Origin of the sequence: Bacillus cereus group sp. MYBK216-1 (assembly GCF_051916495.1) — a bacterium.
GTDB classification, from domain to species: Bacteria; Bacillota; Bacilli; order Bacillales; family Bacillaceae_G; genus Bacillus_A; species Bacillus_A thuringiensis_K.
The window spans coordinates 572,920-688,262 of sequence record NZ_JBQAGT010000004.1 but is presented as its reverse complement, the minus strand read 5'-3'; the positions used below and the strand labels follow the sequence as shown (position 1 = coordinate 688,262).

The following is a 115,343-nucleotide window of genomic DNA, read 5'->3' as shown; positions in this document are numbered from 1 at the left end:
ATTGAAAGATATAGCGTATTTTGATTATCTATTACTTCATAACCATTCATATATTTCTTACATCCTTTTTTGTTTTTCATTGCATGTAGATGTCACTACATTTCGCATACTCAAGTACATCTTTTAATGATTGATGAAATTCAATTTCTGGGATCCAACCTAACTTTTTTATTTCCTCTATTGCTAAACTCTCATTTGAGTCGCTCCCTTTTTTCTCTGTTTCCTCTATAAAAAAATTTAGCTGTGTTAATTCTTTATATTGTTCTAGTACATCTAATAAAGACCGTTTTACTCCTGATCCGATATTATATTGTTTTCCATTTATTCCATCTCGTAATAACACATGATACGCTTTGACCGCATCACGTACATCTACAAAATCTCTACTATCTTTCAAACTGTTTACTTCGATAATAGCTTTACTTGTACCTGATTCTATCTCTATCATTTTCTTTGCAAGAATCGAACAAATACCATTCGATACTCCTGGACCAATTAAATTTGAGGGCTTTGCAATGATAATATTTGAATCCATTAATCCTCCCCAAGCCTCTGCAATAATGACTTGCATCGTTTTACTTAAACTATATGGATTTGAAATTTTTATTTCGTTCATACTATTTGCTTGCAAAGCAGATCCTATAACTAATGTTCTACAATGCGAGGCTTCTTGCTTAATTGCTTCTAATAAATATAACGTTCCTATTACATTAATCTCTATATATTCAAGGGCAGCTGTCCAAGATTCTATGACCGAATTCCTTCCTGCTAAATGCAATACGTAGTCTGGCTTTATTTGTTTCATCACCTTCATTACTTCGCTCTTATTAGTTAAATTACAAGTAATACCATTTCTAATTTTTTCTCTATGTGCACGATTTTGAAACATAGGAATTACATGAAAGCCCTGCTCTAAAAAATAGTGGCAAGCATGGCGTCCTGTGAAACCATTTGCACCAGTTATCAAAAGGCTCGCATTTTTTTTCATCGCAAAAATCCTCCTTTTAATAGCATTTGTTTCACCTCATGTTTTTCAAGTAAGTCTTGTTGAGAACTAAAACTCTTCACATCCACTAGAGGATAGCTAGAATAATATTCTTGAAGTCCTTCTATAGGAATAGTCGGTAGTACCACAAAATAATTTTGATCAAAACTTATACTTGTTTTACTCTCTACCTCAGATAGAAGCATTTCACTTAATTTTTCACCCGGTCTTATCCCTACCTCTTTTACCTTAATGTTTTCTTTTCCCGAATCTTCAATTAATAATTCTGCTAAATCTGTTATTTTACATGCCGGCATTTTCATAACAAAGATTTCCCCGCCTCTACCTTGAGATACGGCTTTAAATAACAACCCAACAGCATCTTCAACTGTTAAGAAAAATCTAGTCATATTGGCATCGGTAATCCCTACTTGTGAAGATTTTTTAATTTGTTGTTTAAAAAGTGGTACTACACTTCCACTCGTTCCTAAAACATTTCCACCACGAATACAAATGAATTTTGTTTTCTTCGTTTGTATATTCGCATGAACCATTAATTTTTCACCAATTGCTTTTGTCATCCCATACGTATTTGATGGATCAGCTGCTTTATCCGTTGAAACATATATAACTTTTTCAACTTGCATCTGTATAGAGGCTTCAATTACATTTTGCGTACCATGTATATTGGTTTTTATAGCTTCATAAGGATAATACTCACATACTGGAACATGTTTTAAAGCTGCAAGATGGAACACATAATGTACATCTTGGCAAGCATAGACTAGTTGATCTTTATCACGAATATCTCCAATAATAAATTTTAACCTATCATCATTTATAAACTGTTGCTGCATTTCAAACTGAACCGTTTCATTTCTTGAAAAAACTCTAATTTCTTTCGGTGATTTTTCTAATAGTTGTTTTATAAGTTCATGCCCCCACGAACCTGTCCCACCAGTAATTAAAATTATTTTATTTAACATTCTTTTTCCTCCTACGAAACATCTCAATTTAAATAATATTTATTGAATTATTTTCAATTGATTCAAATCATAATCGTCGTTTGTTACATTTAATTGACAAAATAAAAAAACAGAAACTATTAAACATAGTTTCTGTTTTTCATTTCATCTCACAACAGTAAGATTTTTTATACGGTTTTCATGATAAATAAATTCCTTGTAAAAAACACCGCTCATTTATTTCTTATACTCGTAATAAAATAAATAGAATGATTCATAGCCAATAATCATGTTTAAATTTATGAAAAAGGGAGGTAACGGAATGGATCTAAGCAATTCAAATCATACATATAACGGACCTTCCAAAGCACTGCCCCTCTCCCTATTCGACGTAAAAAATGAATTAAAACAAAAAAGCAAGCTTATTCCTTCTGACACCATGTATAAATTAACGAAAGAAGAACAACTCATCATCAACAAAATAAAAATACAAACAGAACAACTAAATAAAAATAATGTTACAAGAACACGCGCATACTACCAATTTTACATTCAATATCCAGAAATACATTGGGCACTGCTTGGACATATGGTATCACGTAACGGCGGTTGGAATATGACTGATTTAAAGGGCGATTTATATACGAGAATTTTATCAGAAAAAGATCAATTCATATTTTTTTCTTTTTTAGAAAGAGGGAATTGGCTTATTTTCCAAGATGTATATCCTCAATTTTTACTTTACGAACAAAGTGTAAAGAGATCACAAAAGTTATTTCACCTTCTTTCTCACCTAAATGTTTCTACATTTATGGAAACGATGTGGAACCATTTTTGGAAAACAGGTAACAAAAAAACTTTAGCGATTGCAACTATTATTAATGAACAAAACTACTTAGAAAAAAGAGTGATTCAAAATGGACAATTTAAAAAGACTGTACTAAATAGTATTGGATTTAAACTCTTTGATTTCTTTCAGTTTAATCATATCCTTTTCCCATTCTACGAAAATGATAAGAAACAAAAAGTATTACTATTTGGTGATACAATGAAACATTTCACTTCCTTACATGAACGGATATTAATTGGAAAAAGATTGTACTCATTATTATTTCGAGATACACATATTTTATCTCAAATAATAAGCTGGGCTCAACACCATCCGCATACAGGATCTAGGAAAGATTACTGGCCCCATTTATTTTCGAGTGTAAATGAATCTTTTTCCCGTGAGTTTTATAAGCGCCGAATAAAGAAATGCCAGTTACGAAATGATGCTTATCGCATATACAGCCCTGCACTCATCTATGCATGGCGAGATATGAAGCATGAAGAAGTTGACAATAAAGATTGGTTTACTGATTGGCAAGTTGTAAATTACTTAGTTGATAAGGAGGAAAATATAAATGGACAAATTACAGAAGACTACTGCAAAACACTCGAAAAAATTGAACTCGCCATTCTCGCAAAGAAAAATGTCCTCCTCCGAGAAGAAGAATGAGTTTCTAGCATTAGTAGTTACAACCTTTCTCTCTTCTATTATTGGAACTTGCTTAGATGCCTTTTTTGTTAATAAACAAATATATTCCTTTCCGGCTAGGCCCTTCTCATCCACATTTTCGGTTAATATAGCTTTTACATTGTTCGTACTGCCGATTTTAACAGTTATCTTTATACACATTTCAAAAAAATTATCTAAGGTTTCTAGAATTTTATTTATTATTTCAATCGGTATTTGTGCTAGCCTTTTTGAGCAGATTGCTGAAAGTTTAGGTTTATTTGTACATAGTGCGAATTGGAACCATACATATTCTTTATTTGGTTATATGATTTTTCATTCTTTTATTTGGAACGTATATAATTGGATAAAAAAATAAAGAGACCATTATAGGTCCCTTCTTAAGCATACTCTTCCGTTATTGCTAATGGTGCCAATGTTTGAAGGCTTTTAGAGCGTAAACGATAGGCAACGACTTTCTTCTTATATTGCTTAATGACATCAACATGTTCCTCATAGCTATATAGAGAAAATCTAATCTCTTTATTCCCTTTCTTCGTATCAATGACTATTGGTATCCCTTCTCCGTGCGGTGGGAAATAATGTTTATCTAAAAACAAAGCCTCATTAAATTCATGAATAACTTGTAGTTTCATTTCTCCCTCTATATTTTTTCCATCTATCGATATAGAAGTATTTTCCGCCTCAAGCTTTTGATGCAATTCAAATTTACTAATAATTGATTCTACAACAGAAGTGGGCATGCTAGAAACTAATACTTTAATAGCTCCAAAAACAAATAATGTAACTATAAACCATGTTGTCATTGTTATCATCTCCATTACATTTAAAAAATAAATTTCGTTCCATACGGTATTAGTATACTAATGAGTATGCCAGTTACAATCACATATCCATATTATGAAATCTCATTTAGCGTGTCGGCAAACCGTTTAATTCCAATTTGAATTTGTTCTATATTCGCTCTACCAAACGTAAATCGTATATATTCATTTTTCGAACCTAAAACACTGCCCGGAACAAATGCGACACCATTCCGTATAGATTTACCTAATAAGTTATATTCATCAAACTTTCCTTTCACTTTACACCATACATGTATTCCACCCTCTGGCGCGAAACATTCAACTCGGTCTCCCAATGTTCCTTCAAGCTCTGCAATTAATTCATCTCTTCTTTGCTTCAATTGTCCACGAAGTATCGTAATGTGTGTATGGAAATCCTTTGATTCTAAAAACTGATTTGCTACCCACTGCGTAAATACACTATGGCCAAAATCAACTTGTTGCTTTGCATCTGCTAAACGCTCAATTACGCGCGTAGGACCAATTATCCAGCCAATACGTAATCCTGATGCAACAATTTTTGATAATGAACTTATATAAAGAACATTCCCATTTTGATCCATTGATTTTAATGTCGGATTCACTTCTCCATTAAATGAAGTTAAACTATACGGATCATCTTCTACAATAGGTATACCAAATTCAGAAGACAGTTCTAAAATCTTTTTACGTCTCGCTAATGAAAGCACAGTACCTGTTGGATTTTGATAATCTGGATTCAAAAATACCATACGAATGCGATGCTTTTTGTGCAAATCGATTAAGTCATCTGGATTCATTCCATGCTCATCAACAAGTAAATGAAATATGTTTAAACCGGCCGATTTAAACATTGGAAGCGAAAAACAATACGAAGGATCTTCAATCGCGATCGCATCGCCAGGTTTTAATAAACATTGAACGATAAGATTAAGCGCCTGTTGTGCTCCAGACGTAATAAGAATAGAGCTTGAATCTGCTTCAATTTGTTTATATTGCTGAACATGTGCTGAAATTGTTTTTCTCAACATCTCATTTCCAAGTGGATGGTCATAACCGAGGTTTTCCATAAATGTTTTCTCTGACAAAATTGTTCGAAATCTATCACTTGGAATTAATTCTGGTGACAGTTCACCACTTGCTAAATTAATTAAATCATCTTTTTGTGTTTCCGTTCGAATTTGTTGAACGAGTGGTACGTTAGGTAAGAATGATCCGTCCTCCACGTACCTACCCCAGTTCGGTATTCGTTTATGTGAGACACCCCATATGTCTGTATTGACCCGTGTTCCGCTTCCCTTTTGCCGTTCTACTACTCCAAGTGATTTTAATTCTTCATACGCAGCTACTATTGTACTCCGGTTCACCTGTAATTCCTTTGCTAACATACGCTCAGAAGGTAACTTACTATCAGAAGGAAATTCACCTGAAGAAATGCCTCTTTCAATATAATCAGCAATTTGTTTATATACAGGTGTCTTATCTGCACGATTTGGTTTCCATTCCATCTAGTTCCCTCCTTTCAAAACGAACTATCCTCATTTTTTACTAACAGTATTCACCGTAAAAATAGTATTAATTAGTCACATTTTCTTATCCGTAAATGGATATATCCAAAATAGTTCTCTTTCTGATTACTCGATAGCTTCTGAAATTCCAACTTCATACTCTCATTTCAGTTCTTTCACAAACTATCAAATCATTACCACATACCATGTTACCCCAACCAGTAGAACAAAAAGAAGAAGAATATAGATTGCAGATAAGTTTTTCACATTTCTCTTTGTAGACTTTCCATAATTCTCCTCCACGTTTCTTGCAACTAGTACAGTCCCAAATAGCGATACAATTACAATAATAACGACTAGTGAAATTGCAAAACTCATTATCTTTTCACCTCTCTAAGACCCATCTATTTTAATTAAAGAACTTACATAAAAACCTTCCTCTTTAAAACGTTGATAACATACTACCTTTCTTCTCTTATCATAATAGATGTTTGTAAAAATCGGACCAACCACTTTCGCGTTTTTTTGCTCATCCACTTTAAAAATAAAAAGCAACTGATCACTTAAGACCAGTTGCTTTTTCGCAAGGTTAATTATATTCATTTTTCACTTAAAATTAATCCGATTTAAAAGTTTGATTTTTTCATAATGAAAAGTATCGTTCACACCATTTACAAAAAAGAACCTATGAAGGTCCTTTTTCGAATTGTACAACACAGCACTATGTTGAGTATCTTAAATTTTATACTAATGATAAAGTGAAACTTTAATCAGCCCTCACCAATCGGGCTTTTACGGGCGGCAGGCTCCTACCTAACTTCTTTGCTTCCTCTGAATTTTGAGGCAGGGGTCTTACTGCCCGGCAAATAGCGGGATAAATGTTAATAGACTTATTCTTCAATAATGAATTGTGAAATTAGCATTTCTAAATTTTCGACTTTCTTTTTCATTTCATTAGATTTCGTCGTTATTTCTTGAATCAATGTGGCTTGTGCTTGAATTGATTGTACCGTTCGATTCGTTTCTTGTGCGACTTGTGTTGCAGTTTCAGAAACTATTGACAAAGAGGCATTTACTTCTTCTGTCCCAGCAGACATTTCTTCTGTGGCAGCAGACACTTCTTGAATTTGGGTCGTTATTCTATTAATATCTTGCATAATAGATGAAAATGCGAGTTCTGCCTTATGCGCTGCTTCTTTACCACCACTAGCCTGTTGTTGACCTTTTTTCATTACATGAACTGTATCCTCTGTATCTTGATGTATAAAACGTATTAAATTATTTATATCATTTACAGATGTTTTAGATTTCTCAGCTAGACCTCTTACTTCAGCTGCAACTACTGCAAATCCTTTTCCATTTTCTCCAGCACGTGCTGCCTCAATTGCAGCATTTAAAGCAAGTAAATTCGTTTGTTCCGCAATATTAGTAATAACATCTAACGCTTCTTCAATTTGTTGTGTACGCGTAACAAGTCTATCAATGACCTTAGAAGTTTCTTCGACAACTTCATTTACGCTATTCATTTGATGAATAGATTGTTTTATAACTTCACTACCAAAATTTGCTTGGTCTATTGTTGCAACAGCAACTTCAGCAACCATCGCTGAAGATTCAGCTACTGTTTGAACACCAGTTGCAATTTCTTCCATTGAAGTTGAACTTTCTTGAATACTAGTCACTTGTCCCTCTATTTCTTTATTTATTTCAGAAGTAGTTCGAACAACCTCGTTTGATATATGTGCTGCCGTTTTCGTCTCTTGTAGCATATTTTCAGTTGAAACAATCACTTCTTTCGCCGTAACCTTCACCTGACCGACTAATTGTTGCAAGTTATCTAACATACTATTAAAGGATTGTACAATATGGCCTAATTCGTTCTCGGATTTATAAGAAGTTCGAATTGTTAAATCTCCAGCAGATACTCGTTCCATATCTTTTTGTAATAATACAATTGGTTTTTTTATAGCATTTTTTGTTATAAAACCAATAAAAATGATTATTATGATTCCAACAAATGAAATAATTACAAATGTTATGATTGTATTTTTCACACTATTAACATTCTCTTTTTGTAGCTGTTCAGCAGCATTATTATTATATAAAATAAGTTCGCGAATAGACTGAATTGTTTTTTCCATATTAGGGTCAATTTCTTTTAAATAATAGCTATAGGCTTCTTCATTATTAGTCAGTCCCAAATCCTGTGCTTTTTTCATTTGTACTCTTAAATCTTTAAATTGACTTTGAAACGCATTATACAAATCTTTTTCTTTATGAGAACTAATTCTAGTTTCAAATTGTTTTAACAGCTCATCATTTTCTTTTCTAGTCTTATCCATTTCTATTATGAGTTCTTTCATTCTTTTTTCATCTTTCGATATCATAATCTCCATAAAATTCATATTAACATGGTAAAAATTTGATTCTACAATTCCTATCCATTCAATTGGTAATAGTCTTTCTTCATACATACTAGAAGATGCATTTTCACCTTTTTGAAGCCCTAAAAACCCGAGTGAAGATAACATAATACAAGCCAAACTCGATATAATGACTAACACATTTAATTTCGTTCCAATTTTACTATTTTTAATAAAAGACAACAAAATCACTCCATCTATATATTATATTTTACTTGTTTTATATTACAACAACAATCGACATTTATCGACATTTTTTATTAATCTTATAATTATATTCGAAGAACTTGATTCTCATACTATCAAATACTAAAAAGTCTTATGGGAATTCCACAAGACTTTTAATAGAGTTATATTGTTTCTATGAAATTATGATAAAAATTAAAGCGACTTATTAGTTCTTATAACTTCTTGATAGAGAATCGGTGACCACTTATCACTAACATAATCTTGGATAACCCAACCAACTCTTTTTGGATTCTCTTGTTTAATATATGCCGCGATCTCGGGATTTATATAAGCCGCATAATAATATGGACTGTTCCATGCTGTACCACCAGAAGACAAGCTTGTAAAATTAATATATAGATGATTTGAATCCTCGCTATTATTCATCGTTTCATTCATCGTATCTTTAATAGATTTTACTTTCTCATCATAACTCACTTTATATTTATCTTGTACTGTTACATTTACATTTTGATTTACAGTTGTGGTAAACGTCTCATTATCTGGCCAATAAAAATTATTATATCCTCCAGATTCATTACTACCACTATATCTTTTTAGTAGTACAATTTTCCCACGAGCATCTCCAAGTTTTATATTTCCTTCTGTTTTTAAAAAGATAGGATCAACAAAATAATTTTTTTCAAACGTACTACTAAATGGACCTTCTGCCCCTTTCATATCCTCATACTCTTTTTTTAAAGACATAATAATCGTTTCACTCGGGTTATCTTTTAAAAATTGTTTCGCTTCGTTTATGAATTCATGCAGTGTTACATAAAGATATAATGGCCCATGATGAAGAACTATCGTATTATCATCTGTTAAACGTCCTCTTATATCAAAAATGCGAGCTCCATGGTCCATTTGATAGCGAAAATCATATTCTTGCGTCATTCCCCATACTTGCTTAATCGGATTTTGCAACTTGAACGTTCCACTATCGTGTGTTCCTGGAATTGAAATTCGTGATAACGGGATATTATCAGGTATAGGTTGCATCCATTTTGACCAATTTTCAAGCTCATTAACAGAGCTAGCTGCAACTACTCTCTTATCATGTAAAACAAATACAAATGTGATAAATATTGTACTACATATGAATAATTTCAAAATTAACTTTTTATTGCTCATTATTATCCCTCTCTTTTTCTGTTTTTATATCAAACTTATTGAATATAATATAAGCTAGTTCATAAAAAATAAATAACATTTCATCAATATGAAATATTGCATAGAAGTAAAGTTAAAAAATCATTCACATATACTAAATTAGAAAAATTTAAAGGAACTTCATCTGAAGTTCCTTTTACTTATTTTATGTTCAATACGTATGAACCATCTTTATTCTCATATTTATAGACGTATAAATAATATTTACCTGGCTTTGCATTATAAGTTCCTTTAACTACATTTCCTTCATTTTCACCATATGCTACATAGTTATTTAAATCTGATTCATGATGAAGTACCCATGTCATTCCGATATTTTGTTCATTTAGTAGAGAAATATTAATATTTTCCGGCGATTCAATTTGGAAAGTAAAAACATCTACTCTATCACTATTATGTAGCGTTCCTTTCACCGGTGTATGAAAGTTAACTTTATTTGCCTGTCTAGGCTCATTATTTGGTTCATTTTCTGTTACTTGTAATTCATTCCCACCGTTTGGTTTTCTTTGTTCATAGCCTAAGTTTACTAGTATAGACTTCAAATCTGGTAAAACACCAATTTTATCTGCATATGGATCTTTAGATTTTGTTCCTGTGCTCTGGTTGCTTAATATTGCTCTTAGTTCACTAGGTCTATATGGTTGTCCTAAATTTTCTTTAGCAATACTTTGTACTAAAGTCGCTGCCCCAGCAATAATTGGCGAAGCACTAGATGTTCCGCTAAAGCTTGAAGTATAAAGATTTACAGCACTTCTACTTTGCTCGGCTGTAGTTGTATCTACATTTTCTCCCCATCCGTACACATCAATACGGCTTCCATAATTCGAAAACCACATACGTTCATGAGGGAAAGATGAAGAGCCAGCTCCTACCATAATTGCACCCGAATCTTTAAAATCTTTACTATTACGATTTAAGACTTGCTTACCTTTTCTATCTTTGAACTGGTCTAAATCATTCCACCCATTTGCTCCAGCCTCTATAATTACAATCCCCTTATCTGTACCAGCACGAATTGCATCAAAGATATCTGGCTGTACTTCAACAGGTAAATATTTATCACCATATCCATCGAAAGATGCTTGCGCCTCTAACAATAAAACATCCCCAGCTTCTAACTGATTTACAGCGCTTAATATTCCATCAGCCGTATTATACTGTCCGTTATCTCTTATTTGAGAGATAACCTTTGCTTTCGCTTTTGGCGCAATACCAATATTCCCAACTTCATTGTCCTCAGAGGATACAATTCCTAGTACAGACGTCCCATGACCGACATGCTGATCTATATTTCTTCCAGACATTAATTCAATTTTTTGATGTAATAAATCCTCATGATTTAATAACCATCCGTATTCCATATCAACAAAAGTGATACCATTTCCATTACCACCTTGAATTCCCCAGGCGAAAGGCGCATTAATACCGTATGGGGCCGCTTCAAGATAACCTTGTTTTTTAAATCTAGGATTGTTATTAGGATTAAGAGCTACACTTGATGATTGCACTTCAGGTGGCATTATTTTCTCTTGTTTCTTCATATACGCATCTTCTATTAAAGAAGATGCCTTTAACTTATCTACTATTTCTTCTTCATACCCACTATTTTGATTTTGAAGAATATAGTAGTTTAATAAACTTGTAGATACATGATTAGGTGCTTTCACTTCAAGGTTTTGTATTTGTTCCGGGCTTACAGATGTGAATAAACGAGTAAATGTTACATCTGGATATTCTGTCAAAAGATCTTTTATTACTTTATCATTCGTTTGAGATTGTATTTGTTTTTCAATACCATCTTCATATGGCAAATCCAAATCCGCTTTAAATTTCACAATGATTTGCTTATCTGTTTCTTGTTCTATCCCTGATTTAATCTGCTGTTCTATAGAATCAGCATGTACACTATTGATAGTACCTCCTGTTCCTAAAAGTGTTGTAATGATTACAGTTGACGCACACACTTTTTGAAATATCTTCATTACATTAATCCTCCTATTAATAATAATTAATCATTATATTAATATATAATGATTTTATTTCTATAACGTATTTCTTTTCTACTAAATAGATTATAGTAATCAGAAATATGAACTTCAATGTATTTTCATATGCAATATTTCATATTCGGACTCTACACTACACGCATATGAAACTTATAGTGATTATTTATTTTATATGTGCTAATATACTTACATTAATATATTACGCATATATACATCCCAAACTACATTACTTAATAGTTTCACCTTAATTTTTTCTTAGGAGGATTTACAATGAAATTACTAAAAATCAAACATATAATCCCTTTATCTGCGGCTGCAATTACATTCGTATGTAGTCAAAGTACAGCTGAAGCTTCTACCATTCATACAGTAAAAAAGAACGATACACTTTGGGGCATTAGCAAACAATACGGAGTTTCAATACAATCCATTAAACAGGCTAATAATAAAGGAAACGATCAAACATTTATTGGCGAACAGTTACATATTCCAGGGTCCGTGAAATCAAATGAAATCACTGTTCCTCAAAACGCCAAGCCTGCGAACATTTCTGGACAAATTATTTATCAAGTACAACCGGGAGATTCATTAGAATCGATAGCAAAGCGTTACAATGTCACTGTCCAATCTATAAAACAAATTAACAATACAGTCGGAAATAAGCTTTATACAGGACAACATTTAAAAATCAACTCAAGCATTTCACAAAAAGAAAAAGACTTAATGGCACGCTTAGTTACCGCTGAAGCAGGTGGCGAATCCTATAAAGGAAAAGTAGCAGTAGCGAAAGTTATACTAAATCGTGTGAATGCAAAAGGTTTTCCAAATACAATAACAGGCGTTATTTATGAACCTATTAAATACGGATATGCATTTACTCCTGTTACAGATGGAAGAATTAATCAGCCTGCGAGCGCAGAAGCAAAAATGGCTGTAGAAGAGGCTATCTCCACAAATGGAGTACATTCTGACTGGCTTTATTTCTACAATCCAAAAACATCAACAGACAAGTGGATTACGACACGTCAAACAGTAGCAGTAATCGGTAACCATGTTTTTGCTAAATAAGATTTAAAATCATTAACAGACCTCTTCACTTAAAAGGTCTGTTTTTTTCTATGTAAAATGTTATTAATCATATGACATAGTTATTTTTTAAACTGTTTCTTCTTTCAAATAAAAATTTTTGTATTTACTCCACCACTCGTAGAAATTAATAAAGCATCAAGTTCAAAAACTCTCACTTTATTAATAAAAGCTATTTCTTAACTTCATAAAATTGTTATACACTAGAAAAATAAAAAACAAACTATTCGTTAGCAGGTGGAAGAATATGTATGATGTTACGATTATCGGCGCTGGAGTAAGTAGCATTTTTATGGCTTATTCACTAGCTAAAAGTAACAAAAAAGTTTTAATTCTTGATAAAGGTAAAGCGCTAGAAGAACGCCATTGTCCGTTAGACGAAGGAAAGGCGTGTAATTGTACTACATGTGATAAATATTTCGGGTTTGGTGGTTTAGGAAAATCTGAAGGGAAATTTAATTATACAAACGGATTTGGCGGAGAACTTGAGCAAAAAGTCGGTAAAGAGGGCTTTATACAACTCATGGCTGAAGTAGATGAAATTCTATGTCAGTTTGGTGGAAGTTCGGTTTCAAAATATTCTACTGAAAATTCAAGTCTCACTAAGAGAGCTGAAGCGTGTGGTTTACAAATACTAACAACAGAAGTAAGACATCTTGGTACTACACTTTCCAGTAATATTTTTCAGCAGCTCTATGACTTTTTACTTACGAAAATAAAGATCCAATTTCATATAGATGTACAACATATTCTGAAACAGGAAGATTATTTTACAATAGAGACAAATCAAGGAACAGTTCAAACTAAGCAACTAGTATTTGCAACTGGGCGCTCTGGGGCCGATTGGTTAAAAGAAATGTGCAGTTCCCTAAATATTTCTCAGAAGCAAACACGTGTAGATTTAGGAATTAGAGTAGAAATGAAAGAACATCAATTACGTTCTATATTAAAAGATACTTTTGAAACAAAACTTTCTTATCAAGGTGAGCATTTCACAGCAACTACTTACTGTATGAATCCAAAGGGACGCATCATTCGAAAGTACGAAGAAGGTTTAGTTATGCCTGACGGTCAAAATTTTCGAGAACACGGAACTGGCACTTCTAACCTAAATTTCACTTTATTTATTCCTCGCTATTTTCCAACTCTCAAAGAAGCAAATGTATACGCAAGTTCAATTATTAAAGGCATTAACCAAGGACGAGATCGGATTGTTATACAGCGCTTAGAGGACTTACTAAAGAAACAACCTACGGTGGAAAACAGCATGGAACATAATCGTATACAGCCTACACTACAGGGGGATTATGGAGATTTGAATCAAGAAATCCCTCAATTATATATTGAAGGGCTCAAAGAATTTTTATTCCGTTTAGAACAATTTATACAAGAGCCTATCGATCAACATACTTTACTATATGGAATTGATGGAAAGTTCTATGCTCCTACGATAAGAATTAATAATCATTTTGAAACTAGTATACATGGGCTATTTTTAATTGGAGATTGTTCAGGCGTTACGCATTCATTATCTCAAGCAGCTGCAAGTGGTCTGTATGTTGGAAAGTACTTATCTGACATTTAATTTCTATCATTAAAATGTCAGTCAAATATTTTCAATTTCAAAACACTTTACTTACATATAGTAAAAGTATATTAATAAGCCCCCTATCCTTCCCAGCTAATGATTAACCGACAAAAAATCGGGATTTTACAAAATACATGTGTAATATAACTGTATAATTAAAACGATTGGCATTCAATTCTAATAAATTGAATGTCAACAGTTTTAAAAGTCTCTATCCATTTTCACCTTTATTTGTTCGATATTTTGTAACATCATCATAGTGTTTAATATGATAGGATGTCTATAAGTCAATTTCACTACAACTATGACTTGTTCTGCCCGTTTCTCAAAAAGAGTTATATTTATGCTACTACGCTTTAAAAATCCCCATTGTATATATATGAATACTTCAAATTATTCCCTTTAGAAAACAAAGTCTAAATGGTTCATTACACTCTAATAGTTATAAAAACATAATATATAACTTTAGTTAAATAAATTATATAAAGAAGGTGTAAAAATGAATAACAAAATAAATTTACAAATGCAAAATATAAGTTTTGTTATAATAATGGCTTTAGCAGTATGGTTAAAAACATATCTTATTACGCGATTCAGTTTTGATTTAAAAATCGAGTCTTCAACGCAAGAGCTCATTTTGTTTATTAGCCCTCTAGCCGCATCATTAGCATTTATTGGATTAGCATTATTTGCAACTGGTGAAAAGCGAAATTATATAGCGCTCTGTATTAATTTCTTATTAACAATCGTGCTTGTTGGAAATGTAATGTTCTATGATTTTTATAGTGATTTCGTTACATTACCAGTACTTGGACAAACCTCAAACTTTGGCCAATTAGGCGCCAGTATTATAGAAATATTAAACTACAAAATTATACTCGCATTCGTAGACATTGTTTTCTTCTTTATTCTATTAAAAAAGAAATCATTGGTCTTTAAAACAGAACGTGTAACTCATTCTACGCGCTTGTTATACTTTCTTTTAACGATTGGTGTATTCTTTGCAAATCTACATCTTGCAGAAAAAGAGCGCCCTGAATTATTAACAAGATCATTCGACCGAGTCATGCTTGTCAAAAATTTAGGCTTATATACTCACCAAGTATACGACTTAACACTGCAAGTAAAAGCTGGGTCACAAAAAGCACTTGCTGATAGTAGTAAATTACAAGAAACTGAAAACTACGTAAAAGCAAACCAAAGCGAGCCAAACCCTAATATGTTTGGTGCAGCGAAAGGAAAAAACGTAATTGTCGTCACTCTTGAATCCTTGCAGACCTTCTTAATAGGCGCATCAGTGAACGGGCAAGAAGTTACACCATTCCTAAATGAATTCATAAATGAAAGTTATTACTTTGATAACTTTTTCCATCAAACTGGTCAAGGGAAAACATCTGATTCTGAATTTCTAATCGATACGTCGTTGTATCCATTAAATCGAGGAGCTGTATTCTTTACACACGGTAACAATGATTATACTGCAACTCCAGAAATTTTACGTCAGCAAGGTTATTTCACTTCTGTATTTCATGCGAATAACGCAACATTTTGGAATCGTAATATTATGTACTCCGCTCTTGGTTATGACCGTTACTATAATGAACTTGATTACAAAATCACGCCAGAAACAAATTTAAATTGGGGATTAAAAGATATCGAATACTTTGATCAATCAGTAGATATATTAAAAACTGTTAATCAACCATTCTATGCTCGTTTCCTTACTTTAACAAACCATTATCCATTTACGTATGATGAAGATACAAAATTCATTGAACCATACAACTCTGGTAATGGCGTATTTGATCGTTACATCGTAACAGCACGTTACTTAGACGAATCCATAAAAAAATTTATTGAACGTCTAAAGGCCGAGGGGCTTTACGATAATTCTATTATTGTGTTATACGGTGATCATTATGGCATTTCCGAAAAACATAATCGTGCAATGGCACAGTTTTTAGAAAAAGATCAAATAACAGAATTTGACACTTTAAATTTACAACGTACACCTTTATATATTCATATTCCTGGACAAACAGAAGGTCAAACTATTTCAAAGCCTACGGGACAAATCGATATGAAGCCTACTATTCTAAATTTATTAGGTGTTGATTTTACGAATGATATCCGTTTTGGCCATGATATGTTTTCAGATGAATATACTGGCTTTGTTGTTTTACGTGATGGTAGCTTCGTTACAGATAAGTATGCATACAAAAACAACACTTTCTACGACCGTATAACGGGTGAAATTGTGGATTTACCAAAAAAAGAAGCTCAAGCCCTCATTAAACGTGCACAAAATGAATTACGAATGTCTGACAAAATTATTGAAGGCGATTTATTACGTTTCTCAGAAAGCAATAAAATTAAAACTGGCGAAGTACAAACTAAAATTAAAGAAACAGAAAAATAATCTATATGAAAAAGGAGCAACTTATTACAGTTGCTCCCTTTTACTTTTATTCTACACTTGTTTCTAAAGCTACATCTGTATAGGTATTATCATTACCTATATTTAAAATTACTTCACATTGACGCAATCTCAATTCAAAGAGCATGATAGAATCATGATAAACTTCAGGATTTGATTTCATTTTATGTAACATCTCTTGTTTTTCTTGTATTTCTAATTGCGTATTTTCTACAGCTTGCTTTAAGGAGTTAAATGAATTCCTAAAGAATATATTAATATCTCGCTCTTGTGTGTTTTCAAACAGCTCAAATTGCAAGAAAAATTTCTTCATAATAGAAGCCGTTACTTCAGTATAATCTTCATTTTCTACATACTGTTTATATTTGTTATATAGCATAGATTTATTTTTAGGAAGAACTCCAAATAATTTACCGGCACTTTTTAGTAAAAATTGTGCTGGCGTAAATCGACGTAAAATATTTACTTCATCCATTTGTATTCTAGTCGTCATCCTGTCAGTATCTCTGCGCCAGTCATCAAGCACTTTAAAGTCACATTCTAACTGTATTTTATTTTCTCCAAATAGTGAATTAAGCCCTTCACTAAGTTCTTCTAAATACGTTTGACTTTGAAGAAGCTCATTATTAGAAGTTGCAATCCAATTTTGCATAGAAAGAGCAAGATTAGGTAATACAGTTTGTTCTAAATATTTATGCACTCTTTCATTCATTGCTTTATTTAGTTCCGTATCCATGTGTCCGAAATCACTTTCTTCACTAATTAAATTAGAACAGCTCTTTAATATCTTCGGAATATTTTCGGTAAGATCATTTGTAATTTCAGTCTTCATTGAACGATATGATTGTGTAATGAAATGAATTTTTTCCCTCTCAAATGTAGTAAGGTTATTAATGCTACCGTTTAGTTTCACTAGCATATCTTCATTCCAATTAATCGCATCCACTAAATTATTTTCTTTCTCAACGCGTTTATCCAAAAGATATGTAATTGTTTTTCGAATGAAGAACAATAGCTTTTCAGTACGTTCTGCATCCATATTTTTATGATTAAAGTTAAAATGAATAAACTCAGTTAAATCATTTAATTGTTGACTACTTGTATATAGCGAAGAGTAAGGGAAAATTCTCGCTTGCGGGAAATATGTGTTTATTCTCGCTTGCGTATCATATAATACTCTTTTCACTTCTGCTTCACTGTATATGTTATCGATTTTATTTAATAAGAAATGAATTTGTAAATTTGGTGTATGTTCTTGAATGCTTAATAGAATGTCACGTTCTTTGTCAGTAAAAGGTGAATCCGCATTCAATACGAATAGTAATTCGTCTACAGAATTCAAATATTCGAATATTTCATCTCTAGTGTCGTTATTCCTATTAAAGCCAGGTGTCACTACAAATGTAAGTTTATTTTCATTTAAAAATCTGCATGGTAATTTAAATTCAACACATGCTCTATCTCTATATGTTTGATGGTGTTGAGACATCATATTATAGTAATCAGAGACATCTTCCGTTGTTGTAATTGCAGAGTCTGTTATGGCATTAATTTCTGTATGAGCATCATTTTTTAAAACTACTACATTTGAAATTGATTTTTCTAATATATTTTCTCCTAATATAGAGTTAATAAATGTAGTTTTTCCGTTCCCTGAAGTTCCTGTTACTAAAATACGATTTGTTCTTAAATCTGCGAGCTCGTCAACTAACCATTTAAATCGGTGACCTATTTCTATATTCTGCTTTTGTGCCCACTGTGTAATAGATTCAAAAAGGTGTAAGCTGTACTCTAAGCCATTTACATGATTAATAGAATGTGACAGTAAGTTTTCCGCATGTTCTATATTTGCTGAATCTATTTTGGAAGGGAAAATCTCATCCCATGCCAATACAGCTGCAGATGGAAATACAGCATAAGATGGATTGACTACCTTTAACCAGTTTGCTAACAGATTTGGTATGATATCGTTTAATTGTCTAAGCGTATATTGACCTTGAATTAATGCAAAGTACGTTTCTTCGTAAAGTGCAGAAACTTTGTTCCATATATCAGACGATTGTATTTCAATATGTAAGAAAAATTCATTTATTGTATTAAGCCATAATAAGTAATTTTGTTCATTTCTATAACTGTTCCAAAGTGATGAAACCATTTGCGTAAATTGTACTTGATCTACATTATTTAATGTAACTAATGCATCATAAAAATAATCTGGTGAAATATGTTTAGTAAATCCTTTATCGATATATCCTTTTAACACCTCAAACCACGGATACGATTCTATTCGAATTAACTCATTCACAGCAAGCTCTACTGCACTATCAAAATCTTGTTGTTCCTCATAAAAGGAACGGGCAATTTTTGTTACATTCGGATAATCAGGATTTAAAGAAACTGCTTCTTTAATAACACCGAAAGCTGAGTCAAAATTATTTTGCTCAATGTAAAGAGAAAGTAATTGTAGCCTAATTTCGGTCATCAATATTTTATTATCAGTAGTAATAGAAGTATAAATGTTTTCAGCAAATGATAACTGATTAAGTTCAAAATAAGCATCCGCAATATTTTTTTGTGCCCATGGTGCTAATTCATTACTAACCTTCTCCCATTTAAAAATAGCTGCTTCAAAATCTTGATGACGATAATAAAATTCACCTTGCGCAAAACGAATATAAGACCCATCAGAAATCTCATTTTTTTCTTCGTTTACATAAGCTTGTCCAAGTACGTCAAGAGTTGGCTTTGTTTCATTCTCCATTAGGAATGTCTCATAATACATCTTTTTTATTAATTGTTTTTCTAATCTCATCTTTTCCCCCACTATATCTTGAAAATACATTTTTAAGATATATCAGTACTTTTTGTATGTATGCTTTTTATCTTAACAAAGAATATCTTTTGGAAAATTTCATTTTCCTTTCATTTTTCAAGTTAGATTGAATTTTTATGAGAAAAATTTCAGTTTTTTTTCAATTCCCTTTCAGTTATGAAACAGCATTAAATGTTCCTAATAACCTAATAACACTATAATATTCCACATTATATTATCAGGAAAACCCCATATAAACCATATTATAAAAACAATCTATAACGAATTTATATGCATAATTCACTGTGCTGTCAAACAAAAAAACAACAATAGGAGCCAACATCTATTCATACCATTTCTTTCTCAAATTGTTTTCCTTTAAAATGTTTCAGTAGTTATGTAATTAAATTCCATTAACCTATATAAATAACTAGTCCAAAAAAAATCTATATGCATATCATGTTATAGTAAAGAATTTAGGAAATCCTAAAAGGAGGCATTTTCATGTTTGAAGATAAATCTAAAATAAACTACCCATATGAATTTACTGAAACTACAACAGTTCCTCTAAAGAACCCCATTGATAAAAAATTCAAGAACGGCTCTGGTACACATACTTTCCCAATTAAGAAGCATTATAAAGAGCAAGTTCTATACACTGAAAAAATCAATAATAATAAAAATAAATAATTGTATAGACCCTTATAACAATTAGCCAAATAAGAAGCAACATTTAACCATGCATAGTTATTTGGTTAGTAATGTAGAAATCTTTATTAGACAATTCATGCACCTTTTAAAAAGTGCTGTATACAGCGCTTTTTTATACATAGATAAATTTAAGCTAACGCAACCAAGAAATAAACTGTAAAATTACTCCACCATATTTTCGTTTAACAATTAAATCTACATATGAAAAGGGAGCAACAGTAAATGTTGCTCCCTTTTGAAATATAATTTTATTCACTCTACATAACCCTCTTAAACATCTTCTCCAACTCATAAGTAGAATGATGCACAAGAATTGGTCTTCCGTGCGGGCATGTGTACGGGTTTGTTGTTGTACGTAGTTCTTCCAGTAAAGCAAATATTTGATCGTTCGTTAAATATTGATTCGCTTTAATGGATGCTTTACAGCTCATCATGATAGCTGCTTCTTCACGTAACTTCTTAATATCAACTTTTTTTAGTTTAACAACTTGCTCCATCATTTCATCGATAATTTCTGTTTCTTGTCCTTTCGGGAACCACGTTGGATGCGAGCGGACGATAAAGGATTGATGGCCAAATTGCTCCAAGAATAGACCAACTTTTTTTAGTTCTTCTAGTTGCTCTTCGACACGTAAAAATTCAGTAAGAGATAAATCGATGCGGTACGGTACAAGTAATTCTTGTACTTCTTGCGCTACCCTTCCTACTTTATCACGAAAGTATTCATAATTAATACGTTCCTGCGCGGCATGCTGGTCAATCATATATAAGCCTTTATCATTTTGAGCGAAAATATATGTTCCATGCATTTGTCCAATTGGATAAAGCGGTGGTAAGTCATTCCCGTTCATTTCAATCTCTTTTATTTCCCGAACTTCTTCTTCTAATTCCTCTAGTTCAAAGTCCTCTTCGTTACTGTCCCACGATTTCTTTTCTTGAATTGGCTCTTCAATTATCGGTTTAGTGGATGGTTGCCAACTTTGTTCTTCTCTCACGAGTGACTGTGGTGGTTGCCATTCTTGCTTCGGTGGTTGCCAAAGCTGCGCTGGCTGTTTTACAGCCTCTGGTTCTTCTTGTTTTGCATCCATGCCAGTCGGTAAAACGATGTCCGGCATAGATGGTTCTTTCGGCTTCGCATGCTCAAACTGGAACTGTTCTTGCACACTTTCGTCTTTTTCTTTTTTCTTCGTTGTTACACCTGCATCTGGAATAAGCTGTATTTTTTTAAATGCCGCTTGCAATGTTTCTTCGATCAGCTTTAGTAATTCCTGTTCTTTACTAAAACGAACTTCTAATTTCGCTGGATGTACGTTAACATCAACTAGCATTGGATCCATTTCAATCGATAAGAAGCCAATTGGATACCGGCCAACTGGCAGTAATGTATGGTACCCTTGCTGAATTGCTTTCATTAATACAAAGTTTCGAACGTAACGACCATTTACAATTGTTGACATATAATTACGAGATGCTCTCGTTACTTCTGGTAATGTTACATAGCCTTTAATTGTAAAGTCTAAAGATTCGGCTTCAATTGGAACAAGCTTCTTCGCAACTTGAATACTGTAAATCGATGCAAGTACTTGTCTTACATCACCGTTACCTGACGTATGAAGCAATTTCTTTTCATTATGAAACAGTTTTAACGATACTTCTGGATGTGACATTGCAATACGATACACGATATCTGTAATATTTCCGAGCTCTGTATGAATGGTTTTCATATATTTAAGACGTGCTGGAGTATTAAAGAATAAGTTTTGTACTGTAATATCTGTTCCTTTTCGGCTCGCAGTCTTCTCTTGCTTTATAATGTCTCCACCTTTAATAATAAGGTGTGTACCAGGCGCATCACCTGTGCTAGTAATTAATTCTAATTCACTAACTGAAGCAATACTCGGCAATGCCTCACCGCGGAAACCGAGTGTTCTTATGCGGAACAAATCGTTTTCATCTTTAATTTTACTCGTTGCATGACGTTCAAAAGCGACGATACAGTCTTCTTCTGCAATACCATCACCGTTATCAATGATACGAATTTTCGATAACCCAGCTTCTTCTAAGTGGATTTCAATAGATGTACTATTCGCATCGATAGAATTTTCCACAAGTTCTTTTACGACTGAAGCAGGGCGCTCTACTACTTCCCCTGCCGCAATTAGGTTAGAGAGTTGATCATCGAGTTTGCGAATTTTCCCCATCTACTTACTCATCCTTTCTTTAACTTTTTCTGTAAGCGATACAATTCGTTCATCGCTTCTAAAGGTGTCATATCAAGTAAATCAATTTTTTTAATTTGCGCAAGTACTGCCGTTTCTTTTGCATCTAGAACTGGCTTGTCTTGTTTTTTCGAAGACTGCTCTGCGCCAAAGAACGATAGTTGTGATTCTTCTTCAGCCTCTACTTTCGTCTCTTGTATTTCTACTGGTTCTTCTTTTACAACTACAGCATCTGGAGTAACTTCTTGTACTTTCACTTCTGTACGCTTTGGAATAATAATTTCTTCCTGTCCTTCTAGTTGTGCTAACACTTCTTTCGCACGAGCGATTAAGCTATCTGGAAGCTCCGCAAGTTGCGCAACGTGAATACCGTAACTCTTATCAGCTGCTCCATCTTGAATTTTATGAAGGAATACTACTTTTCCATTCTCTTCAATTGCTGAAACGTGTACATTTTTCAGTTGATCTAAACTCTCTTCTAACACCGTCAATTCGTGATAATGCGTAGAGAATAACGTTTTTGCACCAATTTGGTCATGAATATGTTCAATAATCGCTTGTGCAAGTGCCATACCATCATACGTAGATGTACCGCGTCCAATTTCATCGAATAAAATTAAGCTTCTTTCAGATGCGTTTGCAATTGCATTTTTCGCTTCTAACATTTCGACCATAAATGTACTTTGACCTGAAATTAAATCATCTGCTGCACCAATTCTCGTAAAGATTTGGTCAAATACAGGTAATACTGCTTCTGTTGCTGGTACGAAACAACCGATTTGCGACATAACCGTTACAAGTGCTAATTGTCTCATATACGTACTTTTACCAGACATGTTCGGCCCTGTAATTAAAAAGACATCCATATTCTCTGGCATAATACAATCATTCGGTACATACAATTTCCCGTTCAATACTTTTTCAACGACAGGATGACGACCATCTTTAATAAAGATTTCGCGCTTTGTTGTCAGTACAGGTTTTACAAACTGTTCTTCTTCACTAACTGTCGCAAAACTTTGCAGTACGTCTAATTCACTAATTACTTTCGCTAAATGTTGTAATTTCGGAATAAATACTTTTACTTCTTCACGAAGTGCTGTAAATAAATCGTATTCTAGCTGTACAATCTTTTCTTCAGCTTCTAAAATTAACGTTTCTTTTTCTTTCAGTTCATCTGTAATGAAACGTTCAGCATTAGCAAGCGTCTGTTTACGCTCATAGCGACCTTCTGGAAGTGCTGCAAGATTCGCTTTCGTTACTTCAATGTAGTAACCGAAAATACGGTTGTATCCGATTTTTAACGATTTAATTCCAGTAATATCACGTTCTCTTTTTTCAAGCTCGGCAATCCACGTTTTCCCGTTTTTACTAACGTAACGATATTGATCAAGCTTGTCATTATAACCATCTTTAATAATATCTCCATCTTTAATCGAAAGCGGTGGGTTTTCTTGAATACTTCTTCCTAGTAATTCTGTTAAGCTTTCACATGGATCTGCACCTTGAATTAATCTCGATGCATAAGCGTTATCTAACAAACTAATTGCTTCTAAAATAGCTGGTACTTGAAGTAATGAACGTCTTAATTGTAATAAGTCTCTTGCATTTACGTTACCAAATGCAACTTTTCCTGCTAAACGTTCTAAATCATATACTTCTTTTAACTTTTCTTTTAAATCTTCACGTAAGAAGTAATCATTTACAAACGTTTCAACCATTTCTAAACGCTCTTCAATTCTTTCTTTCTGTATAAGTGGACGTTCCATCCACTGTTTTAACATACGACCACCCATAGCTGTTTTCGTCTTATCCAATAACCATAATAGTGATCCTGTTTTTTCTTTCGTTCGAAGTGTTTCTGTCAGTTCTAAATTTCGCTTTGAATGTACATCAATTTTCATAAATTGATTCGTATAATAAATTTCTACTGGTTGCAAATGATCTAAAGAACGTTTTTGCGTTCTTATTACATAGTTAAATAAACGTCCAACTGCTTTAATTAATTTTGCTTGTGAAACATTTTTCACAAGATGTTCTAATCCTTCCGGAATTGCCGTTGCATCTTCATACGAAATCGTCATTTTCAATGTTTCAGTTAACTTGTTTAGTTCATCTTTAGAAAATGAAGAATCAACAACAATTTCTTTCGAACCAGTTGCATACACTTCTAATAAAATATCTTCTACTGAACCAGTCAATAACGTTACTGTATTTTGTCCAGTCGTTAAGTCGTTACAAGCTAATGCATATGATCCATCTTCAAAATGTGTTAATGCAGCTAAGAAGTTGTTTTCTTTCTCATCAATTGTACGCCCTTCCATCATCGTTCCTGGCGTAATTAATTGTACTACTTCACGACGTACTACACCTTTAGCTGTTTTCGGATCTTCTACTTGCTCACAAACAGCTACTTTATATCCTTTTTCAACAAGTTGTTCAATATAGTTTTTAGCCGCATGATACGGTACACCGCACATTGGTATACGTTCACTACTACCGCCATCTCGGCTCGTTAATGTAATTTCAAGTTCATGAGCTGCTTTTACAGCATCCTCAAAGAACATTTCATAAAAATCGCCTAAGCGAAAAAATAAAAAGGCATCTTGATAATCTGCCTTAACCTTTAAATATTGCTGTATCATAGGCGTATATTGAGTCATACTTTTCCTCCATAATTCTTACATGATAATCTATTTTCATATATGTCGCATTTCACGGACACTCTTATCTCCTATTTCAGGAGTCTTTCTTCATTATAACATATTTCATAAAGAATCATGTTCATTCAGCGCCACTTATGTAAAGTAAAAAGCTAGGAAGAACTTCTCCCTAGCTTTCTATTACTCTTCTTCTGCATCAACGATAAAGTTTGGATCTAATTCTTCAAATTCATCATCAGCAATTTGGAAATCATCATCTGATTCTACGCAGCCTTCAGGATTTACACTTACACAAATTTTCGTTTCTCCAACTACTTCTGTTACAAATTCACGTTCTACAGTTACAACAATTTTATTACCATTTGGTGATACAAGTGCTTCTAAACAATTTGGCGGCTGAATAACACGAGCAATAATTTCTAAATCGTCACCAGAAAAGTTTTTATCACGATAACCAATACTTACTTCGTCCGTGTAGTTCACACGTTCTGTTACAACTTCAGTCTTTGTATTTCCATCAAATGAATACCAAGTGTTCACATCATAGAAACCTTCAATTTCCACATGCTTTCCATTCTTTCTTGCTTCGTACGAGTGGTTAATTACCCAGCACCCTAAAATACTTGTTGGTTCATTATTCGATTCACATGTATGCGTTGACTTTGTATACTTACGTCCTTTTCCAACCACTGCTTTTGTAATAATCTCTCTAAATTCGGACATTCGTAACCCTCCTCAATCACTATTCACTTAATCATATGCGTGACAATAGCGGAATGTGTCATTCTTTTTTTGAGAAGAACTTACGTTTAATCCACAAAAAAAAGAGATGTCAATATGACATCTCTTTAACAACCACAATTTCCTTTTTTACTTTCTACCGCTGCGCCAGTTTCACCCTTTAGTACATCGCCACCAGTTGAAATTAATATTTCATCTGTTACGTTGTTAGAAATTGTACTAGCAACTAACTGTAATAAGTCATTTACGTATGTTTGTGAAGATTTAAATTGTTGTACGACTGGAATACTGTCTAACTTATCTTGCAATGCATCAATTTCAGCTTCTACCTTTTTTAAAGCTTCCCATTTCCCGTAATGTTGCAAGTTTACAGCTTGTTTTTGCAGTGCTTTAATTTCATCGATTGCGCGCTTTACATTTTCATTTTTATGAATTTGCGCCTCTGCTTTCTTAAAAAAATCAACTTCTTCTGTTTCAGAAATCATTTTTGCTAATTCTTTCGCTTGTTCAACAATGTCATCTTTCGAATATACTTTCATCTATTATTTCACCTCAATCGGCTCTTCAACTAATTCCCCGTTAAGAGACCAAGTTTTTGCTTCCGTTACTTTTACTTTCACAAGCTGACCAATTAAAGATTTTGAAGCGACGAAGTTTACAAGTTTATTCGTACGAGTATAACCTGCAAGTACTTCCGGATTATTTTTACTTTCCCCATCAACTAACACTTCTACAATTTGACCTTTATAACGACTATTCTTTTCAATTGCCAACGTATTTACTAGTGTATTTAAGCGTTGAAGACGTTCTTTCTTCACTTCCATCGGTACATTATCTTTCATTTTTGCAGCTGGTGTACCTTCGCGAGGAGAATAAATAAATGTAAAGGCAGTATCAAATCCTACTTCACGATATAACGACATCGTTTCTTCAAATTGCTCATCTGTTTCATTTGGGAAACCAACGATAATATCTGTCGTTAATACTGCATCTGGAATTGCTTCTTTAATTTTTCTTACAAGTTCTAAATAATGCTCACGCGAATATTTACGCGCCATAATTTTCAGCATATCTGTACTTCCAGATTGAACTGGTAAATGGATATGTTCTACTAGGTTGCCACCTTTGCCAAGCACTTCAATTAAGTGATCATCGAAATCACGTGGATGACTCGTTGTAAAACGAATACGGGCAATATCAACTTTACGGAGCTCGTCCATTAAATCGCCAAGACCGTATTCTATATCTTCAAAGTCTTTACCATATGCATTTACGTTTTGTCCAAGTAACGTAATTTCTTTATAACCATTTGCAGCTAAATGACGAATCTCTTGGATAATATCTTCTGGACGTCTGCTTCGCTCTTTTCCTCGTGTATACGGTACAATACAATACGTACAGAACTTATCACAGCCATACATAATATTTACCCAAGCTTTAATGTCACCACGACGTACTTTCGGAAGGTTTTCAATTACGTCACCTTCTTTTGACCATACTTCAACTACCGTCTCTTTCGAGAACATCGCATCTTTTAGAATGTACGGTAATCTATGAATATTATGCGTTCCAAATACCATATCTACATGCTGATTTTTTTGCATAATTTTATTTACAACAGATTCTTCTTGAGACATACAACCACATACACCAATTAAAAGGTCCGGATTTCTTCGTTTGAGTGACTTTAAATGGCCTAGTTCACCAAACACTTTATTTTCAGCATTTTCACGAATCGCACAAGTATTTAATAAAACTACATCTGCATCCTCAGTTGAAAAAGTTGGTTCATATCCAAGCGTTGTGAAAATACCTGCCATTACTTCCGTATCATGCTCATTCATTTGACAACCATATGTACGAATATAGAATTTTCTTCCTGTACCAAAATTGCGAAACTCTTCAGGTAAGCCAAAATCCCGTTCAATTTTAACTTCTTCTTTCCCCCGCTTTTTCGCATCCTTTAAGGAAGGTGGTTGATATACACTTTCAAAGTATTTACTATAATCTTTCTCTTCTTTTTTCGTAGAGGAATTTGCTTGTTGACTTGCTAATCGTTGTTGCTCGTTCATCGGTAATCTCCTTTCACCCTTAACTATACATACTCTATAGTCCATTTTAATGCGCCTAGACTCACCTCAAAAATGGTTAGATAGCTTGAGAGATAACTTGTCCTTTGAAACTTGAGTAATCAATCTAATCATTCATAAGAATGAAGTCTTCCCCACGCAAATAGACATTCCCTTTTTATCATTTCTTGTTGTCCTACCCAAAAGCATATTGCTTTATCCCTATAAACATTACCATAGTATGATGTATTTCGCCAATTTTAACAATAAAGAGGTCCTTTATTATCTTACATTTCATAAGCAATGAACTTGCTATTTTCATACAACGATTTATATATTATTTTACCATTCTGAATTTTCTAAGTAAACAAGACTATCCTATATTTTTGCGCATAAAAAAGGTTGCCAAATTGGCAACCTCCTCTTCTTACATTACATAAATTCAGCAACAAGCTCATCAAACATTTTCTGATCCATATTTAAATCAGATTTCACTAAAGGCTCTTCACTATAGCCTTTAACAAGTTCTTGATATGATGGTTGCTTAGTATTTTGATAAATTAAACCTGTTACTAAACCGTTATTTTCCATTAACGTTTGCATAGCCATCATACGATTAGATGGATCATATCCCTCTACCGTGCTTAGTTTCGTTAAGTTCTCTTTAAACCAATCGTAAGTATTTACTTTATTGTAAGTAACACATGGGCTAAATACGTTAATTAATGAGAATCCTTTATGGTTAATACCAGCTTCAATAATTTGTGTTAATTCTTTTAAATCACTCGAAAAGCTTTGCGCCACAAATGTCGCACCAGCTGTTAAAGCCATTTCCATTACATTTAGTGATGGTTCAATTGAACCTTGTGGTGTGCTTTTCGTTTTAAATCCAGCTTCACTACGTGGTGAAGTTTGCCCTTTTGTTAATCCGTAAATTTGGTTATCCATTACGATGTACGTAATGTCGATATTACGACGAATAGAATGGATTGTATGTCCCATACCAATCGCAAATCCATCACCATCACCACCTGAAGCGATAACTGTTAAATCACGATTTGCCATTTTCACACCTTGTGCAATCGGAAGGGCACGACCATGAATACTATGCACACCATATGAATTAATATAACCTGAAATACGGCCTGAACAGCCGATACCAGAAATAACAGCAAGTTCATCTGGATTTAAACCAACGTTAGCTGCTGCACGTTGAATTGCAGCTTGCACTGAGAAGTCTCCGCAACCTGGGCACCAGTTTGGCTTTACACTGTTACGAAAGTCCTTAAATGTTGCCATTTAATACAACCCCTTTTTTGCATTCGTTGTAAATCTCTTTCGGCAAGAATGGGTTTCCATCATATTTTAAAAGACTAGAAATTTTCTCACCATTACCAAGATTCATTTTCATAATGTTAGCAAGCTGACCTGTTGCATTGTTTTCTACTACTACAACACGCTTCGCCTTTTTCACAAGTGGATCGATTTCAGCTGTTGGGAACGGGTGAATTAAACGCACATGAGCATGGTTTACTTTCATACCCTCTTGTTCTAAACGCGTCATTGCCTCTTCGATTGCACCACGAGTTGAGTTAAATCCAACAAGCAATACGTCTGCTTCTTCATGCTTAACATTTTTATAAACAGGGGTATTAAACTTCAAGTTCTCCATTTTACGGAAACGTTTGTCCATTTGATCTTTACGGTTTATTGCTGATTCCGATGGTTTTCCAGTTTCATCATGTTCTACACCTGTAACATGGTGAACACCATTTTTCATACCAGGTAAAACACGCGGTGAAACGCCGTCTTCTGTTACTTCATAACGCTTGAAGTATGCTTTATTTTCACGTTCTGGTAATTCCGCTTCTAAATCAAGCTTACCACGACGAATTTCCACTTTATCTAATTTAAGTGGTTCTACTGTTTGTTTTCCTAACGAAAGCTGTAAATCTGTTAAGAAAATAACAGGAACTTGATATTCTTCAGATAAGTTAAATGCTTCTACAATGTCATAGAAAGCTTCTTCAACTGTACTTGGCGCCATTACGATTTTTGGAATTTCACCATGCGTACCGTAAATCATCGCCATTAAGTCAGACTGTTCTTGCTTCGTTGGTAATCCTGTACTTGGGCCGCCACGTTGTGTATCAACAATTACTAATGGGGTTTCTGTAATACCTGCTAAACCGATTGCTTCCATCATTAATGAAAGACCAGGACCAGCAGATGCCGTTAATGTACGAACACCAGCATAGTTTGCACCGATTGCCATTGTACAAGCTGCGATTTCATCCTCAGTTTGGATTACTGTTCCGCCGACTTTCGGTAATTTTTTAATTAAATATTCCATAATTTCTGATGCAGGTGTGATTGGGTATGCTGACATAAAACGAGCACCACCAGCTACCGCACCAAATGCAATTGCATCGTTTCCAATCATAAACATGCGTTTTTTACCATCAGCTTTTTCAAGCTGCATCATGTTTACTTTCTCACCTAGTAATTCTTTCATATATTGAGAGCCACGTTTAATTGCGTCCATATTCTTTTGAACGACTTGCTCTCCTTTACGACCAAAGATTTCTTCAACAACATCTAAATAAGCTGTTTCATCTAATCCTAATACTGCACTTGATGCTCCAACAGCAACCATGTTTTTCATTAATGATGTGCCTAATTCCGAAGCAATATCTGTAAACGGTATCACATATAGATTTACATCTGTATTGTCAGGTATTGTTGGATTAAATTTCGCATCCGCAACTACAATTCCACCTGGACGTAGTTCGTGGAAATTAAAATCAATTGTTTCTTGGTCAAAAGCAATTAAAATATCTAAATCATCTGAGATCGCTCGTACTTCTGTTGTACTTACACGAATTTTATTATTTGTATGGCCGCCTTTTATACGTGATGAGAAGTGGCGGTAACCGTATAGGTAATATCCTAATCGGTTTAATGCAATACAGAAGATTTCTCCTGTACTTTCAATTCCTTCACCTTGTTGGCCTCCAACTTTCCATGAAAGTTGACTAATCATCTCCTACACCCCTTTTGGCTGCATTCATTGTAGTGTATTTTTTTACAGTAATAGTTTAGCATTTTTTATGCAAATAAACTACAACGGACGCAAATTATGCCTCTTCTGATTTCCCTGAATCTTTAGTATAAAGCTATTTTGTTTTTCATTCTAGTATTAGGTCTTAAAAAAAGCAATAAAATCAAATGAATTAATTTTAATTTTTCTGAATTTTAAGTCAGAATTCAGAAACTCATATGTTCTACAAAATTATCATATAAAAATCGTTCTACAGTAGATGCAGCATAGTGTTTGCAAAGCTCGTTCATTACATTTTCATAATCTCGATACGCTGATACATTTACAACTGTATCTACAATCCCATCAAAATCTGAACCAAACCCTATATTGTTTTCTCCACCTAGCAAGCAAATATATTCGATATGTTTTATTATATCTGTTATATTTGCTTCATTTTCATTCGTTAGGAACTGTGGTACAAAAGTGACACCGATCATGCCATTTTTCTTTATAAGAGCTTTAAGTTGTTCATCATTCAAATTACGTGGGTGCTCACAAAGTTTCATACAATTTGAGTGGGAGGCAATAGGATTTTTTACAATTTCTATCACATCCCAAAAGCTTCTTTCATTCAGATGAGACACATCAGTCCATACATGTAACGTATTAAGTTCTTGTACAACTTGTTTACCAAAAGTCGTTAAACCCGCCCCACGCGTCTCTAGCGCACCATCAGCTAAGAAATTGGCATAGTTCCATGTCAGTCCAAAAGAACGTACTCCTAGGCGATACAACAACCGTAATTTCATTGCATCTTTTCCAATTGCTTCGCATCCTTCTAGTGTTAATATCGCTCCAACCTCGTCCTGTTTTAACACGTTAATATCATCTTTTGTCTGAATAAACTTTACACCTGGTAGGGATAAAATTTCATTATAAAAAATATCCACCATTTGTAATGCTACTTCAAATCGGTTTTCATATGCCACTGTTTCTGGCACATATATAGCAAAACATTGTATACTTCCTTTTCTTCTCTTTAACTGTTCAAATGTAATATGTAATTTTGAATCATCTTTAAAATTCCTTTTCCCTTGTGCACTCCATAACTGAAGAAGCACGTCACAATGAGCATCAAAAATTTTCATTTTCATTCCTCCATTATAAAAACAACCTGTTTGCATACTGCAAACAGGTTGTTTAAACTTAACGAGGTTCTACAATTAATTTTATTGCTGTACGCTCTTCGCCATCAATCATAATATCTGTAAACGCTGGGATACAAATCAGGTCCAAACCACTAGGCGCTACAAATCCTCTTGCGATTGCTACTGCCTTTACAGCTTGGTTCAATGCACCTGCACCAATAGCTTGAATTTCTGCTGTTCCGCGTTCGCGAATAACACCTGCAAGTGCACCAGCTACAGAATTAGGGACCGACGTTGCTTTAACTTTTAATATTTCCATTCCGCGTTTCCTCCTCGTTTCTTTAAAAAGTATTAGCAATTATTTCACTTTAACTTATATTCACGAGGAATGGCGCGTATTCCTGCTAAATTTTCGTAATTTTTCTAAAAAATTAAAATATAATAACTTATCTAAAATTTAACGAAAATTTACTCGAAAAATGGTTGATCGTCATTAATTAAAATACGTTCAATTTTCTTTGCTTTTCCTGTATTTGGATCCACATCAATTAACACTGCACTTAATTGCGTTCTACCATTTGTTACTTCAAATCGTACTGGTAAGTTTGTTAAAAACTTCTTCAATACTGCTTCTCTGTCCATACCTAATATTCCGTCATACGGCCCTGTCATCCCAACATCTGTAATGTATGCCGTTCCGCTTGGTAAAATACGGTTATCCGCTGTAGGGACATGCGTATGCGTACCTACTACTGCTGTAGCACGTCCATCTACATACCAACCTAGCGCTTGTTTTTCACTTGTAGTCTCCGCATGGAAATCAACAAATATAATATTCGTACGCTTTTTCGCAATATTAATTAATTCATCCACTTTACGGAATGGACAATCAATTGGAGGAAGGAAAGTACGTCCTTGTAAGTTAATAACTGCAACTTCTGTTCCATTACAGTTCACAAATATAAGTCCTTTTCCTGGAGTTCCTTCTGGGAAGTTTGCTGGTCTTGCAAGATATTTTGCATCATCGATGAATTCAAATACTTCACGATTATCCCAAGCGTGGTTTCCAAGTGTAACTGCCTGCGCCCCACACTCTAAAAAGTTTCGATATATTTTTTCTGTAATCCCACGGCCACCTGCTGCGTTTTCTCCATTAATGATTGTTACTGTAGGTGTATATTTTTTCTTTAATGCCGGTACGTATTGTTGAATCATACCTCTACCAGGAGATCCTACTACATCCCCAACAAATAATATTCTCATATGTCTTATCCTTTCTATGTACTGCATTTTTTATTGCTATAGCATCAAGTAAATTCCTTATAATATCTTTATTATAAGTTTGTTTCACTTTTATGCTATATAACTAACTGTCTTTATTTTATCCAATTCCAACACAAAAAAATAAAGTGGTGTTTCACCACTTTATTTTGCGTATTCCACTGCACGCGTTTCACGAATAACAGTTACTTTAATATGTCCTGGGTAATCCAGTTCATTTTCAATACGTTTTCGGATATCACGAGCTAAACGATGAGCTTCTAAGTCATCGATTGTATCTGGTTTTACCAAAATACGAACTTCACGTCCTGCTTGAATTGCAAATGATTTTTCAACGCCTTCATAAGACTCTGAAATCTCTTCTAACTTTTCAAGACGACGAATATAGTTTTCAAGTGTTTCACTACGAGCTCCCGGTCTTGCAGCTGATAAAGCATCTGCTGCTGCAACTAAAACTGCAATGATAGAAGTTGGTTCTGTGTCACCATGGTGAGATGCGATACTGTTTATAACTACAGGATGCTCTTTGTATTTCGTTGCGAGTTCAACACCAATTTCAACGTGGCTACCTTCTACTTCATGGTCTATCGCTTTTCCGATATCATGTAATAGACCAGCACGTCTTGCTAGTTTTTCATCCTCGCCAAGCTCTGCCGCCATAAGTCCAGTTAAATATGCAACTTCCATAGAGTGTTTTAAGACGTTTTGACCATAACTTGTACGGTATTTTAAACGGCCTAAAATTTTAATTAAATCTGGATGTAATCCGTGAACACCCACTTCAAACGTTGTTTGCTCTCCGACTTCGCGAATATACTCGTCCACTTCACGTCTTGATTTTTCGACCATCTCTTCAATACGCGCTGGGTGAATACGTCCGTCCTGTACTAGTTTATCAAGAGCGATACGAGCTGTTTCACGACGAATTGGGTCGAATCCAGAAAGGATTACCGCCTCTGGTGTATCATCGATAATTAAGTCAATACCCGTTAACGTTTCTAACGTACGAATATTACGACCTTCACGCCCGATAATACGTCCCTTCATTTCGTCATTTGGAAGATTTACAACCGAAACGGTTGTTTCAGCAACATGATCAGCTGCACATCTTTGCATTGCAAGAGATAAAATCTCTTTTGCTTTCTTATCCGCTTCTTCTTTCGCGCGAACTTCACTTTCTTTTACCATAACAGCGATTTCATGAGAAACTTCATTTTCTACTTTACCAAGAATAATTGCTTTCGCTTGTTCGCGTGTCAGATTGGAAATGCGCTCTAATTCCGTTTGTTGCTTTTGAACTAACTCTCCCACTTTGCTTTCCAACTCTTCAATCTGTTGTTGTCTCGCTACAAGAGAATCCTCTTTCTTCTCTAACTGCTGCTCGCGTTTATCGAGCGTTTCGTCTTTACGATCAAGGTTCTCTTCTTTTTGCATTAAACGATTTTCTTGTTTTTGTAATTCGCTTCTACGGTCACGAATTTCTAATTCAGCTTCTGTACGAAGTGTATGAATTTCATCCTTTGCTTCTAAAAGCGCTTCTTTCTTAAGTGCTTCAGCCTCACGATTCGCTTCGTCTAGAATACGTTTCGCTTCATTAGCCGCACCATTAATCTTCGCTTCAGCAATAGACTTTCGAACAAAAAAGCCAACAACTGCACCGACTGTTGTTGCAAGCAAAATGGAGATGAGTATCCAAACTGTACTACTCATGATTTCACCTCCCCTTGCTATGAATGAAAAAAGACTGTCGGCATGTACATTAAATTACAACATACAGCAAAGACCGTCGTCCCGCTTTTTTAAGGGACTTTCTTCATTTCACAATTAAAATGTCATATTATTATTTCGGTAAGATTTAAACCTTACTCCGAATATTACTTCTCTTCTTGAGAAGAGTATATCGTATATAAGAAAAAATATACATTCTCATTGTATCTATCGTAATTTTCATTGTCAAGCGTTGTCTACTTTTACTTTCTTTACCTTCAGCCTTGAATGTGATGTAAATTTAAAAAGTAAGGAGCCTACTATACTGGAAAACCTTAGTAATTCCCAATTCTTTTCCTTAAAATATTTAAATATCCCTCTTTACACAACCCATTTGAAGTAAAAAAATATTTTTATCAATAGTATTATGCTCCTTAATAGTAGATAAAAAAATAAAAGACACGAGGCCGTGTCTTTTATTTTTTAATCAAGAAGAGTTGAATCTTCTGCGCCCTCAGCACCAGAATCTTCACTAATTCCGTGATGCTCACGAATAAAGAAGGCAATTTCTTCTCTTAAATCTGTATTTTCTTTTAAGAACTGCTTCGAATTTTCACGACCTTGTCCTAGGCGTTCTTCATTATAAGAATACCAAGCACCGCTCTTTTGAACGATATCAAGCTCAGAAGCCATATCCAAGATTTCACCTTCTCTTGAAATACCTTCTCCGTACATAATATCAACTTCCGCAACACGGAATGGTGGTGCTACTTTATTTTTCACTACTTTTACTTTTGTTTTATTACCAACGATGTCGTTACCTTGCTTTAATTGCTCCGCACGACGCACTTCAAGACGTACAGTTGAATAGAATTTCAACGCACGACCACCTGGAGTTGTTTCTGGGTTTCCGAACATAACCCCAACTTTTTCACGAATTTGGTTAATAAAGATTGCAATTGTTTTTGATTTGTTGATTGCTCCTGAAAGCTTACGCAGTGCTTGTGACATTAAACGTGCTTGTAAGCCTACATGTGAGTCACCCATGTCGCCTTCAATCTCTGCTTTCGGTACAAGAGCTGCTACAGAGTCAATTACGATAATGTCAACCGCACCACTTCGTACAAGTGCTTCCGCGATTTCTAATCCTTGCTCCCCTGTATCAGGCTGTGATAATAGTAATTCATCTATGTTAACGCCTAATTTTTGTGCATATACAGGATCCATTGCGTGCTCCGCATCGATGAATGCTGCTTGTCCACCTTGACGTTGTACTTCTGCAATTGCATGTAATGAAACTGTCGTTTTACCTGAACTTTCAGGTCCGTAAATTTCGATAATACGGCCACGTGGATATCCGCCTACTCCTAGTGCCACATCAAGTGCTAAAGAACCACTAGAAACCGTAGAAACTCTACGCTCTGCTTGTTCTCCTAATTTCATAATTGAACCTTTACCGAATTGCTTCTCTATTTGTTTTAACGCCATATCTAACGCTGCTTGACGATCACTCATTCAAAATTCCTCCTTAACTGAATTGCTAATCTTATTATACCTATTTTCAATTCAATTTGCCAACAAAATCGAACATTTATTCGATTTTTTTATTTTCTATCAAATAATATCTAAATTTAAACGTAAAAAAAGCTAGAAGAAACTTATATCTCTTCTAGCTTTTTATATAAATGATAAAATCCATATTTTGCTGTTCGTTCTCTAATTTGTTGACGACTTCCGCTTAAATTAAGAGGAAAGACTACAGTTGGTTCATCCTTAATCGAAAGCCCAACAAATACTGTTCCTGGTTCTTTCTGTTCTGAAGCATCTGGCCCTGCTACCCCAGTGAAACTAATTCCGATATCCGCTTTTAATACATCCTTAACATTTTCAGCAAGATAACGAGCACATTCTTTACTAACTGCACCATCAGTATGCAATACTTCTTCAGGCACACGTAAAACATGTTGCTTCACATCATTATGATAACAAATGACACCGCCTTTAAATACAGAAGAAACACCAGCGTTTTCAGTTACTTGATTTCCAAAAAAACCACCTGTTAAACTTTCTGCACACGCTAAAGTTAACCCTTTTCTCTTCAATAACTCGATTGCCTTATAATGCAAAAATTCTTGGTCATATCCGTAGAAAAATTCTCCTACTCTTTCTAAAATCAAATCTTCCACATGTTGAATTAGTTTCTCCGCTTCGCTAACATTTTGATGCTTAGCGGTTAAACGTAATGTCACTTCTCCATCATTTGCTAACGGGGCAATTGTTGGGTTTGTTTGTCCATCAATTAAATCTTGAACTTTCACCTCTAATTGGGACTCCCCAATACCAAAGAAACGAAGCACACGAGAATAAATGTTTTCTCCTGTTGTAAAATTACGTAAAAAAGGCTCTACGTAACTTACATACATTGGTTTCATTTCTTTTGGCGGCCCTGGTAATAAAATATAAACTTTTCCGTTCTTATTTACCCCCATACCTGGCGCCATACCGTGGTCATTTGCAAATACTGTTGCTCCATTTAAAACGAGCGCTTGCTTTTTATTATTCTCCGTAAATTCACGGCCTGTACGCTTAAAGTAATTACTTATTAAGGCTAATGCCTTTTCATCATACACAAGCTCTTCATCTAAACTAGTAGCTATCGTTTCTTTCGTTAAATCATCTTTTGTCGGTCCTAATCCACCTGTAAAAATAAGTATATCAGCACGTTCTTCCGCAGCTTCAATCGCCTTTTGCAGTCGCTTATTATTATCACCAACAACAGTATGATAGTACACGTTAATTCCGATTGAAGCTAACTTTTCAGATAAAAACTGGGCGTTTGTATTTGCAATTTGTCCAAGTAATAATTCAGTTCCAACCGCAATAATCTCAGCATTCATCCCAATTCCCCCATAAACTTCTATTTTGAGTTTACAAAAGCAGCTCTATTTTTCCAGAAATAATCCCATCCTGAAATAACAGTAAAGATTAATGCAATCCATATGAAGATATCCGCAACTGGAATATGGATTAAATTTAAAGGTACATCGTGTAATAAATATGCTGCAATCGCAATAATTTGTGTCCATGTCTTAATTTTCCCTAGCTGGTTTGCTGCAACTACTTCCCCTGTTCCAGCAAGTACAAGACGTAAACCAGTTACTGCAAACTCACGACTGATAATTACAATAACAATCCAAGCCGGTACATATTGCATCTCTACCAATGTAATAAGTGCTGCCGAAACAAGTAATTTATCAGCTAACGGGTCAAGAAACTTCCCTAAATTCGTTACAAGATTATACTTTCTTGCATAATGTCCATCAATCCAATCTGTAGCTGAAGCAATGATAAAGATAAGCGCCCCCACTAAATGTTGAATTGGCAAATTAACATCACCAATTTTATATGAACCCCAATCAAAGGGTGCTAACATAATTACCATAAAAATTGGAATTAAGAAGATTCTAGATATTGTAATTTTATTTGGTAAATTCACAGCTATTCCTCCATCATATCAAAAACATTTGTTCATCGAAAAAAAGTCATCGAAGCGATGACTGTTATTGTGCAGGTTGCTCTATCCCTTGGTTTTTTATCACCAATCTTTGGTGAAGTTCTTTTTCTGGATCCAATGGATAAGCGACCACTTGGCCATTCAGTTTAACTTCAACATTCGTTGCATTTCCAATATTAAGTCGCACTTCTTTTAATGTTGATACATCACGTTTTTCTATTTGGCCCTCTTGTACTGTAGCGTTTAGAATCACATTCCCAGCATCATCTTTAACATCTACATAACTCGCACCTTTACCCGATAATTCCAGTTCTAATGTTTTATTATTATGAATTTCCAAAGTAGATACCTTTCCAGTTGTTCCAACTACTTTCACTTCTTGCTGTCCAGTTGGTTGTGCTGGTTGCTCCTCTTTCTTTGGTTCTTCTTTTTTTGGTTCCTCTTTTTTTGGCTCTTCCGCTTTCGCTTCATCTTTCTTCGTATCTAACGGAGAATCTTTCGCTTTTTGAACTTCAATTTTCTCACTTTGAGCGCTTGGAACTTTTTCATCATCTTTTCCAGTTAACGCTTGAAACACAAACCAGATTACCACTCCAACTGCGATTACTAACAGCGCAACTAAGATTTTCGGCATGTGATCTGCAATTGGCCATGATGAAGATTTTTGCATTGTTTCTTGTGTTTTTTGTCCCGTTGATACTTGTGGAACTTCACGCCTTTCAGATTGTGGTATCGTACTCTGATGTTCTACAAGCAGTTCCTCTCCATTTAATCCAACCACATCTGCGTATTGTTTAATGAATGCACGCGCATAAAAAGCTCCTGGCAATACATCATAATTGCCTTCTTCAATTGCCACTAAATGGCGTTTTTGAATTTTTGTAATCTCATGCAGCTGATCAATAGACAAGCCTTTCGCTTCTCTTGCTTCTTTCAGCTTTTGTCCCAATTCCGTCACTACTAACACCTCAATATTTCTTTAAAAGTCAAACATAGAGAAATTATTTTGCGTACCTTGCTCAATTTCATCTACTAAATTATATTGAATTTCTTCATCATAATCGTTACGCAACTCGATAATATAATCAAAATCATCCAATGTGTATTCTGACTGACTCACAAATACATCAGGATGTTCTACAACTTTCGTTGCAGGCAATCTCATAATTTCACGAACGAGCTGCCAATGTCTTTCGTTAGCACGCTTCGTTGACACAATTCCATCTAGGATGAAAATATTGTCATCGCTATACTCATCTTCAATTAATTGACTACGAACAGTTTGCTTAATAAGAGTAGATGATACAAATAACCACCTTTTATTTGCACAAACACTTGCAGCAACAATGGATTCTGTTTTTCCGACACGAGGCATTCCTCGTATACCAATTAGTTTATGACCTTCTTTTTTCATTATTTCAGCCATAAAGTCTACAAGTAACCCTAATTCATCACGCACAAACCGAAATGTCTTCTTATCATCTGCATCTCGTTGTATGTACCTACCATGTCTAACCGCTAGCTTATCTCTTAGCTTTGGCGGACGATATTTCGTTACCGTTATGTTATCCATCGTATTTAAAATTGATTCAAGTCTAGAGATTTGCTCTTGATTATCACACATAAGGAGTAATCCACGTCGTGCATTATCTACACCATTAATTGTGACAATATTAATGCCAAGCATACCGATTAACGAAGAAACGTCACCAAGCAAGCCAGGTCGGTTTTTATGTATTTCATATTCAAAATACCATTCAATCATCCAAGATCACTCCCCTTGCTTACTTTACACCTACGTACTATATTATATGATTTCACCTTAATAGGGAAGCTAAATGTATAATCTATCCCTTTCAATTATTATGCAAAAAAAATAGAGAGGAGATTCTCCTCTCTATTTTTTACTTATGTTGTACAAACTTTACCATTAAGTTTGCGATTGTATGTTGCTCTTGTTCGTCAGCAACTTTCCAAAGTTCAGCTAATAATTTCTCTTGATCGTTGCGTGCTTCTACTTCATTTGCTAAATAATCACCAACACGAAATGCCATATCTGATACAGCACCACCATCAAGACCTTTTCCTTGCGCTTGTTCTAAACGTTCTCCTAAAAAGCTCTTCCATTGATCAAAATTATCTAAAACTGACATGTGTAAGCACCTCACTACTTAGTAATAGAATCATGCTTAATTTGTACAGTTTTTCATTTTTTATGTAAGAAATTTTTAGCAATGCCACCCGCCATTTACTCCGATAATTTGTCCTGTTATATAAGATGCACCTGATGATACGAGAAATGACACAGTTTTTGCTACTTCTTCTGGTAATCCTAATCGTCCTAACGGAATCTCTTCCGCAATTTCATTCTTATCCTCTTCTGAAAATACATTTAACATTTCCGTTTCAATTGCACCTGGCGCCACCGCGTTCACTCTTATTCCACTTAATGAAACTTCTTTTGCTAAAGCTTTCACATATGAATTTTGCGCACCTTTTACCATCGAGTAAAGCACTTCACATGACGCTCCAATTTGTCCCCATATAGACGAAACAAGTACAATATTACCGCCTCTCCGTTGAATCATAGATGGCAATGCCATCGATAATAATTTATAGATACTCTTCACTTGAAGTTCTACCATATCATTCAATTCATCGTTCGTTACATCTGTTACGAGTCCAAAAATACTCTTCCCAGCTGCATATACGATAACATCAAGAGGATGTTCAATTTGTTTCCACAATTGCTCTGCCCCATCAGTAGAAACTAAATTCGCTTGAACAGGAATTACTTCACCCCATTCTTTCTGCAACTCATTCACTTTCTCTTCACTGTTATTATAATGAACATATACTGTATATCCATCTTGAATTAATTGTTTCGAAATAGCAGAGCCAATCCCTCCGCTTCCTCCAGTTACTAATGCATACTTTTTCATACAATTCCTCTCTTATCTCAAAAAAATCTTTTCCCTACAAATAAATAATACCCTCATCTTACAATTTATCAATGATAAGATGAGGGTATTGTTATGAAACCTTTTATTTTTTAGGTAAAACTTGGCAAACACTCATTTTCTCTTCTGATAATAGTAATTGAGCTACTTCTTGTAAATCTTGAACCGTTAGACTTTCTAATACAGTCAATGCATCAAACAGACTCGATTCATTAAACGCATATCGTGTAAATTGATTTGCAATATATTCCGGTGAATTCAAGGAACGTAAAAAGCCACCTATTTTCTTTTTCTTCACTCGTTCTAATGCCGCCTCATCTAATTGATCATAATTTGTGTTTAATAAAATACCTTTCAAACGCTCTTCCAGCTCATCAGGTTGCTTCGTATCGCCGCCAACCATTGCAAAACCGAAGTTATTCTCTTCTGTATAATCATACGAGAACGAATCATCAATGAGCCCTTCGTTATATAAAGATTCGTAATGAACGGAGCTTTTCCCAAATAAATAATCTAAAAGTAACGTAAGCGCAATTTCTTGTTTTAAAAGAGCTTCCCCTTTTTCTTTTAAGTTTGTCGCTTTAATACCAACTAAACATTTCGGAGTTTGTACAGGCATTGAAATAATTTTCTTCTTTTCATTTACCTCATCTGGTTCTTCTTCGAATGAACGTACTATTTCTGGTTGGTTTTTATAATCTTTCTTCGCTTGATTTTCACGTATCAAATCCATCGTTTTTTCTGGATCAATTGCACCTACAACAAACATTAACATATTGCTTGGATGATAAAACGTTTCATAACATTCATATAGTAGGTCTTTCGTAATTTTACTAATAGACTCAATCGTCCCTGCAATATCAATTTTAATCGGGTGCTTTACAAACAAGCTATCAATTAATCCAAAATATAAGCGCCAATCTGGATTATCTTGATACATTTGAATTTCTTGCCCAATAATACCCTTCTCTTTTTCAACGGTTTTTTCAGAGAAGTAAGGCTCTTGTACAAAGTTTAACAATGTATTTAAATTTTGTTCTACATTTGATGTACATGAGAAAAGGTAAGCTGTTCTTGTGAAAGATGTGAAAGCATTTGCCGATGCCCCTTGTTTACTAAACAATTGGAAAGCATCGTGATCTTCTTTTTCAAATAATTTATGCTCAAGAAAATGTGCAATCCCATCAGGCACACGAATCATTTCTTCTTTCCCTAATGGTATAAATGTATTATCTACAGAACCATATTTCGTCGTAAACGTCGCAAATGTTTTATTAAATCCTTGTTTCGGTAAAACATATACATCTAATCCATTAGGAAGTTTTTCATAATAGAGTGTTTCTTTTAATTGTTCATAAACAATTTTCTCCATTTACTCTCCCTCCGTTCCTTGTAAAAAGTAAATTGTATCTAGTTCAATATTTTTAGCAACTTTTACAATTTCTTGTTTTGTCACACTTTCTATACCGGTAAGCCATTCTTCAACTGGACGTGTACGATCTGAAATAATACCATGATATAACATTTCTACAAAACCACGTGGTGTATCAATTGCCTCTAATATTTGATTTTGGATGACACTTTTTGTTTGATGTATTTCTTCTTCAGAAAACTCTCCGTTTTGCATCGCAAGCATTTGTTCTTTAATAATCTCAACTGCTTTTTCATAATTTTTCGCTTCGATTCCTGACATAACAAATAATAAACCTTTATGACTTTCAAAGCGCGATGCTGCATAGTACGCTAAACTATTTTTTTCACGCACATTTACGAATAACTTCGAATGAGAAAAGCCACCAAACAATCCATTGAACAATTGCAATGCAAAATAATCTTCATCTTTATATGTGACAAATGTACGATAACCGATGTGTAATTTACTTTGTTTTAATTCTTGTTTTTCAACAACTTCTTTTTCTTCATTATTTCGTCTATGAAGGAGTACATTTCTTTCTCTCACTGGACGAGCTGAAATAGAAAAATACTTACTTACAAGATCAACGGCGTTTTCTGAAATATCACCAATAATATATAAATCCATTTCATCTTCCGCTAGCACCTTTTGATAATATTGATACAGACTTTCATTTGTAATAGACGTAACACTCTCTTTTTTTCCATTTGCACTTAAACGATACGGTTCTACTTTGCACATTTCTTCAATTAAACGCTCGTTTGCATAACGCATTTTATCATCATAAGTAGCTTCAATTCTCTGTAACAGTGCTCTTTTTTCACTTTCTACGATAGAAGATAGGAAACCGTTCTCCTCCGTTGCTGGATGTAACACGATATCTGACAACATAGAAAGCGCTTTTTCAAATAACGGTGGTGCATCATGTAAATAAACTTCATTTGCAATGTCTACATAAATGGAGATAATATGGTCTTCCCCTTTTTTACTTACATCTACCGCTAAAGAAGATCCGTATAATTCTTCTAAATATTGACGAAGACGAATTACAGAAGGTAATTTTTCTGTCGCACTTTGCAATACGTATGGCAATAGGGCACGCTCTGTCACCGTCTCCTCATTTAAAGGCGCTTTAAAACGAAATACAAAGGTATTCGTTTTATATTTATCAGTCGGAATAATATGTACGCGCAAACCACCTAATTCATGTAGTTGTTGTTCCATTAGTTTCATTTATAGCCCTCCTTTACGTATATAGGAATATTCCTCTTCAATATACAGTTTTTAGAAATGAAAAATCAACTTTTCTTCCTCACTATACTTACATAAGGCCCTTTCTAAAAACTGTAATATGTAAGGAACATAGTAAAATTCCGTATTAAATATAGTCTATGTAAAAAAGCCCGCACTAATGTGCGAGCTTTTTATACTTATCGTTTTCCTTTTTCATAAGGAGTTCCTAATGCTTTCGGAGCTTCAGAACGACCTACAAAACCAACGAGTGCTAATATTGTGAATACATACGGTAATATTGTTAATAAAACACTCGGAATTTGATCTAATACAGGAATTGTTCCACCTGTTACACTTAATGATTGTGCAAAACCAAAGAATAGCGCTGCACCTAATGCACCTAGTGGATTCCACTTTCCAAAAATCATAGCAGCTAATGCTAAGAAACCTTGTCCTGTAATAGTTGCCCCTGAGAAGTTATTAGAAATTGACATCGCAAAAATTGCTCCACCAATTCCAGCAAACACCCCTGATATACAAACGCCAATATAGCGCATTTTATATACGTTAATCCCCATCGTATCCGCTGCCATTGGATGCTCACCAACCGCACGAAGACGAAGACCGAACGGTGTTTTATAAATAACATACCAAACAACGAATGCTAAAATAATGGCAATATACGACGTTATTGGTACGTTAGAGAAGAATATTTTCCCTAAAACCGGAATATCTGAAAGGCCTGGAATATCAATCTTTTCAATACGGTACTGAATAAAGTCAGTCTGTCCTTTATCAAAAATCTTCTTAATTGCAAATACCGTTAATCCAAGAGATAAGAAGTTAATTGCTACACCACTTACAACTTGATCTGCTCGGAATGTAATAGAAGCTACCGCATGAAGTAATGCAAACAAACCACTACCAATTGCCGCAAATAATAACGCAATCCACGGAGTCATCGTGCCCCAAGTATCACCCATTAATAAGTTTGTAACAACTCCAATAAATGCACCAAATAGCATTAGTCCTTCTAATCCGATATTTACAACACCTGATCGTTCACTAAATACACCACCTAGTGCTGTGAAAATGATAGGTGCCGATGTATATAACGTACCCGTCACAAGAATGGCTAATATATCTAAAAAGCTCATTTATTTCCCCTCCTTGCTCATGCGTGTAAGCGCCCATCTTAACACATAACTACATGCAACAAAGAAGATGATACATGCAATAATTACATTAATAAGCTCTGACGGTACATCTGCCTCAAAGTTCATTTGAGGGGAAGCACTTTTCAAACCACCAAACAATAAAGCTGAAAGGATTATACCAAACGGATTGTTCCCTCCAAGTAATGCTACGGCAATCCCATCAAACCCTACTCCTGTAAACGAAGACATCGCTGTCATACTCTGGAATGTCCCTAATCCTTCCATCGCTCCACCAATCCCCGCAAATGCACCAGCAATTGTCATGGAGAATACTACATTACGAGAAACTTTCATACCTGCATATTGAGAGGCATGCTGATTAAATCCTACCGACTTTAATTCGTAACCTAAAGTTGTTCGATCTAATAAGAACCACATTAAAATAGCGATTAAAATTGCTACAATAATTCCCCAGTGTAGACGTGAACCATCAGTAATAGAAGCAAGCCAGTCTGAAGATAGTGACGCACTCTCTTTAATGTCATACGTTTTATCATTACCCTCGTGTAAGAAACGCTTAATAATGTCATATGTTACGTATAAAGCAATATAGTTCATCATAATTGTTACAATAACTTCATTAACTTGAAATTTCCCCTTTAAATATCCAGGGATGAAACCCCAAATTCCACCTACTAATGCTGCAAATAAAATTGATAACGGCATGTGAAGAACAGCTGGTAGCGAAACTGCATAACCGAACCAAACTGCTGCAAGCCAACCAACTAACAATTGACCCTCTACCCCGATATTAAATAAGCCTGTACGAAATGCAAACGCCACCGATAAGCCAGCAAGAATAAGCGGTATCATTGTACGGAGAGTTTCACCAATCGCACTTGCGCTGCCGAACATTCCTGTCCAAAGTGCACTATAACCAACAATTGGATCATAGCCACTAACTAGCATTACAATCGCTCCTACAAGTAAGCCGAAAATAACGGATAGTACTGGGACTAAAATATTTATCGTTCGTTCTGTTAAAAGCTTTTTAGCCATTTGTACCCACCTGCTCCTTCTTTGTTCCTCCAGCCATTAACAATCCAAGCTGTTGTTCATTCGTTTCTTTCGCATCAACTATTGCTACAATTTCCCCTTCATAAATAACAGCAATTCGATCGCTAACATTTAAGATTTCATCTAACTCTAATGATAAAAGTAATACACCTTTTCCTTTATCCCTTTGCTCTATTAATCTCTTATGAATAAATTCAATTGCTCCTACATCTAAACCACGTGTTGGCTGTGCCGCAATTAATAAATCTGGATCTCGGTCTACTTCACGTGCAATAATTGCTTTTTGTTGATTCCCCCCAGATAGAGCGCGTGCTAACGTTTGCTCACTAGGTGTACGTACATCAAACTGTTCAATAAGAGCCTTTGCTTTTTCTGTAATTTTGCTGAAATTTAAAATCCCTTTCTTTGAAAATGGATTTTTATAGTACGTTTGAAGAACTATATTATCTCTAACAGAAAAATCAAGTACGAGTCCGTGTTTATGACGATCTTCTGGAATATGACCAATTCCTTCTTCTGTTATTCTTCTAACAGGCCAATTTGTTATTTCTTTTCCTTTAATTGCAATAGAACCTGACTCAACTTTTCGTAAACCAGTAATTGCTTCTATTAATTCACTTTGTCCGTTTCCATCAATCCCTGCAATCCCAACAATTTCCCCCGCACGAACAGTTAAGTCAAGGCCTTTTACAGCAGGTAGTTGACGTGCATCGTGAACAACAAGGTTTGCAATTGAAAGTACCTCTTCTTTTGGCTTCGCGTCTATTTTTTCTGTTTTAAAATTCACTTGACGTCCGACCATTAATTCTGCAAGTTTATTTTCATCCGTATTTGCAACGTCAACCGTTCCAATCCCTTTTCCTTTACGAATAATCGTACAACGATCGCAAACTTCCATAATTTCTTTCAACTTATGTGTAATAAGAACAATAGATTTTCCTTCTTGTACAAGCTTTTTCATAATTTGAATTAGCTCATGAATTTCTTGTGGTGTTAACACGGCTGTCGGTTCATCAAATATTAAAATTTCTGCACCGCGGTAAAGAGTTTTCAAAATCTCAACACGCTGTTGCATACCCACTGAAATATCCTGTATTTTCGCATATGGATTTACAGCTAAACCGTATTGTTCAGACAATTTTTGAATTTCTTTAGCAGCTTCCTCAACAGCAATTTTCCCTTTTTTCTTCGGTTCATTTCCGAGAATAATATTCTCTGTAACTGTAAAATTATGAACAAGCATAAAGTGTTGATGGACCATTCCAATACCAAGGTCATTTGCTATATTCGGATTTGTGATTTTTACAGGTTTACCTTTAATTTTAATTTCACCCTGCTCTGGTTGGTACAAACCAAATAGTACATTCATCAATGTGGATTTCCCTGCACCATTTTCTCCAAGTAAAGCATGTATTTCTCCTTGCTTTACTTGCAGCGTAATATCATCATTCGCTACAATGCCTGGGAATACTTTCGTAATGTTATTCATCTCAATTACGTATTCCATTTCGTTCCTCCTTTTAACAGGGAACATTCCCTATTACACTATTAACTTATTAAGCGATTTGGAATTTTTATACATACAAAGGTTAGTTCTATGAACTAACCTTTGCTATTTCTCTATTTATTTTTTTAGAGAAGCTTCATATTCTTTATACTCTTTATCTGTAGCCGGTACTTTAATTTCACCATCTGTAATTTTCTTTTCAAACTCTTCTACTTTTGTTAAAATTTCAGGGTTAACCTTTTTCACGTTATCAGTTGTTTTTGAAATACCAATACCGTCATCTTTTAAACCAAACGCTTCAATTTTTCCACCTTTTAATTTTCCATCTTTTGCTTCTTTAGCTACTTTTTCTACAGCTACATCCACACGTTTAATCATTGAAGTTAATGTTACATTTTCAGGCATACCTTCTTGATGTTGGTCACGGTCAACACCGATTACCCAAACATTTTCACCTTTTTTCTTACGGTTTTTCGCTTCAGTGAACACACCGTTACCTGTACCACCAGCAGCATGATAAATTACATCTACACCTTGACCATACATTGCTGATGCAAGAACTGTACCTTTTTCAGGTTTATCAAATGCTTCCGCATATTCAGATACGATTTCAATGTTTGGATTTACTGCCTTTGCACCAGCTTTAAATCCATTTTCGAATTTACTAATTAAATCACTTTTCATTCCACCAACAAATCCTACTTTATTCGATTTTGTTGACATAGCTGCTACCGCACCTACAAGGAATGATCCTTCATGATCTTTAAATGTAATACTTGTTACGTTCGGTGCATCTACAACAGTATCAACGATTGCGAATTGTTGTTTTGGAGATTCTTTTGCAACTTCTTTAATTGCACCTTCTAATTTATAACCGATTCCGAAAGATAAATCATACTTATCTTTTGAAAATTTCTTTAAGTTTGGAATATAATCTGCTTCTTTTTCAGACTGTAGGTAACGATAATTTGTCTTTTCCTTTAATCCATTATCTTTACCAAACTTTTTCAAACCTTCCCAAGAAGATTGGTTGAATGATTTATCATCAACGCCCCCAACATCCGTTACCATACCAACTTTGAAGTCTTTATCTTCTTTCTTATCACTGCTCGCCTTATCCGAGTTACCACATGCACCTAACACCGTACTTGCTGCTAATGTTAATGATAATAAAAGACCTGTTTTTTTCTTCATACTAGAAACCCCTCCTGAAATGATTTGTCTATTTTTTATACGCTGCTGTTCCTTACTTCTTGCTGTCACCTCCCTAAAAAGGAATTTACCTACATACGCTTTCTTAATACGTGGAAGCTAAATTTATCAGCTCTAAAGTAATTGATAGAATATAAGATTGGCTCATCATTTTGATCGTAGTGCATTTGTTTTAATACAAGCAGCGCTGTTTCAGGCTCACATTCTAAAATCGGTGAGATTTTAGGGTGATAGCCAATTGGCTCAATGTGAGCAACCGCATATGTTATGCGCTTATGCGTGTTATTATGTATCACCGTTAATAATGATTCCTCATTGTAACCCGATAAATCTGGCAATATTTCTTTTGCAAGTTTATCGATACAATACACAACAGGTTCCCCATCTGCTGTACGCACGCGTTCAATCATCACTGCATTAAAACCATCTTCACTATTAAACTTCTCTTTTTCCTCTTCTGTTAAAGTTGTAGTAGATGATGATAAAAAGATTGTTCCTGGTGTTTTCCCCACACTAGAAATCATATCTGTAATACTAGAAAGTTGTTCTATTCCAGAAGAAAATAATGGCTTTGCATTTACAAATGTCCCTACACCATGTCTACGAATGACAACATTTTCTTCTTCTAAAATACGCAATGCTTCCCTTAAAGTCGCTCTACTTACGCCAAGTTCTTTCGCTAAATCAAACTCTGATGGTAACTTTTGTCGTTCTTTATAAGCCCCATCTTTAATTTTTTCTTTGATGTGATCAATCACCCGTAGATATAGGTGACGACTATCGGATTTTACTGACATAAGACTCCCCCGCATTTCAATTATTCGACCTCTGATGTAAGACTTCTTTTCTCTTTTTTCAACTTACAACATAGTACAAATGACTAAACACCAAAATAAGCGTAATTGTCGAATAAATAATAATAATTTTTTTAAATAAAATTTTCACTCTTTATTGTATAAAAAAAACTTTGCACCATAAACATTCCTCATTTCGAGAAAAAGTTCGGCACAAAGATCCTTTACATCCTTTGTTACACACTTTTCCCCTCATAGTCTAGCAATTCATGGTTGCCAGGTAGAAACTTATGGACCTTATCTCCAAGATTATATGAGGCAGTGATTCTTTTCGAAGTAATCTTACCACTTGCTCTCATACGTGTCAACAAAATCTAACATTTTTCTGCATTAAATATCGAACATTTACACAAAACATACTCAAAGTATTCGTATTCTAAAGAGCACCTCTAAATGTAAGCCCTTTCTTTATTGCTGAGTATAGTATATAACAAAAACACCATATAAAAAAGCCTAATTGTAAAAACAATTAGGCTTTTTTTAAGAACTTTTTTCTTGTACATCATTAATGAGCACTTCTCTCGGTTTACTACCTTCATACGGACCTACTACACCATTCATTTCCATTGCATCAATTAGGCGAGCAGCTCGCGTATAACCTACTCTAAACCTACGTTGTAACATAGAAACAGATGCTGTTTGCATTTCCACTACAAGTTGAACCGCTTCATCATATAATTCATCTTCTACTTCCTGCTTCGTATCAGGAACATCTTGCGGAATCATATCTTCTTGATATTGTGCTTTTTGCTGTCCAATAACATATTCTACAACTCTCTCAACTTCATCATCTGATAAAAATGCGCCTTGTACACGTACAGGTTTCGATGCACCAATTGGTATAAACAGCATGTCTCCACGACCTAGTAGCTTCTCTGCACCACCACCGTCAAGAATTGTACGAGAATCTGTTTGAGAAGATACAGCGAATGCAATACGTGATGGAATATTTGCTTTAATAACACCCGTAATAACGTCAACTGACGGACGTTGCGTTGCAATAATTAAATGAATACCAGCAGCACGAGCCATTTGCGCTAGACGCATAATCGCATCCTCTACATCAGACGAAGCAACCATCATTAAATCTGCTAACTCGTCCACAATTACTACAATATAAGGTAATTCGGGTTGTTTCGCTTCTGATTGACTATTATGCTCTTTTATATAATCGTTGTATCCTTCAATGTTACGTGTACCACTATGAGCAAACAATTCATAACGACGTTCCATCTCACTCACAACTTTTTTCAATGCTTGCGATGCTTTTTTCGGATCAGTTACAACTGGCGTTAATAAATGAGGCACACCGTTATATACATTTAATTCTACCATTTTCGGGTCAATCATCATTAATTTTACTTCATGCGGTTTTGCACGCATTAAAATACTAACAATAATACCGTTAATACATACACTTTTCCCGCTACCTGTCGCACCAGCTACGAGTAAATGAGGCATTTTATTTAGACGGGCTAATACAGCTTCACCTGTAATATCTCGGCCAAGACCAATTAACAACTTCTCTTCCGGATGATTATTAGCCTTAGAATCAAGAACTTCCCTCAGCGTTACCATCGAAACTTCTGAGTTCGGAACTTCGATCCCTACAGCTGATTTCCCGGGAATTGGCGCTTCAATACGAATGTCCTTTGCAGCTAAAGCAAGGGCTAAATCATCACTTAAACTGACAATTTTGCTTACCTTTACCCCCATATCAGGATACACTTCATATTTTGTAACTGCCGGACCTCTATGTACTTTTGTTACTTTCGCTTTCACTCCGAAACTTTGGAATGTACGCTCTAATTTACGAGCATTCTCATAAATTTCCGCATTTTCATTTGTAACTTGCTTATTCTTTGGGAATTTTAATATATCAAGTGAAGGAAGCTTGTAATCTTTATTTTCTACATTTGAAAATTGCATAGGAGGTGCTTGTGCTTCACTCTCTAACGATTCAACAATTTTTTCTCCACGCTTTTTCTTTGGTTCTTCAATTGGCGGAGTCTCTTCAATAAACGGTGAAGTGATCAAATCTTCTTGCTCTACTTCGATTCGTTTATCCTCTTCTTCATTTACAGGATAATTCTCAGTGAAATTCGAAATAATCGGAGGATCAATTGAGATTTCTTCCATCGGCTCAATAATTTCTTCTTGTTCTGCAGCACGTTTGCTTCTTGTGCTTCTTGTGCTTCTTGTGCTTCTTGTTGTTTTTTTCTTTTCTGTTTGTTCAGCCGTTCTTTTAGCTCTCCAATCTTTATAATCCCCTTGCATCACTTGAAACTGACTTCTAAGAATTCTACCAACTGGAGCTAACACTTCTCCAATATGCTTATTTGTTATACAAAGTATACCGAGAATAACTAGAATAATACCAATGATATAAGCTCCTACTTCGTCAAATAAGAAGTAACATGTTGCGAACATAAGCGCACCAAACATACCACCACCTAAATGAACACTATCTGGCCCCTTTTTCATTTCAAGAAAGAAGTTATCTTTCGTACTCACAATAACAGAAGTATTTTGCACTGCTCCATCTTTTGTAAGAAGGTTAAATAATGTAATATGACTAAACATTAATATCGCCAATACAATTAAATAAAATCCAATTAATCGTTTATTTAAAAGGTTCGGCCATCCGCGTTTTATAACAAAGGAAACCGATAAAGCTATTACACCTAACACACCAATTATGTACCACTCACCAAAGAAGAAGCGAAAAAATAACACAAACGATTTCCCTACAACGCCTAGCTGTAAAATCGTAATGATTGAAAGTGCAAAAAGAGTTAAACCGACAATTTCATAATACAAAGTTGGCTTTATCGTACGTCTTGCCTTTGACTTCGTCCCTCTTTGCTTTTGTTTTGCCATTTCTTCACCTCGTGTTCTACATATAAGTAAAGCTCCCCTCAAAATGCTCTATTTATATGTCTGTTTTCTCTATTTTTCAGGTCTTTATATCTTCTATTTTTACACTTCTTGTAAAATGCTAAATAAACAGAAGAAAGCAGCCTACTCATGGCTGCTCAACCGTCTTGTTTTTTATATTATACCATAGCTTCTAAACAAAATCCTTCTTTTTGCTAAAAGGTTATTTTCTGACCGGGCTCAAACTCTAAATAATGAAGTGGGTCCGTACTTAGCACACGTACAATAGAATAAAATCCATGTTCCTCTTCAGAAACCATTAATTCCACACCATTTATATTTACGACTTTTTGACTTTCACATTGTGAATAATCGGCCGGATACACAAGTTGCTCTGGCATAATTGTATATAAAATCATTGTAGCATTGTCCCTTCTGTACTATCTTCCGCGCGAACATCTATTAATTCGTTTAATTTTCGAATCGCATTTCCAATACCGCCTACATCATCTATAAGACCGTACTTTACTGCATCCCCACCAATTACATTCGTCCCAATATCTCGCGTTAAATTTCCTTTCGCAAACATAAGCTCTTTAAAACGATCTTCTGTTACTTTCGAGTGCTTCGTCACAAAACGAATGACTCTTTCTTGCATCTTATCCAAATACTCAAATGTTTGTGGCACACCTATGACAAGACCTGTTAAACGAATTGGATGAATTGTCATCGTCGCAGTTTCCGCAATAAACGAATAGTCAGTAGAAACAGCAATCGGTACACCGATGGAATGTCCCCCACCTAAAACTAGAGACACTGTTGGTTTTGAAAGTGAAGCTACCATTTCAGAAATTGCTAGCCCAGCTTCAACGTCACCTCCAACCGTATTTAATATTAAAAGCAAACCTTCAATTTTCGGATTTTGTTCAATCGCAACAATTTGCGGAATGATATGCTCGTATTTTGTTGTTTTATTTTGCGGTGGTAATTGAACATGACCTTCCACTTGTCCGATAATCGTTAAACAATGAATACGTGATTCATTCATCTGTGGTACATTTGTCTGTCCAAGCTGTTGAATTTTTTCGACTATTGAAGCCTCTTTTCCAGCTTCTTTTGGCTCAGCTTCTTTTTCTTCATTTGTATATCGATCACGTTCTGTCATTTCGCATCCCCTTTCACTCGTATATAACTATTATTTCTTAAGTTATAAATTTCATTCGATAGGGTTAAAAAGAAAAAAGATCACCCATAAGGGTGATCTTTTTTATACTTCCATAATAATCGGTAAAATCATAGGTTTTCTCTTTGTCTCTTCGTACAAGAACTGTCCTAATAATTCACGAATATTTTGTTTTAACATTGACCATTCAATTGAATATTCTTTAATTGACTGCTCAACAATCATACGTACAATCTCTGTAGATCGTTCAATTAACGCTTCTGATTCACGAACATATACGAAACCACGTGAAATGATTTCTGGACCAGAGATAATTTTCTTTTCATCTTTACCAAGCGTTACAACAACTACTAGTATTCCATCTTGAGATAACATCTTTCTATCTCGAAGAACGATATTACCAACGTCACCTACACCTAATCCATCAATTAAAACATTACCAGCTTGTACTTTACCGACTAAGTTCGCTTCATCGTCACCAAAAGCAATTACATCGCCTTTTTCTACGATAAAGATATTTTCTCTTGTAATACCTACATCTTCAGCTAAGTATGCATGTGCTTTTTGCATACGGAACTCACCGTGTACGGGTACAAAGTACTTTGGTTTCATTAAATTTAACATTAATTTTAATTCTTCTTGGCTACCGTGACCTGAAACGTGAACTTTTCTTTCACCGTAATAAACAACTTCAGCTCCCGCTCTAAATAACAAGTCGATAATTTTTGATACAGATATTTCATTACCCGGAATTGGAGAAGCCGCAATAATAACCGTGTCACCTTTACGAATTGAAATTTGTTTATGAGCTTGCTTTGCCATTCTAGATAGAGCAGCCATCGGTTCACCTTGACTACCTGTCGTTAAAATAGCTACCTTTTTCTCTGGGAAATTGTCTACTTCTTGTAGTGAAATAACCATACCTTCTGGAACATCTAAATAACCAAGACGTCTTGCGATATCTACCACTTTCACCATACTACGTCCTACAACCGCCACTTTTCGCCCTGTTTCAGCAGCTGCATCAAATACTTGTTGAATACGATGTACATTCGATGCAAATGAAGCAACAATAATACGACCTTCTGCGCCGTAGAACACTTTAGAGATTTCTACACCAACTTCTTTTTCTGAACCTGTATAACCTGGGCGCTCTGCGTTTGTACTATCAGATAATAAGCAAAGTACGCCTTCATTTCCGATTTGCGCCATTTTCCCAAGGTCTGCTCCACTATTTCCAATTGGAGTTTGATCGAATTTAAAGTCTCCCGTATATACAATCGCACCTTTTGATGTATGGAAACAAACACCAACAGAATCTGGAATACTATGTGTCGTTCCAAAGAATGACACCGTTGTAGTATTAAACTCTACTGTTGAATTTGAATCGATTGTTTTTAAGTCTACACGGCCTAACATACCCGCTTCGCCAAGTTTTTCTTGTATAAGTCCTACTGTTAATTTCGTTGCATATACTGGAATAGATAATTTACGAAGTACGTAAACAATACCACCAATATGATCTTCATGACCGTGAGTAATAAATAAACCTTTTACTCGCTCTTGGTTTTCCACTAAATATGTAATATCAGGAATAACGATATCAATTCCAAACATTTCATCTCCTGGGAACATTAACCCTGCATCTACAATAAAGATTTCAGAATCAATTTCAACACAGTACATGTTTTTCCCGATTTCACCTACTCCACCAAGAGCAAATACTTTAACAGACTCATTCTCTTTTCTCTTCATGTTGTTGCCTGGTTTAAAAATCTTTCAAACACTGATTTCACTAAAATTGCAGAGACACCAGGGGAAACTCTACAACCACCATATATTCACCGTCCAAGACGAATGTCCTTACCGTTATGCGATATCATGTCCTTGTTTATTTTTTAAACCAGGTTTCACCTCTCTTTCATTATATAAATCAAATATCTTATTCGATATGATATGAAAATGTAATCAAATTATAATTTTTACCAATTTTGCTAAGCATACCCGTACTAAGCTACTTAGCCATATTATACCTGATACAAGAAATAGAACACAAGTTAAATCGTGCGAAAGAAAGAGGAAAAGAACGGAATGACAATAAAAGTATCGAACGTATTTCCTTTATATTTACTCCGATTTTATACTCCATATTATTTTGAAGAACTAGCCATACATACGCCAAATTCATTTCATAATAGGAAGTTTCAAGATTTATTTTTCTAGAATCCAACAAAAACACTTACAAAATGGATTTTTTTTATGAATTACGTCACATTTTAGGGGATTTCTCTAAAAACAGACACCGTGGTTTATTACGTTTATTCCATAATATCTATCATTTTTTGACTCAGTTAAAGGGGTATGATTATTTTCTTATACACATAATGAAGAAGCGATTAATGTTCTTATAAAAACACATATAGGTGAGAAAAAGAGGAAAAGATTTGCATATAATAAAAAATGACCTAGTTCTACACTAGGTCATTTTTTATTAACGAGGGATAGATTGCATAACAGATTGTAACGTTACTCTTTCCTCTTCTGTTAATGGAAGAAGTGGTAAACGTACAGAACCTACATCTAATCCAACCATTTGTAACGCTGTTTTTACTGGAGTTGGACTTGGCGCCATAAATAATGAATCAGTTACTCTTACAAGTAATTGATGTAATTTTTGTGCTTTCTTAAACTCTCCTGCTTGAAATGCTGTAATCATCTCTTGCATTTCGTTTCCGATAACATGAGATGCTACCGAAACGATACCTTTCGCTCCAACTGCCATAGCTGGTAACGTTAAACCGTCATCACCGCTGTATACCGCAAAGTCGTCCGCTGTTTTTTCAATGATTTCTGTCATTGTTAACACATCGCCGCCGGCATCTTTAATAGCAACAATGTTTTCTATTTCTGATAAACGAACAACTGTATCAACGGAGATTTGTACAATAGATCGTCCCGGAACGTTATATAGCATAACCGGAAGCGGCGTGCTTTCAGCAATTGCTTTAAAATGCTGATACATCCCTTCTTGGCTCGGTTTGTTATAATACGGTGCTACTAGCATTACTGCATCCACACCAACTTCTGTTGCCTTTTTAGTTAAGTCAATAGAAGCATGCGTATTATTGCTACCTGTTCCAGCGATTACGGGCACTCTTTTATCGACAACAGATACGACATGGCGATATAACGCTACTTTCTCTTCTGAAGTTAATGTAGGAGATTCTCCTGTCGTTCCTCCTACCACGATTGCTGTTGTACCGTTATCAATTAAATAATTTACCAATTTCGTTGTCTTTGCAAAATCGATATTCCCGTTTATATCAAACGGTGTTACCATCGCGGTTGCAATTGTCCCAAAATCTATCATGGTCTCACTCCTTATTGTTCCAGTTGCTTTTCTTTTGAAAGCTCAAACGCACTATGTAATGCATTTACAGCCTCCACTAAATCAGTTTCTTTTACAAGAACCCAAATTGTTGTATGACTATCTGCCGATTGTAGGATTTGAATACCTTTTTCCGCTAGAGCTGTAACGATTTTCGCAGTAACCCCTGGGTATCCTGCCATTCCAGCTCCAACGATAGATACTTTCGCACAATGTTCTGTCACAATTGGCTCATATCCAAGGTTCTTTAATAATTTAACTGCATGACTTGATACATTATCACTCACCGTATATGCTACGCCAGTAGGTGAAATATTAATTAAATCGACGCTTATTCCTTCGTTCGCCATCTCTTTAAACACATGTTGTTGCAAATCATATGCCGTTTCTTTTGCAAGCACCTTAATTTGCGTTACGTTTGATACGTGGGCAATACCTGTAACAGGACGTTCTTCTACATCACGACCTCTCGTAGCACCATCATATGCTGAAATAAGTGTACCTTCACTATCAGAATACGTAGAACGTACACGAAGTGGCACTTTTGCATGCATCGCAATTTCAACTGCACGTGGATGAACGACTTTCGCACCTTGATAAGCCATGTTACAAATCTCGTTGTACGTTACAGTTTGAAGATGACGTGCATCTTTTACAATACGAGGATCCGCAGTCATAACACCTTCTACATCAGTGAATATATCGATGTATTCAGCATGAAGTGCAACACCTAATGCTGAAGCTGAAGTATCACTACCTCCGCGCCCAAGTGTTGTCGTATCACCTTTTTTCGTTTGCCCTTGGAATCCTGTAACGACGATTACATCTACATTTTCCAACTCTTCATGTATACGATCGCAATTCATTTCAATAATCTTTGCATTCGTAAAATCATCATTCGTTACAAAACCAGCTTGTGCACCATTTAATGCTGCTGCTTTTATACCGTTCTCATTCAACATATTAGAGAAAACAATTGCAGAGATTAACTCTCCGCACGATAATAATAAATCTTGCTCACGTTTAGAAATAGTAGATTCCTCTTGATTTACAAGACTTAATAACGTATCCGTTGCATATGGTTCACCTTTACGGCCCATAGCAGATACGACAGTAACTACTTTATAACCAGCAGCTAATGATTTTTTTATATGATGAAGCGCATGCTTACGTCCATTGTCATCACGTACTGATGTGCCACCAAATTTTTGAACAATTATTTTCATATTTTGCACCTTCTCTTAGCCGTTTACACTAATTGTAATTTTACTAAGCGCTCTGCAATTTGAACAGAATTCCATGCAGCGCCTTTTAATAAGTTATCAGATACGACCCAAAGATGGAATCCTTTATCGTTATTTAAATCTTTACGGATTCTTCCAACGAATACTTCGTTTTTACCTACTGCAGTAGCTGGCATTGGATATAACTGCTCTTCTGGATTATCTTGCAGAACAATACCTTCCGCATTTGCAAGTAAGCTCTTTAATTCTGCTACTGTTACGCCTTCTTTTTCTACTTCGATGTAAACAGACTCAGAGTGTCCTGATACAACTGGTAAACGTACACATGTTGCCGCTACTTCTAATTCAGGCATATGCATAATTTTTTTCGTTTCGTTAATCATTTTCATTTCTTCAAATGTAAATCCATTATCTTGGAATTTATCAATTTGTGGAATCGCATTAAAAGCAATTGGGAAATGCTTCTTATCACCTGATACAGGAAGAACATTTGCCTTAACTTCTTCGCCATTTAAGATTGCTTGTGATTGTTCATGCAGTTCTTCAATAGCTGCCGCACCAGCACCTGATACAGCTTGATATGTGGAAACGATTACTCGTTTTAAACCATATTGCTGACGAACTGGCTCAAGAGCTACTACCATTTGAATTGTAGAACAGTTTGGATTTGCAATAATACCATTATGTTCTTTTAAGTCATTTTCATTTACTTCAGGTACAACAAGTGGCACGTTTTCTGTCATACGGAATGCACTTGTATTATCAACAACAATCGCACCGCGTTTTGCTGCTTCTGGGGCTAATTGTTTCGATACAGATCCACCAGCACTAAATAGTGCGATATCTACTCCTTCAAAGCTTTCAGGAGTTGCCTCTTGAACCGTAAATTCTTCGCCTTTAAATACAAGTTTCTTACCTGCAGATCGTTTAGATGAAAGTAACGTTAATTTCCCGATTGGAAATTCTCGTTTCTCTAAAGTATTTAACATTTGTTCACCAACTGCGCCGGTTGCTCCAACTACAGCGACATGAAAAGTTTTTTGCTTTTCCATCACTATGCCCCTTTCTAGATACCAATCCTTCTATAACTTAGAATCAGAAGGAGTATACAATACCCCTTCTAATCTTAATAACGTTAATTTTATCATATTCTACAGTAAGAATGATGGTTTCATCAAAAATTGTCCGTTTTTTTTCGTTTTTTAATTCATATATCTGAATTTTTCTACGACCACAGGTTGCAATTGCTTCCCTTGCAGCGCTTCTAATACTGTATCTTCCAGCAGCTCCATGCGAGCTACCATTGAGTTCGGTTTTTTCTCTGGTGCATCTTGGCCGAATGGGACGAAGTAGATGTTTTTCGTTGCCATTAGGCGCATGAGGTTGACGCCAACAGGGTGATAACAATATAAATATTTCTTTTTTCTACTATTATATATCCATTTCGCAGACTGTAAATTTATTTTCATTTCCATACATGTCTATCATACTCTTCATTAATTCAATAACTCATTCAAAAGGATTGTAAGTAACTTAATAGACAAGTTTTTTGAATGTGGGTTTATGCGAGCTTAAGAAAGTATACATTAGATTTTTTACAATAATTATGTAACTCAACCATTTATTCCTGTTATAATTATATTTTGATTTACATATATAAGGAGGTTTTTATTTGTTTACTGCATTAATGTTTTTGTTTTTATTAGTGTCAATACTATCGGTAATTGCACTAATTATAGGTCTAATCAAACCAGGAAAGGTCGTTCGTTTTGGCAACACAAAAACAAGAGGTCGAGTTATATTAATTTTCTTGCCGGTATTATTCATTTCGTTTATTTTAGCAAGTGTGTTTGCTAGCAAGTCGATAACTCCAGAAGAACGAGTTGCAATTGATAAAAAAAGAGCTGAAGAAAAAGTATTAAAAGAAAACCAAGAAAAAGAAAAAATTGAAAAGGAAAAGAAAGCTAAAGAACAAGAGAAAAAAGCACAGGAAAAAGAAGAACAAGAAAAAGCTAAACAAGCTAACGAAGAGAAAAAAGCTGCCGAAGAAAAACGCAAACAGGAAGAAGCACAACAGAAAGCTGAAAAAGAAGCTAAAGAAAAAGCCGAAGCTGAAGAAAAAGAGAAACAACAAAAAGAAAAGAAAGAATCTACACCAGATAAGGAAAAACAATTACCGGCTACACAATCAAATAAAATTTCTGTTAAAGCTGGTCTAGGTGATACAGAAGAAAACTTTGTAAAAGAATACGGTTCAAATAAAGGATCTGCTTCAATCGCTAGATTTGCAAACGATTATATTATAGCAATGTTTTTAGAAGGCAGAGCAAATAATATCACCCTTCAATTTTCCCAATCAGGAAAACAAAGTCGTTCATTATCCGATGTCATGACAGAAGTAAAAAATATACTTCCAGTCGATGCTATAGAGAAAGATCGTTATACAGATGCTCAAGATCCGGAAAGAGAAATCATTACATTCACTAGTGAAATATTGAAAAATAGCGTTCCTGAAACAGCATTCTTAGGTGATGAGTCTGGGACATGTATGGCTATAATTCGAAAAGGATTAAATGAAGAATATATTTCTGCGGTTATCGCTTTAGGTAATAGTAATCCATAAAATGAAGACTATACATGAAGGTGTTGAATTGACATTATCAAAAGTAGACACCTTATATGAGTTGGTTCAAGTAACAAAGAGCCCTAACTAGAGAAACAACTAATATCACCAGGAGGATACATTAAAATGAAAGCAGCAAAATTAGTATTTTTAGCATTTCCACTTATGTTATTGGGGGTAGGTTGTGGGATATCAAAAGACCATCCGAAAGAGTCAGCTTCACAAGAAACTGTATCAAAGACTTCTACAGAGTCATCAAGACATACAACTTTAAATGATAAGTCCTTGACATATACGAATTCCTTATTTGACCTAAGTGATGAATTAAACAAAGCCATGGATGCTGTATATGATGCAGTTGGTGATGATAATTACAAAATTGCACTTAACGATTTAAAGAAAGTAACTCTTAAATTCGAAGAATTAGAGCCTAGTGCTGATTACAAAGACATTCATGAGAAAGTACTTCAATCAATGAAAACGAGAAGAGAAGGTATAGAGTTAATATTATCAAACATAGATGATAAAACAAAAAGTGATTTCTTGAGAGGGTTAAATCTTCTAGGGGAAGCAAGTGATTCTTATATAGATGTAATCCGTGAAATAGCACATAAAAACAAAGGGTAAAGTATTAAATTTTATTGAAGCTGAATTTGAAGTTAAAGAAAAGAAATAATACATATTTAATATATAATTTCTTTTAGGGGGCATCTTCATGAAAGTTGTACGCTCTATATTTAAAGGCTTTCGTTTAATAGGTTTAATTATAAAGCCAGTACTTAAAGCATTATCTAAAAGTAAATTTTAAATCTCATAAATATTAAAATCCCCTTCTGCATATAGGTGCAAAAGGGGATTTTTTCAAATTATTCTATTCGTTCTACAGACAGTACTCATAGATAAATAAGAAACGGTGTATATTTACCCTAACATTTATAAAGATGAAAATCAATATATAATTATCTACATATAGAACCAGATAATAATTTTTGTTTATAAAACTATTCTTTTGTTTTATTTTTTAATGTACTCGTACCACCAGTTTCTTTCATCCATCCAAGCTGTAATCTTATCAAGCTCGCCATTAGGTAGTACTTCAGTTTGTAAGTAAGCTAATCCAGTTAACGGATCAGAGACAACCCTCCCTTTTGTTCCACGCTCATTCATAGCGTTTACGACTTCCTGAACCAATGAAATACCAAAACCACCAGATTTAACATATTGATAGCCGCCATTGGCAATAGCTTGTTCTGGTTGTTTCTCTCCTGTAAACCAAGATAATGATTTACTACCAATTAATTGATTCAAATCACACTTACCGATACCAGGTACATTACCTGTCTCTGTGTATTGCCAAATATCGCATGGATAAGCTGGCTTGTTACCGCCATAACGAGGAATCCAAACAAAGTCAGCTTTTACATTTGCCATACCAAACGGAGCATACATATGATGACCAACGTATAAACCAACTTTCTGAGCACCTAATCGGCGTAGTTCATCAATAAATGCTTTTGTACCCGCCCTCATATCATTCATTGTTTTTACTTCAACATCTGCAACCCAGACTGTCGCGCTCTTGTCTCCACGGTTCCAGAAATCACGAGCTTCTATTCGTGCATCATTTTCAGAAACGAAACGACAGAATGCATAGTTACCAAAAGGAATACCATGTTGCTTCATGGCTTGTACATATCCTTTATACAATGGATCTACATAATTTGAACCATCTTGTACACGAGCGATGATGAAATCAATGTATTGCTTTGCTATAGGCCAGTTAATGTCACCATTCCACTTTGAAATATCAATAATATATCCCACTACTTAGCATCTCCTTTTCTATCTTCTTGTTTTTGTTTGCCACCTAAAATCTCAACTGCATTTGTTAAGGATTGTGGAAGTGGAATACCCATTCGTCCAGCGTTTTCTAAAAGTGAAAGTAATTCGTTTCCCATAAAGAAGAAAATTGTTGCTTCACGAATAGCACTATTACTTCCTAACGCTGCATCTAATTGGGCTGCCGCTCCAACTAAAAGAAAAAGCACCACCTTTTTGGCGATGCCTTTGAAACCAACTTTACTTTTTAATTCTCCGTTATATCCTGCTGCAATCATGCCAGTTAAATAATCAATAACTGCCATCGTCACTAAGATTTTCAATGTTGCATCCCATCCTCCCAAGAAATACCCACAGAAGCCACCGAAAGTGGCAATAAAGGTTTTTAATAATAAATCAATACGATCCATCTTTTCCTCTCCTTTTTAGATAATAAAAACAGACCAGCTTATAGCTGCTCTATTTGCGTTGTATTTTCAATTGTTACTGGTTCTTGTGGAGGATTTTTTCCTGTAAGCTTAAAATAATCTTCTGCACAAAGGCCTTTTTTAACAAATCCCAAATCTAATTCATATAACCTCGAACCTCGTCCACATAGTTCACATCTTGTTGCGATTCTGAAACAGATTGTACCGTCTGACATCTCCCTCCATACTTCAACTTTACTAGTTCCGTCAGGAATGCCAGCATTCTTTAGCATATCGGCAGGTACTTGCACGGAAATCCCTGTATCAGTTCTCGTTGCATCTACCAGCCTCCCCATAAAGGGAAAGCTTTCACCTGCTTGGAGTGGCATCATTTGATTGTCATACTTATTCATCTATATCTCTCCTTTTTATCCAAGGGCATTAAATTTCCAACCATTCGGGCTGTTCACGTAAAAGCCTGGGCCGAGATTACCGTCTGCAAAACGAATATGCCCCCACTGTTGAAATGCATTCCCACCAAGACTTACACCTTGCAATGCTCGGATGTTCGTGAAAAACTTAACCTCTTTGTTCGTGCTTATATCCAACGTGTATCCATCAGGTGCTATACCTATGTTGGTATTCGCATCTCCTATTGCGATCTTATTAAATGGTTGAAGACCGTCTGCTCTTTCTGCTGCTGCTCGATCCCAGTCATACATAGATGCATATTTGCCACTCACTAAAGTAACACCTGACACACAAACTGCTGTTCCTTGTCCAATATTTGCATCCGCAGACTCTACTTTTATAACAACAGCGTGTTCCTGCGGTTTGTAACTAGCTGGGATTGTAAAAGTGAACGACCTACGCTGAATGTCACCATAGTATGTGCTAGGTGCATCAAATGAAAGTTTTGATTCGTACCATATATCGTAATGAACATTATCTCTATACGTTACATAGCAAATGTGCAGCTGTGGTTTAGCAGTTACTCTCTTTCCATTAATCATAGCGCATCGAAAATGTGCTGATAGTGTATAAATATTACCTGGATGTATTCCGTTTTTAACGGTTGTTTCAGGATAGTTATACATATCTACTCGTGCTGCATTCACCATTTGTTCGTAATTAAACAAGGCTGTATTTTTTTCTATAACTACGTTGCCATTCACTTTCCACGGAAGACCATATCCACCATCAAAACCCCAATAATCAGAGTTCCCGATGTCTTTCTTTATAGCACTTGAAAAATCATGGTCGCTAATTAGATTGCGTTTAGATATAACTGTTGTTTTCATTCCTCTTTCGTCTTCGTAGAGGAAATCTAGCATTTTTACAGTTACACCGTTTTTATCAATGGTTATTTTATCACCATTAATTCTAATAAGATTCGTATCAATGCCCTTTGCTGTTAGCCATTTGACCATTGTATCAGCATTAATATCCAACTTTGCAGCATTGATTGTGATTTTCCCAGGAGACATATTGATGGCAGTAACAATACCGTCCTTTAAAATCTGCGCTATAATCCCGTCATCTAACACTTCTAACCTAGATTCCGTTTTCGTTACATAACCTTTATAAGTCTCATTTATAAAGGTTTCTTGTTTTCCAGAAACAAGTGAAATACCTTTTTCAGTAGCACTAATACTTCTTTCTAATTCGGTAACTTTCTGATTGTATTTTTCGGTAGCTACTTTATTAGCGATATCTTCCATCATTTTATCAACATCCGTTTGATCTTTCGGATGTAACCAAAATTCTGTAGCTATAGTGCCACGTTGTAACATAGGTGCAGCACACCATAAACGCCCATTTCTCGTAACGTAATAACGCCATCTCACAAACGCTGCATTGGCAGGTGCTTTATCTGTACATACAGCACGAACCCACGTATTATTTACAACCTTGATATTCGTTCTAGCTGTTTTAACACGAGTTTTTTTGTCAGCTGTCCACCATTCAATTTCAATAAATGCACCACCACTATCAATAGGTGTTTTCCCATCAGTATTGAAATAACCTGATGCAACAAAGTCCTCGTTAACCTGACACTCAATGAATTGACTTGTAAGTCCCCACCAACGATCTTGAGTCTGGCCAGTACCGGTAATTGCAAATGTATTCATACCTTTGTATTTTAAATTCGTATCAACAGATCCAGTTGCTCCATTACCACTATTCCCAAACCAATATTTCTGCCCTAACTTAAAATCCGCATCACGCAATTCGTTGACAGTACCTAAACCGCCTACATAATCCTCAACGTCTTTCTTTTTCATTGTTAATTTCAATGCTTCAGAATGTTGACCTATTGTTGTAGTAGCCTCACTAAGCGTTTTTCCTTGCTCAGTTTGTGTTTCCTGTAATCTCTTAACACTTGCAGTTGTTCCTTCTGCATCCTTTTCTACAGTGTTAACACGTTCATTAAAAGAGGTTTGTGTTTTTTCTACCGTTTTAATACTTTCTTTGATTCCATTCACACTTTGCTCAATCTCAGTTGTTTTTTTCGTGAACGTTTCTTTAGAAGTAACTTCATCATTAGCAGGCTGCCATGTAGTTCTTATGTTCCCCTCTTCCAATTTCGCATGATGTGAGTTTAAATTACCATCAATATTTCTTCCAGAGTAATAAAACCTAATTTGAGTTACATCCTTATCTTTTGTTTTGAATGTAACAGTTAGAGGCTCGTCCTTATAATCTACATTAATCTTTAATTGTGAGTCTGCACGTACAGATTTCCATTCTTGCTCTCCGTCTGTATAAGTTATTGCCGTTTCTACACCGAACCAAGGATTTGTATTAAGTTTAGTCATTTTCCCAGTGAATAAAAAAGAAATAGTAAACGTCTTATTTCTGTAATTAATCTTATTAGAAAGAGTCATTTGTTTACTGTCTGACCATGTTCCAGTCATATTCTGTTTGTTTAACCCTGTTTCTGAATCGCTTGCTAGATTAATTGAACCTACAGAAATGTTACTCATGTCGGTTTGTAATTGTTCAATGGTCCGCTTATTTGAAGTCGCCGTGTTCTTTATTTCATTTGTTGTTTTTGTTAAAACGTTTGTTGTTTGCTTCACATCGGCAATAGTTTGTTTTGTACCTTCAACTGTATCTTCCACTGTATTTAATTTTCCAGTGATTTCACCATCTTTTTTTGTTAATGATTCAATAGATTTAGTAAAACTCTCGTTAGTTTGTTTCATTTCAGAAACAGTTTTATTAATTTCACCTTGAGAGTTTTGTACATTTTTAATAGTTTGCGAAACTTCTTGGAGACTATTTTTAACTTCCTTGAATTGTCCTGAAGTTTCGTTTTGCGCTTCTTCCACTTTCTTATTTAATTCTTCTTTTGTGAGCTGAATATCTTTATTAACTTGTTTCAGTGTTTCTTCCTTTACTGACTCTACATCAGGAATAAGAAGTTCCCAATCCTTACCGTTCCACACTTTTAAAATACCAGGTTTACCATTACTAATATCTCTCCATAATGTTTTACCTACTATAAGATTATTGGTCGGTGGATTTTTAGCTTCAATAATATTTACCGTATTATTTTTCAGGTTTTCCTGGACCTTTTCAGCCAGTTTCTTAGCGAATTCAGATTCTTTTTGAGCATCATTTACTTTTTCAGCAGTCTCTTTAACCAACTTATCTAGCTGATTTAAAGTTTCTTGTTTACTACCTAATGAAGCCAGGACTTTATTATAGAGCTTACGTAATTCTTCATTAGCATCCACAATTTCTCGATAATCTCCGAATACATATTTATCTTGTGAAGGATCAATAAATGATTCATCACCAGCGATTACCCGTGCTTCTAAATAAAGTTTCGGTGTAAATCCTGTATCTTTTATTCGGATTGTATCCCCCTCATTAATCAGCTCATGAGCTAGTCCAAATACACGACCAATACTTTGTGCATTTACTTCATAAGAAACAGATGTATTAACGCGTTTCTTTATCTCTGTTTTCATAAGAGTCATTAAACGTTGTGGTGTTATATCTTGCTCTGTCTCCGGTGTATAGAATCCGAATTTATGTTGTCCTCGTTCATTCCATCGCTGGAATGCATCATTGTCTACAAGATAAGGAATTCCATTATTAATACTAGAGATGGTTATAAAGTCTCCACCTTCTTTTTTTACGAACCCTAATAGGGCTGTACAGATGTTTTGGGAATTCTCAATTCGTTTGATACCCATCAAATCTTTACCAAAAGTTACTTCTTTACCTGTATCACGTCCTCGCTTTTTCACCATATCTACATAACGACCAACAATTTGAGACCCTACAACTTCTGCACGATATTGAATTTCTAAATCGAATAAGGATGCAATGTCTTTTAAAAATTTGAGTGGATCTATGAATTCATCAATCTTCATAGTGTGGAAGCCAGCGTATTCTGTTTTTCCTCTTTTCCATTTCGTACCCACAAGAGCTATATCGATAAACTCATTGACTGTTTTACCTACAATCTTCTGTGGATTGATAATGCCAGCTTTCGCGAGTTGAATCCATTCCCCAGATGCATAAGCAATGACTGATCTATCATCTGAATCTTTTTCAGCTTCAGTAATTACATATGGAACAATGCGACCATCACGAACTTCTTTTAAAACTAAATTTTGCTGCATGAGTGTCACTGCATGATCTGTATTATCAAACACTTTAAACTCTAATGTATCAATGTTATTTTTTATTTCCCAATGTCGTTTATCGTCCCAATAATCTTTTGGTTGTATATTGGAAACAATTTGACTCGTTTTAAAATCAACAACATGTAAGATTCCACTTGGTGTCCTCATCTAAATCGCTCCCTATACATTACTTTGGCTGTTCCAACAGTTGAAGGCATGATTTCTAGTTTATTCGAACCCTTATGAATAACAGGATAGTCACTAAATATATCTTTTAGATTAATAGCACTTTTACCATTTATCGTTACAAGACTTCGCTCAGTATCAATAACTACTTTGTCACCAACATCAAAGATATAAGGAGGATTATTTTGTGTATTCATGTTAACCTTCCAAATTTTCAAATCGTCAATAGACATTTGCGAACAAAACATGTTGTTAGAGAACTGAGAAATGCTGATTTGTACTTGAGTGACTTTATTCATATTCACGTTATTTTCATCAAACCAGACAACGAACCTTTCAGCATCATCGATTTCAGTACCTAATATAAACTTAGAAATATACGCTTCCCATCTATTACCGGTCCTAGCGAGCCATAATCGCCCTCTAAAATTAGTCCAAGTATCTGGATGATCTCCATGTTCATTAATTAAAACTTGCCCACCAGGTTTCTTACTGTTCCCCACACTAGCAAATCCACTGTTTTGCTCCGCTTCCCATTGGACATCACTCATTGATATACGGGCTACATACTCGCTATTTTCATCAAGAAGACCGATTTCCACACGCCCCATTTGATCCCAATGATAACTATTAATGTGTACATAAGCTTGCATGATAAAATCCTGTAATGGTCCTTGTGGAATATTCTTTTTGGCTATGCAACCATGCCATCCTTTTACTGTAGGTTCACCTAGATACTCGGCCATAAAACGGTATCCATCTGATTTAAACTTTCCTCCACCAGTCATGTCCTCAGTTTTAGGTACATCCGTCCATCCTATGGTTGTCTCCATCTCGTCCCATAACACACGTTGCTTTCTTTCAACTGGAACTTGGTCTGCTTTTAATGGATATCCAATGCGAAAATAATTCGTTCCATTCCATACATCAAGAAATGTAGAAGGTTTTGTCACTTCAACCTCTATAATTGGATTGGATTCTACACTTCCTTTGTTTTGAAAATTTGCTATTAACCCACGCCCATCCATTTCAAATTCTAATGTTTTAGTAGGCCCTAACTTATATGGCATTGGACAAACAAAATTCAAAGTACCTTTACCTAAAGTAATAAAATCCTCAGGATCAAAATCTTCATCAATAACCGCCAGGTATGTCCTATCAGGTGTTACATCAAAGACTAATTCAACAGGTTTTTCTGTAATTAACCACTCTGCTATTTCTTCTTTTAATGTTTCTAGGTCAGATCCATCAGGAACAATAATTCCGACCGGAACAGGTAAAACTCGCATTTCAGTTTCTGTCGTTAATAATCTTGCACCTGGATAACCTGGAACACTTAGAAATTTTCGCTTTAATGGCGCCCAAGCTGGTCTTTTCCATCCTTTTTCGATTTGAATAAAACCCTTACGTATATTGTTAAATGTAAAAGAACTCATACCGTCACCCCACTTCTCTCTAAAATAAAAGAAACCCAAACCTAAAAGGCTGAGTTTCTTTTTTCTTCTCTATCTTGATACTCGGTTGTATATCGATAAGTACCACGTGCCACATCTCTTCCCTCTAAAATAACTGGAACTTCAACAACTAAATCTCCACCAAGCATTGGAATTACTCCACCACTAGAAGATGAACCAGATCCGTAATTAATCACTTGATTCGATACGCTGCTTGCCATAGCTTGTCTACTATTTGACATGCTTCCATACACACCACTCATGACACTCTTTAATCCTGATAATTGACTCACAGAACTAGCCATCATACGGCTCATGTCACCCATTAATTGATTTATTTCTCCCGGCATAACAAATTGTTGTCGTGGCATGGCTGCTACAATTCCTGCACCAATATCTCCAAGTGTCTTTTTATTCAATGGTAAAACCGCTTCTTTTCCGGCTTCTCCTGCACCTTGCAAGTTTCCGCCATTCATTCCAAAGATAGTCGGTTTAGTGAAGATACCACCTTTTGCACGCCAATCTATATTGAGGCCGGACGGAAATGTAATATCTTTTCCTAAAATGTTTTTCGTACTAGTTTGTATGCTGAAGTGTGGAAGAGGCGGCATTTCTGGTTTTGGAATTTTTAACTTCAAGTCACTAAAGAATCCTTTGATCTTTCCAATGAATTTTTCTATGCTGTCAACTGCATCTTTAATTGGATCTATAATAAAATGTTTTGCCGCTTCAAATTTTTCTTGAGCTGCATTCTTAACAGAATCAAATTTTTCCAGTGCTGTGTTGTACATATCATTGAATTTCTCTTTTGCAGAATTATAAGCTGAAATAACTGGTTCAACGATGTATGTGTAAACCATCTTCCACGCTTCAAGTGTATAACCTTTTATTTTCGCCCAAATTCCTAACATCCAATTGGATAAATCACTAAACTTTTCTTTTACTAAATTCCAAGTATCTTGTACAGGTTTTATAATATATTGTTTAAATAAACCCCATGCTGCTGATGTATATGATTTAACTGTCTCCCATTGTGAATTTAGCCAAGAAACTAAATCACTGAACTTTTCTTTTACTAAGTTCCAAGTGTCTAGAACCGGTTGAATAATATATTGCTTAAATAGTCCCCAAGTAATTTGTGCCATAGCTTTTGCAATTTCCCATTGTGTACCAAGCCAAGTGACCATTTCACCGATTTGTGTACTTACCCAGTCGTAAGCTTCCTGAATCGGTTGAATAATATATTGACAGATTGCCGCCCATGCAATTTGTGCACCTGCCTGTATTAACAACCAACCAGCTTCTAAAACGGTAGAAACTGCCGAAATAATTGGATCTAAAACAGTAAGAATTGTATCCCATGTTTCTTGCCATGCTTGCGTTAATGTTCCCCACAATTCAGATGCTGTTTCAACTAAAGAGGACCACCAGGAGGAAGCAGTTTCAACAATGCCAGACCATAAACTACTAAAGAATTCGCCTATCGGATCAAAGAAACTATGCATCATTTCTACGAAAGAAGACCATGCTTCAGAAAAGAATTCAACAGTAGAATTCCATGCATCGCTACACGCCTGCTTTACACCCTTCCATAAATCACTAAAAAATTGACCTATCGGATCAAAAAATTCATGCATTGCTTCTAAAAATGAAGTCCATGCTTCACTACAGGATTGGGATATCCCGTCCCAAAGCTCTACTAAGTACTCTTTAATAGAATCCCATGCTTGTATTGTCCAATTTTTAATATCATCCCAGTTTTTATAAATAGCCACTCCAAGAGCAACTATAGCGGCTATGATAATAGGAACAATAGCAACTATACCTAGTGCCGCGGCGGCCCCAATTTCAAATACCCCCATGACCGATACAACAATTGGTGCAATAGCCATAAGTGCCCCTGAAATTACTCCAATAGCCGTTGCAACTGCCGCTAATGTCGCTGCTAATTCTGGATTATTAGAAATCCAATCAGCAATACTAGCAACAACATCAGCAATTACTCCTAGTATAGGTTCAAGAGCCATTTGTAAATCGCCCATCGCTTTTTGGAACTTTACAGCTGGATTTGCATCTAATTTTTTAACAGATTCATTTAAGTTGTCTTGGTTTTGTTGAAGATCTTTTGTTTTCTTAGAAGCTTCAATTAAAGTGTTTGTTAAATTTTGACCTTGATCTTCAAACATAGTGGCTAGAACTTTAACCCCAACCTGATTTTTCTTAACTGGGTCTTCTATTCCGTCAATAGCTTTAGCTACTTCTACCATCGCTGCTGCGCCATCTCTTCCGCCTTTAGCGACAGATGCTCCCCATTTTTCTATTTGTTCAGTTGCAATACCAGAACCGTCAAGCGCCTCTTTTAAGGCCTTATCAGCTCCTTGTGCGAATTCAGTTAATTGAATTCGTCCCTCTTTTAAACCCGATATGTTCAGTAAAGTTCGCAATACTTCACCCGTCCCCTAAGGACCGCTTACTGTCACCAGTAAGACCAGACTATATCATCATCTAAGCAAAGAGTAGTGCCTAGATGCTCCCCATTTCCACTATCATTCGCTTATAGTGTACGTCTTTCGACTAGTCGTTACACCTTCATCTAACAAATCAAATTTATATCCCTCTAAATGACGATATTTACTTTTTTGCCTATTAAAATCATCTTCTACAGAAATTTTCTTACCTAATAACTTAGTTAATAAATATAAACTTATTTTAAATTGTTTACTTGTTATTTCTTTCGTTTCATAGATTGTAACATTTCCCAGATTGTCAGTAACTTTAACTTTTACAGCAGCAGGATTTTTACCTCCTGCAATAGCTTGACCGTTTCCATAGTTCGGGTTATTACTTCCACTTATCTCCATTTTCTCTCTAGCTATTTTTAAGTTTCGTTTATGTTCTTCTGATTTCTTTTTTCCTTTTAATGCCTGGCTTATATTTACACGCTCTTGTTCATTTCTCTTACGTCCGTATATAGGGCTTAAATCCCCACGTTTTCCGTACATCCCATTTCTTTTCCCCGAACGAGCTAGACTTTGTTTTCTGCGGGTTTCCTCTGACACAACCACGCCGTAATTCGGATGTAATGACCCTTTCCGACCATACATGTGGTTAAACTTTCCTTCTACTGCACCAAGTCCTCCATCATCTAAATTAACAAGTTTGTAGTTTAAAATATGCTTATATTCATAAATGAACCAAACTTCAGCATCATAAGCTTCTTTTTCGGTTAAATTATTAGATATGATAGCAACAGCTACCTCAGTTTTGTTTAAAATATTTTTAAAATACCTATTTCTACTTTTGTCAATTTGATATGCTCGATTACCACTACCCTTTCCTACATAAAAAGGTTCGTTAGTATCAAGTCTTATCCATTCATAAATGTAAAATCTTCTATCCATAACCTCACTCCTAATACAATATCTTACAGTAACAGAGAGGATTATTGAATAATTTTAAAATTATTAACAATAAAACGGCTTATCAATGTAAAAGTTAAATCATCCATAAGGAAAATACATCTGAATTTATAAAGTAAATAACATCTTTGATTTATTAAATGCTTGGCACGGTATTGTCTCTACAAAAGAGAGTTCCACCGTTTTAAAGGAGTTTTCTATGAATGTCACCATTCATAGGGACAATACTTTATCCAATAAATTATCGATATTCCAACTACCAGTTTCAACACCAGCTTCCATAATTGCTTGGACTTCCTCAGCTTTAAAGCCTGCACGGGTTAACTGACTACCATATTCAGCAATAATGTCTAACTGGTCTGGCGGAAATCCCATTTTTAACAAAGCATCAACCATACCAAGAGCACTATCTTGCGTTATTCCTAATTCATTTCCTATTTCATAGGTTTCTTGAATCAACTCTGTAAAATCTATACCTTCATAGGATTGCGCGATTGTTGCTGCACCTTTAACGATAGATGCATTCGCTTCATCACTAATATCTTTATTTAAAGCCCATTGCCTACGTACACCAGCAAGTGATTCTTCAGCATCCACTCCATAAGCTGTTACGCCTCTTATTGCTTCTTCTACTGATTTTTTCGAGGATTCAGGGACATCAAATGATATATCAATTTTGGTTTTCAATTTTGACATATCAAGTGCTTTTTCAACAGCTGTTGCAATTCCACCACCTGCTGCTAATCCACCGATAACATTCTCTAATCCCACTTTTAGACCTTCAAACTTCTTCTCGGTTCTGCCAGCTTCTTGTTGTAAGTCTCTTAACTCATTTTGTACTTGTTGAATAGAGTTTCCGGCATCCACAGATCGGAGGGCGCGTTGTAATTTTTCAATATCGGCTTCAGTTCCTAAAGCTTCACGACCAATAAGACCAATTGCTTGTTCTAACTGTCGACTTGTAGCCGATCCACTTTTAATTGCATTTACAAGACGATTACCTAATGCGCTCGCAAAATCATCAACACTTTTTCCTGTAGCACTAAATAAAGTTTCTAATTGCCGTGTTGAACTTGCTACATTTTCTTGTTCGGCTTTCATATTACCGAGCTTGTTTTTCAGACCATCAAGTGACCCTTGTGTAAATTCAATTTCACGCCTAAATGCGCGGTACTGCTCTTCTGAGATTTTCCCATTTTGAAATTGCTCTTGAACCTGTTGCTCCGCTTCTTTTAATTTATCGAGCTTTTGTGTAGTTTTTTCAATTTGTTGTGTAAGCAACTGTTGCTTTTGAGCAAGTGCCTCAACGTTACTGGGATCAAACTTTAACAAACGTTCAACATCTTTTAACTCTTTAGTCAAAGAATCACTTTGCTTATTCACGTCTTTTAAGGCATTTTGTAACGGCTGCGTATTCCCTCCAATTTCAATCGTAATTCCTTTAATTTTTCCTCCTGCCATTATCTCACCCCTTTTTCTTAGAAAGCATTAAAGTCTTCTTGAGTTGCTTTTCGAACTTTTTCTTTTCCTGGATTTTTCATTTCAGCATACTCAGCGATATAATCAAAACAATCACCAATCGTCATCACTTCTAAGTCCCAATATGTAAGCTTTGCTTCATAGCAAAGAGCAAGGAACAATTCAGTGCTTAATTCTTCATCACTGAAAGTCCCTTGCTCTTCATTAATTTTCTTTACTTTTTTTTTGCTCCCATTGTTTTTTGAACCATCTCATTAATTTCCGGCATTATATCGTAAATAGGAAACTCATCAAACCCTTCTAACCAAGTCATCGGGTCTGGAATTTCAGGATCAGCTGTTTTAGCGTATAACCAAACTAAATCGTAACAAACTTCAAAATCTACTTTATCGAAATCTAAGTTAGAAAAATCAATAGTGCCTTCTGTTGCATCTTGTGAAGCGAATGTACCTATAGCTCCTAATTTAAACATATCGGCAAATAAATCCCGTCTAAATTGCGCCTTATATCGCTTGGCTGATGCTGCATTAGCTTTTAATTTGACCTGTTTTCCGTCTATTGTAATTGTCTTTTCCATCTACTTACGCTCCTTTTGGTAATGCAGGTACTTTTGTATACACTTTTTTGTACCAATTATTATAAATATCTGTTTTTGATTTAGTAGTAGTTTTCGTTTTAACCATACGTTTTCCATTAATATCAATAGGGCTGGATACAAATTTAAGTTCATTTGTATTTGGCTCCGCTGAATTTGTTTTCGTTTTAGATGCAAGTGTTGGACGACTTGCAGAACAGTTAAACATAACGTGTCGAGTTGCTCGTACATCGCCATCAAATTCAAATAATAATGCAAATGATTTTCCTTTAGCATCCGCTAACTCATTTAACACACCATCTTCTTCGTCTAATTCCTCTCCTAGTGCATCAATTGCAAATTGTTCCGGAATAGTCGCAATAGAAAGCGTTCCATCATACCCTTGGTTATTACTTGCAGCGTAATAAAGCATGTCATCAGCGTAGAATTCAATTAAATCCCCTCGTGGATCAAACGTTAATTCAACCGCACCAGGTAATGGAATTGGTGTATTAAATGTAACTACACCATCTTTAATATCGAAAAGCGCATAATGGACATTCTTTAAGCCAAATGCTACTTTATTTTCATTCATTTATATCAACCTCGTTTCATAAAATTTTTGATACATATTTTCAGATTCAATAAAAGTCCCATACGAGTCATAAGGAATCTCGTGATCATCTAGAACTTGTTCTAGCTTGGCTTCCGCAACTACATCTTTCTTAGTTGTATAAAGCTCTATATTTACATCATTTATCTTGTGATACACCTTGTTATCAGCCATTAAATTTGCTGACCCATCCACAAGAAAACAGATATACGGTGGCGCCGGAACTGGATTACCTGGTGTTGCTATGAAATGCGAATAAGCCACAGGATAGCCTGTAGCTTCAAGAATTTTTATAAATTCTCCTAATGTTAATGTCATGATTCAATTGCCCTTTCAATACGTTTTGGCAATTCATCAATTACATACTCTTCAACGGGACGAATATGCACTTTCTCCGGTACTCGGCCACCACTAGCTTTCGCATGGCCATTTTCTAAAAGATGCGTTAATTGCCCTTTTGTATTATGGATAACAACGGCTTTATCTACTTTTTTCTTACGCCAACCTTTACGATAACCACCTGTTTTTTTAGGACTATTTTGTCTTAACTTGTTTACAGCAATATCAGCTACATCTTCTTGTGCAGTTGTTAATTCTTCTTCCACAACATTTGCATATCTTTGCAATTCTCTTGCAAGATCACTCGCAAAATTACTCATATTAAACATGCTCCTTTGCGATAATAGTCAATGTTTGATACATTTCATCATCATTCATTGGCGGTTCGATAATGTCAAAGATACGATTCTTCATATTAATTCGCATTAATTCTGTAATACCTGTTGTATAAGGAATTACAAACCGATAAATTCGTGTAGACTGTGAAGCTGAAGCTTCAATATACTCAGACCCTTTCACCGTTTTTATCATTGCCCATGCACTTTTAACTTCTTCCCAATTACCTGTTTCAATTGCTTGATTCAATTCATCTTTTATTATTTCAGGTTGTTCAATGCGAATTCGATTTCTAAAGTCACCTGTATTCAGTGGTTTTTTATACTGAAAAGGACGCATATTACTCACCGTCCAGTTTAATTTCTTCTAATGCTTTATCAATACCTAAACTATTAATCTGACTTGAAAAATTCTTGTCAAAATACTCTAATGCATCGTTATAAACATAACGAGAGCGTTCAAAGACTAATTCTTTGAACTCCTCGTCTTTATTTAAATCATAATTCCCACAAACCCTAATTAATACCTTGTTAGACGTAAAAAGGATGCGTTTTAAGTTATCATCTTCCTCATCTCCTAAGTGCATCCTCTCTTTAAATTCTTGCAATATTTCATCTGAAATTGTTGCGTTTCTCATTCACTTCACCCTTTATTTAGTTTTTGTTTCTGTAGATGGTGTAAATGAAATTTCTAAATCGTAAACAAGAGCCGCTTTATTATCTTTCGGTTTCCCATTAGCAAATTGTTTAATTGTATAAAGGGTAGCATCTTCGAAAGCTAATGTTTGATCAAATTCTTTTAGCTTGTATCCACCTGCGATTGCAGCAATATATTGTCCTTTTACAAAGAATAATGCTTTACCAACAGGAACTTCCTCACACTCGACAGGTTTAATGTTATAAGGCAATGCCATTACCCATTGACCTGTTGCGGTCTGGATTGTATTACGTGCTTGTACGCCAATCGCATCAATCGGGTTAACTACCATTACAATTTTATTTAATACTTTTCTGGATTTCCCTTTTGCATCAACAGATAAAGCTTTTACAACTTCATAAAGTTCGCCTGCTACAATTACCCCTTTATCAGACGGAGCAAATGTTAGTTTACCAGAAGATTTTTTATCAGTAACAGCGCCTGTTTCTGGATTTACATCTTTCATTAAACCAACTGGTTGATGTGCTACAGATCCGCCACCATTAATAAAGCCAAATTCTAGACCGACTGAATATGTTTCTACTAAAACAGTTCGAACATAACGTTCAATCCATTCCGGGCCAAGTTCCTTCATATCATTTGGAATTGCTGCAAATGCAGTTAATTTAAGTTGACCAATTTTTTCTTGTTTGAAGATAGCATCAATTTGCCCACGGATTTCCCCGAATAATTCGCCCCATACATACGCCTTCGTTGCATCAGAGTAAATAAACTTCGTAACTGCTCCTAAATCTTGCAAACCAATTTCAGCTAATAAGGGATGTTCTGTAACTAAATCTTCAAACACACGCTCTTGAGTCGTTACAGGAAGGATTGAGCCATCTGTAAATCCACCTTCTTTAACAACTGCATTGAAGAATTTTGTTTCTGCTGAAGTTAAAACATTTTGACCACGTTGCTGTAAAATTGAACGATCAAGCATATCGTTATTTACTTGTTCACGGACCGTATTTGCTACATCTGTTTGTAGTGCATCAAAGAAACCTTCAAACGCTGACGTTTGTTCTTGTTCTGTACTTTCCGCGTTAGTTAAAGTGTCCGTCAATTTTGCTTTTGCTTTATTAAATGCTTCAGATTTATTAAATTTAATCGTCATTATGTGTTTCCCCCAATTTTTATAATTTTAAAAGGAGCCCTTTAATCCCACTGTTTTTTACAGGTTTAGGATGCGGCTCCTTTGGTTCTTCTATATTGTTTTGTAAATCATTCAGGATTTCATTTTTTAATCCTGATAATGCTGCATTTAAATCTTCTTTTGTAATCCCTTGGCCTTTGTTCATTGTTCCATTTCTAAAGCCATCGATTACTTTCTGCGGAAGCATGGTGGCAGTAGCAGTTGAAGCTGTCATTTTAACCTGATTATCCATAAACATAATTTCATCCACAAAATTATTTTCTAATGCTTGTTGCGGCCCCATCCAAGTCTCTTCAGCCATCATATTAAGTAGTTCCTTTTCTGATTTACCGCTTTTAATGACATAAGCATTTACAATTGCTCTATCTGTTGTTTTCAACATTTCAGCTGCCTTTTCCATGTCACGATGATCTCCACCATTCCACATTGAAGCATTATGAATCATAATTTGTGCTGTAGGTGAAATTCGGACTTTATCACCAGCCATCGCAATAACAGAAGCTGCACTTGCAGCCAAACCAACAATTTGAACTTCCACATTACCAGGATAATTTTTTAATGCTGTATAAATTTCTGATCCTTCGTGCACATAACCACCAGGACTGTTAATCGATACAATTAAATCATCACCATTGGCATTAGTTAGTTCTTTTGAAATTTTACCTGGGCTTGCAGCATCCATTTCAAACCAATCATAAATCCAAGCTTCATCATTCGAAATAATTGGTCCTTTAACGTCAATTTTCACCGTCATTTGTATTCTCACCTCCTTCAGATTCAGTTAGTTTCGTATAGTTTTTCGTAATATGATGTGTATTTAAGTTAGGATCATCAGAAACTTCATATCCTACTTCTAATCGAATCTCATTCCCTGTAAATGCACTTGAAGAAATGAGTTTATCGATGCTTGTTGCAAGATCAAATATACTTTGATAAGAAACAGCTTTAACTTCAATTTTTTGACCTGAAAGATACTCTTCTTCTTCAAAAAATTTAACGTTTGCTTCATCAGAAATCTTTTTTAATAAAGGTTTCACTGTGAAAAGCATATAATTTTTCGTTTGCTTCTCAACGTCAGCCATTTCGCCATATATCAAAGCAGTTGGAATACCAAAAGCCATTGCTACTTGATTTAAGAAGCCATTTGTTACTTTATTAATTTCCTCCACACTCTGCCCAGAATTTGCTCCACCTGACGTTTCAGCATACTTAAAACCTGGTTGTTGTGGAATGATAGCGACATCTTTTTCTCCAATCGCTTTGTACATGTTATCAATGAACTCTTGCAGTTTTGATTGGTGTTCTTTGCTCTTTGCAGCGAGCATGTCCATATCAACTGTTCCACGAATTTGATTCTTACGTTTTTGAGAACTTAATATTCTACCGAATAAATCACCATAATCAGTAAACAAACCATCGATAAGAGGTGATAACTTATCATTCCTGTATCTTAAATGAATGACTTCACTTTGTTTAAAACTTCTCTTAAACTGATAATCTTTTACAGTGACATTTGTAAAAGTATCTTCAAACACAGCATATTCGTTATGTTCAAAGTCATCAGCAATAAGTAGATCACCATCATCCGCTTGGACAATCAAAGCTTCATTATCATAAATAAGTTTATAAATGAAACTCTCCCAAAAGGTACTTGCTGTCATATTCTTATTTGGTCTAACATTTAATCGGTAATAAAGCTCATCCTTTTCAAATTCTTCACCGTTTTTCACTCTGAATTCCGACTGACTTATTGTTCTTCCTAAAAAAGAAATACATGTATCAATCGCTAGTCGCTTCATATGGACTCTATTTGCCTTTTCGATAAACATTTCCACATCAAACATAAATCCTACTTCACTATTTCTTTTAAATACTGCGTCCAACCATCCAATGATTATCACCCCCCTTATTAGAATTTAATACCGTCTAACATAAAGTCGAATTCATCCACAAGAATGTTATCCGCTTGCCATAATGCATGGATAAAGGCTTGGAATCCATCTGTTTTTCTCTTAAATTCATCTTTCTTCAAATATTCTTTGTTGCCGTCTTTTTTGATGTGGACGTAGACGTTATTGGTGTACCAACGCATTAATGGATTATCACCAAAAATAATACGATTGTTTGCAAATAACGTTTCTACCCTCGGCGCTAATAAAGAATGAATAGCTTTTGGGTTACGAATGTATAACAATATGAAGCCTTCAGCTTCAAGTGCTGTTTTAACAAGATCAAGACGGAATGTATCAGCTACTATTGTGTTAAATCCGTATATCTCACGCATTTTTACAAACCAATCCACAATATGAGAGATATTAATAACCGGCTCATCCACAATAGTTAGTAAGCCATTTTCAGCCCATTCATAAATAGGCGCTTTTAATTTCACCTTGTCCAAGAATCCTTTACGTACAAATGAATGACCTTTCCATATATAATCTTCACCATGTTTAAATAGCAAGCCGACTGCTGCGAAGTCTTTGATGCTGGCGAAGTCGAGACCGCCTACAGCTACTTTGTGCTTTAAATCCGGAACTTCTCTCAGTGTTTCTCCATCTTCTTCAAAACCAGTACGCATGATTTCTTCCCATGAAGCTACAGACTTTGTTAAATCTACTTCCGGTATATTCATCCTCTTAGTCATGAAATTTTCTCTATTAGACGGATCGTTTTCTAGATTTTTATACTGACGCATAACTTTCTTAAACAATCCTCTAGCGTATTGACTCATTGGCTTACTAAACATCGGATTTGCTTTTTCCCACATATCAGGATTATCTACTTCTTCAGCGTTATCAAGCTTACAAATAAAAGGAAACAATCTATCTTCTTTTTCTTTCCCTTTCAGGATATTCATAGCTCGCTCTTTCATTTTGTCAAGATACCCCTCACGAACAAATCCATCTGTGGTAATAAAAAATTCCCTAGAGTTAGGAACTTTACCTAAACCGCTAGAGAACACTTCTACAACATCGCTATTTTCATATCTATGTATCTCATCGTAAATAACACACCCGTCCCTTAACAAGTCTTTACTCCCTGCATTAGACGTATGAAATTCAAAAGTCGAACGAGTAGCTTTATTTGTTATCAATTGTTTTGTTGATACAAATAACTCGTCTAATATTTCATGTTTTTTATTCTTTTCATAAACATCTATAAAAGAAGTTTTAGCCTGTCTTTCTGTATTAGCAACTACTGATACATTGTAATGCTCAATACCGTGCAACTCGCTAATAAAGAAGTGTGTCAATGCACTAATCAATCCGTTTTTACCAGCACCCCTTGCCATCATCCAGAAGTGTTGATCAAAATAAACATCCTCATATTCATCAAACAAAAACACAAATGCTATTAAAAATTTCTGAAAGGAATTTAATTTGAAATGCCACTTTTCTATGAAAGTTACACATTTATGAATTAAATCCACATCAAAATGTAAATCATTACGGGTTAATATATCTTGCTTTAAATAATTTATAAGCATGATACGTTCTTTATTTAATACCACTGTTCCTATTTCATATAGTTCTATATATTCACTTACATACTTATGAACAATCATATTAAATCACTTGCCGAATATTTCTTAATTTCTTTTTTATTATTTCCTTCTGGCAACAAATCCGTTAGTTGTTTAATGACCCTTTGATATGATTGATCACGGGTATTATATAACCGGGCAACAGGTCGTTCTCTTTCATACGGCTCTGTTTTATCAGATTGTGAGAACATTTCATAGTCACCATTCTCAGATATATCCATCCACATCTCATTTAATAAAACTCGTAATCTTGCTGCCTGAATAATTAATCCTTCAACCACTTTTAACTTACTAGGTGGGATGTCTTTAAATAATCTTTTCAAACGATTTTTTTCTTTGTTAACTAGCACCTCACGCTCATCAATATCCGCCATAATATCACCTCGATTCAATCATATTTTCATACTGGGTAGGGGTCCTATACGAAACAACTTAAAAATCTGGAAAAACGACCCCCTCCTCCGGTGCCCCTTAGAGCATTTTTTGATGAAATATTTTAAGGGGGGGACTGTTTTCGAATCATTTTTACCACTTTTCATCGTGTTCCCATTTATTCTGTTTCTTTTTGAATGTTCTACCGTGTTCTTTATTGTGGCAATCCACACATACTGTTTCTAAATTGTTTATTTCTAACGCAAGTTCTGGATGATGTTCTAGTTCTTTTATATGATGGACAACGAGTTGTATCTTTTTACGCTTGGCACTCTCACTGTATTCATTATTGTCTGTTTGAACACGACCATTCCGTTTACATTCCTGACATTCATAGTTGTCACGCTTCTTTACTTGCTCGCGTATACTCTTCCACTCACCATTGTCATAGAACTTACGCTTCTCTTGTTTGGTTTTATATTCTTTCATCTGTCTTTACCCAGCGTGTTTGATTTCCTCTATCTCTTTCCAATAAATCTTTTATTGGTGTTTGCGTGAGATATTCTACAGAGTAAAACATCGGCTTCTGTTCATACAGCTTATAATACTTAAATCGATTAACATCAATCCCAACCTTCTTATACGCCTTCTCATTAGGCTTAAAGTATTTGATGTATGCTTTCTTATCGATGGGTATAAGACCAAGTGCAGCGATTCTACCATTTAAAAAGCTATCCAATTCCCCTCACTCCTTAACCAAAATAAAAAGCACCCGAATGGATGCTTAGATTAAACTTGTTCATTATTACTTTCTCTACTTTCATCATCATCTTCTGATTTCGGGTCTAACATACTTCCTATATCAGGCGGCAAAGTTAACTCTATGCCAGCTACTGGCTGATTATCCTCATTAAAATAATACTTCTTCACCTTATTCAATTCTTTACTTTTCTTATTTTCACTCATATTACCCCGCCTTTTATGTATGATATTAAATACTTTACTTAATATGTACATCGAGAAAGATAATATGCTATTATTTTAATCCTGACATTACTCATGCAATTTTTGCATAATGAAAGAGCAACCGTGCACCAGTTGCTCTTTCGTCAAAATCTTTTGTTATTACTATATAAATACGGTATTTATTCTTGTTTCAATCACTTAATACCGTTACATTCATTCACTCCCACAATATTAAGTAACTGGAAGAAGAGCAAAAGCCCTTCTCCATCTACACAATGTGAATTGCAATTGAATGTAAAAACAAGAAACAATTGTTCATCCAATCTACAACCACCGCCACCGGTCATGACGATCCATTTTCAATTATCAGGAATCTTGTGAGCGTTATTTTCCGCCACTACTCACAATACAAATATAACATGCTAATCCCAAAACAATCGGCACATTTACTGCCAAAAAGCGGTCATGACTCTGCCACTTATTTTAATTCGCTAATAACCTTTATTTCCTTAGACTACCTCACTGCAACAGCCATAAAGAATAGATTAAATTTTATTTTTGTTATTATGCTTGATCTGATTGTAGAACATGTAATGGAGGTGGAATAATCCAACCTTTTTTCTTATTCAGACGAAGCAATATAGCTCCAGCTTGTGCTTTTTTCATATGAAATTGACCAAACATCATTCCAACATCTTCTCGAAGAGATTGTCCCATAGCTTGACTACATGCTACTAGCCCAGCAGCAAGATCCATAGAAACTTTAGCTGCAATTTCCGCATCATTAATACGAGCACCAGGAGGAATCGTTTCAATAGATGCAACTGGTCTTTCTGGAGGTGCTGGTGGTAATGCAACTCCATTTAATTTTAATAAGTTTTTTAATTCTTCAACCTCTGATTGGATATCATTCTCTACAAGGTTTTCTAAAAATTTCTTTAAGTCCTCATCTCCTGTGTGGTTAATAAGAACTTGATATCCAGCAATTGTGCCTTGTGCTCCTGCAAGATAACTCCAAATCCCAAAGACTTCCCCGTAGTGCATTGGTTCATTTTGTGGATTTCCACTTAAAATACCCATAAAAATATTCCTCCTTAAAGAAATTAAACTTTTAGCAACAATACTTACTATAGAAAAAATTTTCCTAACCATGTTCTGGATTAAAGAAAATAAGTTCTTATAACTCATACGGAACACCTTACCCAAATATAGTAATTTTCCCTCATAGAATGTACCGTTACTAAAAATTTATTCTTATAAATAATAAATACATTTCAATTAACTTAATCCATTATTATAAGTACTTTTAATAATAAAAATTAAAGATGTTTATCATAATTTCAATTCAAATGGTTTTATATATTTTCAAACGAATATTGTCTAAAGAAACTGGAGACATTACTGAATATGAAAGGAGGGAAAACTATGAAGAAAAAATTCTCATCTATTTTAAGTGCTCTATTACTAACTATTATGGTTTTTGGTACCAATGTTCATGCTGAATACGATGGAAATAATATGGATAGAGTTAATAATAATAATAATAATATTACAACTCGAGTTAATGACAATAACATGAATAGAGTTAATAATGATACTAGAACTCGAAATGTGAATACAACAAATGATTTGAACAATGATCGTGATGATAATAATAATTGGGCGTGGCTTGGTTTATTAGGACTAGCAGGTTTATTTGGTCTTAGAAGAAAAGAAAAAGAACCAGAAAGACGTTAATATAGAACATTGTATTTAAAAGATACTTACTTATCAAAAGAATGCAAAATGAATAAACTATGAATCGCCTTTAATGAGGCGATTTTTTATTTTTTCAAAATCAATAACAACTACATAAAAATGGATACTATTAATTGGAAACAATGAATTTCTTAACTTGATGATAATGAAGCTTTACGTCCATTTGATAAACTGTGCTTTTGTTTTATGCCGTTGCTTCACTTACCCATATCTTATATTGTGTGTAACTGAGCCATACGCCACAGTCCTTGATATCATTGATTTAATTTAACTTTCTCTTTTGAGTTACACAGTACGAAATTTATGAGTAACTGTATAACGGTGCCTCTAATTGAAATTATATAAGCAAAAACAGCAAAAGAATGTTTAGCTGTTTTTGCTTTCTTTTTTATTCTCCTAACTATTTTCGGATAGAACCTTAAACTTCTCAAATAATCAAAAAAGATGACTTCTATATTTAACAAAAGTCATCTTTTTCTATTTTATTAATATCTATATTACTTGATATTAAAATTATTTCGCTATTTTATCATTTGCTTTCGAAAGTGTTTCCTCATTTAAATTACTGTGTTTCATTGAATATATGAAATATATTAAAGTACCAATTGCTATCCAAATACTGAAGTACACCCATGTTCTTAATGGTAAATTTAGCATTAAAAATACACAACTCACAATTGAAATGATTGGTAATACAGGTACAAACGGTACCATAAAGCCTCGTTTTAAATTTGGATGTGTCTTACGCAGTATAATAACTGATACACCAACCAATGCGAACGTTACCAAACCGCCAATATTAACTAAATTTGCTAACTCTTTTAAATCAATAAATCCAGCTATTAAAGAGCTTCCTATTCCCGCGAGTCCAATTGTAAAAGTTGGCGCTCCAGTCTGTTTATTAATCTTCGCAAGTGATTTTGGTAATAGTCCATCGCGACTCATAGCAAAGAATACACGTGTTGCTGCGTACATAGTCGAGAAAATAACAGCCATAAGACCAATTACTGCTCCTACAGCAATTATACCAGCAACTTTATCTTGTCCTACGACTTCCATTACATAAGCCATTGCTTCAGGTACATTTAATTCTTTATAGGAAACCATACCTGTCATAACAAGGCACACTATAACGTATATGATTGTACATATAATTAATGATACAATAATACCAATGGGAAGGTTTCGTTGCGGATCTTTTACTTCTTCTGCTGAAGTTGCCAGTATATCAAACCCCATAAAAGCAAAAAAGACGGCTGCTCCACCAGCTAAAACGCCATTTAAACCGTATGGTGTAAACGGTACCCAGTTCTCTGGTTTTACATAGAATACACCAACTACAATAAATAATATAACCATTCCAATTTTAATTAACACCATTATGTTATTGATACGTTTACTTTCTTTCGTACCACGTGATAACATCCATGTAATAATTAGTGTAATGACAACTGCTGGTAGATTCATAATACCACCTTGCGATGGAATCGATACCAGTGATTTGGGTATCTCTAATCCCAATCCACTTATTAAATTGTGGAAATATCCTGTCCATCCACTAGCAACCGCTGCTGTAGCCACGATATAAATTGAGAGTAGCGTCCAACCCACTAAATGTGCCACAAACTCACCAATCGTCGCATAAGAGTACGTATATACACTACCTGAAGTCGGAAGTGCAGAAGCAATTTCTGCGTAACATAAAGCGATAAATCCACATACTATTGCTGCAAGTACAAATGAAAAAATAACTGCAGGACCAGCATCTCTTGCTGCTACTAATCCGGTTAACACAAGAACTCCCGTTCCAATTATGGAACCTATTCCTAACATAATTAAATCAAATAATCCTAATGTCTTTGTTAAATTCTTACTCTTATTATGATCTAATAGTTGTGTTACAGATTTTTTTTTAAATAGCTTCCCCATATCTCCTGTATCTCCTTCAAAAAATAAGTTATGTTTTTCTATTACTTGTGTTATACATAATTTTGTCTTGGTGTGAGCTAATTTAAAAAGACTAACTTTTAGTGTTGTGTTACGCGAAAGATTTAATAGCATCTTTTCTCCGAATATTCATAGAAATTAATTCTATAAACCCTGATTCATATTGCATATTTACTTTATTACCTATCTAATTCATACAGAAACTACCCCAAAAAGGTATTTAACATTCTTGTTTTTCTGAAAATTGATAACGCATTTATTTTGTCGTATTTCGTCGAATTATATGAATTATTCTAATTAAAGGTGTATTGTTTGTAAAGTATTATTTTTTAGAAATCTTATACAATAATAATAAGCTTAGGCGAACTCAGCTCTCTTTTAAATTTCGCTTCTCATAAATCATTTTAATTGTTATAATTTTCTTAAATTGATTAAACTCTATTATAATAAGTACCTCATTATAATAGAGAAATGCATAGATTTTATATCAAGAGTTAGATCTAAATATTATTTAAATTTATACATCAAAAATTAAATACAAGGAGGCTTACTTAATGAGTTCGCAAGATTCATCCTTATTATCTATTTTAGGAAAGCTATTTACCTCACTTGATGTTTTACTTTTTTCAATAGCAACTTTACTTATATTCATTACGTTTACTTATCTATATAATCAAAAATTCCCAAATCACAAATATCCTGCTTTGCTAGAATTTCTTTCTTTTATTGCATAGTTAATCATTTCAATCCTTCAAATTATCATTATCAGTAGCAAGGAAAAGGGAGGTAACCGTACTCTCACCAAGGAACCTTCTTTTTTGTTCTATACTCTTAGATTTAAAAAGAAATAAGCAATGATTAGATTTTAAACCTAGTCATTGCTTTATCCATTGCATCTTGGTTAACACCTATATAGCGTAACGTGACCTTCTCTGACGAGTGATTGAATATCTCCATGAGTAATGCTATGTTTTTTGTTTGCATGTACATGTGATACCCGTATGTTTTTCTTAACGTATGTGTTCCTACTTCATCTAACCCGAAATCTGCCGCTGCTCCGCTTAATATCTTATATGCCATGCTACGACCAATTGGACGATTCTTACCTTGTCTGCTTTGCAATAAATACTCATTGTCTTCTCTTTCTACAATAAACCATTTAAGTTCTCTTTTCAGTGCTGCAGTAATTTGTATTCGCTTCTGTTTCCCTGTTTTCTTTTCCCGCATAGATATATGACTTCCTTTAACATCTCCTACTTTCAATTTCAAAATATCTGAGATTCTGAGGCCTGTATTAATACCCATAATGAAGAGAATGTAATTACGTAAGCTCTTTTCCTTAAAATAATCTTTTAATTGCTGTATTTGCTCTGGATCACGTATTGGTTGAACAAAATTCATTATTCATTGCCTCCAGTTTCTTCTGCCTCATATACTTCTAATCTAAGAGCAAAAGCTAATTTATAAAAAGCATTAGATTTATTTCTTCTATACGTACGCTCACTCATACCAATTTCGTTATAAACCATGTAATCAAAGACCTCTTCATCTTCTAAATATCGTTTTACAATAATATCCCTTTGGTTTTTACTAAAACGACTTAATACCTTATCAATTTGAAAAGATAAACGTTGTAGTTTCACTTCTCTTTCACTCATAGCAATATTTGCTAAAGCAATATCTTCAGCTGGCTTCCCTACTATATTTGTTGGACCGTGATATCTTACCTCGCTAGATGCTGTAACCTTCATCTCATGTCTAATCATCCCAAATTGTCTATAAATACGAACGTTTTCAAGAATCTCTTCTATACGAACCTGTGTTGCTTTGCGATCAATTTTAGGTAAGAAAGTTAATTGCGCCATATATAAAAACACCCCTTATATATTTTGTTAATAAAAACAAAAAAGCGAACACCAAACTCCAGAGCAGTATCAATAATGCTCTTATAGTTCGATGTCCGCTGGTTCTTCCAGTAGGACTAAATGTGTAATTTGGATTATTATATCATTTTTCCATATTTTAGTAATATTTTATTAGAAAAGGATTATTTTGTTCAAATTTTCGATAGATGTTAATATTTTCTATAAAGGAGGTCTACTAATGAAAAAATCCTGGAAGAAAGTTTCTTTAATTGCTTTCATAGTAATTGTCCTTTTAATAATTTTATATTTTGGTGGTATGTCGTTTTTTTGGAACCAACCCTGAATTAAACGTAATATTCCGTCAATACTATAGATGACACGGTAATCTTTTCTCCTCGTTCCTCTTTGGAGAACCGAGCAGTTAGCTTTTGCTAGCTGCTCTTTTTATGAAACTACAGTAAAGCATTCTTTTCGATACAATGATGGTTGTAATCCTATTTCTATAAGCCACCATCCTTTTTTATATAAACTTGCTTTATATTTTTGGCCTATTGTTAATTCGTCGTAATTGTTATGCCACTTTGTATATATAACTTCCATATCCATTCCTCCTTGAATAATTCCATAAGCTTTGTCCATACTATAAATGCACTTGAGTTCTGAACTTCCTTCTTAACTCTTTTCTGGAGAGCGGTTAGCTTTTGCTAGCTGCTCTTTATTTGTACAAGTTACTCAATTAGCTTGGCGCACATATACTATCCTGAGTTCCTTTCTTTATGAATTGAAATAGTCATTACAAAATGAATCTCGTCACGAGAGCACTTTACTAAGTGCTCTTTTTTTAGTTTCCTTTCATTTCCGAATAATATTTCCAACCCCGTTCATACTATTTTTGTAACTTAAAGTTACAAATTATTTCTGTAAGCGCAGCATTTCTTTTGTACAACGAGCAGTTAGTTTTATTAACTAACTGCTTTGTTGTGCAAAATGAAGTTTTCATTTAGCTTTTTGCATAACATTTTTGCTTCTGCTCATACTATAGTTGTAACCATAAGTTACAAAGTATTGTGGGTATCGTCATTGTTGGACGACAAAGCAGTTAGTTCATTGAGCTAGCTGCTTTGTCATTTATTAAGCACAAAATAGCGTTTTTGTTCAGTTTTTATCTTCCAGTGTCCATAACACTTCAGTAGCTTTATCAATAATACTTTCGTCTAAAACTGATACCAATAAAGGAATATTTTCACCTACAAATGTTCCAAATACAAAGGACGAATCTTCATTATCTATAACTAGGTAAACTAGTATTTCAAATCCATAGATAACATGTGTAATTTGAAGTGTTCCATCTGGTTTGTTCTCTTGTTCTGATACATCAATTACATCTATCTTTGAAACTTTATATTTCTCACCTTCTAAAACAACTACTGCATCTGTAAAACCTTCTGCGTATATGCTCATTTTTTTCCTCTTTTCTACTCAAATAACGATTTTGTTTTAAATCCTTACATTCCTAAAAAACATACATACAGTATCATGAGGTATTCTTTTTTATTTTTCTTAAGGAGCGCTTTAAAAAGCGCTCTTTAGTTTTTAAATAAAGATTTTGTTATAAAATTTCACCTATCTAAAAAACATACATACAATATCTTGGGTATCCTTTTTTAACATTAGTTTTGGTCAGAGCGCCTTCCTCTCAAGGCGCTCTTTAATTTTTAAATAAGAATTTTGTTTAATTTTCTTCTTTAAATTCCTTAGTTAATTTAACCGTTCCAATATCCTCGTAAGGTTGTGCGATATATCCTTTATCATGTAGAGCTTTAACTACTTCTTGCATATCTTTCCAAGCTGTTGTACCTTGTCCAAACTTAATAGTAATTGTATTCATTTTTCATTCCCCTTTTTTGAATAATCCTTTTTGTTATTACACATACTACACCTGAGTCGCTTTCTCCCTGGCTCCTCTCTTTCCAAATGGAAGGCGCTCCTCTGTGCAAGTGTGCGAGCATAGCAGGTAACTTAATTAGTTGCCTGCTATCTTTGTGTATAGGTTTAAAGATCCTTTTACAAAATAACTATTTTGATCATATCCTTTTGGGACATACATATACTAAGGTATACGATATGCGAACATATTCGCGTGGCCCTCTTGCAGGGCTCTTTTATTTTTATTTAGTACAAAATAACGCTTTTGTTCGAAAATTAATTAACGCTTATTAAGTTCTTTTATCAACTTTTCTCGTTTCTTCAACCCTGCGAGCTTCCTGCGTTAATTGCAGGGCTTTTGTTCGGAGTTTTTCAGCCCTATCATAGTCTCCCTTTAAAGATGCTTGCTTTGATCTTGTCTCCCAAAGGCTGGCCCTATTTAACAATGTTTCTATTTTTTGGTTCACAGTCACATTCACCTACTTCTATACAAAATTCAAATTTTATTAAAGTAACTGTGTTTTTCGCTCTTCCATACGAATTACTTTTCCACTTTGATATACAAATGATTGTTCACCAAATCCACTTTGAGGTGGTTCTATTAGCTGAACCTGACCATTTTTAACAATATATATTCCGTTTATTTTCAAATCTATTTCAGCTGTCATTTCAACAAGATTTTCTTTTCTAATTCCCACCATGATCACTCCCATATGTTATAATTACTTTGTCAAAGTAAGTTGAGATTGATCTCAGCTTTTTTTATTTATCTATAGATATTGCACAACATTCTCTGGAACAAATGATTGTTCAAGCGATAAATGGAGCCGGATTGGAATCGGCTTTTTTTCATCCCGTGCTCGCTTACATATATCTTCAGCTTCTTCCCAATCAAACTGTTTATCCCCCACTCTTTTATAACGCCATATCCCAATCGCATAATCTTCAAATAGCTCATATCGCTCATCAGGCGCTGTCGTTGGTTTTAATTCATCAATTGCTTTGGCTTGGCGTGGTATTTGCACTACCACATCTGTATACCTTAATTTTGAATTCAAACGGTGAATATGAGCTTTCTTAGGATCAAATGATACAACTGGTTCTACATCAAAAATTGTTAATTGCTTTGGCATTGTTTTTCCCCTCCAATACCTGCAAGCTTGCAATTAAAATTCCTTCAAGCTGCGTTAACGTTAGTTGATCTAATGTTTGTCCGTTAATTTCAGCTAATCCTAATCCCAGTAATTTACGAATGATTACTAGTTTTCTACGTTCTACTCCCTGACGTAACAACATGATTAAGCCTCCTGTTGATGGATGAACTTTCTCTCTAAATTTACAAACTTACTAAATTCTTTAATGAATGCTAGTTCAACAACACCAACTGGGCCATTTCTCTGTTTCGCTAAAATAATTTCCGTTATGTTCTTATTTTCTGTTTCGCGGTCATAGTAATCTTCACGGTATAAGAATGCTATTAAATCCGCATCCTGCTCAATTTGACCATTCTCACGTAAATCTGATAGCAACGGTCTCTTATCTTGCCTGCTTTCTACCGCACGGCTTAACTGTGATAATGCTACTACACATACATTTAATTCTCTTGCCATCAGTTTTAACTTACGACTAATCTCACCTATTTCTTGCATGCGGTTCCCTCTATGCTTCGGATCCCCTACAATAAGCTGCAAATAATCAATTGCAATTAAAACCTTTTTATCAGGGTACTTACGCTTTAGTTTCCTAGTTTTTGCATAAATCTCTTGCATCGTGACATTTGCTTTATCGTAAATTTCTAATGGCAAATCATTAATTAATCCCATCGCTTGACTAATCTTTTCCCAATCCTTTAAATTACATAACTTTTTAGGATTCTTTAATTTCGTAGCATCTATATTTCCAGTACTTGAGATCATTCTCTTTAGTAGCTGCTCTTCTCCCATCTCTAGTGAAAAGATTCCTGTTGCTGTATGAGCACTTGCTGCATGAAAAGCAACGTTTAATACAAATGCTGTTTTCCCCATTGAAGGACGGGCACCGACAATGATTAAATCACCTTCTTGTAACCCTGCTGTCATTCTGTTCAGGTCGTCATAACCAGTTGGTATACCGGTTAAATCTCCTACATCAATTTGCATGTTCTTATACAAATCAACAAGCGTATCTTTCAAGTTAAATTCATCTGAGTAACCCGTTTCTTCAATGGCGCTTAATTCATCAATTGATGTACTAATAGCACTCATATCCCTATCTTGCTGAAGGCGGTTATATAAATTACCAGCAACCTCTTGAGCATGTCGCATTTTCCATGCTTCGATAACTAAGCCTTCGTGATACGAGAAGTTCTTAGTTGTTGTTACAACTTCCGTTAGGTTTACAAAGAATTCGATTCCGCCAATTTGATGCATAAAGCTTTCATCGAATTTTCCAATGAGAGCAACAAGATCTATCGGAACCTCAGCATCCTCTAATTCTCTCATTGCTTTGAAAATCACTTGGTGCGTTGGTAAAGAAAACTGTTTTACCTTTAGCTGACAATCTTTAATTAAATCGCCTTCTTGGATTATGCTACCTAAAACACTTTGTTCAGCTTCTACATTACGAATCATATCGTTACTCATTTGGCCAACCACGCATTCTGCTGGTTAAGTACTGCAAGTTCTTCTTCTGTTGGAATGTTCTGCTCCCATGCTTGTTGCTGCTGTATTACGTTTTTAGTAGTTTCCGTTAAGCCTTTTTGTTGATAAGGTGCTTGTGTCTGTTGCTGGGCTTTTGTTAATCGCTGTGCACGAAATGCTTTATCAGCTGCCTCAACATCAGTTACTGTTTTAAAGCCTTTAAGATGCCAATCTCTTAAAATCGTATTTACGTAAGACATGTTTCTCGTATTCTTCTCTAAAGCAATCTCCATAGCCTTAATAACTAGCTCTGCATTTAAGTCATCTATCCAAGCATGAATTCCATCTGCGATAAAAGGTGTAATGAATCCGAAGTTTTGCTCGTAAAAAGAAATTGGATTAACCTCAACAACTTCTTCCGCGCCTGCGCGTTCTTCTTGTTGTTGTTCTTTTTCTTCTTCTTTTTCTTTTTCTTCTTCCTTGCTAGGGTCTTGGAAGCCCCTTATAAGCCCCTCCAAACGGACTGATAAATACTCCTTAATACGAGGGATTTTAAAATCTTGTTCTCGTTCTAATTGCAAACAAGTTTCATAGAAATCAACTAAAAAATCCTGATCCTTCACAGATTGAATCTCTTTTAAGACACACTTTTCAATGTTTACATTTTTAATTGGATTGAATTTTAACCAGTTGATTAAGAACAGCTCTTTTGTTTTTTGGTTGTAATTAATTTTTCCGTACTCAGCAAAACGTTCTAATAGCTTCATAACAGTTTCACGGTTATATCCTGTATCAGTTTCAATGATACGAAGTGGAAGCTCATAGATTCCTGATTGAGACGTCTTACTGTTTGTCATCAAATATAAGTAGAAATATTTCTCCTCCGGTGTAAGATCTAAAACAAATGAATCCTGCCAAAATGAAACGTGTACTGGTCTATAAACTGCCATATTATTCATCCTCCCGTTTACATATCGCGAATCCGTCCTCTACACGTAATAAGCGATAATTCTTGTATCCTATTTTGAGATATTGTTTTACTAAGTAAATTAGGTGTTGCCCTGATGTTGCTTGTTGAAACACTTTAGGATTCAGCAACACTCTATGTAATGATTTATCTAAAAGCATGTAGCACACTCCGTTGTTATACGAATGCTAATTTGATATAATTAATCCTAAGATCTTTGCAAGACCATTTTTCTATCACTCTGCCAAGTGATAGAATTTTTTTATTTTCTACGTGTTACTAACGAAGCGTTAACTCCTCTTGCTCTTAAATCTTTAATTACTACACGATAACTCATCGATGCCTCATGTTCCTCTTTTGTATCACGAAGCATTTTAAATTCCCTTATACATCGCTCCAGCTCTTCTTCCCAATGATTTGATTCTCCGGTTGATTCTGCATTAAACATGTTATAAATACATTCACTCATACAGTTACGAAGTTTATTCGCAAATGAAAAATCCCCAGGAAGAACTAGATCATGAAGACGATTGTTTTTATCGTTCATCAATTACATCTCCTTTCTATTTAAATTAATGCTGTACGCATCGTTACAACCAGAAAGGAACATTGTAGAGGTGTGGGAGGAAAAATCCCTTTCTGGTCATAACGACAAGCACAGTGGCTTGTCCAAATGATTTATATAATGTTATAATTGCTTTACGATATTTTTCAGAGCTACTGTTGTCTAGGCGGTAGCTTTTTTATTTACCCATTTATGTTTCAAAATGAATGACGCTTCGATAATCTTGATTCGAATCCCCAACAATTTCTTCTCTTGCTTTAACTCAACTGTTTTTGAATCCTCATTAAGTAATTCTGCTATTTTAATTTCACCAGTTAGTTTTGCATCATAGCGAATTAATTCCTTATATTCTCTTAAACTAGGTTTCTTATAATCTACTGTCATTTCTCTTCCTCCTTTACAGCACCTTTGTTAAATTCATTAAGCTATCCACCGATTGAATAATAACGTTCTCCGCCATAGCCTTTTGCAACCAACTTCTTTGTATTTGTTCCATAATGCCAAAATGAACTTGTTCAAGAGCTTGAACTACACATTGAGTAGCTTGGATTGTATCGAAGATTTCTTTTGCATGAACTGCATATTCATGTTTCTTCTTTTCATCATGCTTCCATGACCTTGTTGTAACTTGTAAATTCATAATTTCCTTTGCTGCCGCAATTCCCTCTTCAGCCTGTTTAATGTAGTTCATCAATTGTAGATTTACATCCTGAATTAATCGTGGATCTGTAGGCGGCAATCCAACACCATAAATATGTTTGATCGCTTGTTGATTCAATTTTGCTCCTGTTGCATGGCACCAATCCATCGCAAGTTCAAATTCTGGTTTAGAAAGTCCAGATTCAATACGGGTTAATCGTTCATGCGTAATACCAAGGTACTTAGATAACCCTTACTTTGTTTTCAGCTGAACATTGTCACAACATTCTCTAGCATTCTGTAATAATTCTCCTATTGCTGAATTGCAGTATATGCTTGTTCCCATATCTGTTCGCCTCCATATTTAGTTTTCAAATGGTTACAATGAACTTAGTACATATTTAACTTGTCTACTTTTCGTATAAAAAGAGAGGAACTATTCCTCAACGTTTGCTTTGACTTGTATCTCTTTGATGATGGCCCAACCAGCCTTGTAATATGCTTGACGGATTTTATCAATATCCTTTTGTGATTTTGGCTCAGGAGCCACAACATGGACTTTCGTTTTTCCAAATTCATAAGTCGCCGCATATTCTTCTTGTTGGCTCATGGTGTCACCTCTTGAAGTGCTTTTTATATGTTTATGCGACGGCTCTGTTGGTACTGCCATGTTAGTTGATGGCATTTTCTCACCTACTTTTACACAAGTTTTAACACAAATTCCACTTTTCGTGTAATGTTTAGTCAAAAAAAATTGATGGATGTTCATTTAGTGCTTTTGCGACACACTTTAATTCTTGTGCTTTAAACGAACGTTTCCCTGCTTCTTTCATGTTATAAGCTGATACAGAAACACTAAGTTCTTTTGCCATAAATACTTGTGAAATACCCTTAGAAATTCTTAATTCCCGTATCTTTTGATTAATCTCCATTTAACACCACCTCATTCCACGTAACGTGAACCTTATGTACCAATAATAATTCCACGTAACGTGAAAGTCAACACTTTTATTAACTTTTAGTGAATAAAGTTTCACATAACGTGAAATATTGTTAAAATAATTAACGAAAAGACAAATGGAAGAATGGAAGGATAAACTATGACTTTAGGCTATAGATTAAAAAAAGAAAGAGAAAGACGCAAATGGTCTCAAAAGTTTGTCGCCGAAAAAATCGGTATTACAAATACTGTCCTTTCAAATTATGAACGCGACTATCGTGATCCTGATACAACAACATTAGGAAAATTGGCTGATTTATATGAAATATCTACAGACGAATTATTGGGTAGGTCTAACAAACTTTCTAAAAAAGAAGAACGTGATATTGCACGTGATTTAGAAAAAACATTAGAAGAATTAGAAAATAGCGAAGATGCTTTAATGTTTGATGGAGAACCAATAGATGAACACACAAAAGAAATGATCCGTATTTCTCTAGAAAACTCTATGCGCATGGCAAAACAATTAGCCAAACAAAAATTCACTCCAAACAAGTACAAAAAAGATTGAACGGAGCGAGAAATGAAGATTAAAGACTACGTACTGAAAATCGCAAAAAAGCACGGCACAACAAACCCCTTTGAAATTGCTAAACAAAAAGGTATTATAGTGTTGTTTGAAGACCTAGGGAATACTCTTGGTTTTTACAACACTTATAAACGCTTTAAATTCATTCATATTAATAATCAAATTAACGAAACTACTCAACGATTTGTTTGTGCACATGAATTAGGTCATGCTGTACTTCATCCTAAAGCAAATACTCCCTTCTTACGTAACCAAACCTTCTTTTCAGTGGATCGCTTAGAAATTGAAGCAAATACATTTGCTGTGGAATTGTTACTTACCGATGAAATGATTTCTGCTTATAAGGATACTCGTTTATCTATTCAAGAAGTTGCGGAGATTTATGGGATTCCTGGAGGATTCGCCTGTTTAAAAACCTATATTTGTTAAGAAAGCAAATGCAATTCTATTAACTTATGGAGGATTAATAATGAAAAAGTACCTAGTACCATTTACAGCGCTCTTTTTATCTATTGGACTAGTTGGTTGTGATACTAACAATCCAGTTAAAGAAAACGAACAACACGCACAAGAAGAAACAGAGAATGCAGAAGAACAACGTCAGGTAGAAGAAAAAGTAAAACAAGAAGAACAACAACGTCAGAAAGCTGAAGTGCAACGCCAAGCGGAAGAAAAAGCGAAGCAAGAACAAGCAACCAACGCAGAACAACATCAGAATCAAGAAAAACAACTTGAAGAAAACGATTCTAGTAATCAATCAGCACCAAAAATAGAAGGGTCCGAAATGGAGCAATTCAAGGAGGAGCAAATAAGGAAAATTCAAGCCGCTGATCCAAAGGAAAAAGAGGAAGCTTTTGATAGGGCTGCAGCCTCTCGCCGTGAACGATTCGAGAGACAAGAAATTGAAAAAATGGATTGCGATACAGCACGTTCTGCGTTATCTCAATTAGAAGAAATGGATAACGATCCGATTGCAAAGAAACAGGCAGTTTATTTTTACGATAAAGTAGCAAGGTGCAACAAATCAGGTAATTAAACAACTTGAAAAAAGGTGCTTAGATTTTTTCAATAAAATTAGTGGGCTTATGTTGGATAGAAAGCGAAATAAATAACAGCGACATTATAAAAAATTAGAAACGGACGCACTAAGTCATCTCAATCTACTGCATGTTCATGCTATCATTGATGGTAGGCCTATCCTATATGAAAAAGCAAGGCAATTGTAGAAGAATTTTTATCGTAATCTAAAGTTTTTATTAGAACATGCCCTATTACACCTAAAAGTTAATACTCCATTTTTAAAAAATAAAACCTTTTTTTCTGTGGATCGATTAGAGACCGCAGTAAATACATTTGCAGTCGAACTCTTATTACCTAATGAAATGATTTCTGAATATCAAGATACAAATCTATCAATTCAAGAAATAACTGAAATCTATGGAATTCCAGAAAGTTTCGCTCGTTTAAAAAGCTATTAATATGAATTTAAAATACAACTTTATAAGTTAGGAGCTACATAAATGAAAATATTTTTCTCATTTCTATTTGCAATAGCAATGCTAGCCACGTTTATTTTATTAATTACATCATTGGTATTTCGTTTAAAAAAGAAACAAAACACTAAGAAATATTTTAAGTTTACAGGTATAGCTTTTATTTTATCTATTATTTCATTAATTGTAGTTAACATGAACATGACACCACAAGAAAAACAAGAAATTCTCGCTAAACAAAAAGCTGAAGAAAAGCTAAAAGCCGAAGAAAAGCAAAAGAATAAAGAGCAAAAAGAGGCTGAAGAAAAACAAAAAGCCGAAGAAAAACAAAAAGCTAAAGAACAAAAAGAAGCTGAAGAAAAACAAAAAGCCGAAGAAAAACAAAAAGCTAAAGAGCAAAAAGAAGCTGAAGAAAAGCTAAAAGCCGAAGAGAAACAAAAAGCTAAAGAACAAAAAGAAGCTGAAGAAAAACAAAAAGCCGAAGAGAAACAAAAAGCTAAAGAGCAAAAAGAAGCTGAAGAAAAGCTAAAAGCTGAAGAGAAGAAATTAGCTGAGGAACAAAAAAAGGCTGAGGAAAAACAAAAAGAATTTACTTCCTATGCCCAAAACATTAGAGGTGGAAATTTTATTAAGGATATGAAACTTAATAATAAAGAAGCTGAAATTACATTCCATGATTCATTTGCATCTTATAAATCCGCGAAACCAGATAGCAATGTTACTGAAGAACTTTATAAACAATATTTTTCAACTGGAGATGCCATTGAGAAAATGTTTGTAAGTGAACCCGCTAGATTACTAAGACAATTTCCGGATTTAAATACAGTAAAAATGACTTTGCCGTTCGATGGGAAAACATATAGCACTAACTTGGATAGAAATTCTTTGAATACATATCTAGGATTTAAGATTGAAGATTTAAAAGTTGAAGACAAGTCTTGGGTCAAAAAGTTTAACGATCCATACGTGTATAATAAGACAAAGCGCAAAGCATTCTTTACGAAATTTGTTACTGTCCAATAATGTATAATTCTCTACAGCAGTAAACGTTATATTAAATTATTAAAAGGAGTTATGATTTTTATGAGTGATATATCCAATGTACTCAAAGGGTTAGGAGGATTAGCCGCTACCCTTACTTTTCTTGTGGTTATATATCAATTTGTTCTTAAATATAGGACTACAAATGAATTTGATAAACTTTTTATAAGTAAAGCTGAACGAGAAAAACAAAATGATTTTAAATTTATAATGGAGGCCTTATTGATATTTTTTGCTTTTTATCTTTATCCATTGATTACCATTTCGCAATTTATTTCCTTATCTAAATCTACTGTTAATGCTATGACTGGTTGGGTAAGTATCCTTGTAACCCTTTCAACCATAATGTTTATGTTCACTGTTTATTATGCCAGTAGAAAAACAATTCCTACAGAAAAATACACTCTGGTTAAGAGAATAGGCCTAGTAAATATAATACTTAGCCTACTTTGGTACATACCCTCATTACTAATTGTAACAACATATAAATCTTGGTCGGCATTATTCATTATAATTCCACTGGTTTTATTATATAGTCTAATTCTAATGAAATCCCTTTATAAGACTAGAAACACACCTCAGAGTAAGTATATCGTAACTACTATAGATGCAGAGGAATTCAGCAAACTCGAGCTTATCCATGCATATATTATTGATGAAGATCGAACTGTTCTTTCTGAAACTTCTGCAGCTTCAGAAGAAACATTCTATGTATGCGATTTTTCTTCTGAAGTTTATTTAAAGTATAAAAAAATTGATATACCAACCGATCAAATTATTGAAAAAAATATAAGTCTAAATGTAAATTCAAATCAACAAAGTAATGAAAGTACCAACACCGAAACAAATGCACGCATAGATATCAATGTAAATATAAATTCAAAATAAATTTATTATAGCTCCTTTTCAGGAGCTTTCTTTTTACTTCTTCATCTGCCCATTTTTCGTATATTAGATATTAACAGGGAGGTCTAACGATGAAAACCGCAATCTACCTACGTAAGTCCCGCGCTGATCTCGAAGCCGAAGCACGCGGTGAAGGCGAAACTTTAGCAAAGCACCGCTCTACCCTGCTGAAAATTGCCAAGGAAATGAACTTAAATATTTTAACTGTTCGTGAGGAAATCGTTTCTGGTGAGAGTTTAGTGAAACGACCTGAGATGTTAGCATTGCTTGAAGAAATTGAAGATAACAAATATGATGTTGTTCTTTGTATGGATATGGACCGTTTAGGTCGTGGTGGCATGAAAGAACAAGGAATCATTTTAGAGACGTTTAAACGCTCGAATACGAAGATTATGACACCTAGGAAGACTTATGACCTTAATGATGAATGGGACGAAGAATATAGCGAATTTGAAGCGTTTATGGCTCGTAAGGAGTTAAAGATTATTACGCGTCGTATGCAACGCGGCCGTATAGCAAGCGTGGAGGCTGGTAATTACCTCGGTACCCATGCGCCTTATGGTTATGATATCCATCGCTTAAATAAGCGTGAACGTACTTTAACGATTAATCCAGAAGAAGCTTCAGTTGTAAGAATGATATTTGATTGGTATGCAAATGAGGATATGGGGGCAAATGCAATTAGAAGCAAGTTAAATGATCTTGGCTACAAAAGTAAGCTAGGTAATGAATGGAACCCCTACAGCATCTTGGATATATTAAAAAACAATGTTTATATCGGAAAAGTAACATGGCAAAAGCGAAAAGAAGTAAAACGGCCTGATGCTGTAAAACGTAGCTGTGCAAGACAAGATAAATCAGATTGGATTATTGCTGATGGAAAACATGAGCCCATCATACCCGAAAGCTTATTTGAGCAAGTACAAGAAAAATTAAACTCAAGATATCACATTCCCTACAATACGAACGGAATAAAGAATCCATTGGCTGGTATTATTAAATGCGCTAAATGTGGTTACAGTATGGTACAACGTTATCCAAAGAATCGAAAAGAAACGATGGATTGTAAACACCGTGGCTGTGAAAACAAATCAAGTTATACTGAATTAATTGAGAAGCGTTTACTCGAGGCATTAAAAGAATGGTACATCAATTATAAAGCTGATTTTGAAAAACATAAGCAAAATGACAAATTAAAAGAAACACAAGTTATTCAAATGAATGAAGCTGCATTACGCAAGCTTGAAAAAGAATTAGTGGATGTCCAAAAACAAAAAAATAATTTATACGATTTATTAGAACGTGGCGTTTATACAGTCGATATGTTTTTAGAACGCTCGAATGTAGTTTCTGATCGTATTACTGAAATTACTTCCACGATGGAAAACTTAAAGAAAGAAATTAAAACAGAAATTAAGAAGGAAAAAGTGAAGAAAGATACTATACCTCAAGTAGAGCATGTTCTTGATTTGTACTTTAAAACAGATGATCCAAAAAAGAAAAACAGCCTCCTAAAGTCGGTTTTAGAAAAGGCTGTTTATAAAAAGGAAAAGTGGCAAAGGCTCGATGATTTCGAACTCGTGCTTTACCCTAAGCTCCCTCAAGATGGCGACATATAAGCGTTTATGCTTTGTCGTCACCTTGTTGGTGTAATTAGATTTACTCCATTAAGCCCTAAAGCATCATTCGTCGAAACAGCCAATACGACAGGCTTGCCATTTCTTAACGTCGCTTTCGCTGCCATTAATACTGGAGAGTCTGTCATTGCATTTGCAAATTTACTCATAGAATTCCCTGTTAGTGGTGCAATTACCATACAATCTAGTGGAATTTTAGGTCCAAGTGGCTCTGCTCCAACAATTGAATTAATTGCTTTAAAACCTGTTATTTCTTCAATCTTCTTAATCCACTCTGCTCCTTCTCCAAATCTAGTATTTGTTGATTGAACAGTGTATGAAACAACAGGACGTACTTCTGCTCCTTCAGCAATTAATTTTTCTAAATGAGGCATTACTTCTTCGTACGTACAATGTGAACCTGTAAATCCGAAACCAATTCGTTTCCCCTTCAAACTCATTTCTTTTCCTCCTCCTTTGCGATTGCATCTGCTGCTAATAACTGAGAAAGAACATTTGCTAAAATTTGCCCAGCCGTTTTTGGGGCAACAATACCTGGTAATCCAGGTGCTAGCAATGCTTTGACTCCTCTTTTTTCCGCATATCTAAAGTCGGTACCGCCTGGTTTAGAAGCTAAATCAATCACTAGCGTATGAGCTGGCATTTTTGCAATAACATTCGCTGTTACAACGAGGTGCGGAATCGTATTAATTACAATATCGACATTTCCTACTTCTTTCTCTATGTCTTGCATATGAAAAGGAGAAAACATCATTTCTGTAATACGTGCAATATGTTCAGATCGTCTTGCTCCAACTTTGACATGGGCTCCTAATGATTGAAATGCTCTCGCAACACTCATTCCTGTTCTACCAAATCCTAGAACCATTACATTGGACCCATGAATTGTATAGTCGGTATGTTGAATTACCATCATTAATGTACCTTCTACCGTTGGAATAGAATTGTATATTGCTACATCATCACGATCAAATAATTTAACAAGTTTTCGGTTCGTAGTAGATACGAGATTTTCCAAGTAAGGTGTACCAATACCTGAATATATAGTAAAGTGTTCTGGTGTATTTTCAATTTGTTCTTTCGTTATTGAAACTTTTTCATTTGAAAAAATAGTATCTACTTCTCCTTTGGCATTTGTACCTGCAACCGGCAAAATAATTGCGTCTACAGAAGTGAAATCTAAATTTTGTATACTTTCTTTTGCTGCCCCTGTGAAACCATGATCTAACTGATCAAAACCTATCAAAGAAAGTTTCGCATCCAATTCAACTAGCTTACGAATTACTTCTAGCTGCCTTGCATCTCCTCCTATGACAGCAATATGCATCTCAGTCAACATTCCCTAATTCACCTTCTTTTTCTGTCATTTATAAGAAAAGTGCCTACTTTTTCTTTTTCCTCCACATCATATGTAATGTACGAGTTTATGGTGATTGAAAATCCAAATGCACATATGATTTATCAGGTTTCTATGTAGATACAAAAAAAGATGACCAAAATGGCCATCCTTCACTCCGAATTTGAATGATCTATACTATCACAAAGAAGCATATCATGTCCGACTTTCTTTATTTGACTCCATGCCACCCTTACTTCTTGTGGTTCCTTTTTAAAGCCTCCCCACTTCCCTACAGGTATTATAAGTGTTTGTATTTGCCCGTCTTTCTCATTAATCTCTAAATCCATATAACCTAAGACTCCCATTTTTTCCGCTTTTTCTATATCTACAACCTCTTTACCACTTAATTCACTTAATCGCATACACACTCCACTCCCCCTACTGAATTTTTCATTTGCATTGTCTATAATTAGTACCTATTCTATATGTATAAAAAAAATAACCTTCTCTCTTTTAAAAAGAGAGAAGGTTATTTTCAGGTACATTGTAAAAGTTGATTATAGTTTTATTCCTCTTGGAAGTTTTCCGTCTGGACTAATAAGTGCCGCAGAGAACTCGTCAGTAAACATATTGCGAATTAATCCGTCCACATTTTCTTTTGTTACAGTGTTTACACTTTCAATAATCTCATCAAGTGAACGATGTTTACGAAGAAGCAATTCATTTTTACCGTTACGGCTCATACGGCTATTCGTACTTTCTAAACTTAACATTAAGTTTCCTTTTAGTTGCTCTTTACTATTAATAAGCTCTTTTTCTGTAATACCTGTATTTTTCAATGTTTCTAATGTTTCTTGCATTGTTTCATACAGTGTATCTAATTGTTGGCTACCTGTTCCACCATACAGTGTTAACATACCTGTATCTTCATAAGAAGAATGGTAAGAAAATACTGAGTACGCTAACCCACGTTGCTCACGTACTTCTTGGAATAAACGGCTACTCATACTACCGCCTAAAACGTTATTTAATACGATTAAGTTATAAATATCTTCGTGTCCCATTTGTAAGCCTTTATATCCTAAACATAAATGAGCTTGTTCTGTTTCCTTTTTACGTGCTACCTTATTAAAATGGAAAATTGGGCTATGTACTTGTTCACGGTTTGTTGTTCCTTCATAACTACCGAAATATTGCTCTACCGTTTGTAAGAAGGCTTCATCAATATTTCCTGCAACTGAAACAACTACATTTTCAGGTGTGTAATGATCCTTAATATATTGGCGTAGTGTATCACCTGTAAACGTATTAAGCGTTTCTTCTGTTCCTAAAATAGGATATCCAAGCGGATGCGTTTCATATGTTGCTTTCGTTAACATATCATGCACAATATCATCTGGAGCATCTTCGTACATTTTAATTTCTTCACATACAACATTCTTCTCTTTTTTCAGTTCTTCTTCATCAAATGTTGAATTAAAGAACATGTCTGCTAATACATCTAAAGCATATTTAGCATGCTCATCTAGCACTTTTGCATAGTAACAAGTGTATTCTTTTGAAGTAAAAGCATTCACTTGCCCACCAATGCTATCAAATGATTCTGCAATTTCGCGTGCACTACGTGTTTCCGTCCCTTTAAAGAACATATGCTCTAAAAAGTGAGAAATCCCGTTATTTTTTTCATTTTCATTTCTTGATCCTGCATGGATCCAAATACCAATCGCAACCGATCTTACAGTTGGTATATTCTCCATAACTATTCTTACACCATTTTTACAAGTATATTTTTTAATCAAAAACTTTCCTCCTACTGCCAGTTTCTCTAAATAAGTGCTATTATTTAATGATAACAAGTTTAAGGATGAATGTCATGCAAATGTATTTAATCCACACGTTTTTCATCCAGTAATTCTGTTATATTCCCTACTTTATATCCTTGTTCCTTTAATTTTGTAATCATTGTATCTAATGCTTCTGTTGTTGACGAAGTAGGATGCATTAATACGATAGCACCAGGATGTATTTTTCTCATTACTCTCTGCAATAGTACATCTGGCTCAGGGCGCTTCCAATCGATTGTATCAACAGTCCACATGATCGTTCCCATTTGGAAATCATCTGCAATTTTCACGACTTCATCTCGAAAACTTCCACTCGGCGGTGCAAACCATCTCACCTTTTGATTCGTAGCTGCTTCAATCATTCGATTTGTTCTTTGTAACTGATCTCGTATTTCATCAGACGATAGCGTTTTCATATTAGGGTGTGTGTACGAGTGATTTCCAACTTCTTGTTTTGCATCGACAATCATTTTTGCAAACCGCAAATTTTCTTTCACCCAACGTCCTTCTAAAAAGAAAGTGGCCTTCACATCATGCTTTTTCAATATCTCTAATATGCGAGGCAAATACTCATTTCCCCATGCCACATTTATTGTTAATCCTACCATCTTTTTATTTGGATGCCCTCTATAAATTGGAGCTGGTGATAAATCTTCTAAATGAACACTTGGTGAGACTTCTTTGAATTCAAGATATTTTTGATCAAATTTCTTTAGCTTCTTCATATTATTATACGATGCTTCAATATCCACTTGTCTTCCATTATATCCAGGTGTTGCCTTCCATATTTTATCAATCATCGCATTTTGAGGTGCAATCTCATACTGTTTTGCATGCTTTTGAATTTCTTCGTGCAAGTTATCTTGTGCAAAAACAGAATAAGAGCCTAAACTGACATATAAAGAAAATATACATATGTATGCCAATATACGAACTTTCATATAAACCCTCCCAAATTAACTATATAAAAACATTTTCTTCTTATCTTTGTTAATTTGAGCGTTATAATGAAAACTATACCTATACCGACATAAAAATATATTGAACAACATGTTTTTTACATAACAAAAAAAGCCAGTTAAACTGGCTTTTACTTATTGCTGCTCTTGTTTGTTTTCTTCTTTAGCAGCTTCTTTTTCTTGCTCTTCTTTTAGCAATACTTTTCTAGATAGATTTACGCGACCTTGCTTGTCAATCTCGATAACTTTAACCGTAATTACGTCACCGATTTTTACAACGTCTTCTACTTTACCTACACGCTCAAGTGCAAGTTCAGAAATGTGAACTAATCCATCTTTACCGCTGAATAATTCAACGAAAGCACCGAATTTCTCAACACGTTTCACTTTTCCTTCGTAGATTTCACCTACTTGTACTTCGCGAACGATATCTTCGATAATTTTCTTAGCTTTGTCGTTCATTTCTTGGTTTATTGAAGAAATGAATACTGTGCCATCTTGCTCGATGTCAATTTTAACGCCAGTTTCTTCAATAATTTTATTGATTTGTTTACCGCTCGGTCCGATAACGTCACGGATTTTATCTGGATTAATTGTCATTGTAATAATCTTTGGAGCGTACGCTGATAATTCAGTGCGTGGCTCTGGAATAACAGATAACATATGATTTAGAATGTGCACACGACCAACTTTCGCTTGTTGTAATGCCTCTTCTAAAATTTCACGAGATAGACCATCGATTTTAATGTCCATTTGTAGTGCAGTTACACCTTGTGCTGTACCTGCTACTTTAAAGTCCATATCACCTAAATGATCTTCCATACCTTGAATATCAGATAAAATTGTGTAATGCTCACCAGTTTTAACTAGACCCATTGCAATACCTGCAACTGGAGCTTTAAGTGGAACACCAGCATCCATCATTGCTAAAGTACTACCACAAATACTTGCTTGTGAAGTAGAACCATTTGATTCTAAAACTTCAGATACAAGACGTACTGTGTATGGGAAATCTTTTTCAGATGGAATTACAGGCTCAAGTGCGCGTTCTCCTAGTGCACCGTGACCGATTTCACGACGACCTGGTCCACGCATTGGTCTTGTTTCACCAACACTAAATGATGGGAAATTGTAATGGTGCATAAAGCGTTTTGATTCTTCTACACCAAGACCATCTAAAATTTGCACATCGCCTAATGCACCTAATGTACAAATACTTAATGCTTGTGTTTGTCCACGAGTGAACAAACCAGAACCGTGTGTACGAGATAAAATGCCAACCTCTGATGCTAATGGACGGATTTCGTCACCTTTACGGCCATCTGGGCGGATTTTTTCAACTGTAATAAGACGACGTACTTCTTCTTTTACAATTTTATATAAAATCTCATTTACTTGTCCTAATGTATCAGCGTCAGCTTCCTGCGCTTCGTAATGCTCAATAACACGCTTTTTCACTTCGTTAATTGCATCTTCACGTGCATGTTTCTCATGTACTTGAATTGCTGAATGCATATCTTCTTCAGCCATTTCACGTACAGCTTGGTTAAGATCAGCGTCAACTTCATAAAGTTTCACTTCTGATTTCTCTTTACCTACAGCTTGTACAATCTCTTCTTGGAATGCAATTAGACGTTTAATTTCGTCATGACCAAACATAATTGCTTCTAACATTGTTTCCTCAGGCACTTGATCTGCTCCTGCTTCAACCATGTTAATTGCATCTTTCGTACCAGCTACAACAAGGTGAATATCACTTTGTTCTTGCTGTTCTACTGTTGGGTTGATAACGAATTCGCCGTTAATACGACCAACTGTTGCACCCGCGATTGGACCTTCAAATGGAATATCTGAAATCGATAACGCTAATGAAGAACCAAGCATAGCTGCCATTTCAGAAGAACAATCTTGATCAACACTCATTACGATGCTGACAACTTGTACTTCGTTACGGAAACCATCTGCGAAAAGTGGACGGATTGGACGGTCGATTAAACGACTTGCCAAAATTGCTTTTTCACTTGGACGACCTTCACGTTTAATGAAACCGCCAGGAATTTTTCCGACTGCATATAAACGCTCTTCATAGTTTACTGTAAGTGGGAAGAAATCTACATTTTTTGCTTCTTTTGATGCAGTTGCTGTAGATAGAACCGCTGTATCGCCATATCTTACTAATACTGCTCCGTTCGCTTGTTTTGCAAGCTGACCAGTTTCAACTGTTAGCTGGCGACCAGCTAAATCTATCGAGAAGACTTGCTTTTCTTGACTCATTTAAGTACCCCTCTCAATTTAAAGTATTCAATTCTTCTATGTAAATGGATAGTATATCACAATATTCTACCTCTAGTATTGCCTAAAATTAAGTAAGCTATAAAGCGTAGAAGATATATTTTTACCTAACAAAAAAGCGGGAATATTCCCGCTTCTTTGACTATCGACGTAAGCCAAGCTTTGTGATTAATTCACGGTAACGTGTGATATCGCTATTACGAAGGTAAGTTAGTAAGTTACGACGTTTACCAACCATCTTTAATAGACCACGACGTGAATGATGATCTTTCTTGTGAGTACGTAAGTGCTCGTTTAGAGTGTTAATTTGCTCCGTTAGGACAGCAATTTGAACCTCTGGAGAACCAGTATCAGTCTCATGAGTTCTAAATTGTGCAATGATTTCATTTTTACGTTCTTGTGTTAAAGCCATCCTATTTCACCTCCTATTAATTAAACCCCCAATTACCTAGCAAGCGTCGGTGAGTCGCAATGCCAAGCAATGGTTGTCATAAAGTACATAACATAGAATACTACTTTTCATTTGAAAAAGCAAGTATATTCTTTTCGCTCATAAAATATTCTTGTGCTGTCTTCTTATCTTTTGCGATTTGTTCAACTAACTCATCAATACCGTTGAATTTCTTTTCTGCTCTTATACGCATATGCCACTCTACTGTAACATTTTGATCGTATATATCTTTGTTAAATTCAAATAAGTGCACTTCAATTGATAATTGACGCTCATCTTCTTTAAAAGTCGGTTTATATCCAATATTACATACACCATCGTACCATTCATCGTGAACTTTTAATCTCACTGCATAAACACCTACAGGTGGCAATAAATACTCATCACTTAAACCTACATTAGCTGTTGGGAAACCAATTTGACGCCCACGTTTGTCGCCGTGTATAACTGTTCCCGCTACAGTATAGGCTCTACCTAAAATAGATGGAATTTGCTCCATTTCGCCATTTCGAATTAACTTTCGTAATGCTGTAGAACTTACTTTCTCTTCTTGAAATTCAACTTTTTCAATCACAGTCTGTGTAAACTCCCCTCTTGCATGAAATGGTAAAGTCTCCATCTTTCCTTTTCCTAAACGTCCATATGAATAATCAAACCCTGCTACTACATGCTTTACATTTAAACCAATAATATAATCATCTACAAATTGTTGCGGTAATAACCCTGCAAATGATTCATCAAATTTAATCACATATAATATATCGATTCCTAAGCTTTCGACTATTTTTTCTTTATCGCGCATTGGTGTAATATACTCCACATGCGCATCCTTTTTCCCTAAAACAACAGATGGATGAGGATGAAATGTCATAACTGCACTTTTATATCCTCGTTCGTCCGCTATTTTTTTCGCAGTTCGAATTACACATTGATGTCCTAAATGAATGCCATCAAAAAATCCTAATGCCATTACAGTAGGTGGTAATTCTAATTTATTTTGTTCATGTGGATGAGTTAAATGAATAAGTTTCACGCTTGAATTCACCTTTTTCTGTAATAATCCTTCCAATAATTCATTATAGCTTTAGTTCTTGATTATTCACAAGTACTTTCATCGGCTTTAACATGCCAGGATGTTTCGGATGATGTTCATAAATTGCTAAGCAACGATCATTTTTATCAAACACTGTAATAAACGGTGCTGTTATTTCTAATTCATTCTTTAAGAACATACCATTCTTTATTTTCTCTGCTTGCTTTTCATCTACAACCATTTTTGGAAACTTGCTTAATGCTTCATCAATTGAAATGAAGATAGACTCTACTGTTCCATTTTGCACGTTTTCTTCAATTTCTTCAAATGATATGCAATCTTCTAATAAAAATTCACCAGATGCCGTTCTTACAAGGTGAGACATATGTGATGGGAAACCAAGTTTCTCCCCTATCATTACAGCTAACGTTCTTACATATGTTCCTTTACTACACGTTACACGGAAACGGAATGAAATATTTTCTCCTTCAAAAACTTCACGATCATCAAGTAATACGAATTCATGAATTGTAATTGTACGAACTGGACGTTCTACCTCTTGTCCTGCTCTTGCATATTCGTATAATTTTTTCCCGTTTACTTTTACAGCCGAGAACATTGGTGGCATTTGTTCAATCGTGCCTGTTAATTCCGCAAGGACTTTCTCTACTTCCTTACGAGTAATAGTACGATCTACATTTTTCGTTTCAACAACCTCACCAGAAGCATCTTCGGTTGTCGTTGAAAACCCTAATGTTACTTCACCTTCATATGTTTTCGTTTCACTTGTTAAAAATTGTGCAATTTTCGTTGCTCTTCCAACGCAAATTGGTAATACTCCTGTTACATCAGGGTCTAATGTTCCCGTATGACCAATTCTCTTTTCTCGCAATATCTTTCTTAATTTAAATACACAATCATGTGATGTCATGCCTTTTGGCTTATGTAATAATACTACACCTTCCATATATGTTCACCTCATCATAATTCTCTCGTAGTAAATATCCAAAACTTATTTTGCATTGAAAAAATGGATAGACAAATGTCTATCCATTATTCTTCACGTTTACCGTCTTTATTAATTTCATGTAAAAGTGTATCAATTCGATGACCATATCCGATAGACTCATCAAACTCAAAGGTAATTTCTGGTGTTTTACGAAGACGAATACGTTGGCCAATTTCTGAACGAATAAAGCCTTTTGCCTTCGCTAAACCTTTTAAAGTATTTTCTTTCTGTTCTTCATCACCTAAAACAGAAATATATACTTTAGCAATTTGTAAATCACCACTCACTTGTACATCAGTTACTGTAACAAATCCAATACGTGGGTCTTTAATTTTACGACTGATAATGTCGCCTAATTCTTTTTTCATTTGCTCGCCCACACGGTTCGCACGTAATTTCATAACTCTTCACCTCATTCAATACCATTCCAAATGTGTTATTGTACGTTCAATTTCAGGAAATGAATCGATGTACTCAAGTACACGATTCATTTCTTTCTCACAGATAACACGATTTGAGGATACGGAAACAATTGCAATTTCTGTACGTTGCCATACATCTTGGTGCCCAACTTCAGAAACAGCTACATTATAGCGCTGTTTTACACGAGTTAACACACGTTGTAAAATTGCACGTTTCTCTTTTAAAGAATGCACATCGTAAATCATACACTCGAATGAGAGTGAAGCGATAATCATCGCTTCACTTCTTCCATAATGTACGCTTCAATGATGTCCCCTTCTTTAAGATCATTATATCTCTCAATTGTAATACCACACTCATAGTTTTGTGCAACTTCTTTTACGTCGTCTTTGAAACGTTTTAACGTATCAAGTTGTCCTTCGAAAATTACTACGCCGTCACGGATAATACGTACGCCACTATCACGCGTAATTTTACCGTCTGTTACGTAACAACCTGCGATTGTTCCAACTTTTGTTACTTTAAACGTTTGACGAACTTCTGCTTGACCGATTACTTTTTCTTCGAATTCTGGATCAAGCATACCTTGCATAGCTGCTTCAATCTCTTCGATTACTTTATAAATAATACGGTGTAAACGAATATCAACGTTCTCTAATTCAGCTGTACGCTTCGCGTTCACATCTGGACGTACGTTAAATCCAATTACAATTGCATTAGATGCAGAAGCTAAAATGATATCAGATTCTGTAATCGCACCTACACCAGTGTGAATGATTTTAACTTTTACGCCTTCAACATCAATTTTACGAAGTGATGCTGCCATCGCTTCAACAGAACCTTGTACGTCTGCTTTTACGATTAAGTTAATTTCTTTTACATCGCCCTCTTGGATTTGTTGGAATAAATCTTCAAGGCTTAATTTAGATTTCTCACCACGTTGTGCAACTAACGCTTCTTGTGCACGTGATTCACCAATTTGACGAGCTTTCTTCTCATCAGCAAATGCCATGAAACGATCTCCAGCCTGTGGTACTTCGTTTAAACCAGTAATTTCAACAGGAGTTGATGGACCAGCAACTTTTACACGACGACCAATATCACTTACCATTGCACGAACACGTCCGAATGAAGTTCCAACAACGATTGGATCTCCAACTCGAAGCGTACCATTTTGAACAAGTAATGTCGCGATAGTTCCTTTACCTTTATCAAGCTGTGCTTCGATTACTGTACCAGTTGCATAGCGGTTTGGATTTGCTTTATATTCTTCTACTTCACTTACAAGAAGGATCATTTCTAGTAAGTTGTCAATGCCTTCGCCTTGAATTGCAGAAATTGGTACGAAAATAGTATCTCCGCCCCAAGCTTCTGGAACTAATTCATATTCAGTTAGTTCTTGCATTACGCGATCAGGGTTTGCAGCTGGTTTATCCATTTTATTCACAGCAACAATAATTGGTACTCCTGCTGCCTTCGCATGGTTAATTGCTTCAACCGTTTGTGGCATAACACCGTCATCCGCTGCAACAACAAGGATTGTAATATCCGTTACTTGTGCCCCACGAGCACGCATCGTTGTAAATGCTGCGTGACCAGGTGTATCTAAGAATGTAATCTTCTTATCGTTTACTTCAACTTGATATGCACCGATATGCTGAGTAATTCCACCCGCTTCGCCTGCAGTTACTTTTGAGTTACGAATAGAATCCAGTAATGTTGTTTTACCATGGTCAACGTGTCCCATGATTGTAACTACAGCTGGACGTTCTTTTAAGTTCTCTTCATCATCTTGCTCATCAATGAATGTTTCAAACTCAGTCTCGCTTACAATTACTTCTTCTTCTACTTCAATACCGTAGTCGTTAGCAATTAACTCAATTGTATCTTTATCCAAGTCTTGGTTAATTGTTGCCATAATTCCAAGCATGAAGAGCTTCTTAATAATTTCAGATGGCTCTTTGCTTAATTTTTTAGCAAGATCTCCTACTGTAAGGCTTCCAGAGAAAGTAATTTTATCTGGTGTTTCTACAATTTGAGTTTGTTGTCTACCAGCAAAGTTCTCTTGACGTTTGTCTTCGTTTCCTTTGCCTTTTTTCTTTTTCTTATTGCTGTTCTTTTTACTGCGAACAACTTTTTCTTCTACTTCAAACTCATCTGCAACAGAAGGTTTTTCAGTTTGATATTCATTATCTAATTTATTTACTACTTCATCGTCTAACATTGTCATATGATTCGAAACCTCGATATTCATTTCTTTTAGTTTTGTCATAAGATCTTTACTTGAGATATTATGTTTTTTTGCATATTCATGCACTCGAATTTTACTCATACCTTCACCCCCGGTAATTTGTATCGAGCATGCTACGCAGCTTTTTCGCAAAGCCTACATCTAACACAGCTACAACGACTCGCTCATCTCTCCCAATCGCATGCCCTAATTGTTGTCGATTTTCGACCTTTCTCATTGGTACGTTGTAGTACGTAGTTTTATCTGTGATGCGTTTTGTAGTATTTACTGACGCATCTTCAGATAGCAATACAAGTTTTGCTTTGCCACTTCGTACTTCTTTTAAAACGAGTTCTTCACCCGAAATAATTTTCCGAGCCCGGTTTGCTAGTCCTAAAAACGATTTCCAATCGGACACTTATTTCGACTCCTTCTCAACAAGCTCAAGAAGCTCTTCATATAAAGAACCGTCGATTTTCGCTTTTAGATGATGTTCCAAAACATTTTTCTTTTGAGCTTGAAGAATGCTCTCCTTGTCCTTCGACAAGTAAGCACCTCGTCCTGATTTTTTCCCAGTTAAATCAATGGACACTTCTCCCTCTTTGGAACGAACAATGCGAACGAGCTCTCGTTTTGATTTCATTTCTTGCGTTGCAACACATTTTCGTAACGGAACTTTTCGATTGCTCATACTCATCACCTCTATTCGATTTCGTCTTCCACTGAATCGAATCCAAATGCGATTACGCTATCTTCTTCTGTTACAATACCAAGTTGTTTCGCATCAGACTCACTCTTAATATCAATTTTCCAGCCTGTTAATTTAGCTGCAAGACGTGCATTTTGTCCACGCTTACCGATAGCTAATGATAATTGGTGGTCTGGAACAACTACTGTTGTCGCTTTTTCTTCTTCATCTACAAGTACTTTAACAACTTGTGATGGGCTTAATGCATTTGCAACATATTCAACTGGATCATTTGACCAGCGGACGATGTCAATTTTTTCACCTTTTAATTCGTCTACAATGCGTTGTACACGTTGCCCTTTTGGTCCTACACAAGAACCAACTGGATCAACATCAGTGTTCTCTGCATATACAGAGATCTTAGAGCGATCGCCAGCTTCACGTGCTACAGAACGAATTTCTACAGTTCCATCATAGATTTCAGGAACTTCCATTTCGAATAAACGTTTTAAAAGACCAGGATGTGTACGTGATACGTAAATTTGTGGTCCTTTTGTCGTTTTTTCTACTTTCGTAATGAATACGCGAATACGATCATGTGGTTTGTATTGCTCATTAGGCATTTGCTCACTTACAGGTAATAAAGCTTCTACTTTCCCTAAGCTTACATAGATGAAACGAGCATCTTGACGTTGTACAATACCTACCATAATATCTTCTTCACGGTCACTAAACTCAGAGTAAATAACACCGCGCTCTGCTTCACGCACTCGTTGTGTGAC

At 35.0% G+C, this 115,343-nt stretch carries 111 protein-coding genes, 6 pseudogenes and 1 riboswitch (2 of these 118 only partly in view); of the genes and pseudogenes, 17 read left to right on the top strand and 100 right to left on the bottom strand.

Annotation, left to right across the window (positions count from 1 at the left end; all coding sequences use genetic code 11):
* The 3 genes in view from ACTFRH_RS18070 to ACTFRH_RS18060 are tightly spaced (each overlapping or abutting the next) and all read right to left on the bottom strand, a layout consistent with a single transcriptional unit that may run on beyond the window.
* Positions 1-80 carry the beginning of a DUF6572 domain-containing protein gene (locus tag ACTFRH_RS18070; RefSeq protein WP_074593605.1) on the bottom strand. It extends 271 nt beyond the left edge of the window, so only the first 80 of its 351 coding nucleotides appear in the window; the start codon lies at positions 78-80; the stop codon falls past the left edge of the window.
* The gene (locus tag ACTFRH_RS18065) at positions 77-988 is read right to left on the bottom strand and encodes an NAD-dependent epimerase/dehydratase family protein (RefSeq protein WP_000739081.1); all 912 of its coding nucleotides are present in this window, start codon (positions 986-988) and stop codon (positions 77-79) included. The genes ACTFRH_RS18070 and ACTFRH_RS18065 overlap by 4 nt, the downstream gene beginning before the upstream one ends.
* Positions 985-1,971 carry a UDP-N-acetylglucosamine 4,6-dehydratase family protein gene (locus ACTFRH_RS18060; protein WP_000932600.1) on the bottom strand — a complete coding sequence of 329 codons (987 nt, stop codon included), beginning with the start codon at positions 1,969-1,971 and terminating at the stop codon, positions 985-987. Before ACTFRH_RS18060 ends, ACTFRH_RS18065 begins: the two co-directional genes overlap by 4 nt.
* Before the next feature lie 301 nt (positions 1,972-2,272).
* Between ACTFRH_RS18060 and ACTFRH_RS18055 the strand changes: the two genes are divergently transcribed.
* The gene (locus tag ACTFRH_RS18055; protein WP_000366099.1) at positions 2,273-3,451 is read left to right on the top strand and encodes a DUF2515 domain-containing protein; all 1,179 of its coding nucleotides are present in this window, start codon (positions 2,273-2,275) and stop codon (positions 3,449-3,451) included.
* Positions 3,426-3,827 (top strand): CBO0543 family protein, encoded by a 402-nt coding sequence (locus ACTFRH_RS18050; RefSeq protein WP_033672769.1) that lies wholly within the window; start codon positions 3,426-3,428, stop codon positions 3,825-3,827. Before ACTFRH_RS18055 ends, ACTFRH_RS18050 begins: the two co-directional genes overlap by 26 nt.
* 22 nt (positions 3,828-3,849) lie before the next feature.
* Here ACTFRH_RS18050 and ACTFRH_RS18045 read toward each other — a convergent pair whose 3' ends face one another.
* The 7 genes from ACTFRH_RS18045 to ACTFRH_RS18015 all read right to left on the bottom strand — a co-directional run bounded on the left by ACTFRH_RS18045 (position 3,850) and on the right by ACTFRH_RS18015 (position 11,607).
* Complete coding sequence (locus ACTFRH_RS18045; protein ID WP_000214631.1) at positions 3,850-4,275, bottom strand: YfmQ family protein; 426 nt, start codon at positions 4,273-4,275, stop codon at positions 3,850-3,852.
* A gap of 92 nt (positions 4,276-4,367) precedes the next feature.
* Positions 4,368-5,801 carry a MocR-like pyridoxine biosynthesis transcription factor PdxR gene (pdxR, locus tag ACTFRH_RS18040; protein ID WP_000454970.1) on the bottom strand — a complete coding sequence of 478 codons (1,434 nt, stop codon included), beginning with the start codon at positions 5,799-5,801 and terminating at the stop codon, positions 4,368-4,370.
* A gap of 186 nt (positions 5,802-5,987) precedes the next feature.
* A complete protein-coding gene (locus ACTFRH_RS18035; RefSeq protein WP_000006462.1) occupies positions 5,988-6,179 on the bottom strand; it encodes a hypothetical protein in 192 nt (63 codons plus the stop codon).
* Between the two features lie 15 nt (positions 6,180-6,194).
* Entirely contained in the window at positions 6,195-6,404 is a 210-nt protein-coding gene (locus tag ACTFRH_RS18030) for a hypothetical protein (protein WP_001021517.1), read from the bottom strand.
* A 287-nt stretch (positions 6,405-6,691) separates the two neighbouring features.
* A complete protein-coding gene (locus ACTFRH_RS18025) occupies positions 6,692-8,407 on the bottom strand; it encodes a methyl-accepting chemotaxis protein (protein WP_000008147.1) in 1,716 nt (571 codons plus the stop codon).
* A 198-nt stretch (positions 8,408-8,605) separates the two neighbouring features.
* Positions 8,606-9,586 carry a phosphatidylinositol diacylglycerol-lyase gene (gene plcA, locus ACTFRH_RS18020; protein WP_000066299.1) on the bottom strand — a complete coding sequence of 327 codons (981 nt, stop codon included), beginning with the start codon at positions 9,584-9,586 and terminating at the stop codon, positions 8,606-8,608.
* A gap of 179 nt (positions 9,587-9,765) precedes the next feature.
* The gene (locus tag ACTFRH_RS18015; RefSeq protein WP_000689215.1) at positions 9,766-11,607 is read right to left on the bottom strand and encodes a S8 family peptidase; all 1,842 of its coding nucleotides are present in this window, start codon (positions 11,605-11,607) and stop codon (positions 9,766-9,768) included.
* Between the two features lie 294 nt (positions 11,608-11,901).
* Between ACTFRH_RS18015 and ACTFRH_RS18010 the strand changes: the two genes are divergently transcribed.
* From ACTFRH_RS18010 to ACTFRH_RS18000, 3 genes are all read left to right on the top strand, one after another.
* Positions 11,902-12,699 carry a cell wall hydrolase gene (locus ACTFRH_RS18010; protein ID WP_000771012.1) on the top strand — a complete coding sequence of 266 codons (798 nt, stop codon included), beginning with the start codon at positions 11,902-11,904 and terminating at the stop codon, positions 12,697-12,699.
* 265 nt (positions 12,700-12,964) lie between these two features.
* Positions 12,965-14,302 (top strand): NAD(P)/FAD-dependent oxidoreductase, encoded by a 1,338-nt coding sequence (locus ACTFRH_RS18005; RefSeq protein WP_000272415.1) that lies wholly within the window; start codon positions 12,965-12,967, stop codon positions 14,300-14,302.
* 502 nt (positions 14,303-14,804) lie between these two features.
* Positions 14,805-16,724 carry an LTA synthase family protein gene (locus tag ACTFRH_RS18000; RefSeq protein WP_001060334.1) on the top strand — a complete coding sequence of 640 codons (1,920 nt, stop codon included), beginning with the start codon at positions 14,805-14,807 and terminating at the stop codon, positions 16,722-16,724.
* A gap of 46 nt (positions 16,725-16,770) precedes the next feature.
* Here the strand turns inward: ACTFRH_RS18000 and ACTFRH_RS17995 are convergent, their stop codons facing one another.
* Complete coding sequence (locus ACTFRH_RS17995; RefSeq protein WP_001235315.1) at positions 16,771-19,554, bottom strand: dynamin family protein; 2,784 nt, start codon at positions 19,552-19,554, stop codon at positions 16,771-16,773.
* A 504-nt stretch (positions 19,555-20,058) separates the two neighbouring features.
* Between ACTFRH_RS17995 and ACTFRH_RS17990 the strand changes: the two genes are divergently transcribed.
* Entirely contained in the window at positions 20,059-20,244 is a 186-nt protein-coding gene (locus ACTFRH_RS17990) for a hypothetical protein (RefSeq protein ID WP_000461135.1), read from the top strand.
* Positions 20,245-20,522: 278 nt separating this feature from the next.
* Here ACTFRH_RS17990 and mutL read toward each other — a convergent pair whose 3' ends face one another.
* The 33 genes and pseudogenes from mutL to spoVFB form a co-directional block, all read right to left on the bottom strand.
* On the bottom strand, positions 20,523-22,466 hold the full coding sequence (mutL, locus tag ACTFRH_RS17985) for a DNA mismatch repair endonuclease MutL (protein WP_000516462.1): 1,944 nt from the start codon (positions 22,464-22,466) through the stop codon (positions 20,523-20,525).
* An 8-nt stretch (positions 22,467-22,474) separates the two neighbouring features.
* Positions 22,475-25,147 (bottom strand): DNA mismatch repair protein MutS, encoded by a 2,673-nt coding sequence (gene mutS / locus ACTFRH_RS17980; protein ID WP_000196024.1) that lies wholly within the window; start codon positions 25,145-25,147, stop codon positions 22,475-22,477.
* A gap of 180 nt (positions 25,148-25,327) precedes the next feature.
* A complete protein-coding gene (gene cotE, locus ACTFRH_RS17975; protein WP_001288799.1) occupies positions 25,328-25,870 on the bottom strand; it encodes an outer spore coat protein CotE in 543 nt (180 codons plus the stop codon).
* 125 nt (positions 25,871-25,995) lie between these two features.
* Complete coding sequence (locus ACTFRH_RS17970) at positions 25,996-26,427, bottom strand: RicAFT regulatory complex protein RicA family protein (protein ID WP_000870461.1); 432 nt, start codon at positions 26,425-26,427, stop codon at positions 25,996-25,998.
* Between the two features lie 3 nt (positions 26,428-26,430).
* Positions 26,431-27,960 carry a tRNA (N6-isopentenyl adenosine(37)-C2)-methylthiotransferase MiaB gene (gene miaB, locus ACTFRH_RS17965; protein WP_001005391.1) on the bottom strand — a complete coding sequence of 510 codons (1,530 nt, stop codon included), beginning with the start codon at positions 27,958-27,960 and terminating at the stop codon, positions 26,431-26,433.
* A 429-nt stretch (positions 27,961-28,389) separates the two neighbouring features.
* On the bottom strand, positions 28,390-29,256 hold the full coding sequence (locus ACTFRH_RS17960) for a 2-oxoacid:ferredoxin oxidoreductase subunit beta (RefSeq protein ID WP_000190155.1): 867 nt from the start codon (positions 29,254-29,256) through the stop codon (positions 28,390-28,392).
* Positions 29,243-31,000 carry a 2-oxoacid:acceptor oxidoreductase subunit alpha gene (locus tag ACTFRH_RS17955; protein ID WP_000625417.1) on the bottom strand — a complete coding sequence of 586 codons (1,758 nt, stop codon included), beginning with the start codon at positions 30,998-31,000 and terminating at the stop codon, positions 29,243-29,245. Before ACTFRH_RS17955 ends, ACTFRH_RS17960 begins: the two co-directional genes overlap by 14 nt.
* A gap of 224 nt (positions 31,001-31,224) precedes the next feature.
* Complete coding sequence (locus ACTFRH_RS17950) at positions 31,225-32,148, bottom strand: dipeptidase (RefSeq protein WP_000688040.1); 924 nt, start codon at positions 32,146-32,148, stop codon at positions 31,225-31,227.
* Between the two features lie 58 nt (positions 32,149-32,206).
* Entirely contained in the window at positions 32,207-32,467 is a 261-nt protein-coding gene (gene spoVS, locus ACTFRH_RS17945) for a stage V sporulation protein SpoVS (protein ID WP_000404341.1), read from the bottom strand.
* Positions 32,468-32,616: 149 nt separating this feature from the next.
* On the bottom strand, positions 32,617-33,411 hold the full coding sequence (locus tag ACTFRH_RS17940; protein ID WP_001221095.1) for a TIGR00282 family metallophosphoesterase: 795 nt from the start codon (positions 33,409-33,411) through the stop codon (positions 32,617-32,619).
* Positions 33,412-33,573: 162 nt separating this feature from the next.
* Complete coding sequence (gene rny / locus ACTFRH_RS17935) at positions 33,574-35,139, bottom strand: ribonuclease Y (RefSeq protein WP_000099769.1); 1,566 nt, start codon at positions 35,137-35,139, stop codon at positions 33,574-33,576.
* Between the two features lie 480 nt (positions 35,140-35,619).
* Positions 35,620-36,651, bottom strand: coding sequence for a recombinase RecA (gene recA, locus ACTFRH_RS17930; protein ID WP_001283860.1), 1,032 nt, complete (start codon positions 36,649-36,651; stop codon positions 35,620-35,622).
* 143 nt (positions 36,652-36,794) lie between these two features.
* Positions 36,795-38,033: a competence/damage-inducible protein CinA gene (gene cinA, locus ACTFRH_RS17925; protein ID WP_000990698.1), complete on the bottom strand. Its 1,239-nt coding sequence runs from the start codon at positions 38,031-38,033 to the stop codon at positions 36,795-36,797.
* A 20-nt stretch (positions 38,034-38,053) separates the two neighbouring features.
* The gene (pgsA, locus tag ACTFRH_RS17920; RefSeq protein ID WP_001052968.1) at positions 38,054-38,632 is read right to left on the bottom strand and encodes a CDP-diacylglycerol--glycerol-3-phosphate 3-phosphatidyltransferase; all 579 of its coding nucleotides are present in this window, start codon (positions 38,630-38,632) and stop codon (positions 38,054-38,056) included.
* Positions 38,633-38,696: 64 nt separating this feature from the next.
* Positions 38,697-39,608, bottom strand: coding sequence for a helix-turn-helix domain-containing protein (locus ACTFRH_RS17915; protein WP_000137469.1), 912 nt, complete (start codon positions 39,606-39,608; stop codon positions 38,697-38,699).
* A 21-nt stretch (positions 39,609-39,629) separates the two neighbouring features.
* Positions 39,630-40,415 carry a DUF3388 domain-containing protein gene (locus ACTFRH_RS17910; RefSeq protein ID WP_000574107.1) on the bottom strand — a complete coding sequence of 262 codons (786 nt, stop codon included), beginning with the start codon at positions 40,413-40,415 and terminating at the stop codon, positions 39,630-39,632.
* 139 nt (positions 40,416-40,554) lie between these two features.
* Positions 40,555-40,803: a DUF3243 domain-containing protein gene (locus ACTFRH_RS17905; RefSeq protein ID WP_000114454.1), complete on the bottom strand. Its 249-nt coding sequence runs from the start codon at positions 40,801-40,803 to the stop codon at positions 40,555-40,557.
* Positions 40,804-40,878: 75 nt separating this feature from the next.
* Positions 40,879-41,592: an elongation factor P 5-aminopentanone reductase gene (gene ymfI, locus ACTFRH_RS17900; RefSeq protein WP_000759623.1), complete on the bottom strand. Its 714-nt coding sequence runs from the start codon at positions 41,590-41,592 to the stop codon at positions 40,879-40,881.
* A 103-nt stretch (positions 41,593-41,695) separates the two neighbouring features.
* A complete protein-coding gene (gene yfmH / locus ACTFRH_RS17895) occupies positions 41,696-42,982 on the bottom strand; it encodes an EF-P 5-aminopentanol modification-associated protein YfmH (RefSeq protein ID WP_000411968.1) in 1,287 nt (428 codons plus the stop codon).
* Positions 42,983-44,257, bottom strand: coding sequence for an EF-P 5-aminopentanol modification-associated protein YfmF (gene yfmF / locus ACTFRH_RS17890; RefSeq protein ID WP_000772411.1), 1,275 nt, complete (start codon positions 44,255-44,257; stop codon positions 42,983-42,985). It abuts the gene before it with no gap.
* A gap of 197 nt (positions 44,258-44,454) precedes the next feature.
* On the bottom strand, positions 44,455-45,414 hold the full coding sequence (locus ACTFRH_RS17885) for an ABC transporter permease (RefSeq protein ID WP_000008857.1): 960 nt from the start codon (positions 45,412-45,414) through the stop codon (positions 44,455-44,457).
* Positions 45,415-46,473, bottom strand: coding sequence for an ABC transporter permease (locus ACTFRH_RS17880; RefSeq protein WP_001085260.1), 1,059 nt, complete (start codon positions 46,471-46,473; stop codon positions 45,415-45,417).
* On the bottom strand, positions 46,466-47,998 hold the full coding sequence (locus tag ACTFRH_RS17875) for an ABC transporter ATP-binding protein (RefSeq protein WP_000456911.1): 1,533 nt from the start codon (positions 47,996-47,998) through the stop codon (positions 46,466-46,468). Before ACTFRH_RS17875 ends, ACTFRH_RS17880 begins: the two co-directional genes overlap by 8 nt.
* A 117-nt stretch (positions 47,999-48,115) precedes the next feature.
* Positions 48,116-49,192, bottom strand: coding sequence for a BMP family lipoprotein (locus tag ACTFRH_RS17870; RefSeq protein WP_000730604.1), 1,077 nt, complete (start codon positions 49,190-49,192; stop codon positions 48,116-48,118).
* An 89-nt stretch (positions 49,193-49,281) separates the two neighbouring features.
* A complete protein-coding gene (locus ACTFRH_RS17865) occupies positions 49,282-50,007 on the bottom strand; it encodes a GntR family transcriptional regulator (protein WP_000114182.1) in 726 nt (241 codons plus the stop codon).
* A gap of 232 nt (positions 50,008-50,239) precedes the next feature.
* Positions 50,240-50,341: riboswitch (purine riboswitch) on the bottom strand.
* Between the two features lie 203 nt (positions 50,342-50,544).
* A complete protein-coding gene (locus ACTFRH_RS17860; protein ID WP_440048757.1) occupies positions 50,545-52,944 on the bottom strand; it encodes a DNA translocase FtsK in 2,400 nt (799 codons plus the stop codon).
* Positions 52,945-53,156: 212 nt separating this feature from the next.
* Complete coding sequence (locus tag ACTFRH_RS17855) at positions 53,157-53,360, bottom strand: YlzJ-like family protein (RefSeq protein ID WP_000605023.1); 204 nt, start codon at positions 53,358-53,360, stop codon at positions 53,157-53,159.
* Complete coding sequence (tepA, locus tag ACTFRH_RS17850) at positions 53,357-54,106, bottom strand: translocation-enhancing protein TepA (protein ID WP_000139806.1); 750 nt, start codon at positions 54,104-54,106, stop codon at positions 53,357-53,359. Before tepA ends, ACTFRH_RS17855 begins: the two co-directional genes overlap by 4 nt.
* Before the next feature lie 102 nt (positions 54,107-54,208).
* Complete coding sequence (locus ACTFRH_RS17845) at positions 54,209-55,879, bottom strand: ribonuclease J (RefSeq protein WP_000823089.1); 1,671 nt, start codon at positions 55,877-55,879, stop codon at positions 54,209-54,211.
* A gap of 736 nt (positions 55,880-56,615) precedes the next feature.
* A complete protein-coding gene (gene dapA, locus ACTFRH_RS17840; protein ID WP_000564763.1) occupies positions 56,616-57,494 on the bottom strand; it encodes a 4-hydroxy-tetrahydrodipicolinate synthase in 879 nt (292 codons plus the stop codon).
* 11 nt (positions 57,495-57,505) lie between these two features.
* Positions 57,506-58,738 (bottom strand): aspartate kinase, encoded by a 1,233-nt coding sequence (gene dapG, locus ACTFRH_RS17835; RefSeq protein ID WP_000692450.1) that lies wholly within the window; start codon positions 58,736-58,738, stop codon positions 57,506-57,508.
* A gap of 23 nt (positions 58,739-58,761) precedes the next feature.
* Positions 58,762-59,808 (bottom strand): aspartate-semialdehyde dehydrogenase, encoded by a 1,047-nt coding sequence (asd, locus tag ACTFRH_RS17830; RefSeq protein ID WP_000414846.1) that lies wholly within the window; start codon positions 59,806-59,808, stop codon positions 58,762-58,764.
* 150 nt (positions 59,809-59,958) lie between these two features.
* Positions 59,959-60,147 (bottom strand): annotated as a pseudogene (gene spoVFB / locus ACTFRH_RS17825) (dipicolinate synthase subunit B); the annotation flags it as partial.
* A 281-nt stretch (positions 60,148-60,428) separates the two neighbouring features.
* On the opposite strand from spoVFB, the gene ACTFRH_RS17820 reads away from it, so the two are divergent.
* The gene (locus ACTFRH_RS17820; RefSeq protein ID WP_000493396.1) at positions 60,429-61,379 is read left to right on the top strand and encodes a hypothetical protein; all 951 of its coding nucleotides are present in this window, start codon (positions 60,429-60,431) and stop codon (positions 61,377-61,379) included.
* Positions 61,380-61,505: 126 nt separating this feature from the next.
* On the top strand, positions 61,506-62,006 hold the full coding sequence (locus ACTFRH_RS17815; protein WP_000642272.1) for a DUF6376 family protein: 501 nt from the start codon (positions 61,506-61,508) through the stop codon (positions 62,004-62,006).
* Positions 62,007-62,393: 387 nt separating this feature from the next.
* Here the strand turns inward: ACTFRH_RS17815 and ACTFRH_RS17810 are convergent, their stop codons facing one another.
* The 24 genes and pseudogenes from ACTFRH_RS17810 to ACTFRH_RS17695 all read right to left on the bottom strand — a co-directional run bounded on the left by ACTFRH_RS17810 (position 62,394) and on the right by ACTFRH_RS17695 (position 84,482).
* Positions 62,394-63,203 carry a GH25 family lysozyme gene (locus tag ACTFRH_RS17810; protein ID WP_000540543.1) on the bottom strand — a complete coding sequence of 270 codons (810 nt, stop codon included), beginning with the start codon at positions 63,201-63,203 and terminating at the stop codon, positions 62,394-62,396.
* Entirely contained in the window at positions 63,203-63,628 is a 426-nt protein-coding gene (locus tag ACTFRH_RS17805; protein WP_000373862.1) for a phage holin family protein, read from the bottom strand. The genes ACTFRH_RS17810 and ACTFRH_RS17805 overlap by 1 nt, the downstream gene beginning before the upstream one ends.
* Positions 63,629-63,666: 38 nt before the next feature.
* On the bottom strand, positions 63,667-64,038 hold the full coding sequence (locus ACTFRH_RS17800) for a hypothetical protein (protein WP_001045978.1): 372 nt from the start codon (positions 64,036-64,038) through the stop codon (positions 63,667-63,669).
* 15 nt (positions 64,039-64,053) lie between these two features.
* A complete protein-coding gene (locus ACTFRH_RS17795; RefSeq protein WP_001260191.1) occupies positions 64,054-68,436 on the bottom strand; it encodes a phage tail spike protein in 4,383 nt (1,460 codons plus the stop codon).
* Positions 68,433-69,890, bottom strand: a complete 1,458-nt coding sequence (locus ACTFRH_RS17790; protein WP_440048758.1) for a distal tail protein Dit — start codon at positions 69,888-69,890, stop codon at positions 68,433-68,435. The genes ACTFRH_RS17795 and ACTFRH_RS17790 overlap by 4 nt, the downstream gene beginning before the upstream one ends.
* 41 nt (positions 69,891-69,931) lie before the next feature.
* Positions 69,932-72,334: pseudogene (locus ACTFRH_RS17785) on the bottom strand (phage tail tape measure protein); the annotation flags it as partial.
* A gap of 120 nt (positions 72,335-72,454) precedes the next feature.
* On the bottom strand, positions 72,455-73,309 hold the full coding sequence (locus ACTFRH_RS17780; protein ID WP_000375893.1) for an NUMOD3 domain-containing DNA-binding protein: 855 nt from the start codon (positions 73,307-73,309) through the stop codon (positions 72,455-72,457).
* A gap of 249 nt (positions 73,310-73,558) precedes the next feature.
* Positions 73,559-74,788: pseudogene (locus tag ACTFRH_RS17775) on the bottom strand (hypothetical protein); the annotation flags it as partial.
* A 17-nt stretch (positions 74,789-74,805) separates the two neighbouring features.
* Positions 74,806-74,967, bottom strand: coding sequence for a hypothetical protein (locus ACTFRH_RS17770; protein ID WP_000477703.1), 162 nt, complete (start codon positions 74,965-74,967; stop codon positions 74,806-74,808).
* A gap of 53 nt (positions 74,968-75,020) precedes the next feature.
* Complete coding sequence (locus ACTFRH_RS17765) at positions 75,021-75,383, bottom strand: hypothetical protein (RefSeq protein ID WP_000415912.1); 363 nt, start codon at positions 75,381-75,383, stop codon at positions 75,021-75,023.
* Positions 75,384-75,387: 4 nt separating this feature from the next.
* Complete coding sequence (locus ACTFRH_RS17760; RefSeq protein ID WP_001004907.1) at positions 75,388-75,975, bottom strand: major tail protein; 588 nt, start codon at positions 75,973-75,975, stop codon at positions 75,388-75,390.
* Complete coding sequence (locus ACTFRH_RS17755) at positions 75,976-76,311, bottom strand: hypothetical protein (RefSeq protein ID WP_000176452.1); 336 nt, start codon at positions 76,309-76,311, stop codon at positions 75,976-75,978.
* The gene (locus ACTFRH_RS17750; protein ID WP_000064422.1) at positions 76,308-76,652 is read right to left on the bottom strand and encodes an HK97 gp10 family phage protein; all 345 of its coding nucleotides are present in this window, start codon (positions 76,650-76,652) and stop codon (positions 76,308-76,310) included. The genes ACTFRH_RS17755 and ACTFRH_RS17750 overlap by 4 nt, the downstream gene beginning before the upstream one ends.
* A 1-nt stretch (position 76,653) precedes the next feature.
* Positions 76,654-77,007, bottom strand: coding sequence for a phage head closure protein (locus tag ACTFRH_RS17745; RefSeq protein ID WP_001247293.1), 354 nt, complete (start codon positions 77,005-77,007; stop codon positions 76,654-76,656).
* A 1-nt stretch (position 77,008) separates the two neighbouring features.
* A complete protein-coding gene (locus tag ACTFRH_RS17740) occupies positions 77,009-77,305 on the bottom strand; it encodes a hypothetical protein (RefSeq protein WP_001243200.1) in 297 nt (98 codons plus the stop codon).
* A gap of 12 nt (positions 77,306-77,317) precedes the next feature.
* On the bottom strand, positions 77,318-78,481 hold the full coding sequence (locus ACTFRH_RS17735; protein ID WP_000152778.1) for a phage major capsid protein: 1,164 nt from the start codon (positions 78,479-78,481) through the stop codon (positions 77,318-77,320).
* 19 nt (positions 78,482-78,500) lie between these two features.
* The gene (locus ACTFRH_RS17730; protein WP_000216394.1) at positions 78,501-79,274 is read right to left on the bottom strand and encodes a head maturation protease, ClpP-related; all 774 of its coding nucleotides are present in this window, start codon (positions 79,272-79,274) and stop codon (positions 78,501-78,503) included.
* On the bottom strand, positions 79,258-80,421 hold the full coding sequence (locus ACTFRH_RS17725) for a phage portal protein (RefSeq protein ID WP_420042251.1): 1,164 nt from the start codon (positions 80,419-80,421) through the stop codon (positions 79,258-79,260). The genes ACTFRH_RS17730 and ACTFRH_RS17725 overlap by 17 nt, the downstream gene beginning before the upstream one ends.
* Positions 80,422-80,429: 8 nt before the next feature.
* Positions 80,430-82,085 (bottom strand): terminase TerL endonuclease subunit, encoded by a 1,656-nt coding sequence (locus tag ACTFRH_RS17720; RefSeq protein ID WP_440048759.1) that lies wholly within the window; start codon positions 82,083-82,085, stop codon positions 80,430-80,432.
* Complete coding sequence (locus ACTFRH_RS17715; RefSeq protein WP_000763336.1) at positions 82,082-82,438, bottom strand: hypothetical protein; 357 nt, start codon at positions 82,436-82,438, stop codon at positions 82,082-82,084. Before ACTFRH_RS17715 ends, ACTFRH_RS17720 begins: the two co-directional genes overlap by 4 nt.
* A gap of 151 nt (positions 82,439-82,589) precedes the next feature.
* The gene (locus tag ACTFRH_RS17710; RefSeq protein WP_000666390.1) at positions 82,590-82,925 is read right to left on the bottom strand and encodes an HNH endonuclease; all 336 of its coding nucleotides are present in this window, start codon (positions 82,923-82,925) and stop codon (positions 82,590-82,592) included.
* Positions 82,912-83,175: a hypothetical protein gene (locus ACTFRH_RS17705; RefSeq protein WP_000376830.1), complete on the bottom strand. Its 264-nt coding sequence runs from the start codon at positions 83,173-83,175 to the stop codon at positions 82,912-82,914. Before ACTFRH_RS17705 ends, ACTFRH_RS17710 begins: the two co-directional genes overlap by 14 nt.
* A 50-nt stretch (positions 83,176-83,225) precedes the next feature.
* Entirely contained in the window at positions 83,226-83,402 is a 177-nt protein-coding gene (locus ACTFRH_RS17700) for a hypothetical protein (protein ID WP_001293574.1), read from the bottom strand.
* Between the two features lie 564 nt (positions 83,403-83,966).
* Positions 83,967-84,482: a DUF3231 family protein gene (locus ACTFRH_RS17695; protein WP_000512145.1), complete on the bottom strand. Its 516-nt coding sequence runs from the start codon at positions 84,480-84,482 to the stop codon at positions 83,967-83,969.
* 345 nt (positions 84,483-84,827) lie between these two features.
* On the opposite strand from ACTFRH_RS17695, the gene ACTFRH_RS17690 reads away from it, so the two are divergent.
* The gene (locus tag ACTFRH_RS17690) at positions 84,828-85,139 is read left to right on the top strand and encodes a WGxxGxxG family protein (protein WP_000726423.1); all 312 of its coding nucleotides are present in this window, start codon (positions 84,828-84,830) and stop codon (positions 85,137-85,139) included.
* A gap of 534 nt (positions 85,140-85,673) precedes the next feature.
* Here ACTFRH_RS17690 and ACTFRH_RS17685 read toward each other — a convergent pair.
* Positions 85,674-87,089 carry an amino acid permease gene (locus ACTFRH_RS17685; protein ID WP_003302394.1) on the bottom strand — a complete coding sequence of 472 codons (1,416 nt, stop codon included), beginning with the start codon at positions 87,087-87,089 and terminating at the stop codon, positions 85,674-85,676.
* Positions 87,090-87,661: 572 nt separating this feature from the next.
* Between ACTFRH_RS17685 and ACTFRH_RS17680 the strand changes: the two genes are divergently transcribed.
* Positions 87,662-87,841, top strand: coding sequence for a hypothetical protein (locus tag ACTFRH_RS17680; RefSeq protein ID WP_000098196.1), 180 nt, complete (start codon positions 87,662-87,664; stop codon positions 87,839-87,841).
* Positions 87,842-87,965: 124 nt separating this feature from the next.
* Here ACTFRH_RS17680 and ACTFRH_RS17675 read toward each other — a convergent pair whose 3' ends face one another.
* From ACTFRH_RS17675 to ACTFRH_RS17600, 16 genes and pseudogenes are all read right to left on the bottom strand, one after another.
* A complete protein-coding gene (locus ACTFRH_RS17675; RefSeq protein ID WP_001012147.1) occupies positions 87,966-88,508 on the bottom strand; it encodes a site-specific integrase in 543 nt (180 codons plus the stop codon).
* Positions 88,508-88,972: an ArpU family phage packaging/lysis transcriptional regulator gene (locus tag ACTFRH_RS17670; protein ID WP_000068016.1), complete on the bottom strand. Its 465-nt coding sequence runs from the start codon at positions 88,970-88,972 to the stop codon at positions 88,508-88,510. The genes ACTFRH_RS17675 and ACTFRH_RS17670 overlap by 1 nt, the downstream gene beginning before the upstream one ends.
* Positions 88,973-89,416: 444 nt before the next feature.
* Positions 89,417-89,572, bottom strand: coding sequence for a hypothetical protein (locus tag ACTFRH_RS17665; protein ID WP_000452099.1), 156 nt, complete (start codon positions 89,570-89,572; stop codon positions 89,417-89,419).
* A 555-nt stretch (positions 89,573-90,127) separates the two neighbouring features.
* Entirely contained in the window at positions 90,128-90,433 is a 306-nt protein-coding gene (locus ACTFRH_RS17660; RefSeq protein ID WP_000029695.1) for a hypothetical protein, read from the bottom strand.
* A gap of 271 nt (positions 90,434-90,704) precedes the next feature.
* Positions 90,705-90,860: a hypothetical protein gene (locus ACTFRH_RS17655; protein WP_001092480.1), complete on the bottom strand. Its 156-nt coding sequence runs from the start codon at positions 90,858-90,860 to the stop codon at positions 90,705-90,707.
* Positions 90,861-91,188: 328 nt separating this feature from the next.
* On the bottom strand, positions 91,189-91,365 hold the full coding sequence (locus tag ACTFRH_RS17650; RefSeq protein WP_157464247.1) for a hypothetical protein: 177 nt from the start codon (positions 91,363-91,365) through the stop codon (positions 91,189-91,191).
* 39 nt (positions 91,366-91,404) lie between these two features.
* A complete protein-coding gene (locus tag ACTFRH_RS17645; RefSeq protein ID WP_000512852.1) occupies positions 91,405-91,596 on the bottom strand; it encodes a DUF3954 domain-containing protein in 192 nt (63 codons plus the stop codon).
* A 72-nt stretch (positions 91,597-91,668) separates the two neighbouring features.
* Complete coding sequence (locus ACTFRH_RS17640) at positions 91,669-92,031, bottom strand: hypothetical protein (protein WP_001125998.1); 363 nt, start codon at positions 92,029-92,031, stop codon at positions 91,669-91,671.
* Complete coding sequence (locus tag ACTFRH_RS17635; RefSeq protein WP_000926807.1) at positions 92,006-92,194, bottom strand: hypothetical protein; 189 nt, start codon at positions 92,192-92,194, stop codon at positions 92,006-92,008. The genes ACTFRH_RS17640 and ACTFRH_RS17635 overlap by 26 nt, the downstream gene beginning before the upstream one ends.
* Before the next feature lie 2 nt (positions 92,195-92,196).
* Positions 92,197-93,519, bottom strand: a complete 1,323-nt coding sequence (gene dnaB, locus ACTFRH_RS17630; protein ID WP_000063906.1) for a replicative DNA helicase — start codon at positions 93,517-93,519, stop codon at positions 92,197-92,199.
* Positions 93,516-94,466, bottom strand: coding sequence for a DnaD domain-containing protein (locus tag ACTFRH_RS17625; protein ID WP_000312139.1), 951 nt, complete (start codon positions 94,464-94,466; stop codon positions 93,516-93,518). Before ACTFRH_RS17625 ends, dnaB begins: the two co-directional genes overlap by 4 nt.
* Before the next feature lie 279 nt (positions 94,467-94,745).
* Positions 94,746-95,030, bottom strand: a complete 285-nt coding sequence (locus tag ACTFRH_RS17620) for a hypothetical protein (RefSeq protein ID WP_000998372.1) — start codon at positions 95,028-95,030, stop codon at positions 94,746-94,748.
* Between the two features lie 180 nt (positions 95,031-95,210).
* The gene (locus ACTFRH_RS17615; protein WP_000215317.1) at positions 95,211-95,432 is read right to left on the bottom strand and encodes a hypothetical protein; all 222 of its coding nucleotides are present in this window, start codon (positions 95,430-95,432) and stop codon (positions 95,211-95,213) included.
* Positions 95,433-95,445: 13 nt separating this feature from the next.
* Positions 95,446-96,033: pseudogene (locus tag ACTFRH_RS17610) on the bottom strand (sporulation sigma factor-processing peptidase).
* A gap of 90 nt (positions 96,034-96,123) precedes the next feature.
* On the bottom strand, positions 96,124-96,372 hold the full coding sequence (locus ACTFRH_RS17605; RefSeq protein ID WP_001141266.1) for a hypothetical protein: 249 nt from the start codon (positions 96,370-96,372) through the stop codon (positions 96,124-96,126).
* 55 nt (positions 96,373-96,427) lie between these two features.
* On the bottom strand, positions 96,428-96,619 hold the full coding sequence (locus ACTFRH_RS17600; protein ID WP_000405167.1) for a helix-turn-helix domain-containing protein: 192 nt from the start codon (positions 96,617-96,619) through the stop codon (positions 96,428-96,430).
* 168 nt (positions 96,620-96,787) lie between these two features.
* Between ACTFRH_RS17600 and ACTFRH_RS17595 the strand changes: the two genes are divergently transcribed.
* From ACTFRH_RS17595 to ACTFRH_RS17565, 7 genes and pseudogenes are all read left to right on the top strand, one after another.
* On the top strand, positions 96,788-97,198 hold the full coding sequence (locus ACTFRH_RS17595) for a helix-turn-helix domain-containing protein (protein ID WP_000172329.1): 411 nt from the start codon (positions 96,788-96,790) through the stop codon (positions 97,196-97,198).
* A 12-nt stretch (positions 97,199-97,210) separates the two neighbouring features.
* A complete protein-coding gene (locus tag ACTFRH_RS17590) occupies positions 97,211-97,645 on the top strand; it encodes an ImmA/IrrE family metallo-endopeptidase (protein ID WP_000692813.1) in 435 nt (144 codons plus the stop codon).
* A gap of 40 nt (positions 97,646-97,685) precedes the next feature.
* Positions 97,686-98,252, top strand: coding sequence for a hypothetical protein (locus ACTFRH_RS17585; RefSeq protein ID WP_000760447.1), 567 nt, complete (start codon positions 97,686-97,688; stop codon positions 98,250-98,252).
* A 220-nt stretch (positions 98,253-98,472) separates the two neighbouring features.
* A pseudogene (locus ACTFRH_RS17580) lies at positions 98,473-98,694 on the top strand (ImmA/IrrE family metallo-endopeptidase); the annotation flags it as partial.
* A 42-nt stretch (positions 98,695-98,736) separates the two neighbouring features.
* The gene (locus ACTFRH_RS17575) at positions 98,737-99,732 is read left to right on the top strand and encodes a hypothetical protein (protein ID WP_440048760.1); all 996 of its coding nucleotides are present in this window, start codon (positions 98,737-98,739) and stop codon (positions 99,730-99,732) included.
* A 60-nt stretch (positions 99,733-99,792) separates the two neighbouring features.
* The gene (locus tag ACTFRH_RS17570; RefSeq protein WP_001280370.1) at positions 99,793-100,638 is read left to right on the top strand and encodes a hypothetical protein; all 846 of its coding nucleotides are present in this window, start codon (positions 99,793-99,795) and stop codon (positions 100,636-100,638) included.
* An 89-nt stretch (positions 100,639-100,727) separates the two neighbouring features.
* A complete protein-coding gene (locus ACTFRH_RS17565) occupies positions 100,728-102,275 on the top strand; it encodes a recombinase family protein (protein WP_440048761.1) in 1,548 nt (515 codons plus the stop codon).
* 32 nt (positions 102,276-102,307) lie between these two features.
* Here ACTFRH_RS17565 and dpaB read toward each other — a convergent pair.
* The 15 genes and pseudogenes from dpaB to nusA all read right to left on the bottom strand — a co-directional run.
* Positions 102,308-102,733 (bottom strand): annotated as a pseudogene (gene dpaB / locus ACTFRH_RS17560) (dipicolinate synthase subunit B); the annotation flags it as partial.
* Positions 102,730-103,632 carry a dipicolinic acid synthetase subunit A gene (dpaA, locus tag ACTFRH_RS17555; RefSeq protein WP_000954738.1) on the bottom strand — a complete coding sequence of 301 codons (903 nt, stop codon included), beginning with the start codon at positions 103,630-103,632 and terminating at the stop codon, positions 102,730-102,732. The gene dpaA and the pseudogene dpaB, both read right to left, overlap by 4 nt.
* A gap of 170 nt (positions 103,633-103,802) precedes the next feature.
* Complete coding sequence (locus tag ACTFRH_RS17550; protein WP_001239758.1) at positions 103,803-104,054, bottom strand: YlmC/YmxH family sporulation protein; 252 nt, start codon at positions 104,052-104,054, stop codon at positions 103,803-103,805.
* A gap of 135 nt (positions 104,055-104,189) precedes the next feature.
* The gene (locus ACTFRH_RS17545) at positions 104,190-105,431 is read right to left on the bottom strand and encodes a M16 family metallopeptidase (protein WP_000593000.1); all 1,242 of its coding nucleotides are present in this window, start codon (positions 105,429-105,431) and stop codon (positions 104,190-104,192) included.
* Positions 105,432-105,517: 86 nt separating this feature from the next.
* Positions 105,518-106,417, bottom strand: a complete 900-nt coding sequence (locus tag ACTFRH_RS17540; RefSeq protein WP_000868228.1) for a polysaccharide deacetylase family protein — start codon at positions 106,415-106,417, stop codon at positions 105,518-105,520.
* Between the two features lie 153 nt (positions 106,418-106,570).
* The gene (gene pnp, locus ACTFRH_RS17535; RefSeq protein WP_000076737.1) at positions 106,571-108,709 is read right to left on the bottom strand and encodes a polyribonucleotide nucleotidyltransferase; all 2,139 of its coding nucleotides are present in this window, start codon (positions 108,707-108,709) and stop codon (positions 106,571-106,573) included.
* Positions 108,710-108,869: 160 nt separating this feature from the next.
* Complete coding sequence (gene rpsO, locus ACTFRH_RS17530) at positions 108,870-109,139, bottom strand: 30S ribosomal protein S15 (RefSeq protein ID WP_001229392.1); 270 nt, start codon at positions 109,137-109,139, stop codon at positions 108,870-108,872.
* 100 nt (positions 109,140-109,239) lie between these two features.
* Positions 109,240-110,211, bottom strand: a complete 972-nt coding sequence (gene ribF, locus ACTFRH_RS17525; protein WP_000766706.1) for a bifunctional riboflavin kinase/FAD synthetase — start codon at positions 110,209-110,211, stop codon at positions 109,240-109,242.
* A 43-nt stretch (positions 110,212-110,254) separates the two neighbouring features.
* Complete coding sequence (gene truB / locus ACTFRH_RS17520; RefSeq protein ID WP_000399349.1) at positions 110,255-111,178, bottom strand: tRNA pseudouridine(55) synthase TruB; 924 nt, start codon at positions 111,176-111,178, stop codon at positions 110,255-110,257.
* A gap of 86 nt (positions 111,179-111,264) precedes the next feature.
* Positions 111,265-111,621, bottom strand: a complete 357-nt coding sequence (gene rbfA / locus ACTFRH_RS17515) for a 30S ribosome-binding factor RbfA (protein WP_000776437.1) — start codon at positions 111,619-111,621, stop codon at positions 111,265-111,267.
* Between the two features lie 15 nt (positions 111,622-111,636).
* Complete coding sequence (locus ACTFRH_RS17510) at positions 111,637-111,918, bottom strand: DUF503 domain-containing protein (RefSeq protein WP_000582363.1); 282 nt, start codon at positions 111,916-111,918, stop codon at positions 111,637-111,639.
* Positions 111,915-113,975, bottom strand: coding sequence for a translation initiation factor IF-2 (gene infB, locus ACTFRH_RS17505; protein WP_000036343.1), 2,061 nt, complete (start codon positions 113,973-113,975; stop codon positions 111,915-111,917). The genes ACTFRH_RS17510 and infB overlap by 4 nt, the downstream gene beginning before the upstream one ends.
* A gap of 4 nt (positions 113,976-113,979) precedes the next feature.
* A complete protein-coding gene (locus ACTFRH_RS17500) occupies positions 113,980-114,291 on the bottom strand; it encodes a YlxQ family RNA-binding protein (protein WP_001286524.1) in 312 nt (103 codons plus the stop codon).
* Complete coding sequence (gene rnpM, locus ACTFRH_RS17495) at positions 114,292-114,564, bottom strand: RNase P modulator RnpM (RefSeq protein ID WP_000071127.1); 273 nt, start codon at positions 114,562-114,564, stop codon at positions 114,292-114,294.
* Between the two features lie 11 nt (positions 114,565-114,575).
* Positions 114,576-115,343 carry the 3' portion of a transcription termination factor NusA gene (gene nusA, locus ACTFRH_RS17490; RefSeq protein ID WP_000102604.1) on the bottom strand. The gene runs 339 nt beyond the window's last position, so the window shows 768 of its 1,107 coding nt (coding positions 340-1,107); the start codon falls outside the window, past its right edge — the gene reads right to left on this strand; its stop codon occupies positions 114,576-114,578.

What these genes read in the sequence shown, in the direction of transcription:
- ACTFRH_RS17615 (WP_000215317.1), bottom strand. Translation starts at nt 95,432, where the DNA reads ATGACAGTAGATTATAAGAAACCTAGTTTAAGAGAATATAAGGAATTA.
- dapA (WP_000564763.1), bottom strand. Translation starts at nt 57,494, where the DNA reads ATGATAGATTTTGGGACAATTGCAACCGCGATGGTAACACCGTTTGAT.
- ACTFRH_RS18045 (WP_000214631.1), bottom strand. Translation starts at nt 4,275, where the DNA reads ATGACAACATGGTTTATAGTTACATTATTTGTTTTTGGAGCTATTAAA.
- ACTFRH_RS17510 (WP_000582363.1), bottom strand. Translation starts at nt 111,918, where the DNA reads ATGATTATCGCTTCACTCTCATTCGAGTGTATGATTTACGATGTGCAT.
- mutL (WP_000516462.1), bottom strand. Translation starts at nt 22,466, where the DNA reads ATGGGGAAAATTCGCAAACTCGATGATCAACTCTCTAACCTAATTGCG.
- ACTFRH_RS17910 (WP_000574107.1), bottom strand. Translation starts at nt 40,415, where the DNA reads ATGATTGAATGGTATTTTGAATATGAAATACATAAAAACCGACCTGGC.
- cinA (WP_000990698.1), bottom strand. Translation starts at nt 38,033, where the DNA reads ATGAATGCTGAGATTATTGCGGTTGGAACTGAATTATTACTTGGACAA.
- ACTFRH_RS17865 (WP_000114182.1), bottom strand. Translation starts at nt 50,007, where the DNA reads ATGTCAGTAAAATCCGATAGTCGTCACCTATATCTACGGGTGATTGAT.
- ACTFRH_RS17720 (WP_440048759.1), bottom strand. Translation starts at nt 82,085, where the DNA reads ATGATTGTTCATAAGTATGTAAGTGAATATATAGAACTATATGAAATA.
- ACTFRH_RS17790 (WP_440048758.1), bottom strand. Translation starts at nt 69,890, where the DNA reads ATGAGTTCTTTTACATTTAACAATATACGTAAGGGTTTTATTCAAATC.
- cotE (WP_001288799.1), bottom strand. Translation starts at nt 25,870, where the DNA reads ATGTCCGAATTTAGAGAGATTATTACAAAAGCAGTGGTTGGAAAAGGA.
- ACTFRH_RS17880 (WP_001085260.1), bottom strand. Translation starts at nt 46,473, where the DNA reads ATGGCTAAAAAGCTTTTAACAGAACGAACGATAAATATTTTAGTCCCA.
- ACTFRH_RS17710 (WP_000666390.1), bottom strand. Translation starts at nt 82,925, where the DNA reads ATGAAAGAATATAAAACCAAACAAGAGAAGCGTAAGTTCTATGACAAT.
- ACTFRH_RS17685 (WP_003302394.1), bottom strand. Translation starts at nt 87,089, where the DNA reads ATGGGGAAGCTATTTAAAAAAAAATCTGTAACACAACTATTAGATCAT.
- asd (WP_000414846.1), bottom strand. Translation starts at nt 59,808, where the DNA reads ATGGAAAAGCAAAAAACTTTTCATGTCGCTGTAGTTGGAGCAACCGGC.
- ACTFRH_RS17750 (WP_000064422.1), bottom strand. Translation starts at nt 76,652, where the DNA reads ATGAGTAATTTTGCGAGTGATCTTGCAAGAGAATTGCAAAGATATGCA.
- ACTFRH_RS17570 (WP_001280370.1), top strand. Translation starts at nt 99,793, where the DNA reads ATGAGTGATATATCCAATGTACTCAAAGGGTTAGGAGGATTAGCCGCT.
- ACTFRH_RS17730 (WP_000216394.1), bottom strand. Translation starts at nt 79,274, where the DNA reads ATGACGGTGAAAATTGACGTTAAAGGACCAATTATTTCGAATGATGAA.
- miaB (WP_001005391.1), bottom strand. Translation starts at nt 27,960, where the DNA reads ATGAACGAGCAACAACGATTAGCAAGTCAACAAGCAAATTCCTCTACG.
- yfmF (WP_000772411.1), bottom strand. Translation starts at nt 44,257, where the DNA reads ATGAAACTAATGGAACAACAACTACATGAATTAGGTGGTTTGCGCGTA.
- ACTFRH_RS17990 (WP_000461135.1), top strand. Translation starts at nt 20,059, where the DNA reads ATGTTTGAAGATAAATCTAAAATAAACTACCCATATGAATTTACTGAA.
- ACTFRH_RS17690 (WP_000726423.1), top strand. Translation starts at nt 84,828, where the DNA reads ATGAAGAAAAAATTCTCATCTATTTTAAGTGCTCTATTACTAACTATT.
- ACTFRH_RS17755 (WP_000176452.1), bottom strand. Translation starts at nt 76,311, where the DNA reads ATGACATTAACATTAGGAGAATTTATAAAAATTCTTGAAGCTACAGGC.
- pnp (WP_000076737.1), bottom strand. Translation starts at nt 108,709, where the DNA reads ATGAGTCAAGAAAAGCAAGTCTTCTCGATAGATTTAGCTGGTCGCCAG.
- ACTFRH_RS17860 (WP_440048757.1), bottom strand. Translation starts at nt 52,944, where the DNA reads ATGGCAAAACAAAAGCAAAGAGGGACGAAGTCAAAGGCAAGACGTACG.
- ACTFRH_RS17885 (WP_000008857.1), bottom strand. Translation starts at nt 45,414, where the DNA reads ATGAGCTTTTTAGATATATTAGCCATTCTTGTGACGGGTACGTTATAT.
- recA (WP_001283860.1), bottom strand. Translation starts at nt 36,651, where the DNA reads ATGAGTGATCGTCAAGCAGCGTTAGATATGGCGTTAAAACAAATAGAG.
- ACTFRH_RS17740 (WP_001243200.1), bottom strand. Translation starts at nt 77,305, where the DNA reads ATGAGAAACGCAACAATTTCAGATGAAATATTGCAAGAATTTAAAGAG.
- ACTFRH_RS18035 (WP_000006462.1), bottom strand. Translation starts at nt 6,179, where the DNA reads ATGAGTTTTGCAATTTCACTAGTCGTTATTATTGTAATTGTATCGCTA.
- ACTFRH_RS17700 (WP_001293574.1), bottom strand. Translation starts at nt 83,402, where the DNA reads ATGAGTGAAAATAAGAAAAGTAAAGAATTGAATAAGGTGAAGAAGTAT.
- ACTFRH_RS18015 (WP_000689215.1), bottom strand. Translation starts at nt 11,607, where the DNA reads ATGAAGATATTTCAAAAAGTGTGTGCGTCAACTGTAATCATTACAACA.
- pdxR (WP_000454970.1), bottom strand. Translation starts at nt 5,801, where the DNA reads ATGGAATGGAAACCAAATCGTGCAGATAAGACACCTGTATATAAACAA.
- ACTFRH_RS18060 (WP_000932600.1), bottom strand. Translation starts at nt 1,971, where the DNA reads ATGTTAAATAAAATAATTTTAATTACTGGTGGGACAGGTTCGTGGGGG.
- ACTFRH_RS18055 (WP_000366099.1), top strand. Translation starts at nt 2,273, where the DNA reads ATGGATCTAAGCAATTCAAATCATACATATAACGGACCTTCCAAAGCA.
- ACTFRH_RS17805 (WP_000373862.1), bottom strand. Translation starts at nt 63,628, where the DNA reads ATGGATCGTATTGATTTATTATTAAAAACCTTTATTGCCACTTTCGGT.
- ACTFRH_RS17695 (WP_000512145.1), bottom strand. Translation starts at nt 84,482, where the DNA reads ATGGGTATTTTAAGTGGAAATCCACAAAATGAACCAATGCACTACGGG.
- ACTFRH_RS17680 (WP_000098196.1), top strand. Translation starts at nt 87,662, where the DNA reads ATGAGTTCGCAAGATTCATCCTTATTATCTATTTTAGGAAAGCTATTT.
- mutS (WP_000196024.1), bottom strand. Translation starts at nt 25,147, where the DNA reads ATGACTCAATATACGCCTATGATACAGCAATATTTAAAGGTTAAGGCA.
- ACTFRH_RS17795 (WP_001260191.1), bottom strand. Translation starts at nt 68,436, where the DNA reads ATGAGGACACCAAGTGGAATCTTACATGTTGTTGATTTTAAAACGAGT.
- ACTFRH_RS17905 (WP_000114454.1), bottom strand. Translation starts at nt 40,803, where the DNA reads ATGTCAGTTTTAGATAATTTTGATCAATGGAAGAGCTTTTTAGGAGAA.
- ACTFRH_RS17845 (WP_000823089.1), bottom strand. Translation starts at nt 55,879, where the DNA reads ATGAAGAGAAAAGAGAATGAGTCTGTTAAAGTATTTGCTCTTGGTGGA.
- ACTFRH_RS18050 (WP_033672769.1), top strand. Translation starts at nt 3,426, where the DNA reads ATGTCCTCCTCCGAGAAGAAGAATGAGTTTCTAGCATTAGTAGTTACA.
- spoVS (WP_000404341.1), bottom strand. Translation starts at nt 32,467, where the DNA reads ATGGAAATATTAAAAGTTAAAGCAACGTCGGTCCCTAATTCTGTAGCT.
- ACTFRH_RS17670 (WP_000068016.1), bottom strand. Translation starts at nt 88,972, where the DNA reads ATGGCGCAATTAACTTTCTTACCTAAAATTGATCGCAAAGCAACACAG.
- dapG (WP_000692450.1), bottom strand. Translation starts at nt 58,738, where the DNA reads ATGAAAATAATTGTTCAAAAATTTGGTGGCACATCAGTACGTGATGAC.
- ACTFRH_RS17950 (WP_000688040.1), bottom strand. Translation starts at nt 32,148, where the DNA reads ATGAAAATTTTTGATGCTCATTGTGACGTGCTTCTTCAGTTATGGAGT.
- rnpM (WP_000071127.1), bottom strand. Translation starts at nt 114,564, where the DNA reads ATGAGCAATCGAAAAGTTCCGTTACGAAAATGTGTTGCAACGCAAGAA.
- ACTFRH_RS17600 (WP_000405167.1), bottom strand. Translation starts at nt 96,619, where the DNA reads ATGGAGATTAATCAAAAGATACGGGAATTAAGAATTTCTAAGGGTATT.
- ACTFRH_RS18005 (WP_000272415.1), top strand. Translation starts at nt 12,965, where the DNA reads ATGTATGATGTTACGATTATCGGCGCTGGAGTAAGTAGCATTTTTATG.
- ACTFRH_RS17745 (WP_001247293.1), bottom strand. Translation starts at nt 77,007, where the DNA reads ATGCGTCCTTTTCAGTATAAAAAACCACTGAATACAGGTGACTTTAGA.
- ACTFRH_RS17815 (WP_000642272.1), top strand. Translation starts at nt 61,506, where the DNA reads ATGAAAGCAGCAAAATTAGTATTTTTAGCATTTCCACTTATGTTATTG.
- ACTFRH_RS17595 (WP_000172329.1), top strand. Translation starts at nt 96,788, where the DNA reads ATGACTTTAGGCTATAGATTAAAAAAAGAAAGAGAAAGACGCAAATGG.
- ACTFRH_RS17655 (WP_001092480.1), bottom strand. Translation starts at nt 90,860, where the DNA reads ATGAATACAATTACTATTAAGTTTGGACAAGGTACAACAGCTTGGAAA.
- ymfI (WP_000759623.1), bottom strand. Translation starts at nt 41,592, where the DNA reads ATGAAAAAGTATGCATTAGTAACTGGAGGAAGCGGAGGGATTGGCTCT.
- plcA (WP_000066299.1), bottom strand. Translation starts at nt 9,586, where the DNA reads ATGAGCAATAAAAAGTTAATTTTGAAATTATTCATATGTAGTACAATA.
- ACTFRH_RS17875 (WP_000456911.1), bottom strand. Translation starts at nt 47,998, where the DNA reads ATGGAATACGTAATTGAGATGAATAACATTACGAAAGTATTCCCAGGC.
- ACTFRH_RS17940 (WP_001221095.1), bottom strand. Translation starts at nt 33,411, where the DNA reads ATGAGAATATTATTTGTTGGGGATGTAGTAGGATCTCCTGGTAGAGGT.
- yfmH (WP_000411968.1), bottom strand. Translation starts at nt 42,982, where the DNA reads ATGGAGAAAATTGTTTATGAACAATTAAAAGAAACACTCTATTATGAA.
- infB (WP_000036343.1), bottom strand. Translation starts at nt 113,975, where the DNA reads ATGAGTAAAATTCGAGTGCATGAATATGCAAAAAAACATAATATCTCA.
- ACTFRH_RS17585 (WP_000760447.1), top strand. Translation starts at nt 97,686, where the DNA reads ATGAAAAAGTACCTAGTACCATTTACAGCGCTCTTTTTATCTATTGGA.
- ACTFRH_RS18000 (WP_001060334.1), top strand. Translation starts at nt 14,805, where the DNA reads ATGAATAACAAAATAAATTTACAAATGCAAAATATAAGTTTTGTTATA.
- ACTFRH_RS17590 (WP_000692813.1), top strand. Translation starts at nt 97,211, where the DNA reads ATGAAGATTAAAGACTACGTACTGAAAATCGCAAAAAAGCACGGCACA.
- ACTFRH_RS17660 (WP_000029695.1), bottom strand. Translation starts at nt 90,433, where the DNA reads ATGAGCATATACGCAGAAGGTTTTACAGATGCAGTAGTTGTTTTAGAA.
- ACTFRH_RS17715 (WP_000763336.1), bottom strand. Translation starts at nt 82,438, where the DNA reads ATGGCGGATATTGATGAGCGTGAGGTGCTAGTTAACAAAGAAAAAAAT.
- ACTFRH_RS17970 (WP_000870461.1), bottom strand. Translation starts at nt 26,427, where the DNA reads ATGAAAGTATATTCGAAAGATGACATTGTTGAACAAGCGAAAGAATTA.
- ACTFRH_RS17760 (WP_001004907.1), bottom strand. Translation starts at nt 75,975, where the DNA reads ATGAATGAAAATAAAGTAGCATTTGGCTTAAAGAATGTCCATTATGCG.
- ACTFRH_RS18010 (WP_000771012.1), top strand. Translation starts at nt 11,902, where the DNA reads ATGAAATTACTAAAAATCAAACATATAATCCCTTTATCTGCGGCTGCA.
- rpsO (WP_001229392.1), bottom strand. Translation starts at nt 109,139, where the DNA reads ATGGCTTTAACACAAGAACGTAAAAATGAAATCATTGCACAATTTAGA.
- ACTFRH_RS17955 (WP_000625417.1), bottom strand. Translation starts at nt 31,000, where the DNA reads ATGATTAGTCAACTTTCATGGAAAGTTGGAGGCCAACAAGGTGAAGGA.
- ACTFRH_RS17540 (WP_000868228.1), bottom strand. Translation starts at nt 106,417, where the DNA reads ATGAAAGTTCGTATATTGGCATACATATGTATATTTTCTTTATATGTC.
- dpaA (WP_000954738.1), bottom strand. Translation starts at nt 103,632, where the DNA reads ATGTTGACTGAGATGCATATTGCTGTCATAGGAGGAGATGCAAGGCAG.
- ACTFRH_RS17640 (WP_001125998.1), bottom strand. Translation starts at nt 92,031, where the DNA reads ATGCCAAAGCAATTAACAATTTTTGATGTAGAACCAGTTGTATCATTT.
- ACTFRH_RS17800 (WP_001045978.1), bottom strand. Translation starts at nt 64,038, where the DNA reads ATGAATAAGTATGACAATCAAATGATGCCACTCCAAGCAGGTGAAAGC.
- ACTFRH_RS17575 (WP_440048760.1), top strand. Translation starts at nt 98,737, where the DNA reads ATGAAAATATTTTTCTCATTTCTATTTGCAATAGCAATGCTAGCCACG.
- ACTFRH_RS17565 (WP_440048761.1), top strand. Translation starts at nt 100,728, where the DNA reads ATGAAAACCGCAATCTACCTACGTAAGTCCCGCGCTGATCTCGAAGCC.
- ACTFRH_RS17550 (WP_001239758.1), bottom strand. Translation starts at nt 104,054, where the DNA reads ATGCGATTAAGTGAATTAAGTGGTAAAGAGGTTGTAGATATAGAAAAA.
- truB (WP_000399349.1), bottom strand. Translation starts at nt 111,178, where the DNA reads ATGGAAGGTGTAGTATTATTACATAAGCCAAAAGGCATGACATCACAT.
- ACTFRH_RS17605 (WP_001141266.1), bottom strand. Translation starts at nt 96,372, where the DNA reads ATGCCATCAACTAACATGGCAGTACCAACAGAGCCGTCGCATAAACAT.
- ACTFRH_RS17735 (WP_000152778.1), bottom strand. Translation starts at nt 78,481, where the DNA reads ATGACGATTAAATTTAATAAATCTGAAGCATTTAATAAAGCAAAAGCA.
- rny (WP_000099769.1), bottom strand. Translation starts at nt 35,139, where the DNA reads ATGAGTAGTACAGTTTGGATACTCATCTCCATTTTGCTTGCAACAACA.
- ACTFRH_RS17870 (WP_000730604.1), bottom strand. Translation starts at nt 49,192, where the DNA reads ATGAAGAAAAAAACAGGTCTTTTATTATCATTAACATTAGCAGCAAGT.
- ACTFRH_RS18065 (WP_000739081.1), bottom strand. Translation starts at nt 988, where the DNA reads ATGAAAAAAAATGCGAGCCTTTTGATAACTGGTGCAAATGGTTTCACA.
- ACTFRH_RS17675 (WP_001012147.1), bottom strand. Translation starts at nt 88,508, where the DNA reads ATGAATTTTGTTCAACCAATACGTGATCCAGAGCAAATACAGCAATTA.
- ACTFRH_RS17855 (WP_000605023.1), bottom strand. Translation starts at nt 53,360, where the DNA reads ATGATTTTATATACAATTATGCCAGAGCAACTTGTGTATCCGGCCGAT.
- ACTFRH_RS17635 (WP_000926807.1), bottom strand. Translation starts at nt 92,194, where the DNA reads ATGTTGTTACGTCAGGGAGTAGAACGTAGAAAACTAGTAATCATTCGT.
- ACTFRH_RS17960 (WP_000190155.1), bottom strand. Translation starts at nt 29,256, where the DNA reads ATGGCAACATTTAAGGACTTTCGTAACAGTGTAAAGCCAAACTGGTGC.
- ACTFRH_RS17765 (WP_000415912.1), bottom strand. Translation starts at nt 75,383, where the DNA reads ATGGAAAAGACAATTACAATAGACGGAAAACAGGTCAAATTAAAAGCT.
- ACTFRH_RS18030 (WP_001021517.1), bottom strand. Translation starts at nt 6,404, where the DNA reads ATGAATATAATTAACCTTGCGAAAAAGCAACTGGTCTTAAGTGATCAG.
- ACTFRH_RS17780 (WP_000375893.1), bottom strand. Translation starts at nt 73,309, where the DNA reads ATGGATAGAAGATTTTACATTTATGAATGGATAAGACTTGATACTAAC.
- ACTFRH_RS17625 (WP_000312139.1), bottom strand. Translation starts at nt 94,466, where the DNA reads ATGGCAGTTTATAGACCAGTACACGTTTCATTTTGGCAGGATTCATTT.
- tepA (WP_000139806.1), bottom strand. Translation starts at nt 54,106, where the DNA reads ATGACAGAACGTGATCGATATACAAATGAAGAAAAAGAAGCTGAGCCA.
- ACTFRH_RS17995 (WP_001235315.1), bottom strand. Translation starts at nt 19,554, where the DNA reads ATGAGATTAGAAAAACAATTAATAAAAAAGATGTATTATGAGACATTC.
- ACTFRH_RS17665 (WP_000452099.1), bottom strand. Translation starts at nt 89,572, where the DNA reads ATGGAAGTTATATATACAAAGTGGCATAACAATTACGACGAATTAACA.
- ACTFRH_RS17620 (WP_000998372.1), bottom strand. Translation starts at nt 95,030, where the DNA reads ATGAACGATAAAAACAATCGTCTTCATGATCTAGTTCTTCCTGGGGAT.
- dnaB (WP_000063906.1), bottom strand. Translation starts at nt 93,519, where the DNA reads ATGAGTAACGATATGATTCGTAATGTAGAAGCTGAACAAAGTGTTTTA.
- rbfA (WP_000776437.1), bottom strand. Translation starts at nt 111,621, where the DNA reads ATGAAATTACGTGCGAACCGTGTGGGCGAGCAAATGAAAAAAGAATTA.